115 protein-coding genes and 1 tRNA gene (1 of these 116 running past the window's edge) are annotated in these 115,343 nt (G+C 51.7%); 74 read left to right on the top strand and 42 right to left on the bottom strand.

The window, feature by feature from the left end; all coding sequences use genetic code 11:
• A protein-coding gene (locus ABJU74_RS04615) for a branched-chain amino acid aminotransferase (protein ID WP_348385104.1) crosses the window boundary here: on the bottom strand, positions 1-740 show its 5' portion. 358 nt of this gene lie to the left of the window's left edge; 740 of the gene's 1,098 nt are visible here — the first part of the coding sequence; its start codon is at positions 738-740; its stop codon lies beyond the left edge, outside the window.
• Between the two features lie 91 nt (positions 741-831).
• Between ABJU74_RS04615 and ABJU74_RS04610 the strand changes: the two genes are divergently transcribed.
• Positions 832-1,344 carry a MarR family transcriptional regulator gene (locus ABJU74_RS04610; protein ID WP_348385103.1) on the top strand — a complete coding sequence of 171 codons (513 nt, stop codon included), beginning with the start codon at positions 832-834 and terminating at the stop codon, positions 1,342-1,344.
• A 3-nt stretch (positions 1,345-1,347) separates the two neighbouring features.
• Here the strand turns inward: ABJU74_RS04610 and ABJU74_RS04605 are convergent, their stop codons facing one another.
• From ABJU74_RS04605 to ABJU74_RS04590, 4 genes are all read right to left on the bottom strand, one after another.
• Positions 1,348-2,172, bottom strand: coding sequence for a pyrroline-5-carboxylate reductase (locus ABJU74_RS04605; protein WP_348385101.1), 825 nt, complete (start codon positions 2,170-2,172; stop codon positions 1,348-1,350).
• 46 nt (positions 2,173-2,218) lie between these two features.
• Positions 2,219-2,725 carry a YbjN domain-containing protein gene (locus ABJU74_RS04600; protein ID WP_348385100.1) on the bottom strand — a complete coding sequence of 169 codons (507 nt, stop codon included), beginning with the start codon at positions 2,723-2,725 and terminating at the stop codon, positions 2,219-2,221.
• Between the two features lie 177 nt (positions 2,726-2,902).
• On the bottom strand, positions 2,903-3,253 hold the full coding sequence (locus ABJU74_RS04595) for an accessory factor UbiK family protein (RefSeq protein WP_348385099.1): 351 nt from the start codon (positions 3,251-3,253) through the stop codon (positions 2,903-2,905).
• A gap of 43 nt (positions 3,254-3,296) precedes the next feature.
• Positions 3,297-3,845: a TspO/MBR family protein gene (locus ABJU74_RS04590; RefSeq protein ID WP_348385098.1), complete on the bottom strand. Its 549-nt coding sequence runs from the start codon at positions 3,843-3,845 to the stop codon at positions 3,297-3,299.
• A gap of 295 nt (positions 3,846-4,140) precedes the next feature.
• On the opposite strand from ABJU74_RS04590, the gene ABJU74_RS04585 reads away from it, so the two are divergent.
• Complete coding sequence (locus ABJU74_RS04585) at positions 4,141-5,970, top strand: ABC transporter transmembrane domain-containing protein (RefSeq protein ID WP_348385096.1); 1,830 nt, start codon at positions 4,141-4,143, stop codon at positions 5,968-5,970.
• A 327-nt stretch (positions 5,971-6,297) separates the two neighbouring features.
• Here the strand turns inward: ABJU74_RS04585 and ABJU74_RS04580 are convergent, their stop codons facing one another.
• The 4 genes from ABJU74_RS04580 to ABJU74_RS04565 form a co-directional block, all read right to left on the bottom strand.
• Entirely contained in the window at positions 6,298-6,750 is a 453-nt protein-coding gene (locus tag ABJU74_RS04580; RefSeq protein ID WP_348385095.1) for a biopolymer transporter ExbD, read from the bottom strand.
• 42 nt (positions 6,751-6,792) lie between these two features.
• Positions 6,793-7,314, bottom strand: coding sequence for a biopolymer transporter ExbD (locus tag ABJU74_RS04575; protein WP_348385093.1), 522 nt, complete (start codon positions 7,312-7,314; stop codon positions 6,793-6,795).
• 126 nt (positions 7,315-7,440) lie between these two features.
• Positions 7,441-8,211, bottom strand: coding sequence for a MotA/TolQ/ExbB proton channel family protein (locus ABJU74_RS04570; RefSeq protein WP_348385092.1), 771 nt, complete (start codon positions 8,209-8,211; stop codon positions 7,441-7,443).
• Positions 8,212-8,290: 79 nt separating this feature from the next.
• Positions 8,291-8,959: an energy transducer TonB gene (locus ABJU74_RS04565; protein WP_348385090.1), complete on the bottom strand. Its 669-nt coding sequence runs from the start codon at positions 8,957-8,959 to the stop codon at positions 8,291-8,293.
• 264 nt (positions 8,960-9,223) lie between these two features.
• Between ABJU74_RS04565 and ABJU74_RS04560 the strand changes: the two genes are divergently transcribed.
• Positions 9,224-10,075 (top strand): hypothetical protein, encoded by an 852-nt coding sequence (locus ABJU74_RS04560; protein WP_348385089.1) that lies wholly within the window; start codon positions 9,224-9,226, stop codon positions 10,073-10,075.
• 180 nt (positions 10,076-10,255) lie between these two features.
• Positions 10,256-11,554, top strand: a complete 1,299-nt coding sequence (locus ABJU74_RS04555; RefSeq protein ID WP_348385088.1) for a homoserine dehydrogenase — start codon at positions 10,256-10,258, stop codon at positions 11,552-11,554.
• A 21-nt stretch (positions 11,555-11,575) separates the two neighbouring features.
• Here ABJU74_RS04555 and ABJU74_RS04550 read toward each other — a convergent pair whose 3' ends face one another.
• Entirely contained in the window at positions 11,576-12,064 is a 489-nt protein-coding gene (locus ABJU74_RS04550; RefSeq protein WP_348385086.1) for a hypothetical protein, read from the bottom strand.
• A gap of 57 nt (positions 12,065-12,121) precedes the next feature.
• Here ABJU74_RS04550 and glpX point away from each other — a divergent pair, with 57 nt between their 5' ends.
• From glpX to ABJU74_RS04535, 3 genes are read left to right on the top strand one after another with little or no spacing between them, the layout of a single operon-like run.
• A complete protein-coding gene (gene glpX / locus ABJU74_RS04545; RefSeq protein ID WP_348385084.1) occupies positions 12,122-13,093 on the top strand; it encodes a class II fructose-bisphosphatase in 972 nt (323 codons plus the stop codon).
• Between the two features lie 3 nt (positions 13,094-13,096).
• Positions 13,097-14,341, top strand: coding sequence for an alpha/beta hydrolase (locus tag ABJU74_RS04540; protein WP_348385083.1), 1,245 nt, complete (start codon positions 13,097-13,099; stop codon positions 14,339-14,341).
• A complete protein-coding gene (locus ABJU74_RS04535; protein WP_348385082.1) occupies positions 14,341-14,940 on the top strand; it encodes a uracil-DNA glycosylase family protein in 600 nt (199 codons plus the stop codon). Before ABJU74_RS04540 ends, ABJU74_RS04535 begins: the two co-directional genes overlap by 1 nt.
• On the opposite strand, the gene ABJU74_RS04530 is transcribed toward ABJU74_RS04535, so the two are convergent.
• A complete protein-coding gene (locus tag ABJU74_RS04530; protein WP_348385080.1) occupies positions 14,924-15,415 on the bottom strand; it encodes an NAD(P)H-dependent oxidoreductase in 492 nt (163 codons plus the stop codon). The two genes, ABJU74_RS04535 and ABJU74_RS04530, sit on opposite strands and share 17 nt — an antisense overlap.
• A gap of 65 nt (positions 15,416-15,480) precedes the next feature.
• On the opposite strand from ABJU74_RS04530, the gene recJ reads away from it, so the two are divergent.
• Positions 15,481-17,247, top strand: a complete 1,767-nt coding sequence (recJ, locus tag ABJU74_RS04525; protein WP_348385079.1) for a single-stranded-DNA-specific exonuclease RecJ — start codon at positions 15,481-15,483, stop codon at positions 17,245-17,247.
• Positions 17,248-17,380: 133 nt separating this feature from the next.
• Positions 17,381-17,455 (top strand) — tRNA-Glu (locus ABJU74_RS04520).
• An 84-nt stretch (positions 17,456-17,539) separates the two neighbouring features.
• Here the strand turns inward: ABJU74_RS04520 and ABJU74_RS04515 are convergent.
• Both ABJU74_RS04515 and ABJU74_RS04510 read right to left on the bottom strand, forming a co-directional pair.
• Positions 17,540-18,469: an acyl-CoA thioesterase II gene (locus ABJU74_RS04515; RefSeq protein ID WP_348385078.1), complete on the bottom strand. Its 930-nt coding sequence runs from the start codon at positions 18,467-18,469 to the stop codon at positions 17,540-17,542.
• Positions 18,466-19,134 carry a helix-turn-helix domain-containing protein gene (locus ABJU74_RS04510; RefSeq protein WP_348385077.1) on the bottom strand — a complete coding sequence of 223 codons (669 nt, stop codon included), beginning with the start codon at positions 19,132-19,134 and terminating at the stop codon, positions 18,466-18,468. Before ABJU74_RS04510 ends, ABJU74_RS04515 begins: the two co-directional genes overlap by 4 nt.
• A 43-nt stretch (positions 19,135-19,177) precedes the next feature.
• Between ABJU74_RS04510 and ABJU74_RS04505 the strand changes: the two genes are divergently transcribed.
• The 7 genes from ABJU74_RS04505 to ABJU74_RS04475 all read left to right on the top strand — a co-directional run bounded on the left by ABJU74_RS04505 (position 19,178) and on the right by ABJU74_RS04475 (position 26,154).
• Positions 19,178-20,230 (top strand): phosphotransferase family protein, encoded by a 1,053-nt coding sequence (locus ABJU74_RS04505; protein WP_348385076.1) that lies wholly within the window; start codon positions 19,178-19,180, stop codon positions 20,228-20,230.
• A gap of 11 nt (positions 20,231-20,241) precedes the next feature.
• A complete protein-coding gene (locus tag ABJU74_RS04500) occupies positions 20,242-20,979 on the top strand; it encodes an SDR family oxidoreductase (protein WP_348385155.1) in 738 nt (245 codons plus the stop codon).
• Positions 20,980-21,008: 29 nt separating this feature from the next.
• The gene (locus tag ABJU74_RS04495) at positions 21,009-22,256 is read left to right on the top strand and encodes an acyl-CoA dehydrogenase family protein (RefSeq protein WP_348385074.1); all 1,248 of its coding nucleotides are present in this window, start codon (positions 21,009-21,011) and stop codon (positions 22,254-22,256) included.
• A 40-nt stretch (positions 22,257-22,296) separates the two neighbouring features.
• A complete protein-coding gene (locus ABJU74_RS04490; RefSeq protein ID WP_348385072.1) occupies positions 22,297-22,488 on the top strand; it encodes a hypothetical protein in 192 nt (63 codons plus the stop codon).
• Between the two features lie 79 nt (positions 22,489-22,567).
• Positions 22,568-24,352 (top strand): VWA domain-containing protein, encoded by a 1,785-nt coding sequence (locus ABJU74_RS04485; RefSeq protein ID WP_348385071.1) that lies wholly within the window; start codon positions 22,568-22,570, stop codon positions 24,350-24,352.
• A 207-nt stretch (positions 24,353-24,559) separates the two neighbouring features.
• Positions 24,560-25,339, top strand: a complete 780-nt coding sequence (locus tag ABJU74_RS04480) for an OmpA family protein (protein WP_348385070.1) — start codon at positions 24,560-24,562, stop codon at positions 25,337-25,339.
• Between the two features lie 188 nt (positions 25,340-25,527).
• Positions 25,528-26,154 carry a hypothetical protein gene (locus ABJU74_RS04475; protein WP_348385068.1) on the top strand — a complete coding sequence of 209 codons (627 nt, stop codon included), beginning with the start codon at positions 25,528-25,530 and terminating at the stop codon, positions 26,152-26,154.
• A gap of 41 nt (positions 26,155-26,195) precedes the next feature.
• Here ABJU74_RS04475 and ABJU74_RS04470 read toward each other — a convergent pair whose 3' ends face one another.
• Positions 26,196-27,503 carry a hemolysin family protein gene (locus tag ABJU74_RS04470; RefSeq protein ID WP_348385067.1) on the bottom strand — a complete coding sequence of 436 codons (1,308 nt, stop codon included), beginning with the start codon at positions 27,501-27,503 and terminating at the stop codon, positions 26,196-26,198.
• A 181-nt stretch (positions 27,504-27,684) separates the two neighbouring features.
• On the opposite strand from ABJU74_RS04470, the gene ABJU74_RS04465 reads away from it, so the two are divergent.
• Both ABJU74_RS04465 and ABJU74_RS04460 read left to right on the top strand, forming a co-directional pair.
• Positions 27,685-28,356: an OmpA family protein gene (locus tag ABJU74_RS04465; protein ID WP_348385066.1), complete on the top strand. Its 672-nt coding sequence runs from the start codon at positions 27,685-27,687 to the stop codon at positions 28,354-28,356.
• An 88-nt stretch (positions 28,357-28,444) separates the two neighbouring features.
• Complete coding sequence (locus tag ABJU74_RS04460; RefSeq protein ID WP_348385065.1) at positions 28,445-29,212, top strand: SDR family NAD(P)-dependent oxidoreductase; 768 nt, start codon at positions 28,445-28,447, stop codon at positions 29,210-29,212.
• Between the two features lie 2 nt (positions 29,213-29,214).
• Here ABJU74_RS04460 and ABJU74_RS04455 read toward each other — a convergent pair whose 3' ends face one another.
• Positions 29,215-30,447, bottom strand: a complete 1,233-nt coding sequence (locus ABJU74_RS04455) for an FAD-dependent oxidoreductase (protein ID WP_348385063.1) — start codon at positions 30,445-30,447, stop codon at positions 29,215-29,217.
• A gap of 198 nt (positions 30,448-30,645) precedes the next feature.
• Between ABJU74_RS04455 and ABJU74_RS04450 the strand changes: the two genes are divergently transcribed.
• From ABJU74_RS04450 to ABJU74_RS04430, 5 genes are all read left to right on the top strand, one after another.
• Entirely contained in the window at positions 30,646-32,949 is a 2,304-nt protein-coding gene (locus ABJU74_RS04450) for a DNA translocase FtsK 4TM domain-containing protein (protein WP_348385062.1), read from the top strand.
• 73 nt (positions 32,950-33,022) lie between these two features.
• Complete coding sequence (locus ABJU74_RS04445) at positions 33,023-33,652, top strand: outer membrane lipoprotein carrier protein LolA (protein WP_348385061.1); 630 nt, start codon at positions 33,023-33,025, stop codon at positions 33,650-33,652.
• Between the two features lie 299 nt (positions 33,653-33,951).
• Positions 33,952-34,746: an exodeoxyribonuclease III gene (xth, locus tag ABJU74_RS04440; RefSeq protein WP_348385059.1), complete on the top strand. Its 795-nt coding sequence runs from the start codon at positions 33,952-33,954 to the stop codon at positions 34,744-34,746.
• The gene (gene ribA / locus ABJU74_RS04435) at positions 34,747-35,823 is read left to right on the top strand and encodes a GTP cyclohydrolase II (RefSeq protein WP_348385058.1); all 1,077 of its coding nucleotides are present in this window, start codon (positions 34,747-34,749) and stop codon (positions 35,821-35,823) included.
• Positions 35,820-36,326, top strand: a complete 507-nt coding sequence (locus ABJU74_RS04430; RefSeq protein ID WP_348385057.1) for a L,D-transpeptidase family protein — start codon at positions 35,820-35,822, stop codon at positions 36,324-36,326. The genes ribA and ABJU74_RS04430 overlap by 4 nt, the downstream gene beginning before the upstream one ends.
• A 97-nt stretch (positions 36,327-36,423) precedes the next feature.
• On the opposite strand, the gene ssb is transcribed toward ABJU74_RS04430, so the two are convergent.
• Positions 36,424-36,954 (bottom strand): single-stranded DNA-binding protein, encoded by a 531-nt coding sequence (gene ssb / locus ABJU74_RS04425; protein WP_348385055.1) that lies wholly within the window; start codon positions 36,952-36,954, stop codon positions 36,424-36,426.
• A 230-nt stretch (positions 36,955-37,184) separates the two neighbouring features.
• Positions 37,185-37,862 (bottom strand): COQ9 family protein, encoded by a 678-nt coding sequence (locus ABJU74_RS04420; protein WP_348385053.1) that lies wholly within the window; start codon positions 37,860-37,862, stop codon positions 37,185-37,187.
• Between the two features lie 141 nt (positions 37,863-38,003).
• On the opposite strand from ABJU74_RS04420, the gene ABJU74_RS04415 reads away from it, so the two are divergent.
• A complete protein-coding gene (locus ABJU74_RS04415; protein ID WP_348385052.1) occupies positions 38,004-39,116 on the top strand; it encodes an alkene reductase in 1,113 nt (370 codons plus the stop codon).
• A 29-nt stretch (positions 39,117-39,145) separates the two neighbouring features.
• Here the strand turns inward: ABJU74_RS04415 and ABJU74_RS04410 are convergent, their stop codons facing one another.
• Entirely contained in the window at positions 39,146-39,601 is a 456-nt protein-coding gene (locus ABJU74_RS04410; protein ID WP_348385051.1) for a DUF1465 family protein, read from the bottom strand.
• Positions 39,602-39,760: 159 nt separating this feature from the next.
• Positions 39,761-39,958, bottom strand: a complete 198-nt coding sequence (locus ABJU74_RS04405) for a DUF465 domain-containing protein (protein WP_348385154.1) — start codon at positions 39,956-39,958, stop codon at positions 39,761-39,763.
• Positions 39,959-40,155: 197 nt separating this feature from the next.
• Between ABJU74_RS04405 and ABJU74_RS04400 the strand changes: the two genes are divergently transcribed.
• From ABJU74_RS04400 to ABJU74_RS04360, 9 genes are all read left to right on the top strand, one after another.
• Positions 40,156-40,314, top strand: a complete 159-nt coding sequence (locus ABJU74_RS04400) for a YdcH family protein (RefSeq protein ID WP_348385050.1) — start codon at positions 40,156-40,158, stop codon at positions 40,312-40,314.
• A 166-nt stretch (positions 40,315-40,480) separates the two neighbouring features.
• Positions 40,481-41,500 carry an NADP-dependent oxidoreductase gene (locus tag ABJU74_RS04395; protein ID WP_348385049.1) on the top strand — a complete coding sequence of 340 codons (1,020 nt, stop codon included), beginning with the start codon at positions 40,481-40,483 and terminating at the stop codon, positions 41,498-41,500.
• 100 nt (positions 41,501-41,600) lie between these two features.
• A complete protein-coding gene (ptsP, locus tag ABJU74_RS04390) occupies positions 41,601-43,883 on the top strand; it encodes a phosphoenolpyruvate--protein phosphotransferase (RefSeq protein WP_348385048.1) in 2,283 nt (760 codons plus the stop codon).
• A 167-nt stretch (positions 43,884-44,050) separates the two neighbouring features.
• Positions 44,051-44,923: a RodZ domain-containing protein gene (locus ABJU74_RS04385; protein WP_348385047.1), complete on the top strand. Its 873-nt coding sequence runs from the start codon at positions 44,051-44,053 to the stop codon at positions 44,921-44,923.
• A gap of 119 nt (positions 44,924-45,042) precedes the next feature.
• Complete coding sequence (locus tag ABJU74_RS04380; protein ID WP_348385046.1) at positions 45,043-45,927, top strand: hypothetical protein; 885 nt, start codon at positions 45,043-45,045, stop codon at positions 45,925-45,927.
• A gap of 25 nt (positions 45,928-45,952) precedes the next feature.
• Positions 45,953-46,900: a tRNA lysidine(34) synthetase TilS gene (gene tilS / locus ABJU74_RS04375; protein WP_348385045.1), complete on the top strand. Its 948-nt coding sequence runs from the start codon at positions 45,953-45,955 to the stop codon at positions 46,898-46,900.
• 158 nt (positions 46,901-47,058) lie between these two features.
• Positions 47,059-49,011: an ATP-dependent zinc metalloprotease FtsH gene (gene ftsH, locus ABJU74_RS04370; RefSeq protein ID WP_348385044.1), complete on the top strand. Its 1,953-nt coding sequence runs from the start codon at positions 47,059-47,061 to the stop codon at positions 49,009-49,011.
• Positions 49,012-49,094: 83 nt separating this feature from the next.
• A complete protein-coding gene (locus ABJU74_RS04365) occupies positions 49,095-49,466 on the top strand; it encodes a hypothetical protein (protein WP_348385042.1) in 372 nt (123 codons plus the stop codon).
• Positions 49,467-49,594: 128 nt separating this feature from the next.
• Complete coding sequence (locus tag ABJU74_RS04360) at positions 49,595-50,359, top strand: sterol desaturase family protein (RefSeq protein WP_348385041.1); 765 nt, start codon at positions 49,595-49,597, stop codon at positions 50,357-50,359.
• A gap of 70 nt (positions 50,360-50,429) precedes the next feature.
• Here the strand turns inward: ABJU74_RS04360 and rpoZ are convergent, their stop codons facing one another.
• Entirely contained in the window at positions 50,430-50,777 is a 348-nt protein-coding gene (gene rpoZ, locus ABJU74_RS04355; RefSeq protein WP_348385040.1) for a DNA-directed RNA polymerase subunit omega, read from the bottom strand.
• A gap of 144 nt (positions 50,778-50,921) precedes the next feature.
• Between rpoZ and ABJU74_RS04350 the strand changes: the two genes are divergently transcribed.
• Both ABJU74_RS04350 and bla read left to right on the top strand, forming a co-directional pair.
• Positions 50,922-52,139, top strand: a complete 1,218-nt coding sequence (locus ABJU74_RS04350) for a phosphatidylserine/phosphatidylglycerophosphate/cardiolipin synthase family protein (RefSeq protein WP_348385039.1) — start codon at positions 50,922-50,924, stop codon at positions 52,137-52,139.
• A gap of 154 nt (positions 52,140-52,293) precedes the next feature.
• A complete protein-coding gene (bla, locus tag ABJU74_RS04345) occupies positions 52,294-53,391 on the top strand; it encodes a class A beta-lactamase (protein ID WP_348385037.1) in 1,098 nt (365 codons plus the stop codon).
• Positions 53,392-53,395: 4 nt separating this feature from the next.
• On the opposite strand, the gene ABJU74_RS04340 is transcribed toward bla, so the two are convergent.
• Together ABJU74_RS04340 and ABJU74_RS04335 are read right to left on the bottom strand one after the other, a co-directional pair.
• A complete protein-coding gene (locus ABJU74_RS04340) occupies positions 53,396-53,587 on the bottom strand; it encodes a hypothetical protein (RefSeq protein ID WP_348385036.1) in 192 nt (63 codons plus the stop codon).
• A gap of 110 nt (positions 53,588-53,697) precedes the next feature.
• Entirely contained in the window at positions 53,698-54,102 is a 405-nt protein-coding gene (locus tag ABJU74_RS04335) for a hypothetical protein (protein WP_348385035.1), read from the bottom strand.
• Positions 54,103-54,334: 232 nt separating this feature from the next.
• Between ABJU74_RS04335 and ABJU74_RS04330 the strand changes: the two genes are divergently transcribed.
• The 4 genes from ABJU74_RS04330 to metH all read left to right on the top strand — a co-directional run bounded on the left by ABJU74_RS04330 (position 54,335) and on the right by metH (position 60,081).
• On the top strand, positions 54,335-55,360 hold the full coding sequence (locus tag ABJU74_RS04330) for a metalloregulator ArsR/SmtB family transcription factor (RefSeq protein ID WP_348385033.1): 1,026 nt from the start codon (positions 54,335-54,337) through the stop codon (positions 55,358-55,360).
• Positions 55,357-56,313: a methylenetetrahydrofolate reductase gene (gene metF / locus ABJU74_RS04325; protein ID WP_348385031.1), complete on the top strand. Its 957-nt coding sequence runs from the start codon at positions 55,357-55,359 to the stop codon at positions 56,311-56,313. Before ABJU74_RS04330 ends, metF begins: the two co-directional genes overlap by 4 nt.
• A complete protein-coding gene (locus ABJU74_RS04320) occupies positions 56,310-57,359 on the top strand; it encodes a homocysteine S-methyltransferase family protein (RefSeq protein WP_348385030.1) in 1,050 nt (349 codons plus the stop codon). Before metF ends, ABJU74_RS04320 begins: the two co-directional genes overlap by 4 nt.
• 91 nt (positions 57,360-57,450) lie before the next feature.
• Complete coding sequence (gene metH / locus ABJU74_RS04315) at positions 57,451-60,081, top strand: methionine synthase (RefSeq protein ID WP_348385029.1); 2,631 nt, start codon at positions 57,451-57,453, stop codon at positions 60,079-60,081.
• 47 nt (positions 60,082-60,128) lie between these two features.
• Here the strand turns inward: metH and ABJU74_RS04310 are convergent, their stop codons facing one another.
• Complete coding sequence (locus ABJU74_RS04310) at positions 60,129-60,764, bottom strand: PEPxxWA-CTERM sorting domain-containing protein (RefSeq protein ID WP_348385027.1); 636 nt, start codon at positions 60,762-60,764, stop codon at positions 60,129-60,131.
• A gap of 273 nt (positions 60,765-61,037) precedes the next feature.
• Here ABJU74_RS04310 and ABJU74_RS04305 point away from each other — a divergent pair, with 273 nt between their 5' ends.
• From ABJU74_RS04305 to ABJU74_RS04295, 3 genes are all read left to right on the top strand, one after another.
• Positions 61,038-61,982: a right-handed parallel beta-helix repeat-containing protein gene (locus tag ABJU74_RS04305; protein ID WP_348385026.1), complete on the top strand. Its 945-nt coding sequence runs from the start codon at positions 61,038-61,040 to the stop codon at positions 61,980-61,982.
• A 279-nt stretch (positions 61,983-62,261) separates the two neighbouring features.
• Positions 62,262-64,388: a protein-disulfide reductase DsbD domain-containing protein gene (locus ABJU74_RS04300; RefSeq protein WP_348385025.1), complete on the top strand. Its 2,127-nt coding sequence runs from the start codon at positions 62,262-62,264 to the stop codon at positions 64,386-64,388.
• A gap of 39 nt (positions 64,389-64,427) precedes the next feature.
• Positions 64,428-65,045, top strand: coding sequence for a redoxin domain-containing protein (locus ABJU74_RS04295; RefSeq protein WP_348385024.1), 618 nt, complete (start codon positions 64,428-64,430; stop codon positions 65,043-65,045).
• Between the two features lie 252 nt (positions 65,046-65,297).
• Here the strand turns inward: ABJU74_RS04295 and ABJU74_RS04290 are convergent, their stop codons facing one another.
• The 3 genes from ABJU74_RS04290 to uvrB form a co-directional block, all read right to left on the bottom strand.
• On the bottom strand, positions 65,298-65,690 hold the full coding sequence (locus ABJU74_RS04290) for a hypothetical protein (RefSeq protein WP_348385023.1): 393 nt from the start codon (positions 65,688-65,690) through the stop codon (positions 65,298-65,300).
• Between the two features lie 323 nt (positions 65,691-66,013).
• On the bottom strand, positions 66,014-66,814 hold the full coding sequence (locus ABJU74_RS04285; protein ID WP_348385022.1) for a methyltransferase: 801 nt from the start codon (positions 66,812-66,814) through the stop codon (positions 66,014-66,016).
• 122 nt (positions 66,815-66,936) lie between these two features.
• Positions 66,937-69,114 carry an excinuclease ABC subunit UvrB gene (uvrB, locus tag ABJU74_RS04280; protein WP_348385021.1) on the bottom strand — a complete coding sequence of 726 codons (2,178 nt, stop codon included), beginning with the start codon at positions 69,112-69,114 and terminating at the stop codon, positions 66,937-66,939.
• Between the two features lie 140 nt (positions 69,115-69,254).
• Here uvrB and ABJU74_RS04275 point away from each other — a divergent pair, with 140 nt between their 5' ends.
• The 15 genes from ABJU74_RS04275 to pal all read left to right on the top strand — a co-directional run bounded on the left by ABJU74_RS04275 (position 69,255) and on the right by pal (position 79,696).
• Positions 69,255-69,821 (top strand): DUF3617 family protein, encoded by a 567-nt coding sequence (locus ABJU74_RS04275; RefSeq protein ID WP_348385019.1) that lies wholly within the window; start codon positions 69,255-69,257, stop codon positions 69,819-69,821.
• 110 nt (positions 69,822-69,931) lie between these two features.
• Positions 69,932-70,468, top strand: a complete 537-nt coding sequence (locus ABJU74_RS04270; RefSeq protein ID WP_348385018.1) for a DUF3617 domain-containing protein — start codon at positions 69,932-69,934, stop codon at positions 70,466-70,468.
• 127 nt (positions 70,469-70,595) lie between these two features.
• The gene (locus ABJU74_RS04265) at positions 70,596-71,660 is read left to right on the top strand and encodes a serine hydrolase (RefSeq protein ID WP_348385016.1); all 1,065 of its coding nucleotides are present in this window, start codon (positions 70,596-70,598) and stop codon (positions 71,658-71,660) included.
• 61 nt (positions 71,661-71,721) lie between these two features.
• Positions 71,722-72,105, top strand: a complete 384-nt coding sequence (locus ABJU74_RS04260) for a VOC family protein (protein WP_348385015.1) — start codon at positions 71,722-71,724, stop codon at positions 72,103-72,105.
• A gap of 4 nt (positions 72,106-72,109) precedes the next feature.
• Positions 72,110-72,499, top strand: a complete 390-nt coding sequence (locus ABJU74_RS04255) for a VOC family protein (protein WP_348385014.1) — start codon at positions 72,110-72,112, stop codon at positions 72,497-72,499.
• A 38-nt stretch (positions 72,500-72,537) separates the two neighbouring features.
• Complete coding sequence (locus ABJU74_RS04250) at positions 72,538-73,884, top strand: amidohydrolase (protein WP_348385013.1); 1,347 nt, start codon at positions 72,538-72,540, stop codon at positions 73,882-73,884.
• Between the two features lie 5 nt (positions 73,885-73,889).
• Positions 73,890-74,237, top strand: a complete 348-nt coding sequence (locus tag ABJU74_RS04245) for a TraR/DksA C4-type zinc finger protein (RefSeq protein ID WP_348385012.1) — start codon at positions 73,890-73,892, stop codon at positions 74,235-74,237.
• 120 nt (positions 74,238-74,357) lie between these two features.
• Positions 74,358-74,696: a helix-turn-helix transcriptional regulator gene (locus tag ABJU74_RS04240; RefSeq protein WP_348385011.1), complete on the top strand. Its 339-nt coding sequence runs from the start codon at positions 74,358-74,360 to the stop codon at positions 74,694-74,696.
• Positions 74,689-75,204, top strand: a complete 516-nt coding sequence (locus tag ABJU74_RS04235; RefSeq protein ID WP_348385010.1) for an SRPBCC family protein — start codon at positions 74,689-74,691, stop codon at positions 75,202-75,204. Before ABJU74_RS04240 ends, ABJU74_RS04235 begins: the two co-directional genes overlap by 8 nt.
• Before the next feature lie 98 nt (positions 75,205-75,302).
• A complete protein-coding gene (locus ABJU74_RS04230; protein ID WP_348385009.1) occupies positions 75,303-75,767 on the top strand; it encodes a YbgC/FadM family acyl-CoA thioesterase in 465 nt (154 codons plus the stop codon).
• Positions 75,768-75,784: 17 nt separating this feature from the next.
• Positions 75,785-76,483, top strand: coding sequence for a protein TolQ (tolQ, locus tag ABJU74_RS04225; RefSeq protein WP_348385007.1), 699 nt, complete (start codon positions 75,785-75,787; stop codon positions 76,481-76,483).
• Between the two features lie 9 nt (positions 76,484-76,492).
• On the top strand, positions 76,493-76,927 hold the full coding sequence (tolR, locus tag ABJU74_RS04220) for a protein TolR (protein ID WP_348385153.1): 435 nt from the start codon (positions 76,493-76,495) through the stop codon (positions 76,925-76,927).
• Positions 76,928-76,948: 21 nt separating this feature from the next.
• Positions 76,949-77,749 carry a cell envelope biogenesis protein TolA gene (locus tag ABJU74_RS04215; RefSeq protein WP_348385006.1) on the top strand — a complete coding sequence of 267 codons (801 nt, stop codon included), beginning with the start codon at positions 76,949-76,951 and terminating at the stop codon, positions 77,747-77,749.
• A 15-nt stretch (positions 77,750-77,764) separates the two neighbouring features.
• A complete protein-coding gene (tolB, locus tag ABJU74_RS04210) occupies positions 77,765-79,105 on the top strand; it encodes a Tol-Pal system beta propeller repeat protein TolB (protein WP_348385152.1) in 1,341 nt (446 codons plus the stop codon).
• An 81-nt stretch (positions 79,106-79,186) separates the two neighbouring features.
• Positions 79,187-79,696 carry a peptidoglycan-associated lipoprotein Pal gene (gene pal, locus ABJU74_RS04205; protein WP_348385004.1) on the top strand — a complete coding sequence of 170 codons (510 nt, stop codon included), beginning with the start codon at positions 79,187-79,189 and terminating at the stop codon, positions 79,694-79,696.
• A 73-nt stretch (positions 79,697-79,769) separates the two neighbouring features.
• On the opposite strand, the gene ABJU74_RS04200 is transcribed toward pal, so the two are convergent.
• From ABJU74_RS04200 to ABJU74_RS04190, 3 genes are all read right to left on the bottom strand, one after another.
• Entirely contained in the window at positions 79,770-80,066 is a 297-nt protein-coding gene (locus ABJU74_RS04200; protein ID WP_348385003.1) for a hypothetical protein, read from the bottom strand.
• Between the two features lie 37 nt (positions 80,067-80,103).
• A complete protein-coding gene (locus ABJU74_RS04195; RefSeq protein ID WP_348385002.1) occupies positions 80,104-83,022 on the bottom strand; it encodes a pitrilysin family protein in 2,919 nt (972 codons plus the stop codon).
• Positions 83,023-83,153: 131 nt separating this feature from the next.
• Positions 83,154-83,780 carry a methyltransferase domain-containing protein gene (locus tag ABJU74_RS04190; RefSeq protein ID WP_348385000.1) on the bottom strand — a complete coding sequence of 209 codons (627 nt, stop codon included), beginning with the start codon at positions 83,778-83,780 and terminating at the stop codon, positions 83,154-83,156.
• A gap of 103 nt (positions 83,781-83,883) precedes the next feature.
• On the opposite strand from ABJU74_RS04190, the gene ABJU74_RS04185 reads away from it, so the two are divergent.
• Positions 83,884-84,231 (top strand): antibiotic biosynthesis monooxygenase, encoded by a 348-nt coding sequence (locus ABJU74_RS04185; protein WP_348384999.1) that lies wholly within the window; start codon positions 83,884-83,886, stop codon positions 84,229-84,231.
• 7 nt (positions 84,232-84,238) lie between these two features.
• Positions 84,239-85,603, top strand: a complete 1,365-nt coding sequence (locus tag ABJU74_RS04180; RefSeq protein ID WP_348384997.1) for an MFS transporter — start codon at positions 84,239-84,241, stop codon at positions 85,601-85,603.
• A 43-nt stretch (positions 85,604-85,646) separates the two neighbouring features.
• Here the strand turns inward: ABJU74_RS04180 and ABJU74_RS04175 are convergent, their stop codons facing one another.
• Entirely contained in the window at positions 85,647-87,983 is a 2,337-nt protein-coding gene (locus ABJU74_RS04175; RefSeq protein WP_348384996.1) for a CDC48 family AAA ATPase, read from the bottom strand.
• Between the two features lie 353 nt (positions 87,984-88,336).
• Between ABJU74_RS04175 and ABJU74_RS04170 the strand changes: the two genes are divergently transcribed.
• On the top strand, positions 88,337-89,215 hold the full coding sequence (locus ABJU74_RS04170) for a LysR substrate-binding domain-containing protein (protein WP_348384995.1): 879 nt from the start codon (positions 88,337-88,339) through the stop codon (positions 89,213-89,215).
• Between the two features lie 176 nt (positions 89,216-89,391).
• Entirely contained in the window at positions 89,392-89,646 is a 255-nt protein-coding gene (locus tag ABJU74_RS04165) for a hypothetical protein (protein ID WP_348384994.1), read from the top strand.
• An 85-nt stretch (positions 89,647-89,731) separates the two neighbouring features.
• Here the strand turns inward: ABJU74_RS04165 and ABJU74_RS04160 are convergent, their stop codons facing one another.
• Positions 89,732-91,126, bottom strand: coding sequence for a Mur ligase family protein (locus ABJU74_RS04160; RefSeq protein WP_348384992.1), 1,395 nt, complete (start codon positions 91,124-91,126; stop codon positions 89,732-89,734).
• A 74-nt stretch (positions 91,127-91,200) separates the two neighbouring features.
• On the opposite strand from ABJU74_RS04160, the gene ABJU74_RS04155 reads away from it, so the two are divergent.
• A complete protein-coding gene (locus ABJU74_RS04155) occupies positions 91,201-92,034 on the top strand; it encodes an LD-carboxypeptidase (protein ID WP_348384991.1) in 834 nt (277 codons plus the stop codon).
• 13 nt (positions 92,035-92,047) lie between these two features.
• Here ABJU74_RS04155 and ABJU74_RS04150 read toward each other — a convergent pair whose 3' ends face one another.
• The 4 genes from ABJU74_RS04150 to ABJU74_RS04135 are packed head-to-tail and all read right to left on the bottom strand — an operon-like array spanning position 92,048 to position 94,419.
• The gene (locus ABJU74_RS04150; protein WP_348384990.1) at positions 92,048-92,611 is read right to left on the bottom strand and encodes a carboxymuconolactone decarboxylase family protein; all 564 of its coding nucleotides are present in this window, start codon (positions 92,609-92,611) and stop codon (positions 92,048-92,050) included.
• Positions 92,611-93,507, bottom strand: coding sequence for a glutathione-dependent disulfide-bond oxidoreductase (yghU, locus tag ABJU74_RS04145; RefSeq protein WP_348384989.1), 897 nt, complete (start codon positions 93,505-93,507; stop codon positions 92,611-92,613). The genes ABJU74_RS04150 and yghU overlap by 1 nt, the downstream gene beginning before the upstream one ends.
• 21 nt (positions 93,508-93,528) lie before the next feature.
• A complete protein-coding gene (locus ABJU74_RS04140; RefSeq protein WP_348384988.1) occupies positions 93,529-93,960 on the bottom strand; it encodes a hypothetical protein in 432 nt (143 codons plus the stop codon).
• 9 nt (positions 93,961-93,969) lie between these two features.
• On the bottom strand, positions 93,970-94,419 hold the full coding sequence (locus ABJU74_RS04135) for a peptidylprolyl isomerase (protein WP_348384986.1): 450 nt from the start codon (positions 94,417-94,419) through the stop codon (positions 93,970-93,972).
• A gap of 180 nt (positions 94,420-94,599) precedes the next feature.
• On the opposite strand from ABJU74_RS04135, the gene mgtE reads away from it, so the two are divergent.
• A complete protein-coding gene (gene mgtE, locus ABJU74_RS04130) occupies positions 94,600-96,009 on the top strand; it encodes a magnesium transporter (protein ID WP_348384985.1) in 1,410 nt (469 codons plus the stop codon).
• Between the two features lie 10 nt (positions 96,010-96,019).
• Positions 96,020-96,547, top strand: coding sequence for a GNAT family N-acetyltransferase (locus ABJU74_RS04125; protein ID WP_348384983.1), 528 nt, complete (start codon positions 96,020-96,022; stop codon positions 96,545-96,547).
• Between the two features lie 36 nt (positions 96,548-96,583).
• On the opposite strand, the gene ABJU74_RS04120 is transcribed toward ABJU74_RS04125, so the two are convergent.
• The gene (locus ABJU74_RS04120) at positions 96,584-97,021 is read right to left on the bottom strand and encodes a hypothetical protein (protein WP_348384982.1); all 438 of its coding nucleotides are present in this window, start codon (positions 97,019-97,021) and stop codon (positions 96,584-96,586) included.
• Positions 97,022-97,184: 163 nt separating this feature from the next.
• On the opposite strand from ABJU74_RS04120, the gene ABJU74_RS04115 reads away from it, so the two are divergent.
• Positions 97,185-97,586 carry a DUF1489 domain-containing protein gene (locus ABJU74_RS04115; RefSeq protein ID WP_348384981.1) on the top strand — a complete coding sequence of 134 codons (402 nt, stop codon included), beginning with the start codon at positions 97,185-97,187 and terminating at the stop codon, positions 97,584-97,586.
• A 286-nt stretch (positions 97,587-97,872) separates the two neighbouring features.
• Positions 97,873-99,984: a hypothetical protein gene (locus tag ABJU74_RS04110; protein WP_348384980.1), complete on the top strand. Its 2,112-nt coding sequence runs from the start codon at positions 97,873-97,875 to the stop codon at positions 99,982-99,984.
• A gap of 60 nt (positions 99,985-100,044) precedes the next feature.
• Here ABJU74_RS04110 and ABJU74_RS04105 read toward each other — a convergent pair whose 3' ends face one another.
• Positions 100,045-100,593, bottom strand: a complete 549-nt coding sequence (locus ABJU74_RS04105) for a Crp/Fnr family transcriptional regulator (RefSeq protein WP_348385151.1) — start codon at positions 100,591-100,593, stop codon at positions 100,045-100,047.
• Between the two features lie 93 nt (positions 100,594-100,686).
• Here ABJU74_RS04105 and ABJU74_RS04100 point away from each other — a divergent pair, with 93 nt between their 5' ends.
• Together ABJU74_RS04100 and ABJU74_RS04095 are read left to right on the top strand one after the other, a co-directional pair.
• Positions 100,687-101,418 carry an SDR family NAD(P)-dependent oxidoreductase gene (locus ABJU74_RS04100; RefSeq protein WP_348384978.1) on the top strand — a complete coding sequence of 244 codons (732 nt, stop codon included), beginning with the start codon at positions 100,687-100,689 and terminating at the stop codon, positions 101,416-101,418.
• Positions 101,419-101,449: 31 nt separating this feature from the next.
• Positions 101,450-102,139 (top strand): VTT domain-containing protein, encoded by a 690-nt coding sequence (locus ABJU74_RS04095; RefSeq protein ID WP_348384977.1) that lies wholly within the window; start codon positions 101,450-101,452, stop codon positions 102,137-102,139.
• A gap of 27 nt (positions 102,140-102,166) precedes the next feature.
• On the opposite strand, the gene nudC is transcribed toward ABJU74_RS04095, so the two are convergent.
• The 3 genes from nudC to ABJU74_RS04080 all read right to left on the bottom strand — a co-directional run bounded on the left by nudC (position 102,167) and on the right by ABJU74_RS04080 (position 105,638).
• On the bottom strand, positions 102,167-103,093 hold the full coding sequence (gene nudC / locus ABJU74_RS04090) for an NAD(+) diphosphatase (protein ID WP_348384975.1): 927 nt from the start codon (positions 103,091-103,093) through the stop codon (positions 102,167-102,169).
• 81 nt (positions 103,094-103,174) lie between these two features.
• The gene (locus ABJU74_RS04085) at positions 103,175-104,527 is read right to left on the bottom strand and encodes a serine hydrolase domain-containing protein (protein WP_348384974.1); all 1,353 of its coding nucleotides are present in this window, start codon (positions 104,525-104,527) and stop codon (positions 103,175-103,177) included.
• Positions 104,514-105,638: an A/G-specific adenine glycosylase gene (locus ABJU74_RS04080; RefSeq protein ID WP_348384972.1), complete on the bottom strand. Its 1,125-nt coding sequence runs from the start codon at positions 105,636-105,638 to the stop codon at positions 104,514-104,516. Before ABJU74_RS04080 ends, ABJU74_RS04085 begins: the two co-directional genes overlap by 14 nt.
• A gap of 27 nt (positions 105,639-105,665) precedes the next feature.
• On the opposite strand from ABJU74_RS04080, the gene ABJU74_RS04075 reads away from it, so the two are divergent.
• The 4 genes from ABJU74_RS04075 (at position 105,666) to smc (ending at position 111,312) form a co-directional block, all read left to right on the top strand.
• Positions 105,666-106,337, top strand: coding sequence for a DUF721 domain-containing protein (locus ABJU74_RS04075; RefSeq protein WP_348384970.1), 672 nt, complete (start codon positions 105,666-105,668; stop codon positions 106,335-106,337).
• Entirely contained in the window at positions 106,334-107,029 is a 696-nt protein-coding gene (locus tag ABJU74_RS04070) for a thioredoxin domain-containing protein (RefSeq protein ID WP_348384969.1), read from the top strand. The genes ABJU74_RS04075 and ABJU74_RS04070 overlap by 4 nt, the downstream gene beginning before the upstream one ends.
• Positions 107,030-107,059: 30 nt before the next feature.
• The gene (locus tag ABJU74_RS04065; RefSeq protein ID WP_348384968.1) at positions 107,060-107,806 is read left to right on the top strand and encodes a thioredoxin domain-containing protein; all 747 of its coding nucleotides are present in this window, start codon (positions 107,060-107,062) and stop codon (positions 107,804-107,806) included.
• 68 nt (positions 107,807-107,874) lie between these two features.
• Positions 107,875-111,312, top strand: a complete 3,438-nt coding sequence (gene smc / locus ABJU74_RS04060; RefSeq protein WP_348384967.1) for a chromosome segregation protein SMC — start codon at positions 107,875-107,877, stop codon at positions 111,310-111,312.
• 39 nt (positions 111,313-111,351) lie between these two features.
• Here the strand turns inward: smc and ABJU74_RS04055 are convergent, their stop codons facing one another.
• Both ABJU74_RS04055 and ABJU74_RS04050 read right to left on the bottom strand, forming a co-directional pair.
• On the bottom strand, positions 111,352-113,001 hold the full coding sequence (locus tag ABJU74_RS04055) for an FAD-dependent oxidoreductase (protein WP_348384966.1): 1,650 nt from the start codon (positions 112,999-113,001) through the stop codon (positions 111,352-111,354).
• A 208-nt stretch (positions 113,002-113,209) separates the two neighbouring features.
• On the bottom strand, positions 113,210-113,821 hold the full coding sequence (locus ABJU74_RS04050) for a LysE family translocator (RefSeq protein ID WP_348384964.1): 612 nt from the start codon (positions 113,819-113,821) through the stop codon (positions 113,210-113,212).
• A gap of 81 nt (positions 113,822-113,902) precedes the next feature.
• Here ABJU74_RS04050 and ABJU74_RS04045 point away from each other — a divergent pair, with 81 nt between their 5' ends.
• Both ABJU74_RS04045 and ABJU74_RS04040 read left to right on the top strand, forming a co-directional pair.
• On the top strand, positions 113,903-114,400 hold the full coding sequence (locus tag ABJU74_RS04045) for an Lrp/AsnC family transcriptional regulator (protein WP_348384963.1): 498 nt from the start codon (positions 113,903-113,905) through the stop codon (positions 114,398-114,400).
• A gap of 68 nt (positions 114,401-114,468) precedes the next feature.
• A complete protein-coding gene (locus ABJU74_RS04040; RefSeq protein ID WP_348384961.1) occupies positions 114,469-115,155 on the top strand; it encodes a hypothetical protein in 687 nt (228 codons plus the stop codon).
• Positions 115,156-115,343 lie beyond the last annotated feature (188 nt).

The raw sequence follows: 115,343 nt of genomic DNA, 5'->3' as shown, positions 1-115,343 counted from the left end.
AACAAGTTCATGCCGCCCAATTCTTCAACCCAGCGTTGTTCTGCCGCATCGAGAAACACCACTTGATCGCAATCTTGCGCAATGGCTTCGGCCTGTGCCACCAAGCTAGCTGCATAGTTTCCACCGCATTTCGCAGCGCCTGTGCCGCCGGGAGCCGCTCGACTATAATCTTCCGATACCCAGATCGAAATCGCCGAAACCCCTTGTTTGAAATAGGCGCCTGCCGGTGAAGCAATGACCATATAGAGATATTCTTTGGCCGGCCGAACACCCAAAAATACTTCGCTGGCAAACATGAAGGGACGCAAATAAAGCGACCCACCTTCAGCAGACGGAAACCAGTCACGGTCAATATCAACCAGCGTTTCCACTGATTTCAGAAAAATATCTTCGGGTAGCTCGGGCATCGCCATTCGGCGAGCAGACGCTTGGAACCGGCGCGCATTTTCTTCGGGCCGGAACAAAGCCGTCGCGCCATCTGCCAGACGATAAGCTTTCATTCCTTCAAAAATCTCCTGCGCGTAGTGCAAAACACTCGACGCCGGATCCATGGCGATGGGAGCACGCGCTTCGACAGTGGCATTATGCCACCCCAAATCTTCGCGATATCTTATAACCGCCATATGGTCGGTAAACAGATTGCCAAATCCAGGATCATCTAACAATTTCATCCGGTCCGATGCAGGAACCGGATCCTGATTCCGTTGAACAATAATTTCGAGACTATCGTCTTGCGCCATATTTCGTCACTTTCATCGGACTGACGGGAGGATAAAAAGCTTAACCAGATTGTCTTGCAATCACCTAAACAGCATGTCAAGATACGTCAACATGGCTGACATATCTCGCCCTTCCGCTTCCCCAGGAGCTTCTCCGCTTTTTCTCCGCGAAGACGAGATTCGGCGCGGCGTGGAATTGCTCTATTTTGGCTATACCCGGCTCACCAATGCGATAGATCAAGTGCTCGCCAAGCAAGGCCTGGGCCGAGCCCATCACCGCGCGCTCTATTTTATCGCCCGACAACCCGACTTGACGGTGGGAGAATTGCTGCGTTTGTTGGCCATCACGAAACAATCTCTTGGCCGTGTGCTCAAGGAATTGCATGATCGCGATCTCGTCTTGACCAAAACCGGCCCCTTGGACCGTCGACAGAAATTGCTGCGTCTAACCGACAAAGGCGCCGCGCTAGAAGCGGATCTCTTCGCTCAATTGAGAGAACGGCTATCGGCCGCTTATGTCACGGCAGGTCAGGAATCTGTGACCGGCTTTTGGCATGTATTGGAAGGTCTGGTGCCTGAACATGATCGCCAAATGGTTTTTGATCTGAGGAAAGATCAAAGCTGAGCATCAAGGCGCGGATGCTGTCTTGGCTTCTTCTGCCATTTCCCGATTGCGTTCCATCGCAGCCCGCAAAACATCTTGAAGCAATCGATTCACCCGATCATCGGCATCCAGCACATCAAGGCCTTTACGAGTGACCCCATTGGGGCTTGCCACTTGATTTGCCAAGGCGCCCGGATCGACATCTGAAATCGCTGCCAAGGTGGCGGCACCGTCGACCATGGTGAGCGCCAACCGCGCGGCCTGCTCTTGATCCATACCCAATTGATTGGCCGAAACCGCCAGCGCATCAATGAAGCGGAATAAAAAAGCGGGTCCCGATCCCGACAAAGCGGTGGCAATGTGCATCAGATCTTCGTTCGCCAACCATTCCGGCGGTCCCAAGGGGGCGAACAGTTCATTCATCTGATCTTTCACTGCTGCTTCTCCAGACTCGCTAATCAGCAGCATCGGTGATTTTGCCACCGTCACCGCCATATTTGGCATGAGCCGGATAATTTCTCCCGCTTGCGGAAAGGCTTGCCGCAACATGTCAATTTCAGTACCTGCCAGGATTGATACAATTTGACTGTCGGCCGCTATGCGAGGCGCCAATTGCTCGGCAACGATATCGAGTTGATAGGGCTTCATCGCCAGAATGACCAGATCGGGAGGAGGGCTGTCGGGATAATCGGAGCGCGATTGCAAGCCGCCGGGTAATGCAGACGCACTCGGTTTGATTACAGTGACTTTTGTAAGATCCAGCCCTTTGTCGATCCATGCCTGCAATATAGCACCGCCCATATTGCCGCAGCCGATAAACCAAATGCTGCCATAGCTTTGTCCGATCATGCTTTTTCCTTCCCGGTTAAGCGCTCCCGCCAGCCCCGATATGCGTTCAGGCTTCGCCCTGCGTATCGATCATCGCATGCTCAATGGCATCTTTCGGGCTCTTGTCGCTCCACAATATAAACTGAAATACCGGGTAAAAACGTTCCCACTCGTCAATCGCCATATCCACAATGGCTTGCGCTTGATCAAGCCCGAGCAAACCGCTGCCGCCCAGCATGATTGCGTGACGGAATAACAAAATATTATCACTCGACCAAAAGTCAAAATGGCCCAGCCAAAGCTGCTCGTTAATCAGGCCCAGTGTTTCATAAATGGCGATTCTTTTGTCATCTGGAACGCGCAATTCGGGCAGCAATAATAGTTGCAAGACATGGTCTTCATTCCGCCAGATGGCCCGCAATTGGTAGCTGGTCCAATTGCCCTTAATCTCGACCGAGATTTCCTCTTCGCTGACATGATGCACTGACCAGCCGCGCGCTTCAAAAAAGGCGACCAGCATATCAACGGGTGGCGCCTCTTCTTGATCGAGCTCTGACCAAATATCGTCAAGCATTACGGTTCCACATCATTGCGTTCTTGCCCCTGCACTATTTGCCTTAGTGGCCCAGCCCATCATGCAGGGCAAGCAAGGGAGAAGCCTTGACCGATATTGTTTGTGGGCAGACTGTGGATAATCAGCCGAGATATTCCGAGCGACAATCGCTAGTGAAACAGTCGTTCCTATCCGTGACTAACCGTCAGATTTGGGCGGCGTAGCTTTCTTCGCGGCTGGCTTACGCGCCGCGGGCTTGCGTGTCGCAGGCTTTCTAGCCGCGGTTTTACGCGCTGCTGGTTTGGTTGCTGCGGACTTCTCCAGAATATCAAGGCGCTTTTTGAGCGCATCTGCCTCTGCGCGGGCATTGGAGGCCATTTCCTTGACCGCTTCAAACTCTTCACGTGATACAAAGTCCATACCGCCAAACCATTCTTTGGCCCGTTCACGCGCACCGGCTTCGGCTTCCCTTCCAACGCCGGCTACAGTTCCTGCGAGCCCGTTCAATACTTTGGAAAGGTCATCGAAAAATCTGTTCTGGCTTTGCATTTTGAAATACTCCTTAAGGGGACGGTTTCGGGATATAGAGGGTTTAAATTTGGGTACTCGCTGCGGGTACGACAAGGGTTTCTGCATTGGGGTTAAGATCGACAATCTGCTTGTTCAAAATCGCGGCGAAGCACAGCCATGCCAAATAAGGCACCATCATCCAGGCGGCCGCCTTTCGAATCCGCCCGAACACCAATGTGGTCAAAAATGCTGTACCAAATATCGTAATCAACAACCAGAAGGCAGCGGTAATTTGGTGCATGCCGAAAAATAGCGGAGACCAAAAAAGATTGAGCGCGAATTGTACCAAGAATAGGATGATCGCCAGACCGCGAAGCGGCGCACCGCGGGCATGCAAAATCATCGAGAAGGCAATGCCCATCATAATATATAAAATGGTCCAAGCGACCCCAAACATCCATCCTGGCGGCTGTGCATCCGGTTTGGTCAGCGCCTGAAACCAGCGGTTTTCTTCGCCAGAACCTGCTACTTGTCCCGACAAAAAGCCCAATAAAACAATTAAGGGCACAACGAACAAAGCCCAGCGCAAAAGCGACATCCGCAATTGGCCTTTGGATGCTATCTGGTTCACGGTTGCATTCCTTTACCCCACAGGCTCTTCCTTGCTTGCACAAGTCAGAGCGAATCATCAGCGGAAGTCCGCTATATCTGTAGGTTTATTAGGCAATATTGCACAGCTTTGCCAGCATGTTGGGTCGAGCAGAATTTCTTGCCTGATTTGCTGTGTTTCGCACGCTCAACGCTTGGCATCGCGCAAATAAACCCTATCTTATATAAAACCGGTCTGATCACAGAATATTTTTCTGCGGACATGCGACCGGCAACAGGATTGTGGCTCATAGATCGGGCTGCTAGGGGCTTTGGGTATGAGTGATACGACAAATGACAATGCTCCTGTTGCCGAGCCGTCAGAGCCTGAAAAACCATCTGCTAAGAAAATTGGCAATCTCCGCATGGTCTGGGAACGCGCCATTTGTTACCCCAAGCAAATTTTATTTGCGGCGATCGCCTTGTTCGTTGCGGCTATGGCAACATTGGCTATTCCCTGGGGATTTAAATCGATCGTTGATGACGGTTTTGCAGCAGGCGGTAACGACATAGCGCCGTATTTTCACACGCTTTTGGTGATTGTTGGCATATTATCAGTCGCCACAGCTTTTCGATTCTATTTTGTCAGTTGGCTGGGAGAGCGGGTTGTTGCCGATATCCGGCTCGCCGTACAGCGCAATTTGTTGCGGCTCGCCCCAGCCTTTTTTGAAGAAAACCGCCCGTCCGAAATTGCCTCACGTATGACTTCGGACACCGCGATAATCGAGCAAGTGGTTGGCACTACCGTGTCGGTTGCTTTGCGCAATATCATAATCGGCGTTGGCGGCATTATTTATTTGTTCACATTGGCGCCCAAATTGACCGCTGGGCTGCTCTTAGGCATTCCCATCGTTATCTTGCCAATCGTCTTTATCGGACGAAAATTGAGCAATGTCTCGCGTTTTAGTCAGGACCGGGTTGCGGATGTAGGCGCGATGGTTTCCGAGACTTTGGGCGCAATGAAAATTGTCCAAGCCTTTGGTCAAGAAAACCGAGAGCATGACCGCTTTGGCGGCGCTGTTCAAACCACCTTTGATACGGCGAAAAGACGCATCCGGCTGCGCGCCGCGCTGACTGCCGTTATTATTGCCTTGGTCTTTACCGGCATCACCTTGCTCATGTGGCGCGGTGCCCTGGGCGTTGCGGATGGCACGATCACGGAAGGGACCATCGCGGCCTTTGTATTGACCGGTGGATTGGTTGCAGGATCGTTCGGAGCCTTAACCGAAGTTTATGGCGACCTATTGCGCGCTGGCGGCGCCGCCGGGCGTCTCGCCGAATTGCTTTCAGAAAAACCGGGCATCGCCGCGCCGGAGTCACCCATTGCCTTACCGGAACCGCCACGCGGTCAGATTTCGTTCGACAATGTGACCTTTGCTTATCCCACACGGCTTGAAACGGAAGCCCTAAAGAATTTTTCACTGAAGGTGACTCCCGGCGAAACGGTTGCAGTTGTTGGACCTTCTGGTGCAGGAAAATCCACATTATTTCAGCTCGCTCAACGCTTTTATGATCCCCAAGGCGGCAGCGTGCGCATAGACGGCGTCGCCCTGCCCTCTGCCGATCCTGCAGATATTCGGCAACGAATGGCTCTGGTTCCACAGGATACAGTATTATTTGCAGCATCGGCTCGCGACAATTTGAGATACGGTAAATGGGACGCCACGGATGAAGAAATCTGGGAGGCTGCACGGGCTGCCAATGCCGAAAAATTCCTCCTGGAACTGCCCGATGGCCTCGACAGTTTCATGGGTGAAGCGGGTACCCGCTTGTCCGGCGGACAGCGGCAACGGGTGGCCATAGCGCGCGCCTTGTTGCGTGAAACGCCAATATTATTGCTCGACGAAGCCACATCAGCCTTGGATGCAGAAAGCGAAAAATTGGTTCAGGATGCACTGGATCGGCTGATGCAAAACCGGACAACAATTGTAATCGCGCACCGCCTCGCCACAATTCGGTCCGCGGATCGCATCATTGTGATGGATGACGGCGAAATTGTAGAACAAGGTGATCATAACAGCTTGATTGCGCAAAATGGTCTTTATGCCAAACTGGCAGAATTGCAGTTTAATGGCGGCGAACAATCCAAAACTGCTTTCGCGCTTTAGCCAATATCTTACCGCTCTGCCATCGCTAGAAAGCCTGTTAAACAATCCCGCCTGCTACATATTGGGGGCAGAGATAGGCCTGGTTATCAGGCCTGGTGGGGTTCAACGGGCCAAAAGGCAGCCGATGGTTCGAAAATTATCGCAGATCTATGTTTTGGGGGGCGATGGACAGCGAATAGCCTTAGGACTAACCCGCTCATTTTATGGCGCCTTGCATCCCCCAAAAAGTCGCATGCGATCCGGCTGCGCCTTTATCGTTCGGACAGACGCAGGCAAAAAAAAGGGCGATGGATTGCACCACCGCCCTTTTCGATAAAGATAGCAAGATTAATTGGGCAAGCGAGCTGCTTTGCCAAAACTGCTATATTGTTCGTTACCAACAAATCCAAATTTGCTGACACCACTATCCTTGATTTCTGCAAGAACCCGATCGACCGTCAAATAGGCGCTGACGGCATCTGGTTGAAATTGCAACTCAGGTTCCGGAACCATTGACTTTGTCTGGGCCAAGTAGGTTTTGACCTGGTTCAGTGAAACCGGTGTATCATTCCACAAAATCTGGTTTGTAGCTGTGATACCAAGACGGTTTTTAATGGGGTCAATCTCTGGTGGTGGAGGTGGATTTGGATCATCAACAGGTAGGTCCAATTTCACCGCGTGGGTCTGTACCGGGATCGTGATGATGAACATGATGAGGAGAACGAGCAAGACGTCGATCAACGGCGTCGTGTTCATTTCCATCATCGGCTTACCATCATCCTTGCCGCCGCTCATTGCCATTAGTGGGTCTCCTTAATACTCTAAACTTGATGCCTGATCAGGCTATTCAATTGCAACCGGTGTTGACAGAAATCCAACCTTGGCAAAACCAGCGCGCTGCATGGCATAAATCGCGCCACCAATGCACCGATATGGCGTGTTAATATCACCGCGGATATGCACTTCAGGCATATCTTCCGGCGTCATATTTTCTACGCCACCAAAGGATTCAATCTGAACTTCCAATTGCGTAACCGCTCTTTGCACTAACTCCGAGGAGTCAATCGGCGTGGTATTCCAGTAGATCCGGCAATTGCCCCCTGGATTAGCGCCAGAAAATTCCGGGTCTCCAGGGTCGCGTCCTGCTGAATCTGTCGTCGTCACAGCAAGCAAAACATTTTCCGGTTTCGTGGTCGTTACTTCAAACGGTAGAACCGGCAGTTCCAGCTCCACTGTCTGGATAACCACTGGGACCGCGATCAAGAAAATGATCAGCAAAACCAGCATGACATCCACCAGCGGGGTCGTGTTAATGTCCGATAGTGGAGTTTCTTCTCCGCTGTCGCCCCCAACATTCATCGCCATAAGATTCTATCCTCTCAAAAAATTACTCTATCGAATTTGCTGGATCAGCCAGCAAGTTCGAAAATGAGGGGTAGCTCAGCCATTTACAGGACGGTCGACGCCCCAAGAAATGGCTGAGCTAACGCCTTATTTCTTCGCAGCTGGCTTCGCTGCAGCAGCCGTTGCTGGTTTCGCAGGTGCGCCACCTTTTGCAGCCGATGGTTTAACAGCGCCATCAGATGAAATGTAACCCAGAACATCATTTGCAAAGTCGCTCAGATCTTCTGCGATACGCTTGTTACGACCTTGCAGCCAGTTATAAGCAAGAACGGCAGGAACAGCCACACCAAGACCAAGTGCGGTCATGATAAGCGCTTCACCAACTGGGCCAGCAACAGCATCAATAGATGCTTGACCAGCAATACCGATTTTGATCAGCGCGCGGTAAATACCAATAACCGTACCGAACAATCCGATAAACGGAGAGGTCGCACCAACCGTTGCCAACCAAGGCAGGCCAGTTGCCAATTTAGAGTTAATCAATCCTTGCGAACGATCCAAAGATCCGTGCAACCAATCATGCGCTTCCACAGGGTCGGTCAAACGGGCGTGATCTTCTTCAGCTTTGATGCCATCATCAACAATCTGACGATAAGCACTATTTTTATCGAGCTTCGCAGCACCTTCTTTCAAGCTATTGGCTTTCCAGAAAGAAGCGCGGGCAGCTTGGCCTTGTTTCATCACTTTATTCTGCTCAAACAATTTTGAGAACAGGATGTAGAAAGAAGACACAGACATGATAGCCAGCATGGCGAGAGTGAACCAAGCGATGACACCACCCTGCTCCATAGCTTCCATGAAACCAAACTGATTTTTTGGCGCCGTTGCTCCAGCAGCCGCTAAAATTTCAATAAACATTATATATTCCCCTCAAGGATGGATTAGACATTAAACTTTTGCAGCGAAACGACCGGAATGCCGCTCCGCTGCGATGATATTATTTTGGTATCTGCCAACGCACTCGGCTGGCCCAAGTACCCGTCATTTTATTGCCTGCGGAATCCAACGCCGGACGGAAGCGCCCACGCCGTTTGATATTCTTACAGGTTGCAGCGTCAAGATCGCTGTGGCCACTCGAACTGGTGATTTGACAGCTCGCTACACGGCCATTCGCGCCCACAGTAACCCTGAATCCGGTTGTGCCTTCGCGTTCCTCACGCAGTGCGCGTGACGGATAATCGTTGGCATTCGCCCAGTTTCCTGGATTTCCACGTGGCTCCGGATTTGCGCGCTGCGGTGGCGGCGGCGGTGGAGGTGGTGGAGGTGGTGGAGGCGCAGCGACCACGGGTGGTGGTGGCGGCGGAGCCGTTTGCTGCTGCGAAATAACCGGCCGCGGCGCAGCAGGTGGCTGCACGATGGGCGGTGGTGTCACGACTGGCGGCGGTTCAATAGGCTGATCCGGCGGCGGTGGTGGCGGCTCTTCAATTTCTTCGGGCGGTTCTTCTTCTTGGATATCGATCATATCGAGCTCTGAGGCCACTTTCTTGACGGCACTATAGGCCAGTCCGGTCACCAGAGCATATCCAAACAGCGCGTGAATCAGCACGACAAGCACAATAGATACAAGCTTGCTCGAACTCATTTGTTGTGGGTCAGCATAAGCCATTCAGAAACGTAACTCCTTTTTCTTCCCTCAGGAATCGAAACCTCGTTAAAGGTTTGTGTTGAGAACTGTTGGAAAGTTAACCACAGCGATCCCTTGATTCCCCATGACAGCTTTTCGTTGGGATGAAAGCCGTCTTAAAAATGTTTTAACGTGGTAGATGGATGCAGGCAATCGCTTTGTTAGTTCAGCATTGATTAAGCTGCAAAAAACTCAGAATGAGACTATTGAACAGACCCTTTCGAGGCGGGAATTAACGGGAAAATCATGCAGAAATTGACACTTATAATCATCGCTATTTTGTGGGCGTTAACAGCGGATTTTACAGCTTTTTCTCAGAGAAATGCCCCAGTAGATCCACTGCAATATGCCGATCTGGCTGACCTCAGTGACGGTGCACCAATTATTGCTCATATTACGGTTAAAGAAGCGATCAAAGTCGATCCTGAACGGGCTCCAAATGCTCCTCCGGGAACCCAAAGATACTATATTGTGGCTACGACCAATGCATTGATTCGCGGTCAAGGTGGGTTACCGGAAACGATTCGCTATATAATCGACTTGCCGCTCAATGAACGCGGACGCGCGCCCAAGATAAAGAAGAAACCGTTTATCATCTTTGCCCGCAATCTTTTGGCCCGGGACGGCAATATTCAATTGGCCGCTCCGGATGCCCAAATTTCCTGGACCCCCGCGCGCGATCAAAGGGTGCGCCGTCTGGTCAGAGAAATTGTCGCACGCGACGCGCCGCCCGCCATCGCGCGGATTGGCAGCGCTTTTCATGTTCCTGGCACCATTATCGGCGAAGGCGAAACGCAGTTATTTTTGGAGACAGATACAAGCGCTCCGGTGTCCATCACAATTTTGAGCCGCGAAAATCAGAAAAAAATATGGGCGGTATCGCTGAGTGAAATCGTCGATGAAGCCGCGCGAGCCCCGGTTCGCAATAGCTTATTATGGTATCGCCTCGCCTGCTTTTTACCGCAAACCTTGCCCGAACAATCACTCACTGGCGATTCGGCGGCTAATGCCAATCAAGCGCGGCGCGATTATGATCTGGTGATTCGGGATTTGGGCAATTGCCCGCGTTCTCGGCCCGCTGCCTATCGCCCCAAATAAACCTATAAAACAGTCCCATAATAGCGCCGCTATCAGTGAATTAAGAGCGCCTCTTTTGGCGACCCCGTCAATTTTCCACGCCCATGACACATACCCACTGGCAAATTGAAACAGCGGCGCTATTAAACGGGATCTCTTAAACGATCACCAGGCGCATTGCCTGTATTCAAGGTTTCCATCATGACACAACCCCTTCGCATTGCTCTGGCCGGCCTCGGAACTGTTGGATCGGGAGTGATTCGCCTCCTCAATGAGAATGGCGCGATGATTGCGCAGCGTGCCGGCCGACCAATTTCGGTTGTCGCGGTTTCCGCCCGCAATCGCAATGCAGACCGCGGCGTTGATATCAGCCCCTATAAATGGGTCGATAATATGGCCGATTTTGGTGCGGATTCAGAAGTCGATTGCGTCGTTGAATTGATTGGCGGCGCCGACGGTCCAGCGTTGGATCTGGCGCGCAACAGCTTGCAGCATCGCAAATCCGTCGTGACAGCGAATAAGGCTATGATTGCGCATCACGGCATGGAGCTCGCCAAGATTGCAGAAAATGAGAATGTAGCGCTAAAATATGAAGCGGCTGTCGCAGGCGGCATTCCGGTGATCAAAGGATTACGGGACGGCGCTTCGGCCAATCGCGTGGAACGCGTCTATGGCATCTTAAATGGAACCTGCAATTATATTCTGGCAACCATGGAAAAACATGGCAGCGCCTTTGATGCGGTTTTAAAAGATGCCCAAGATCTTGGCTATGCAGAAGCGGATCCTAGCTTTGATATTGATGGTGTTGATGCGGCCCATAAATTAGCGATTCTGGCCGCCCTTTCTTTTGGAACGGCAGTCGATTTCGGCAATGTCGAGATTGCCGGCATCCGGCACGTATTGGCCGCTGATATCAGCCAAGCCAAAGCGCTGGGTTATCGGATCCGTTTGCTGGGCATGGCCCGCATTGATGGGGACCGGCTATTCCAACGGGTTAATCCGTATTTGGTGCCGGAATCCCACCCGCTTGCCCATATCGAAGGATCCACAAATGCTGTCGTCGCGGAAGGAAATTTTTCCGGCCGCCTGATGTTCCAAGGTGCGGGCGCTGGTGATGGCCCAACCGCTTCTGCTGTCGTCGCCGATCTCATCGATATCGCGCGCGGTGATTGCGGTACTGTTTTTGCCGTGCCCGCTGATCAAATGGAGAAAAGCGAATGTGCTGAAAGCGGCAACCGCACTGGTAAAAGCTATATTCGTTTCATTGTCGCAGACAAACCCGGTGTGCTCGCCGAAATTACCGCAGCCATGCGCGATGCCAATGTTTCAATTGAGAGTCTCATCCAAACTGAAAAAACCGATGAAGGATTGGTGCTAATATCAATGGTCACGCATCAGAGCCGGGAAAGAGATGTTGTTCAAAGTCTAGAGAAACTGTCGGGATCGAGCAGTTTGCAGGCCGAACCAATGGTCATGCATCTGCTGAGCGACGAAGACTGAAATCCCAAAAACAATCGGTTTTCAGTCCGCTTCAATCGGGCGGACTTGCGCCTGCTTGACATAATCCTCGTCAGGCACGGTCGGTTCAATGACTCGCCATAGCTTACCGGCTGGCCCCCCAACGCCGCCGCCGGTACCGCCGAAGGAAATCGTGACCAGCGGCAAACCTTTGAAGCATTTGCGCTCGCTTGAATCGACATAACATCGCCCGGTATTGATATAGTCTGCATTCGCAGTCGGCAACGGCTCTCGCACTCTCTCGCCTCTGTCCAAAAGTTCGGGAAAGGGCAAACGATGTTGCCGATTGGCGTCAAAGGCTGCGCAAACGACAATTTCATCCGGACGGGAGTTTTTGAGACAACCATCGGCATCAACTGCCACCAGTCGTTTTGCATTTTCCAGCAATTTCTCTGTCCGATCTTCGGTTTCATTTTGTGCCTGCGCCATTTCACCAGTCAAGCTTGACACCACGAACAGGGAGAAGATTACAAGCCTTCTCGACATTGTCATATCGCTCCCCTATCGAGAGTTCAGAAATTACCCCTTCAAGAAGGACTAAACGTTCATATGCCCAAATCAAGTGATATTCTGGAACGCATCCTGGTATTGGAAATGGTCCGTGTAACCGAAGCTGCAGCGGTATCGGCTGCAAAGCTTATCGGGCGCGGGGATGAAAAGGCAGCAGATGCCGCGGCGGTGGAAGCCATGCGCACAGCCTTAAACAATCTCGACATTTGCGGGACGGTCGTCATCGGTGAAGGCGAACGAGACGAAGCCCCGATGCTCTTTATTGGTGAAAAAGTTGGCCATGGCTGTGCCGGCGAGTCACCGGAGATTGATATCGCTTTGGATCCGCTGGAAGGAACCACGATAACCGCCAAGGCAGGCCCCAATGCGCTTGCTGTCCTCGCAATCGCGGAAAAAGGCAATCTGCTGAATGCACCCGATGTCTACATGGACAAATTGGCCGTCGGACCAGGCTATTCAGAGAATATTATCGATCTCGACAAATCTGTCAGCGAAAATGTTGCGGCCGTAGCCAAAGAAAAAGGCGTCGATCCGGCGGAGATTATTGTTTGCGTTTTGGACCGCCCTCGGCATGAAAAAATTATTACGGAACTGCGCGATATCGGCTGCGGGATCATGCTCATCCCCGATGGCGATGTCGCCGGCGTCATTGCCACGACCGATGAAGAAACTACGGTCGATATGTATATGGGTAGCGGCGGTGCACCTGAAGGTGTGCTAGCGGCAGCGGCGCTGCGCTGTGTCGGCGGTCAGTTTAAAGGGCGGCTAACCTTCCGCAACGAAGACGAACGCAATCGTGCGCATAAATGGGGCATTGAAGATCTCGACAAAATCTATGACCTGAAAGAATTGGCCAAAGGCGATGTGATTTTTGCCGCTACAGGTGTCACCGATGGATCTTTGCTCGAAGGTGTCAAAAAACTTCGCAGCGGCATTATGACGACAGAAAGCGTTGTGATGCGGGCTTCGTCCGGCACCGTGCGCTGGGTTAAAAGCGAGCACCGCGCTTAGCCTATGACCGCGGGCGAGCTGATAGAAAAAGCAGATCGGTTCAAACCGTTTATCGTCGGCTTATTCTTACTCGCAACGGCCTGTATTTCACCGGTCGATTACGGGCCTATTCGCCACGCCGACTATATAGCCAATGACCGCTGCGATCCTTCTGCAGAAAATCCGCTAAATGCGGACACATCCGTGTCGCAGAAGCCTTTTTTTGTGGTCACCAGTAGGCTGCCCGACTGCCGCACGGAAGTCATAAAGTTGCTCAACCATCGCGGCGATAAATTGCGCTTCGGCCGATTTGGCGCGCCGCAAGACAATCGCAATGCCAAAGGAAAAAGGGATGGCCGCACCATCCCCTTTTCCTTGTCCAATGAGAGCCAATGGTGGAGCCATTTGTCGAAGACAATGGGCAACCGGGATGGCCGGGTGCTGCTCTATGTGCATGGCTATCGCGAAACCTTTTTCACCAGTTCTCGCGACAGTGCCCAAATCGCGCGGCTTACAGAATTTACCGGACCAGTCATTCAATATAGCTGGCCATCCCAAGGACAGTTGCTGAAATATGCGGTGGATGAAACCAACATGTATTGGGATGAGCGCAATTTCCGTAAATTTCTGACCAAATTGGCGCAGCAATCATGGACCAAAGAAATTATTTTGGTATCCCATTCGCTCGGCGCTCGCCTGATATTACCCGCCGTGGAATTTGTTGATCGTAACAGTTCCAACGCCGATTCGAGCAATATTTCGAACATAATCTTAGCCTCCCCTGATGTTGATCGGCAAGATTTTGAGCGGGATATTGCCGAAGAAATACTCTCGGCAAGACGTGTGAATAATGATCGCAGAATCACTGTATATGCTTCGGCAAAAGACAGCGCCTTGTCCCTTTCAGACGATGTCCATGGCTATCCTCGGCTCGGTCATCCGCGCTGTTTTGATCCTTACAAAGCGGCTGATCTCAAAGCGAAAGGACTGCCCGAGCGTTGCTATGCGGCGAAATCGGAATATGATATTCCGCCCGAAAAAAGCGGTCTGACCATTGTCGACACAACGGCCGTCAGCAAAGGCCGGGTGGGCCATAGCGATTATTTGAAAAGCGCCGCCGCCTGTCAAGATTTCGCTGCGGTCGTCAACGGAATGCGCGGCGCCATAGACGGCCGCAAACCGACCCACCTATCTTATGTTTTCACTTTAGCGCCAGCCGATAATGATGAAGTCGATCATTTGACGATGTGCCAGCGTGATCGCGGCTGATGCCTGCCAATTCTCGCAAGCTGCAAAGTCTGCTCAGTGATATTCGAGCGTGTAAGATTTGCGAAAACTTACCGCTTGGCCCGCAACCGCTTTTGCAAGCCGGTTCTTCGTCGAAAATTTTGATTGCTGGACAGGCTCCGGGCAGCAAGACTCATATTAAAGGGCGCCCTTTTGATGATCTGAGCGGGCGACGTTTGCGCTCTTGGCTCGGTGTAACAGAAGAGCAGTTTTACGACCCTACGCTTTTCGCAATTGTCCCGATGGGCTTTTGCTTTCCTGGAACCGGCAAGGGCGGTGATTTACCGCCACGTCCAGAATGCGCCAATCAATGGCGTAATCGCTTGCTAGACGAGGTCGAAAATATCGAATTGACTTTGATCCTCGGTCAATATGCACTGGATTGGCATCTGGGTGCGCGCAAATCGAAAACGCTGACAAAAACAGTGGAACGGTGGCAGGAATTTTGGCCCCTTGCTCTGCCTTTGCCGCATCCCAGTCCGCGCAATATTCGCTGGTTCAAAGCCAATCCCTGGTTTGAAGACGAGGTGATCCCCCAATTGCAAGATCGGGTTGCATCGCTGATTAAAAAACACCCATAGACAATCCGGCGGCCATGGTCGCGCCAACCTCTGCGCAACGCGCGATATCGGTTTGACCGATCGTTTTGGGTGCTAGAATGGCTTCAAGTGTTTGCGCATGAGTGCAAATGATCGGAGTATCCATAATTTTTTTCAATCGCCATCCCGTTGCGATCCGCTCCACTTGTTTGCGGGCATTGTCGCCATCTGATCCGGCACATATCATCGCCGCATAAGCGCGGCCTTCAAGCGCGCCAAGAACCGGATAATAGCAACGGTCGAAAAAGCTCTTCATTTCCCCAGCAATGGCCGCCAGATTTTCTGGCGTGGCAAAAATAAAACCATCCGCATTGCGCATATCATCAGGCTGGCAATCTGGCGCCTGCAAGCAGCGGGTTTCGACCTTCTCTTCTTCTCGAGCAGCAGCCAACGCCGCATCGACCATTTGCTGCGTCGCACCCGTCGTGCTGTGATATATGATGAGCAAGCGTTTCATAAATCCTGTCGTAACAGGCATCAAAGCAATTGTCAGCGGATCATGGTTCGCGCATAGCAGTCTTCATGAATACCGTCCTCAATGTCACTCAATCGCTTTCCGGTCAGTCTTGGCAATGGCGCAGCACCAGTGCCGATGCCCGCGATCCCAGCTTTCAACCCGATGACTTGGTTACTCAGCTGTTGTTGGCGCGCGGTGCCACACGAGAAACATTGGATATTAACAAGGAACCGACCATTCGCGGTTTCATGCCTGATCCTTCGGTTTTCCAGGATATGGACAAGGCGGCTGAGCGTTTGGCACAAGCTGTGATTGCCGGCGATAAAGTGACGATATTCGGAGATTATGACGTCGATGGCGCTACCAGTGCAGCCCTACTAATCCGTTTACTTCGCGATCTTGGTCTGGAAGCCGGCTATTATATTCCTGACCGGTTGATGGAAGGCTATGGGCCGTCGGGCGAAGCCTTGGTTAAACTCGGGCAACAAGGATCTGATCTTGTCGTCACCGTCGATTGCGGCGCCATGGCATTTGATGCGCTGGATATGGCTAATCAAGCGGGCGTGGAAGTCATTGTCGTGGATCATCATAAATGTGCCGCGGAGCTCCCCAAGGCCAGCGCCTTGGTCAACCCGAACCGGCTCGATGAAAGCAATGCGGGCGCCGAACATGGTCATTTGGCTGCTGTCGGCATGGCCTTTTTATTGGGAGCCGCTTTGGTGCGCAACCTGCGCGAGAAGGGATTTTTCCAAAACCGCACCGAACCCAAATTATTGGAACTGCTGGACATTGTAGCCCTCGGCACGGTCGCCGATGTTGCGCAATTACGTGGTCTGAATCGGGCCTTTGTTGCCCAGGGTTTGAAAATATTGGCTGGCCGGAAAAATATTGGGCTGGCAGCCCTGATCGACGCCAGCCGATTGAAACGGGCCCCGATTTGCTCTGATCTTGGATTTGCATTGGGCCCACGCATTAATGCAGGCGGACGCGTCGGGAAATCGGATTTGGGGGTGCGCTTGCTGACAACCGAAGATCCCGAAGAAGCCCAGCAAATTTCTGCAGAACTGGATCGCTTCAATCAAGAACGCCGAGCGATTGAAGCGCATGTTTTGGAGCAGGCTGAAGAGATGTGCGCATCGCAGGAAAATCAAGCTGTCGCGATATTGTCAGCGCAGGGTTGGCATCCCGGTGTTATCGGTATTGTCGCCGGCCGCATTAAGGAAAAGCTGGGACGGCCGGCCATTATCATCGCCGAAGATGAAGACGGTGTCGGCAAAGGGTCGGGCCGCTCTATTTCCGGCGTTGACTTGGGGGCAGCGATTATTGCGGCCAAAGAAGCAGGATTGCTGATCGCGGGCGGCGGTCATGCCATGGCCGCGGGCATTACCATTCAAGCCTCCAAAATACCTGCATTGGCCGAGTTTCTAAACGAATGGCTCGCCGCGACGGTCACTAAGGCACAAGCTGGCAAAGCGTTGCTGCTGGACGCGGTGCTGTCGCCAAAAGGGGTGAACCCGCATTTTGTAGAGGCTATTGATGGAGCAGGCCCCTATGGCATGGGCTGGCCCGCGCCGCGCATTGCCGCTGGTCCGGTACGCATTATAAAATGCGATATTGTCGGCAAGGATCATGTTCGCATGATTGTCGCTGGAGACGATGGCGGTTCGATAAAAACCATCGCCTTTCGCGCTGCGGAGACCGATTTAGGCCAAGCCTTGCTCAGCGCTCCCAAGAATCGGAAATTATGGATAGCGGGCCGAGCCAAGATAGATGATTGGGGCAGCCGCCCGGCCGCCGAGATTCACGTGGAGGATGCAGCCTGGGCGGATTAATCGGCGACGATTCCAAGCTTGTAAAAAATTTGCCCGCTTCTCATCTGAATCCGCCAATAAAGGGTTGACCAACGCACCGGATATCCCTAATCGCCCAATTCTGCTGATCAGAGATGCTTTTGCGCATCACGATGGCCCCTTCGTCTAGCGGTTAGGACGCGGCCCTTTCACGGCTGAAACACGGGTTCGATTCCCGTAGGGGTCACCACGCTGTCTCTTGAAATTCAATGATTTTCTGGTCTCTTGCAGAGCCGTGTGTGAACGGCAGTCATCAAGCCGATTGTTATTTTTTCTAACTGATCCGCAGCATGCCTTCTTGCACTGCAGAGGCGATCAGCTTTCCGTCACTGGTGAAAAAACTTCCGCGATTATGTCCACGCCCACCGCCCGTCCAGTCGCTATCCATTATATAGCACACCCATTGATCAAGCCGAAAATGATCATGGAACCACATCGCATGATCCAGGCTGGTCGAGAATAAGCCCGGCGTGGTCCAGTTCAATCCATGCGGCAACATGGATGTCGACAACAGTCCCATATCGGATGCAAAGGCCAAAGTCGCGCGGTGAATAAGCGGGTCATCAGGAAGCGGCGCTATGGCTTTGAACCATTGATATTGACGTGTGGACTGCTCATCGCGCTGCGGCCGGGAATGACATATTTCAAACGGGCGCGGCATGGTCATCCGCTTGATCTTACCATCAGGAATCGAAGGATTGCGCGCAACATATTCGAGATACTTTTCGCCGCCCCGACAATCTTCGGGTGGCAAAACCTCAGGCATAGCGACTTGATGATGCAGACCTTCCAGAGGCTTTTGAAAAGATGCTGTGAGATTAAAAATGACTTTTCCATCCTGCCGCACGACGACGCGGCGGTTGGATATGGTTCTTCCGTCAAAATCACGATGCACCTTGAAATGCAGGTCTTTCGGTTCACTACCTGCGCGGAGAAAATAGCTGTGAAGCGAATGTATATGCTTCACATCCTCTACAGTAAGGTTCGCGGCAATCATCGCTTGCGCAATCACTTGGCCGCCAAATATCCGTTCTCGGACCGTTGTTTTCCGGGCGGGGAAGATAAACTCGTCTTCACCGCCAGTTGCGGATAAGTTGAAAGTGGCGAGCAAATCGGAGATCAATTTTTTTGGCGGCACGGAAGTCCGGTTAGCGATGGCCTCAGCCAACCGTCGTTCGATATCCTGTGCACTTAACTTGTTCATTTTTCGACCGGCATTTCGAGCATATGGACCATTGTGAATCCGAAATGTTTAAGGATGGAAGAATCCTTCCAGGTGGGATGATTGCGCGAGACATTTTCAAGCCGCGTTTCCCGCGCCGTGAGAATGCCGCTGAGATATTCTTCCATAAAGATAAATCGCTGGTTCTGCTTCGCTCGACTCATTTTGGGCATAAGCTGGCGCAATTGCTCGAGACAGCGCTGATAGCCGGAATTCCAGCGGCCTTCGAGCGCATCAACAAATAGTTCCCGTTGCGACATGGTGAGCATTCTCAAAAACCGATTAAAACTGTCCGTTTCTCCCGGTGCGGCGAGGTTGATCGACGGATAAAGGAGAATATCCACAATCTGGGCTATGTTGTCTGGACCGCCATTGGCCTCCAGCGCATCGAGTTCGGCATTGCGGCGATCATCAATGATTTTTGCGCCATCAACAACCAGTTCGCGGATCAATCCTTCCTTCGAGCCAAAGTGATAACCGACCGCAGCAGGATTTTTCTGTCCCGCGGCCTTGGCAATATCGCGAACTGTAACCCCATCGATTCCACTGCGCGCGAAGAGACGCTGGGCCTCCCTTTTTAGTCGCGCCACCGAGGGGCTATCGGCTTTTGAGATTAGTCGTTCCATCACCAGCAATATAGGCAGCAAATATTATGCTTGCAATAATTCATTTGATTAATACAATTGAATTATGCCGAATCAAGAAACTGCAGAAAATAACGCCCCGGTCGATCTTGAGGCATTGCGCAGCTGGATGGACGACCAAGGACTGGAATTCGGTCCGTTGGGCAATGTTGAACTGCTCGCCGGTGGCACGCAGAATATACTATTGCGTTTCACACGCGGTGGGCGTGACTTTGTTCTGCGTAGGCCTCCTGAGCATTTACGCAAGAACAGTAACAAAACAATGCAACGCGAAGCGCGTGTCCTTGAAGCAATATCGGGCACTAATGTTCCGCATCCCGGTTTTATCGCTGGCTGTGATGACGACGGCATATTGGGCGCATGCTTTTATTTGATGGAACCCATTGAAGGATTTAATCCGAGCAATGGTTTGCCTGATTTTCATGCCAGTGATCCCGCCATTCGTCGCCGCATGGGGTTTTCCTATATTGAAGGGATCGCGGCATTGGGCGCGCTAGATTATCAGAAAGTGGGTCTTGAAGGCTTTGGTAAGCCCGATGGGTTTTTACAACGTCAGCCATCACGCTGGATGAGTCAGCTAGAAGGCTATGCAGCCGTTGATAGCTGGACGGGTTTCAATGAACTTCCTGATGTGAAACGGATTGTGGATTGGCTCGAACGACATATGCCGGATGATTTTAGTCCCGGCATCATGCATGGCGATTGTCACATGTCCAATACCATGTTCCACAAGGACAGCGCCGAACTTGCGGCTCTTGTTGACTGGGAATTGGCAACGATCGGTGATCCGTTGATCGATCTAGGATGGGTGATCGCAACCTGGCCCGATAAGGATCAACAAACAGTATTTGTCATCCAGCCCTGGGAAGGATTTCCAACACTGGATGAGTTGATTGCCCATTATGGCGAACGCTCGTCGCGCAATATGGATACGATTGCTTGGTATGGTGTTCTTGGGTGTTTCAAGCTTGGGGCGATATTGGAAGGCACCCACGCGCGTGCCAGTGCGGGCAAAGCGCCCAAGGAAACCGGCGATTTCCTGCACGCGATGACCATCGCTTTGTTTAAACAAGCACATCGGCTCGTCGCCGAAAATTAGGAAAAGGCAATATTATGAGTGATCTGGACTTTACGGGTAAAAATGTTCTTGTCGTTGGCGGATCGAGTGGGATCGGCAATGGTATTGCGCATGGTTTTCGTCAGCGCGGTGCAGAAGTGCATATTTGGGGCACGCGCCCTACGGCAGAAGATTATAGCGGCATTGCCGGGTCTGATCTTGATGGTCTGCATTATGCTCAGGTCAATGTTGCCGATTATGATGAACTTACCGCCTATAAGTCTCCGTTTGATAGTCTGGACGTGCTTGTCCAGTCGCAGGGCTTTGTTCGCTACAAACAGGCTGAATATGCAAAGCCAGGCTGGGATGATGTAATGGATATCAACATCAATTCGGTGATGCATACAGCCACAAAATTCAAGCCAATGCTGAGCGACAGCAAAGGTTCGATCATCATCGTCAGTTCGGTTTCAGGGTTTCAGGCAAATATTGGAAACCCAGCTTATGCCGCATCCAAAGCCGGTGCTGTGAGTTTAACCAAAACACTTGCACAATCTTGGGCGCGAGACGGCATTCGGGTCAATGGCCTCGCGCCGGGACTGGTTCCGACCAAACTGACCGCTGTAACTACCGAAAATGAGGAGCGCAGCAAGGCGACGCTGAGAGCCATTCCCGTCCGCCGCTACGGATCGCCAGAAGATATGGCCGGCGTGGCCATGTTCCTGGCTTCCCCCCTAGCGGCCTATGTTCAAGGCCACACGATCATAGCCGACGGCGGCCTTACGCTCTGAGCAAAGCTCAAATTTTCAGGAGATAATTCATGAACTTCGAATATAGCAAAAAAGCACAGACTCTGATTGAAAAGCTGCAAGCCTTTCTGGATGCTTATATCATTCCCAATAACGACGAAGCCCATGAATGGCATCATAACCCCGACAATTTGTGGAAGCCTTGGCCCGGTTTGGAAGACCTCAAGACAAACGCGAAAAACGCAGGATTGTGGAACCTTTTCCTTCCCGAAGAATATGGCAAATATAGTCCTGGTCTGACCAATTTGGAATATGCTCCGCTTGCCGAAATGATGGGCCGCATGGGGTGGTCATCAGAGGTGTTCAATTGCTCCGCCCCTGATACCGGCAATATGGAAGTGCTCGCCAAATTTGGCACTGATGCGCAAAAAGATGAGTGGCTCAATCCGTTGCTCAATGGCGAAATCCGATCTGTCTATATGATGACTGAACCGGATCATGCCTGTTCAGATGCAACAAATGTGCAAACCGAAATCCGCAGCGATGGCGATGACTATGTCATCAACGGTAAGAAATGGTGGATCTCCGGCATAAAAGACCCGCGCGCCAAATTGCTACTGTTGATGGGCAAGACCAATCCTGACAATCCGCGCCATTCCCAGCAATCGACCGTAATCATTCCGCGTGATACACCCGGTGTGGAAGTTGTCCGCGCGCAGACAGTGTTTGGCGATGTCCATTCCCCAGGCGGACATTGCGAAGTCCATCTGAAAGATGTGCGCATTCCAAAATCCAATATTATCCTGGGCGAAGGGCGTGGGTTCGAGATTGCACAAGGGCGTCTTGGCCCCGGCCGGATTCATCATTGCATGCGCTCTATTGGTTCGGCTCAACTTGCACTCGAACTCATGTGCCAGCGGGTAACCGAACGCCAGACATTCGGCCGCATGCTGTCCGATCGTTCCAGCATTCGTATGGAGATTGCGCGCAGCTATTGCGATATTGAACAGGCGCGGTTGCTGACGCTGAAGGCCGCTGATGCGATGGATCGTGTAGGTGCGAAAGGTGCCAAGGATCTAATCGGCGCCATCAAGGTAGTCGCGCCGCAAATGGCGCAAACGGTCGCTGATCGCGCCATCCAGATTTTCGGCGGCATGGGTGTGAGCGATGACGTGCCGCTTGCTGGTATCATGGCGACCCAGCGCTTCATTCGCATAGCCGATGGACCCGACGAAGTGCATGCGTCCCAACTCGGCAAGTTCAAAATCGGTCAATATGCCCGTCCAGGAGCGGGATGGAATGCTGCGCCGAATAGCTGAAAATAGCTTAATCAAAAGAAACACCCTGTTTTAGCATGTCATGGATCTGTCAGACAGTACAGAAGCCTATCGATTGTTCGATGCGCGCGATGACGATGTCGTAAAAATCATGATGAACTTGGGCCAATCAAGCGCCGCTTGCATGAGGGATGGACTTGCAAAACTCATTATCCCCTCCCCCTTGAATTCAAGCTTTACCCCCAATTTTTTGACGCTTTTGGAACATGAATGAAGCACTATATCATATGTTCATAATCCAGTCAGCTTATGTAAGCCACCTTCTGTCTCGGAGCAATGGATGGGAGAATAACATGCGGTCGGTTTCTGGATTCTCGAAAATTTTGAGCGGTATCGCCGCTATTGGATTGATCGGCACACCCATATCCACGCCTTTAGACGCCCAAACCCGACAAGGAAAACGGCCTGATCTCGTTCGGCATCCACCCTCACATCCGGTCAATTGCAGCCTGTTTGAATATCGCGACCGAACAATCGGTAAAACTGGTATTTTGCGGCAACGGGCGGGAGGTCCTGCGGCCTCAATTGTGCCACCACCGCCCCCTCCCGTGGCGCGACCTGCGACCAATGCAATCGGCGCATCACTAGCACCAAAAAGACAATCGTCAGTCCGTCCCCGTCCGGGTCCTCGGCCTTACCCCTACCCCTATCCTTATCCCTATCCCCGACCACCGCAATCTGAAGACCGCGAACAATATGCGGGAGAAGAGGTGGCCAACATTAAGCGCGTCGCCGATGAACCTGTCTCGACCTTTGCTGTGGATGTGGATACTGGCAGCTATTCCAATGTGCGTCGGTTTTTGAACGATGGGAAAATGCCGCCGGAAGCCGCCGTGCGCACTGAAGAGCTGATAAATTATTTTCGTTATGATTATCCCGCACCGTCCAGTCGATCCGTCCCATTCAGCCTGACCACAGATATGTCTGCGACGCCTTGGAACAAAGCCAGTCGGTTATTGCGGATTGGTTTAAGAGGTTATGACGCCGATACAAATTCGCGCCCCCGCGCCAATCTGGTCTTTCTTGTCGATGTTTCAGGATCGATGGGCAGCGCCAATAAACTGCCTCTGGTGAAATCCACATTGACTGCGCTCGCCAATGAACTGCGCGATGATGACCGGGTTTCGATTGTTGTCTATTCCGGTACGGTCGGATTGCTGCTAGCGCCGACATCCAACAAGACGCATATCAAAGAGGCGGTAAATTGCCTCTATGCAAGAGGTTCCACCGCAGGCGGAAACGCCTTGAAACTGGCTTATTCGACGGCCCGCAAGAATTTTCTAAAGGGCGGTATTAATCGGATCATCATGGCGACAGATGGCGACTTTAATGTCGGCACGTCCAATACCGATCAGCTGAAGAAAATTGTTGCGAAAGAACGCGAATCCGGCGTAAATTTAACAATGCTGGGCTATGGTACCGGTAATATCCGGGACGAGCTGATGGAAGGAATAGCCAATGTTGGCAACGGCAATTATGCGTATATCGACAGCGCCATGGAAGCCCAAAAAGTACTCGGCGACGAGCTCAACTCAACATTGTTCACCATCGCCAAAGATGTCAAAATTCAGATTGAATTTAACCCCACTCACGTCAAAGAATATCGCCTGATTGGCTATGAAAACCGGTTATTGGCGGAAGAGGATTTTGACAATGACAAGATTGACGCCGGCGATATTGGTGCCGGACACCAAGTGACTGCTTTATATGAAATCATGCCTGCACAATCGCGCGGCTGGCTCGCCGAGCGTCGTTATCCTGCCAATCGCACAACCGTGAACACAAGCAGATTTGAAGGGGAATTAGCGCACATTAAATTGCGGTTCAAATTGCCCAATGGCGATAAATCCCGCCTTATCCAGCACCAAATTTCAGCGCAGGGCCTGGTCGATGCAAAAGACCCAACTGGCGATATGGCCTTCGCGATTGCCGTTGCTGCATTTGGGCAAAAATTGCGGGGGGACAAATATCTTGGAGAATTTGATTTCACTAGAATTCAAAAATTATCTGGCAATGGCGGAAATTTTTGGCGCCAAGAATTCCGCAAATTGAATGATTTGGCGCAAAATCAGAGTTAAATTTGATTCGCTATAAAGAGCAGAATTCACGCCCGGTGTGACTTCTGTTAACCATCTTTGCTAAGCAAGTGTCTCATATGGGGACAAAATCAGACCGGCTCATCGGATAATTGGTCCTTATCGGACATTGCTAAACTGGACTTGGCCCCAATTATCCTCCATTTTAGAGGATCAAAAAGACAGTAAAATGTAGCAAGGGGTTCCGCAATGGAAGTTGGGGGTAAGATACTAACAGGTGCAGTCGCCACAGCGCTTTTGGCGCTGGTTGGACATTATGTGACGGGCGATAACTATATCTCTGGATTGGAAAAAACCGTGCAAACCGAAATGCAGGCACAGGGTTTTGATGATGTCACAGTCTCGCTTTCCCGAGACCCATTGTCGCGCAAAGCGATCTTGGATGGTGATGTTGCAGACGATGTCAAACAAAAGGCACTAAATGCTGCTGCCGGTATTTCCGGTCTGTCAGGCGCTGCCTGGGCTGGCAGCGATTTGGTGCCACAAGCCAGCAACAGCGACGGAGAAAGTGGCGACAATGCTGGTCAGAACGGCTTGGATTCCGAGACACAAGCGGCTGTCGCCAAATGTCAGGGCGGCGTTGACAAAGCGATTGAAGGCAAAAAATTGAGCTTCCGGTCAGGAAGCGCCTATATATCGCCCGCCTCGAATAAAATTTTGGACGAAGTGGCAGCTGCCTTGAAACCATGTTCCGGTCTCGCCGTTGCCGTGGGCGGACATACGGATGATAATGGCAATGCCCAAGTCAACAAAATCCTATCGCAAGAGCGGGCCGATCGCGTCCGCGCCGGGCTTGTCGAGCGCGGTCTGAGTGAAAATTTGGTTTCCGCAACCGGCTTCGGCGCGGAACAACCTTTGTCCGCTGCCGATGGGCCAGATGCAGACGCTCAAAACCGGCGGATTGAATTTAAAGTACAAGCCGCAAATGAAACAAAACAAAATGATGCGAATTCGCAACAGGGGGAATGAACCATGCCGCTATTAGTCGAAAATCTGTTGCTCCTGCTTGTGACATTTGCAATTGGCGTCGGAATTGGCTGGCTCTTCTGGGGTCGTGATCGCGACGAAGTATAATTGTAATTCCAAATGGACAGGCGGATCGAGCAATTAAGCTTCGCAACTGTCCATTCTTAATTTGAATATAGGGGTTTGATAAAATGATATCGCTGATTTCAGCAAATTGGCTGCTCTTTTTGATCGCATTACTCATTGGTGTAGCCACCGCTTTCTGGGCATGGGCTATGTCAGGACGCGAAGGCGAAGAAGAATATTTTGACGCGGATGATGGTTTGCTGGAAAAAGCGGGTGATGCGGTGCCGCCTGTCACAGAACCCGTGGCACCAGCACCGGCGCCTGCTCCAGTGGCAAAACCGACACCAGCGCCTAAACCCGCCGCTCCGGTTGCGACCGCTACTGCGGCAGCCACAGCAGCTACGGCAACGGCGAAACCCGCTGCTGCGCCGCGTCCCCGCAAACGGCCGGTTGTCGAAGATAAACCGGCGCCGCCACCACCGGGCAAACCGAAAATTGCGCCCGCTCAAGGGGATCCTGATAATTTGCGACTGATCAAAGGTGTCGGGCCCAAGCTCAACAGCTTGCTCAACAATCTGGGTGTCACCCGTTTTGATCAAATAGCAGAATGGAAAGAAGCCGAGATTGAAGAAGTCGATCAATATCTAGAAAGCTTCAGCGGCCGTATTACCCGTGATTCCTGGATTGATCAGGCCAAATATCTTGCGAAAGATGATATCGCAGGGTTTGAAAAAAAATATGGTAAGCTTTGATAACCAATATTGTCAGTAACATCGGCAATGTTTATCAGCGGCTATAGCGGCTCTGATTGGGCGGCTTTGACAATCAATTTATCAATTTTCCGGCCGTCCATATCCATGATTTCGAATATCCAGTTCTGATCCTCGAAACTTTCCCCCTCTTCGGGCAAATGCCGCAATAGGTTTAGGGCATGGCCTGCCACCGTCGCATAGTCCCGATCATCCGGTAATTTCATACCAAGTCGGTCTGCTAACGCATCCATTGACATAGCGCCGGAAACCAAAAAACTGCCATCGGCCCGCTCTATCAAACTGCGTTGGGTTTTCTCATCCTGATCTGAAACGAACTCGCCGGCAATGGAACTCAACAGATCATTGGGTGTAACCACCCCTTCAAAATGTCCATATTCATCATGGACCAAAACCATCGGGACTTCCGCTTCTCGTAAGATATCGAGCGCATCCAGCGCATCCAGCTGGTCCGGGACTTTTTCCAAAGGTCGGATCAATTCATGCAAATCCAAAGGCTTACCGCTAAACTGAACAGCGGCGATATCGCGCGCTTGCACGACACCTTTTATTTCATCGACGGAACCCTCAGCCACCGGCAAGCGGCTATGCGGAGAACTAATCAACATCGCGTGAATTTCTTCTGTCGTGGCATTAATGTCCAACCAGTCCACTTCCGTCCGCGGGGTCATAACTTCGCGAATCGGTCGATCGGCCATCCGAACAACGCCTGCAATAACCGCACGCTCATGCTCTTCTATCACGCCCGACCGCGTGGCCTCGGCAAATACCATTTGCAATTCTTCCGCAGTGACATGGTTTTTTTGATCGCGCTTCAATCCGAGCATCCGGAAAATCAAAGCGCTGGTCCCATCCAACAGCCATACTAAAGGTGCCGCGATCCGCGCTAATAAGTCCATCGGGGGAGCCATGATGACCGCAATTTTTTCGGCTGAACGCAAAGCAAATTGTTTCGGCACCAGCTCTCCGATAACCAATGATGCGAAAGTTGTGAGGCCGATAACAAGCGCAAAACCGACGCTAACCGACAATTCCTCTGACATACCGAATACTTGCAATCGTTCGGCCACCGGACCACCAAGACTGGCACCAGAAAAAGCACCAGCAATAATTCCGATAAGGGTAATACCAATTTGCACTGTGGAAAGAAATTTCCCCGGATCACCGGCAAGCCGCAAGGCAATGCGCGCCCCGCGACTTCCTTGATCAGCAGCTGAATGCAGATAGGCCTTGCGCGCAGAGACAATCGCTAGCTCTGACATAGCGAACAGGCCATTAATTAGCACCAGCACCACGATGATTGCGACGTCAAACCAAGGAAAAGCTGTCATATTATCCAATAGAAAGGAATAAGCTGGAAAGAATCCCTATAGTCATATGTTTTACAAAATATCAAATTTCTCGTCAGTTACGGTTCATAATTTGCTGCTTATCTTGCACGCATTAACCATGATTATCGGATCGAAACGAGATGCGATATATTCATGAACAGTCACTATGAGGGATCAAAACATGCGTACCAAGACTTTAACTGCAGCAATTTGCATAAGCGCCTTAGCCGTGACGAGCGGTTGTACAACCAATCCGGAAACCGGAAACCGCGTGGTTTCCAAGGCCGCAATTGGCGGCATTGGCGGCGCTCTGGGCGGATATCTATTGGGTGATATTATCGGTGGCCGCAATGATCGGACCGAAAAGATTATCGGCGCTGGCCTCGGCGGTTTAGCAGGCGCCGGTGTGGGCTACTACATGGATGAGCAGGAAAAGAAACTGCGCCAACAGACCGCCGGTAGCGGTATTGATGTCACCCGTGATGGCGACAATCTGATTTTAAACATGCCTTCCAATGTCACTTTTCCAGTGAATAGCGCAGCCATTCAACCAGAATTTCAACAAACTCTGAGCGAAGTTGCCAATACATTGTCGCAATATGAGAAAAGTTATATTGATATTTATGGTCATACCGACAGCACGGGAACAGACCAATATAATCAATCTCTATCCGAACGCCGCGCATCTTCTGTTGCCAATTATCTGAGCAATAGCGGTGTGCAACAAGCGCGTGTCGAAACGCGCGGTTTTGGTGAAAGTCAGCCTATTGCGAGCAATAGCACCGAAGAAGGACGAGCCGCCAATCGCCGGGTGGAATTGAAAATCGTTCCTATACGTCAGCAAGATCTATAAAACTGAGTAGCATATAGTCACTATTGGCTTGCTATCTTCGTCTAGATTCGGGCATCCCTATCTTCAAATAAGATAAGGATGCCCGCATATGACCAAACCCAATTTTTCCATCGACCTGACCGGTAAGACCGCCATCGTTACCGGTGCGTCATCCGGCTTTGGTCATCGGTTCGCTCAAGTGCTCGCGGCTTGTGGAGCTAAAGTCGCCTGTACCGCGCGGCGCCGCGAAAAACTCGACACTTTGGTGAGTGCCATCACTGCCGATGGCGGCCAAGCGCAAGCATTTGATCTGGATGTCCGCGATGCCGATCAACTCAAAGCCATTGTACCAACTGTTGCAGACGCCCTGGGTCAACCGGATATATTGGTCAACAATGCCGGAATTCCCGATGCGCAACGCGCGATCAACATGTCATCTGAATTTATCGACAATATGCTTGATACAAATTTGCGCAGCGCTTACATCCTATCCAATGAAGTCGCGCGTCCGTTGATCGAGACCAAAAAACCCGGTCGTATTGTCAATATCGCTTCGACATTGGCTTATCATTATGATGGCAATGGTGCCGCGCTTTATTCAACTACCAAAGCTGGGCTAGCGCGCATGACGGAGGCGCTGGCAGTGGAATGGTCCCGCTTTTTCATCAATGTCAATGCGATTGCACCGGGCGCTTTTTCAACCGAAATGATGGATGGCATGGTCGCACGGATGGGCGATATTTCGCAGCATTTCCCGCGCAAACGCATGTGCACCACCGATCAGATGGACAGCACTTTACTCTATTTGGTATCACCGGCATCCGAAGCCGTTACCGGGACGATTATCAAAGTCGATGACGGCCAAGGCCCACGATAGGCTTAGATTAAATCACCCATTAACAGCTTTGGCAATTCCCCGCTTTCTCCTCGGGCTTCTGTCATGATTTGCTCTTTAAGCGGCGGGATACGTTGCACAAGACCAATACCAAAGCGGCGGATTGCTGAAGATGTATCCCCCGGCAGTCCAAATAGCCGTGTTAAAATATCGGTCGCTGCGGCCATCATGAGATTGTCCAGTCCGCGCCAACGGTCATAGCGCGCCAAAATTTGTGTGTCGCCCAGATCCAGACCCGTGCGCGCTCCTTCGACCACGGATTCAGTCAAGGCGGCGACATCGCGCAGGCCCAGGTTCAATCCTTGACCGGCAATCGGATGAATGCCGTGACCAGCATCGCCAACCAAGGCCAGGCGCTGCGCTTTCAAACTGGCGCTGTGATGATAGCCAAGCGGATATGTTATCGCTTCTGATTGCAGCTGCATCTCCCCCAGAAACCCGCCCGTTTTCTTCATCAGTTCTGCTTGTAACGCCCGTTTGTTGAGCTTGGCGATTGCGGGGCCATCTTTACGCGCAACCGTCCACACAATAGCGGATCGATGCCGCCCGCGGGCGTCATCGCGCATCGGCAAAATGGCAAAAGGACCCGATGCATAGAATATCTCATATGCGGTATTTTGATGAGACTGCTCATGTGTCACGGTGCAGTTTATAGCGCTGTGATCATATTGCCATTGCGCCATTGTGAACCCGGCGCTGTCCCGCACCGCACTGCCCCGCCCATCAGCAGCGACCAATAGAGGCGCAGTGATGGCAGCGCCGCTCTGTAAACTGACGGCTACTTCATGATCGCCGCGATCAATATTCGTCACCTGTGCCGGCATGTGCAGCGCAATGGAAGGATCAGATTTTACCCGTTCGAGCAAAGCATTTCGCAAAATGCGATTCTCGATCATCACGCCCAGTTGGCCGTCCGCTTCATCAGGAGTGAAGTCAAGTGTACCCGGTTTCAGGCCATCATTAATCACTATTTTATCAATAGCGCAGCAATCAGGCTTCAATTTTTCTGATAATCCAAGGGCCGTCAGCATATTCCAGCTCGCGCTGTTAATCGATGACACGCGGCTATCGCTGCTCCCCTTACCAGCTTCATCAGGATCGGCGCGATCGATAATGGCGACCGACAAGCCATGAGCTGCGAGCGACAAGGCTTGGCTCAATCCAATCAGACCTGCGCCCAAAATGATTAAATCACTTTCATTTCTGCCATCCGTCATGAGCGCGCCTTTGGTTTCAAGATTTTACTGTTGCCAAGATAGGGCTCGGATGACCGAAAAGAAAGCCTGTTCCGCCGTTGGCCGGTCAACAAACTTTTCTGCAAAACTTGACGCGGAGTCACCGATTCGCGCAAAGGAGAATAAGACGATGTGGGTATGGACCGTGGCATGGCTGCTACTGGTTCCTAGGAGTAGACTATGGCGGGAAAAGCGAAAGAAGCCAATTGGCGTGAAGTGATGCGGCTCAGCTTGCTGAGAAGCGGCGCACTTATCGGTGCGATCGCTTTGGCCATATTGACCCTTTTCCTGTTGCTGGCCTTGTGGAGCTATTCACCCAGCGACCCGTCTTTGAACACCGCCGCGGGCAGCGTAGAACATAATTGGATGGGAGTTGCTGGTTCTTATAGCGCCGATCTGTTGCTGTCTTTGTTGGGCATGCCAGTGATCATATTACTCCCGTTACTGTTGGTTTTTGCTAATCGCTTGTGGCGGGACATTCCCCAGACCGATTGGAAAAAACAGCTGATATGGTGCCTGTTGGCCGCCTTTCTCATTGGCACCGGCCTTTCATTATGGTTTCACGATAGCCAGGCCGATTTGCCCTCCGGTTGGGGCGGTTTGGCCGGCCTGGTTACGGCAAAAACCATTAGCGCTGGGCTCAATGCAATTTCTGAAAGTTGGAGCGGGCTGGCGTCAGGGCTTTTAACCGCCATGACCATCACCGGCGGCCTGGTACTCGGCTATTTTAGTTTGCGCTTGGACAAACCGCTATTTTCCCTTCCACAACTCAAATTGCCCCGGTTGCGATCCAAAGAAGACGATAGCGGCCTGGTCATCGAACCGGAAAGCGCAGCGCCGACTAAAGCCAAAAAGGCGCCGATACCCCGTAAGGAAGTCAAGCCCGACAATCGGCCACCGCCAGAAATTAGTGATCGCGCTTTGCCGCCCAAAAAAGCGAGTCTTTCGAGCGGCAAACAGGGGGATTTTTTCGGCCCTTATTCCCTGCCTTCAATTGACTTGCTGACACCGCGTCCCGAAGAAGCCAATAATGTGATCGACAAGGCCGGACTGGAGCGCAATGCTCGGTTGCTGGAATCGGTTTTGGATGATTTTCACGTCAAAGGCACGATCAATGCCGTGAGACCCGGCCCGGTGGTCACCATGTATGAACTGGAACCCGCTCCTGGAATTAAAGCCAGCCGGGTTATTCAACTGGCCGAAGATATTGCGCGAAACATGTCAGCGCTGTCGGCGCGCGTTGCCGCAATCCCTGGAAGGACTGTTATGGGCATAGAATTGCCCAATGCGCAGCGGGAATCCGTGGTGCTTCATGAAATGATTGGCAGCGATAGCTTTCAAGATCAAACGGGCCAATTGCCGATAATATTGGGTAAGAATATTTCCGGAGATCCGGTAATTGCTGATCTGGCACCAATGCCTCACTTGCTGATTGCCGGTACCACCGGATCCGGTAAATCCGTGGGCCTCAACTGTATGATCGTCTCACTACTATACCGGCTGACGCCCGATCAATGTAAGATGATCATGATTGATCCTAAGATGCTGGAACTCAGCACCTATGATGATATTCCGCATCTTTTGTCGCCGGTTGTGACCGAGCCGACCAAAGCGGTCCGCGCGCTGAAATGGGCAGTGGAGCAGATGGAGGAACGCTATCGCATGATGTCGTCTATCTCGGTTCGCAACCTTGCCAATTATAATGAGAAAGTTAAAAGCGCCAAAGCAAAGGGCGAACCGCTCGGGCGGAAAGTGCAAACGGGATATGATCCCGAAACATCCCGACCCATTTATGAAGAAGAACAGCTCGACTATGAAGTCTTGCCGCAAATTGTAATTATCGTCGACGAGTTGGCTGATTTGATGATGACCGCCGGCAAGGAAGTCGAATTTTTAATCCAAAGACTGGCCCAAAAAGCCCGTGCCGCTGGCATCCACCTGATCATGGCGACACAGCGCCCATCGGTGGATGTTATTACCGGTGTGATCAAAGCGAACCTGCCGACAAGAATCAGTTTCCATGTTACCTCCAAAATCGATTCTCGCACCATATTGGGCGAACAAGGTGCCGAACAATTGCTTGGAAAAGGCGATATGCTTTATATGCCCGGAGGCAAACAACTGACCCGGGTTCATGGGCCTTTCGTTTCCGATGACGAAGTCAGATTAATTGCCGATCATTGGCGCGCACAAGGTTCACCAGAATATATTCAAGCGGTGACCGAGGAACCGGAAGATGGCAGCTATGCTCTTGACGGTGCAGATCTTTCCGACAGCAAAGAAGATCGCCAATATGCCCAGGCCTGTCAGATTATCTTTGAAAGCCAGAAAGTTTCGACCAGCTGGCTGCAGCGGCAAATGAGAATTGGCTATAATACCGCCGCGCGGATCATCGACCGCATGGAAGAAGATCAATTTATCAGTCCGCCCAATCATATTGGTCGCCGTGAAGTATTGCGCGATCAAAATGGCGAAGTGATCTGATCTATCGATCAATTCAGGTGATGTTCAATCGTCTTCACTTATATATCGGGAAGTTTTTTCAGGAGTTTTCAATATGTTGAGATATGGTCTCGCCCTTATCGCATCACCTTTGCTTCTCACCGCAACTGTGCCTGCAACCGCACAACAAAGCCCGGCTGATGATATTGGGGCTATTTCGGCCCACTTGCGTGCAATGACGACAATGACGGCCAATTTTACGCAAACTGACCGCAGCGGCCAATTATTGCCGGGCAAGCTGACGTTAAAGCAACCCGGTCGCATTCGTTTTCAATATGGTAAAGAAGCCAATTTGCTAATTGTTGGCGATGGTAAAGCACTGACTTTAATCGATTATGATGTGAATCAAGTGCAACGCTGGCCGATCAAAAACAGCCCGTTGGGCGCCTTATTAAATCCCGAACGGGATCTGTCCAAATATGGCAAAATCATCCCGACTCGCAATCCACGTGTTTTAAGCATCGAAGTCCGGGATCCAAAACGCCCAGAATATGGTGTAATTACAATGGTTTTCACCAAAATAGCTGGCGCGCCAGCCGGATTGCGTTTGGACGGATGGGTCTCGCTCGATTCGAAGAATAATCGCACCTCAATCCGGCTCACCAACCAGAAATTCGGTGTGCCGGTGGCCAATGGTGCGTTTAAATGGACGGATCCCAGACGAAAAAGACGCGGCAGGCGATGAATGGAGGCGCGCCTTCGACCAGCGGAAGCGCCGACCGCTTTTGTTCATCTAAGCGACAGAAACACAATTCTATAACGGAAACAGGATGAGATGAAGCGATCAGGTTTTCCCCCTGTTACCTGATTATACAAACTTCTGACCATTCTATGCGTGACGAACGCGAGTTAGCCCTCACCTCCTAAATGCCCCCGGAGGTGAGGGTTTTTCGCTTCTAAACTATCTAAAAATATATGATTTTCTATGGCTTTTTTTGGCCTTTTGACTTGGGTTTCCCAAATATCATGGCTAGGAGTTGAGCCATGAGTGATACCCTGAAAGTCGTGAGCTGGAATATCAACAGCGTCCGAGCCCGCATTGAAATCGTCGAACGTTTCTTAAGAGAAGAAGCACCGGATGTCTTGTGCCTGCAAGAAACAAAGGTTCGAGACGATCAGTTTCCTGAAGGTATATTTCGTCAGCTTGGCTATAACCACTTGGTCTTGAACGGACAGCCCATGCATCACGGGGTTGCTATGATCAGCCGTGTTCCTCTTCACAAGGAAGAACGGTATGACTGGCAGGCCAATGGCGAAGCCCGCCATGTCGGTGCGCGATTGGAAAATGGTGTCCGGATCGAGAATGTTTATATTCCGGCTGGAGGCGAAATTCCGGATCGCGATGAAAATCCGAAATTTGGGCAAAAGCTCGATTTCTATCAGCGGATGACCGATTGGTCAGCAACATTGGACACACCAACTATCTTGCTTGGAGATTTTAATGTTGCTCCGCTTGAAGCCGATGTTTGGAGCCACAAACAACTCATCAATGTCGTGAGCCATACGCAAATAGAAATTGATATCATGGCCAAGCTTCAGGCGGCTCATAATTGGGTGGATATCGGCCGTCAGTTCATACCTGATCCCGAGCGGCTTTACACCTGGTGGAGTTATCGTGCACGCGATTGGCGCGCCTCAGATAAGGGGCGCCGGCTTGACCATGTCTGGGTGAGTCCGGAACTCGCGAAAAAAGCCACCAGTCATCTGGTACATGAAGATGCTCGGGGGTGGACCAAACCTTCCGATCATGCCCCGTTGATCACGGAATTTACATTTTGAATGCTTACGCCTGTCGCCTCTGAAAGCCAAAGCGCTCGCCGCGCCGCAAGAGCAATAGATGCGCTGAGACGTGGATGGTCGATCGGTGTGGAAGGCAATGAAGGAACGTTGAATATTGTTCCGGTAGAAACCACCAATCTCGATCAGCATCTGTCATCGCAGTCGGCAATTACATTGCTCATTTCATCGAGCCGCGCCGATACCCTCAAATTGATGAACCAGCGCGCAGCAGGTGATCCTACCCTGCCCGTTCAAATCCGTCTTGAAGGCCCGATGACGAGCGCAGAAATCATTGCGATTGCCGATCCGGTGCTCGACATGCGATATCCAATGAAGGGGCCTTTTCAAAGCGAACCGCTTGACCATCCAGAAGCCGCAAAAACAGCTATGGAATTAGCCCGGCAAGGAGGATTGCTTCCCGCTTTCCTGGTCATCGATAAACCCGCGGAAGATGTGCTGCACGTGGACGATGGCAAAGCCTATGCTGACTCCACCGCATTGGTCATCAGCGCCCATGCAAAATTGCCGGTCGCAGCCAATGCAAAAGCCCATATCTATGGTTTTCGCAGCGATGCTGATTCCACGGATCATATCGCGCTTGTCGTCGGTGAACGCGATCAATCAACCCCGATTGTTCGCTTGCACAGTGAATGTTTGACCGGCGATGTGCTGGGCAGTTTGAAATGCGATTGCGGTCCGCAATTGCACGCGGCATTGGATCAAATGAGCGGCGCCAATTGGGGAATATTACTCTATTTGCGCCAGGAAGGCCGAGGCATTGGCTTGATCAACAAGCTGCGGGCTTATGCGTTGCAAGATCAGGGCTTTGATACGGTAGATGCCAATGAACGCCTTGGCTTTGCTATTGATGCCCGTGATTTTTCAATCGCCGCGCGCATGTTGGAATTGCTCAACGTTCCGACAATCAAACTATTGACCAACAATCCTGAAAAAGTCGACGGGCTTGCGGCCTGCAATATCAATGTGGAAGAGCGCCTTCCCGTTCAAATCGTGGCCAATCCGTATAATGAATTTTATCTCGATACCAAGCGGGATCGGACCGGGCACAAGCTTTGAGCCTGATAACAGTCGACACAAAAACCCGTCATCTTCATTTTAGAGATCAATCGATCCGCTGCGCCATGGGGAGATCCGGGGCCTGTTCTGCGGAACAAAAAACCGAAGGGGATGGATTTACACCGCGCGGACTGTGGACACTCCGAACGATTTTATATCATCGCGACCGGGTCGTTCAGCGTCCGCACACAAAGCTGCCCTGGCGCTGGATCAATGCCCAAGACGGTTGGTCGGATACGCCGCGAGATCCATGCTATAATCGTCCCGTTCGCTTGCCGCACAAATTTGGGGCAGAATCCCTAAATCGCGATGACCCGCTTTACGATATTATCATCATCCTTGGTCACAATGACGAGCCGGTAATCCCTGGAAAAGGCAGCGCCATTTTCTTCCATATCTGGAATGAAGCGCGGCCTACTGAAGGCTGTATCGCAATCGACCGGCCGGCCATGGAAGGGTTAATCCCCCGACTTGATCGAGGCGTTAAAATGCACGTGATCTAGCCGACAGATCGGCGCGTTTCACGCGACCAGTGCTCAGCTGGCCAATTCATTGGATTACGGGCAAATGGCAGTCACCGCGAAAGAAGACCAGCGTTGACTAAAACGGGACGTCGTCATCCAAGTCGCTGTCAAAAGCACCGCCGCCTTGGCTGCCGCCAGAAGATCCGCCGCCGGTATTGCCCCAACCATCATTAGAGCCGCCGCCCGATCCGCCGCCCGATCCGCCGCCGCTCCATCCATCATTGCCGCCGCCTTGGCCGCCCATACCGCCACCTTGGCGGGAATCGAGCATTTCTAGTTTGCCGTCAAAGCCTTGCAAGACAATCTCTGTCGAATAGCGATCATTGCCGGATTGATCTTGCCATTTGCGGGTTTGCAATTTGCCTTCGATATAGACCTTGCTGCCTTTGCGGAGATACTTTTCAGCGACACCTGCAAGCCCTTCGGAAAAAATGGCAACACTATGCCATTCGGTTTTTTCTTTCCGCTCTCCGGTGTTGCGATCTTTCCAGCTTTCCGAAGTTGCGATGCGCAAGTTGCACACTTTTCCGCCATTATTAAACGTCCGCACTTCTGGGTCGGCACCAAGATTTCCTACGATAATTACTTTGTTGATGCCGCCAGCCATTTATATTTCCCCTTGGAATTTTGTAATGTTTTTCGAGTCTCTGAAGGCTCTATAGACCGACCGCGACGGCTCTCCAATATGTAATCCCGGCCGATCGAGAAACCGGTTAAAAAAGGCTAACCGACAAGATCAGTGATCGAAGAATTAGTGCTGCGCCGCCAATCATCCACCCGCGTTGTGAGAAACAAATCCGGGCACAGAATTCTCAATTGCAACAAACGGAATATTGATCAGGCACCACGATAGCGCAGGCGTCCGATAAACCGCGCCATGCTGAAACGATCTCCCTTGGGGCGTGTGATTTTGGCTTTGACCTTTTCAAACTGCATGACATTCTCGATTCTGCGATCAAGAAAGGCCTTGGTTTGCGCATAGCCATCGCTGTCATCATCGAGAAACACACTGATTGTGCTTCCATAAACGGCCGACAATAAGGTCCGCTTGGTGTAGTGATTATAGTCGGTTGCCGTATCGCCCGCTCGTCGCCACATTTTATCTGCCGCCCGCCAACCCAGTTTGGCAGCCAATGGAATATTGGGCGGCATCGCCAGTATCGCAAGCGCCCGCCGCAGCCCTTCGCGATCCGCTTCGAGAATTTCGAGGCGCGCAACAACCAGCGCGGTAATCCGCTCGCGAATTTTCATCTTTGCGAGCTGATCATCGGAATAGGTCTCCGCCATTTTGCCATCAATCGAATCAAACCAGGCATCGATCATATCCACCGGACCGGCATTAAACGCCAGTCCGGCTATTTCCGGATCAATATTGGCTTGCTCGGCTGCCGCGAAAACCGCTTGCTCGTTCCAACCATCAAAAGCCGCCTGAGATGCCAGTTGCGGTGCAAGATAAGCACGCACTTCGTCAAGCGTCGGGTCTTCTCTTAAGGGCCCAGATGGTTTTGCTGGCATAATATACGATCCTTGCACATCGAGCGGTCAATAATATCGATATAGGCTGAAAGAAAAGATTTTCAAACCATTGCATTGCAATGATAGGCGAGCCTGACTAGCTATTCATCAAGCAGTTAAACAACGCGAAAGAGCATTTATATGAGCACATTATTTGATCCTATTACTTTGGGCGCAATAGCCGCACCGAACCGGATGCTTATGGCGCCGCTAACTCGGTGCCGGTCCACTATGGACCATGTGCCCACACCGCTCATGGGCGATTATTATGCGCAGCGCGCAGGCGCCGGACTGATCATCTCTGAAGCGACTGGCATTAGTCAGCAGGGTTTGGGGACACCCTTTGCTCCAGGCATTTGGAATGAAGAACAAACCGAAGCGTGGAAACCGATTGTTGAGCAAGTGCACGCCGCAGGCGGCCGTATTATTTGCCAGCTTTGGCATATGGGACGCATTGTTCATCCCGATTTTTTGGGCGGTGAAAAACCGGTTTCTTCTTCCGCAACTACTGCGCCGGGAAGCGTAAGAACCTATCAAGGCAAGCGCGACTATGTCGAAGCGCGGCCCCTGGAATTGGACGAAATTCCAAGCCTGTTGGATGATTATACCAATGCAGCGGAAAATGCCAAAAAAGCGGGATTTGATGGTGTGCAGCTGCACAGCGCCAATGGCTATTTAATCGATCAGTTCATTCGGTCTGGAACCAATTTCCGAACCGATGAATATGGCGGATCCATTGAAAACCGTATCCGGTTGCTCGGCGAAGTAACCCAGCGTCTGGTCGATGTTTGGGGCAGCGACCGGGTCTCGGTTCGCTTGTCGCCCAATGGCGATTCTCAAGGTGCGGATGATGCAACGCCAGTGGAAACATTCACCGCCGCAGCAAAAATATTGGACAGCATTGGCATTGCATTTTTGGAACTGCGCGAGCCGCCACCGCACGGCACATATGGCAATACCGACGTACCGCGGGTTAGCCCTGACATCCGACCGGTGTTTAGCAAACCGCTGGTTCTCAATAGCGATTATTTTTATGACAATGCCACCGAGGCCTTGGCACAAAATAATGCCGATGCGATCAGCTTTGGGCGTACGTTCATGACAAACCCGGATCTCCCGGAACGTTTTCGCACCGGCGCGGAGCTAAACCCAATTGACTTTACGCCCACTTGGTACAGCCAAGGACCGGAAGGTTACACGGATTATCCCACGCTTGATCAATTGGCGTTGGAGAAAGATCAAGCCAGCGGGTAAAGCGCTAGCCGGTTAGCAGAAACGAGACGCTAAAAAGAACTTTCGAGCCGCCGGAACATGAAATGGACCGGCGGTTCTTCTGTTTCTTGCAGTTCCATTCGGGCCGACAAACGCTGCAGGCGTTCAAATAGCTCTTCACTGGCGGTGATAATCTGACGCGCTTCTTCGGGGAAAAATTGCACCAGGGGGCCATCGCTGGCTGCCGCATAGCCCAGTTCTCGGCTGTGATTCCACGCTTCGCCCTCGGTAATTTCATCACTGTGGAGCGCGCGCTGGTTTAACAACCATGCAATGCAGTGCATCAGACGCGTGGTCACTTTAAGAGATTCGCATGAAAATCCTACCGACAATGAAGCATCACCCTCGGATTGTTCACTGAATCGACCCGACTCAAAATAGGAGCGCGCTTCATCCGCTAACACCATGGATTCGGTGTATAACGCATCCAGTAATTTGGGCGTCAATAATGCTTCAGTCTCTGCCATGAGCAATGTGTAGCAAATATTTCATGTGTAAGAACAGTTAAATTTTGCGCGCGCTAAGGTTAATGCGGTACATGTTTCAATGTGAAACGTCGCAGATCAAGGAGTTAACTGATGGACAAAATCAGTTAATGGTCTTGCCACCGGCGCATAGCGCCATTCTCAAGCAATAATATCCGGAATCAGTTGGTTTTCCAGCTGTATGATACGGTCGCGCAAATGCAATTTTCGTTTTTTGAGACGGGCCGCTCTGAGCTGATCATGCCCTCCAGCAGCAACGAGGGCCGCAATCGCTTCATCCATATCGCGATGTTCAATCTTCAACAGTTCGAGCCGCTGACGCAACTCTTGATCGGATATCGCCATATTGGATTCATTCGCCCCTTGCATGACTGCAACAAATTTGTAATCTTCACTTTATTCATGGTTCTTGTCGAAACCAAGACAATTATAACATGATGGCCAATGGCGACTTGAGCACAAGCGCCCGATTGAAACGAAAGGGACACCCGCAACCAGTTTCAAATCAGCAACTATATAATAATCAGGAGAATATTATGGATCAGAATCATCTGTCAGCCTTGCGCGGAAAACACGAAGCCCTCGATCGCCAGATCAATGAAGAAGAGGCCCGCCCGGTTCCAGATACGATTCGACTCCATCAGCTGAAAAAACAGAAGTTGCGGTTGAAAGATGAGTTGTTGACGGACGCTTAGCTGCCGCCTGCGCATTTAAACTCAAATTGAGACGATCAATAGCATCGCCCCTGACACCCGCAAATGGTTTAAATGACACCAACATATTCGACTAAATTATTCCAATCATTGACTTACCCTGCGGATTGCCCAAGGTTCGATGAAATTGAACTGAGAGGATAGTCTGATGACCACGAACCAGATTTGGTACCTGCGCAAACGCCCCGTCGGAAAAATAGCCGATGGCGATTTGGAACTTGTGACCGAAGAAATGGCCCCTTTGGGTCCGGACATGGTTCGGGTGCGGACAATTTACTTATCACTCGATCCCACCAACCGTATCTGGATGAGCGATATGGACGGTTATCTGCCGCCCGTACCAATTGATGATCCGATGCGCGGAGGTGGTATTGGCGTCGTAGAAGAAAGCAATTTTGACTCCGTGCCGGTAGGCAGCCTGATCAATACGGGCTTGTCTACTTGGGCCATGTATAATGATATTCCTGGCGGAATGGCCAATATCTTGCCTGCCATCCCCGGCGTTCCCCTCACCGCCTTTATGGGACCATTGGGTGCAACCGGGATGACCGCTTATTTTGGATTGATGGATATTGGCAAACCAAAGGAAGGCGATACGTTGGTCGTATCCGCTGCCGCTGGTGCAGTCGGATCAATGGTTGGTCAAATTGGCAAGATTCACGGATGCCATGTCGTCGGCATTGCGGGTTCTGATGACAAATGCCAATGGCTCACCGAAGAAGCCGGGTTCGACGCTGCGATAAATTACAAGACCGAAAATGTCGGCGATGCTCTGGACACCCACTGCCCCAATGGCATTGATATTAATTTTGAAAGCGTTGGCGGCGAAATCATGGGTGCGGTAATCGCGCGGCTCAACGACTTTTCGCGTATGCCCCTGTGCGGCTTGATTTCCACCTATAATGATACGGATGGATCCCCGGGACCCGCCAATTTTGCGAATTTTCTGATGCGCCGGACCACGCTGCGAGGCTTTATCATCCTCGATTATTTTGACCGCTTTCCAGAAGGTGCGCAAGCCATGGCAGGATGGTTGATGGAAGGAAAGATCAAGTTCGAAACCGATATTGTACAAGGTATTGAGAATGCTCCGGCATCCATTGATCGGTTGTTTACTGGTGCCAATTTAGGCAAACTGGCCGTTCAATTTGGTCCGGAACCGATCTAAGTCTCGAAAATTGTCATGACCGGCTATCATCAGGAAAGTTTCTGGTGACTGGCCTGTTTTGTTTATCGCGCCCGTGCATGGTTTCTGCTAGGCATGGACTATGGCCTCCAAAACTACGTCCAGTCCTGTAACCGCTCGCAATATTTTGACCGGACTCCGAGCGATCATGGCATCGCCGGGCAATGCACAAACCAAATTAAACCATGTGGTCGAAACTATTGCCGATGCAGTGAGCAGTGAAGTTTGCTCGGTATATTTGCGCCGGGAAGGCGTTTTGGAACTTTACGCAACTCATGGCCTCAACCAACAAGCCGTTCATGTTACCAAATTGGCTTTTGGAGAAGGGTTGACCGGCTATATTGCAAAAAACGTGGAAACACTGAACCTCGATGAAGCGGCAAGCCATCCAGATTTTCAATATCGTCCGGAAACCGGTGAGGAAAAGTTTCACAGCTTTGCCGGCGTTCCGATCATTCGCAACCAGCAATCAGTTGGCGTCTTATGCGCTCAACATATTGAACCGCGCAAATATTCCGAGGAAGAAATCGAGTCCTTTCAGACGGCGGCGATGGTCTTGTCAGAACTTATCGCCAATGCCGAATTGATCGATGAAGAATCTGTGGATGCACCGCAAGCCTATAATAACGGCGCGGATCGGTTAACCGGATTGCAATTGGTCAAAGGCAAAGCCAGCGGATTTGCGGTCTTCCATCAACCACGGGTTAAAATTGAACATACGGTTGCCGAAGATATTGAGGCAGAAAGACACCGGGTATATTCCGCCTTTGACAAAATGCGTGCTCAAATTGATCAAATGACCAATCAAGCAGAATTTGGCGTAGGCGGAGAGCATGAAGAAGTCCTCCAAACCTACAAAATGTTCGCCTATGATGAAGGTTGGAGCCGGCGGATCAATGAAGCCATTGATAGTGGCCTGACCGCAGAAGCTGCAATTGAACGGGTTCAGCAACATACCCGTATGCGCATGCGGCAGATTGACGATCCTTTGCTTGCGGAAAGAATGCATGACCTGGAAGACTTGGCCAATCGGTTGCTTCGCATTGTGTCCGGTCAAATGGGAACCGCTGCCACGATGGGGCTAAGGCAGGATACGATTTTGCTCGCCCGCAATCTGGGGCCGGCAGAGTTGCTTGAATATGATCGCCGCCGATTAAAAGGCGTAGTGCTCGAGGAGGGATCGCTGACCGCTCATGTCACGATCATCGCTCGGGCCATGGATATCCCGATCCTCGGTCAGGTTAAAAATATTCGTCAGATCGTCCGCGAAAATGATCATCTGCTATTAAACGTTGACGACAACGCCCTATTCGTCCGTCCAAGCAGCTCAATGGAAGACGCATTTGAAGCGCAAATAGAGCTGACACAGAAAAAACGAGCCGCCTATTCCGCGCTCACCAAAGAAGAACCGATCACCAAAGATGGCACACGGATTAAGCTAAACATCAACGCGGGCTTGCGTGACGACATGGCCATGTTAAATCTCACCGGTGCTGATGGAATCGGTTTGTTCCGCACAGAATTTCAATTTCTGGTAGCCGCAACTATGCCGGGCCGCGCAGGACAATTGCGCTTTTATCGTGATGTTTTGGATGCCGCCGGAGACAAGCCGGTAATTTTCCGTACGGTTGATATTGGTGGTGACAAACCCCTGCCTTATTTCCAGGCAAGTGAGGTCAAGGAAGAAAATCCCGCCATGGGTTGGCGCGCTTTGCGTATCGGACTGGAACGCGATGCGTTGATGAAGGTGCAAGCTCGCGCCTTGATCGAAGCGGCAGCGGGCCGCAAGCTCAACGTGATGTTTCCCATGATTGCGGAACCTTGGGAATTTGATCGGGCCAAAGCGGTGTTCGAAAAGCAACTCGATTTTCTTCGAACCCGCAAGAAGCAGCTGCCGCTTTCCATTCGTTATGGCGCGATGTTGGAAGTACCGGCCTTGGCCGAATGTCTCGATCAAATGGCGTCGCGGCTCGATTTTCTGTCGATCGGAACCAATGATCTTACGCAGTTTCTGTTTGCCGCTGATCGCAGCAACCCGAAGCTGGCGGAGCGCTTTGACTGGCTCAGCCCAGCGATATTACGCTTTTTAGGGCGCGTTTCCAATCAAGCCGACGCGCTCGGGATCGAACTTAGTGTATGCGGAGAAATGGGCGGACGCCCGCTGGAATCTCTAGCGCTTCTTGGACTGGGCATTAGAGGCTTGTCGATCACGCCGGCTTCTGTGGGCCCGATTAAGGCCATGATCCGGTCTCTTGATCTGAATGCCGCCAAAGAGCAGCTCACGGCCATGCTATCCGGCCCGCCATCTGATCCCCGAGCGGCTCTCACACAATGGGCAGTGGATCACGATGTTGACCTAGGCTGACCATCTTGGTGTAACATCTTGTATCAAGGGTTGCACCGGGGCTATGATTCGAAGAATAATGCAACAGCAGAAATATCAATAATCATTGACTTTTCATCAGTCTAATGGCTTTTCTATGCGATCTGTAAAATCGGGGTCGCACCGCGGACCGGCCAGAGGAGAGTAAAATGGCCGAAGAAAAGGACGCAGAAGAATCAGGCGAAGAAAATGCCGAACTCAGCTTGCACAGCGCGGGCGACTTGTTGCGCCAAGCCCGCGAGCAGAAAAACCTGAATATTGAAGATATTGCGAAGACAACTCGCATTCCCCAGCGCCATTTGGAATCGATCGAGTCCGGAGATTTTGCCGCCTTGCCTGGCCGCACCTACGCAATTGGATTTGCCAAATCCTACGCCCGGACAGTGGGACTGAGCGAAGTCACTATCGGCAGCCAGCTGCGCGAGGAAATGGATGACCGGGGTCACACGGCCTATGAACCCGAAACAAGCGGCTATTCGCCAGCCAACCCCAGCAATATTCCGCCGAAATATTTGGCTTTTACCGCCGCTGCTATCGCCGCAATCTTACTTGTCGGCTTTCTCGTTTGGCGGACGCTGTTTCTGGAACCAACTGATTTTGCAGCCGATGACTCAGAGAGCATTTTAGCCGAAACCGGAACCGGAGAAGAAACCAGCGAAGCCGGCGTAGAACCGGTCGGCCCAAGCCCGTCATCCACTGGCACGGTCATCTTGACTGCAACCGCAACGGTTTGGTTGAAAGTCTATGATCAAGAAGGCGAACGGTTATTTGAAAAAGAAATGGCAGCGGGGGAACAATATACCGTTCCCGCAGACGCGCAGGGTCCGCAGATTTTAACCGGCCGCCCTGATGCGCTGACCGTGACCATTGATGGTGCCGTAGTGGCTCCCTTGGGCACAGCAGATCGCACAATCAAAGATGTCGGCATTAGCGCTGCGGCCTTGCTCGCTCGGGCCGATCCCGGCGGATCTTCGACCGGGGCAGATGAATCACAAGATGCGGACGCTTCCAATAATCCGTAAAGATTGTGGTTCGCGCCAGCAGCTTATGATCCGTATCATTCGCTTTATCTCGTCCTAAATCTGTTTACTTTGCCACGGCATATATGGTTAACAAGACCAATGATATTTGGAGGCACGTTATGAAATCCATCCTGTTACCGGCTCTCGTCACTAGTTTGTCCGCGAGCTTGCTCTGTGCGGTTCCGGCTACGGCCCAAAACCGCAATGTTGACAAACGAGTGGAGCGACTGGAGCAAGAAATGCGCGCTGTCCAACGCAAGGTTTTCCCTGGTGGGTCTTCCAGATTTTTTGAACCAGATATTCGGCCCGACGCAGCGGCCCCAGCGACGACCTCGACCACGACATCGGCGGTCTCGGATTTGATTACCCGTGTCGATGCACTCGAACGCAGCTTGGCCAACTTAACCGGACAGGTGGAACAAAATGATTTCCGGATCAAACAGATTGAAGACAAAATGGCAGCGGCTACCACTACAGCGCCCGATCCATTGGCAGCGCCATCATCTGGTACCGCCGGCACTGAAACACTCACCGCCGAGACCAGCAGCACGGCCAGCGCTCCCGATCCGGAACGGGTCACCGGTGTCGCATCGATCATTATGCCTGAAACCGGTGATGACGGGGAAGATGCCTATATTTACGGATATCGTCTGTGGGCTGAAAAATATTATCCCGAAGCGCAAACCCAATTGAAAAAAGCAGCGGCGGATCACCCCGGGCATCGCCGTGCCAGCTTTGCCAAAAACCTGTTGGGACGAGCCTATCTGGATGACGGGAAACCGGCATTGGCGGCCATTGCCCTTTACGAAAACTATCAGGAATTGCCGCGCGGCGAGCGGGCCCCTGACAGCCTCTATTTCCTCAGCACAGCGCTGGTTCAGCTCAACAAGAAAACCGAGGCCTGCCAAACCTTATCGGAACTGGAAGACGTATATCCCAGCGTGGCAACCGGCCGGCTAAGCGCTCGGGTAGCGCGCGGCAAGGGTGCAGCAGATTGCAATTAATCACCAATAAAGACCATCACCAGCAATGAGTGACAGCGACCTTCTCGACCGTTTTCGGGAAACATTTTCTGTGTTGATTCCAAAATTTGAAAATAGCGATCAGCGACTGGGGCTTGCCGTATCCGGTGGCCCCGATAGCGTCGCATTGCTGCTCTTGGCACATCGCTGCTTTCCCGATCAAATTTCCGCCGCCAGCGTTGATCATGGCCTGCGCCCGGAAGCGCAAAACGAATGTGAATTTGTCGCTGCTTTGTGCCAAAAATATGGGATTGAACATGAAATCCTAAAGCCCACTACGCCCATTCGCGGCAGCATTCAGATGGAAGCCCGAAAGGCTCGCTATGCACTGCTTCACATGTGGATTGAACGACAAGAATTAAACTGGTTGGCCACAGCCCATCATGCTGATGATCAGCTGGAAACATTGATCATGCGGATATTGCGCGGAAGCGGAATCGATGGAATGTCAGCAATCCGTGCCCGGCGCGGCCAGATCGTCCGACCTTTGCTCCGTTTTACCAAAGCAGAATTACAAGAATTCGTTAAAAATCAAGATGTTATTGCGGTTGATGATCCATCTAATCAAGACAGAAGTTTTGATCGCGTGCGCGTGCGCGAAGCGCTGTCCAAATTGTCTGGCTTTGATGTCGCGCAAGCAAGCCAAAGTGCCGCAGCGCTCGATGATGCCCGTTTGGCTATATATTGGATGGTTGATGAACTGGCGGCTCTGCATATCCGGTCCAACGAGGACGGATCGACGCTCGACAAGCATGATTTTCCGCATGAAATTGTCCGGCGTTTGCTGCTGAAATGCCTCCATATGTGCGATCCATCACTGTCACCTCGGGGCAACCAGCTGGAAACGCTCATCGCCACGCTCCGCCGTGGTGAAACAGCAACAATCGGCAATATATTGTGCAGAGGCGGGTTAACCTGGCGGTTTTCACCTGCGCCAAAACGAAACAATAGGTAAATTTCTCAAGGTTTTGACCGTAAATTCCGATAGACGATCACAGTGATTGGTAAAAACATTTGCCGTCATATTGTTATCCCGCACAAAACCCCTATCTTTAAGGGATAGATTCGGGCCGAAATGTAAGCCCACGATACCAACACAGGACAAGAGTGACCATGAACGACGAACAGGATCCCAAGGACAATCCATGGATGAAAAGCATGCTCATCTGGGCAGGCGTGATCGTGGCTCTATTGTTGACCGTATCAATGTTCGGCGCTGGCGCTGGCAATGATGCTGGCGACGCCATTAGCTATTCGTCTTTCCGTGCCAAAGTTTCTGAAGGCAGTGTCGAGAAAGTTGCCATTGCACCCGATAAAATTACCGGACAGCTTACCAATGGCGACAATTTTACCACCACCCCGGTTGGCAATGATCCCAGCTTGGTCAAACTCCTCGACGAAAAAGGGGTTGAATATAGCGGTCAGGCCGAAGAAAGCCCGAGCATTTGGCAATATTTGCTGATCCAGTCTCTGCCATTCCTGTTGATTTTGGGTATCGCCTTCTTTGTTTTGCGGCAAATGCAAAAAGGCAGCGGCTCCGGCGCAATGGGCTTTGGCAAATCAAAAGCGAAAATGCTGACCGAGAAACAGGGCAAAGTGACCTTTGAAGATGTTGCCGGCATTGATGAAGCGCGCGAAGAATTGGAAGAAATTGTCGAGTTTTTGAAAAACCCCAGCCGCTTTTCCAAGCTGGGTGGACAAATTCCAAAAGGCGCCTTGCTGGTTGGCTCGCCCGGTACCGGTAAGACATTGCTTGCTCGTGCCATTGCTGGCGAAGCGGGTGTGCCGTTTTTCACCATTTCCGGTTCGGACTTTGTTGAAATGTTTGTCGGGGTCGGCGCCAGCCGGGTGCGTGACATGTTTGAACAAGCCAAGAAAAGCGCACCGTGCATTGTGTTTATCGATGAGATTGATGCCGTCGGTCGCCATCGCGGCGCCGGCTTAGGCAATGGCAATGATGAGCGCGAACAGACGCTGAACCAATTGCTCGTTGAAATGGACGGTTTTGAAGCCAATGAAGGAATCATTATCATCGCGGCCACCAACCGCCCGGATGTTCTTGATCCCGCATTGCTGCGTCCTGGTCGATTTGACCGGCAAGTTGTTGTCCCGCATCCTGATATTGAAGGGCGCGAGAAAATCCTAGAAGTACATATGAAAAAAGTGCCTTTGGCACCGGATGTGAACGCCCGTACAATTGCGCGGGGCACGCCTGGATTTTCGGGCGCCGATCTCGCCAATCTCGTTAATGAGGCCGCCTTAATGGCAGCGCGCCGCGGCAAGCGACTGGTCGCTATGGACGAGTTTGAAACGGCCAAAGACAAAGTCATGATGGGCACCGAACGCAAATCGATGGTTATGACCGAAGACGAAAAGAAAATGACCGCATATCACGAAGCGGGCCACGCCATTGTCGCCGTCCACGAACCGGCTTCCGATCCGATTCACAAAGCCACAATCATTCCGCGTGGCCGTGCCTTGGGTATGGTGATGCGCTTACCAGAACGCGACAGCTATAGTTATCACCGTGATAAAATGCATGCGAACATGGCTGTATCCATGGGCGGACGTGTCGCGGAAGAAATTATTTTCGGCTATGACAAAGTCTCATCAGGCGCCTCGGGTGATATTCAATATGCCACCAAATTGGCGCGCGATATGGTCACGCAATGGGGCATGTCCGATGAAATGGGGCCGTTGCAATATGAAGAAGAACAGGGCGAAACATTCCTTGGCTATTCCCAATCACAGCGCGCCCATATGTCCGATGAAACGGCTAAGAAAATCGACAGCGAAATTCGCGGCTTGGTCGATGCTGGCTATGAACGTGCGAAAGATTTGCTGACCACCCATGAAGATCAGTTGCACCTTTTGGCCAATGCTTTGTTGGAATATGAAACCCTGTCGGGCGATGAGATTGACTCGCTTGTTGAGGATGGAAAATTTGAACGCCCGGATGGTGATGTTGTCAAACCGTCAGCAACACCTACGGTCGGGACATCTATTCCCAAATCTGGCAAAAAACGGAAAGGCCCATTTGGCGATCCCAAACCGCAAGGGGCATAAGGGCTGTATTAGGGAGATAATTCACCTTTTATTCAGGCAATAGGTAACACAAGGCCTCCATCGAATTTGATGGAGGCCTTTTTATGTACCGCACTCTTTCCGCACTGACTTGCGCTGCGATTTTATCACTTCCCACGCCGGCCCTCGCAATGCCAGTATCCGAATTTCTCCCCAAGGCCGAAAAGCTCGTCAATTCAGGCATGGGCGCCATGTTTTCAAAACATCGCAAACCGGTAATGGCGGAAATGAAAAAAGTGACCAAAGGCTATCGCTCTGACATCGAAAAGGCACGGGCAGCGGGTCGGTCTCCATCGAGCTGCCCACCGCCAAAAGGCAAAGGCAATCTCAACGCAAAAGAATTTCTCGCTCATCTAAAATCCATCCCGACCGCGCAGCGGAATATGGAAGTCCAGTCGGCTTTTCATGGCTATATGAAGAAAAAATACCCATGCTGAGCGGGCCGATTGCGGTAATTGCGGTAGATGTTTATTCAATAATTTCATCGGCTTGGTCTTGCGCACCGCCCGCTTAACTGCGACAAAAGACTATGGTTGCATTTGAACAATATGAGGCATTGATCCGAATGAGCGTCTTTGCGGGGGTCTTCCTTGTCATGGCGATGATGGAAATAATAGTCCCCCGAAAACAGCGGGTTCAAACACGCAGCGGACGCTGGTTCACCAATATTTCCCTTGTGGTGATAAACACATTAGCCTTGCGTTTCGCTTTGCCGATTCTAGCGGTTGGCATGGCCGACTATGCCGCGACAAAAGGCTGGGGCTTGCTTGCTCTGATCGATCTTCCGTTTTGGTTGGAGGTTATTATTGCATTCTTGCTGCTCGATATGTTGATCTATCTGCAGCATGTGGCACTCCACAAAATTCCCGTATTTTGGCGCATGCACAAAGTGCATCATGCCGATCGCGATCTGGATGTCACAAGCGGCGCGCGATTTCATCCGTTTGAAGCCCTGTTATCCATGGCCTTTAAATTGCTATGCATTGCCGTCATCGGCCCCGCTGCTTTCGCGGTTTTCCTGTTTGAAGTGATACTCAACGCCGCGTCCATGTTTAACCATGCCAATGTGCATTTGCCCAAAGGGCTGGACCGAGGGTTGCGCTTGTTCATTGTCACACCGGATATGCACCGCGTTCACCATTCGATCATCGAACGGGAAACCAATAGCAATTACGGTTTTTTCCTGACAATTTGGGATCGCGTATTCCGCACCTATATTCCCCAACCTGAAAAGGGACATGACGGAATGACAATCGGGCTGAGCGAGCATCAGAGCGATCAACCGGCCAACCTCCTGTGGAGTTTGCTCCTCCCTTTTCGGCGGAATTAAACGGCCAAAAAAACGGGCGACTACTCTTTACAGAGCGCCGCCCGGTTTTACTCATGGAGAATTGGTGCGCTTAACGCCGTCCATATTCATTGGATACACCCGCACTGCGCGGCGGCGCCGCAGCCGTGAGGCGAAGCGCTTCAGCGGATTGGCTGATCGAACCAATTTCATCAGGCGTATCATCATCGTCAATTTGCACTTTCTGCAAGGATTGAACGAGACTTTCTTCCAGATCTTTAGGTTTGATCGTTTCGTCGGCAATTTCGCGCAAAGACACAACCGGATTTTTATCACGGTCCCGATCGATGGTCAGTTCGGCACCGCCAGAAATCTCACGGGCACGTTGCGCCGCAAACAAGACCAAATCGAACCGATTGGTTACTTTATCAACGCAATCTTCAACGGTAACGCGAGCCATAAGGCGCTCCTGATTCTCTAAAATTCATGAAAGAGCCTGTCATCTAAGGATGAGACGCGCTTTTGTCAACAAAATCGATGGTGCAATCGCCTGCACAAGCTTGGACAATTGTAGGATAAACCGGAATAAACTAAAGACGGGTTTATGGTTGCTTCTGCTTCTTCCTCCCCTCTTGGCAATGATAAATTTCAGGACCATCACATCTTTGAAATAGCCGGCAATCAATTGCAGTTAATCTGCAATCCCGCCCGCCGACTTGACGTTTTGTCGACGCTTATCGATCAGGCGAAATCCCGATTAAAGCTGTTCTACTATATGTTTGAAGGCGATGAGACGGGGAAATTCATTTTGAACAAACTGATCAATGCCTGTGAGCGCGGCGTTGATGTGGAGTTAATCGTGGACAGCTTTGGCTCCAACGATGCGCCCGATGGTTTTTTCGACCCTTTTGTCCGAGCAGGCGGTAGTTTTGCCATTTTCAGCCCGCGGTTCTCGACCAGTTATTTTGTCCGTAACCACCAAAAAATGCTGATCGCTGATGACAGAAAAGCGCTGATTGGCGGGTTCAATATAGCCAATCAATATTTTGATCAGCGCCCTGCCCAGCAACCGGAAGAGGATTTGGAAGCCAATTGGGAAGATCTCGGATTGGTCATTACCGGACCGCAGGCAGAGATTATTTCACGCTATTATGATCAGCTTTCCACATGGGTTCACAATCATAATGGAAATATCCGGCTGCTGCGCAAGATGATCCGCAACTGGGACCCGGGCTATGGGCCATTTCAATGGTTGCTGGGCGGCCCGAGCAATCGCTTAAGCCGGTGGGCGTGGACGATTAAGAAAGATCTCGAAACCGGCCATAGGCTCGACTTGGTTAGCGCCTATTTCTCTCCTGGACAGGGTTTGTTGCGCCGGATTGGACGGCTATCCAAATGGGGCGGGGGAAACCGGCTCATCTTACCCGGAAAAACAGACAATGCCGCCACGATTGGTGCCAGCCGCCTGCTTTATGGCTATCTCCTCAAACGCGATTCCCATATTTATGAATATCAGCCCAAAAGGCTGCATATGAAATTGGTCATTGTTGACAATGCGGTTTATATTGGGTCCGCTAATTTTGACTTGCGCAGCTTGTTCATCAATGTCGAGTTAATGTTGCGGATCGAAGACGCTGCTTTCGCTAAACATGCACGGCTGATGGTTGATGACATCAGCCATCAGTCGCGTCCCATTTCGGTCGAATTGCATAAAGAACGGCGAAGTTTTCTCAACCGGATAAGATGGTTTTTGTCCTATTTCATCGTCAACACCCTGGACTATACGGTCACGCGCCGCCTGAACTTTGGTGTAAAGAAGTAAACAATGCCATTGGTCGCACGTCCAGAATCGTTCACCGCAAACAATGGTTCCGCCTCTGTTCAGGGACAATCGCTTACGTAGAGAGATTATCTGCGGTGTGCGTAATCAATCTCCATTTGATCGGTGGCACCTGAAACAGGGAATGTTTAGTATTATGATGCGTTTTCATACATTCGTTGCAGTGTTTTTTGTGACATTCTTGACGGCCTGTGTTGCGCCTTCTGGGCCAAGGCCGGATCTGACAACACCGCGCGCAGAATCCCAGCCCCCACGATATAATCCGCCTCCCCCCGCACGCCCAAGCGCTGCGTCATCGCGAAATCGCCCGGACGCAGCCCTAGAACGCCAAATTGCTGACCTGTGGCGCACATTCCCCGGCAAAACCGGAATAGCGATTAAGAGTATCGACAAGGGATGGAGTATCGGCCACCGGGTCGATCAAAATTTCCCGCAGCAAAGCGTTTCAAAATTGTGGGTAGCAATGACTGTGCTCGACAAAGTTGATCAGGGCCGAATTTCTCTTTCCGATCCGATCCGCATTGGGCCGGATGATCTCACGTTATTTTATCAACCGATGGCCGCCGAAGTGAATCGAGAAGGCACTGTCATCAAAAGTGTCTACACGCTACTCGAGCGCGCTTTGGCTTATAGTGACAATACCGCAAATGATGCGCTGCTTCGGCATGCAGGCGGCCCTGATGCGGTCAATGACTTTATCCGGCGCAGCCAGCTGGGAAAAATCAAATTTGGTCCCGGTGAACGGCTTATGCAGAGCCAAATTGCTGGTCTGAAATGGAATCAGAGCCTCTCGCAGGGCCGTAAATTCTATACCGCCCGCGCCAATTTACCCATTGAACGCCGCCGTCAAGCCCTTGCCGACTATTTGGCCAACCCGATTGATGGAGCCAGCCCTGGAGCAATTGTGAATGCGCTCAGCAAAATGGCCAAAGGCGATCTTTTGTCATCCAATTCAACGCGGTTGCTCCAATCCATTCTCAAGCGAACGCGCAGTGGACCTAACCGATTGAAAGCCGGCGTCCCATCAAATTGGGAATTTTTGCATAAGACTGGAACGGGTCAAGTGCTGAGAGGCACATCGACCGGCTATAATGATGTGGGTATCATGACAGCGCCGGATGGCAGCCGCTATGCTGTAGCCGTTATGTTAGCTGATACCACGGCTCCCATTCCCAAACGCATGGAGATGATGCAAGCGGTGACGCGCGCGGTCGCCCGCTACCACAATAGATAAGCGCTTATGGCGTGTTGGGCGGAACCGGAGCCTGCTCATTGTCTGGCGGAATATTGCGCTCATCCAGCATTTCTGCCGCTTCATCAAGAGCTTGTGCTTCACCAACGGTAACGCCGCCGGGTCCCGGATCATTGGGTGCTGGTCCACAAGCCATCAAAAGCAGGATAATAGAAAACGGAAGACATCGTTTCAACATATGCAGATCTGCTCCTGTTTCGGCCGAGCATGAAAAGTTACACGCGATCGAAGATCAAATAAAAAAGGGCCACCCGTGGGGCAGCCCTTTTTCTAATCTATGGAAAAGACCTATTCAACTGCACGTTTTGCAGCGTCAGCACCTTTTTCTATAAGATCGTTAGCCGCGCCTTTAGCCGCGTCTTTTGCTTGATCAGCAACTGAACCGGCAGCGTCGCCAGCGGCGTCTGCAGCACCTTCAGCGGCATCGGCAGCTTCACCTGCAGCGTCGCTCATTGCGTCCGCAGCGCCTTCGACAGCTTCGCCTGCTTCATCTGTTGCTTCAGCAGCGGCTTCGCCCATAGCGTCAGCAGAACCTTCAGCAGCGTCCATAGCATCTTCTGCAGCTTCTTCAGCAGTTGCTTCTGAACCTTCTACAGCTTCTTCAGCACCGGCTTCTGCATCGTCAGCGGCACCGGAACATGCAGCCAGACCAAGCGCAGCAGCAAGCGCGATTGATGTTGTTACTTTTTTCATTGGGTAAACCCTTTACTTTTTCCTCATAAAAACCACGCGAACATCCGATTACTCCCTCGATCCACCCGCGCACTTTATCTTTACCGCTACAAAAAAAGGATGGCAACGAAGAACCTGCCGCACGGGGCCAGGATCATACTATATTTTGTAAAATCTCATGCAGAACAATAATCAAAGCTAGTGAATCTAATGGATTGACTACATATAAAGAATTCTTTATATGATTGACCCAATGAACCAGATCTTAGACATATTTAGAGCGCTTGCAGACCCGACGCGGATTCGAATCATGCTTTTGCTCTTGCAAATGGAGCTGGCTGTTGGCGAACTGGCGCAAATTTTAAATCAAAGCCAGCCAAGAATATCCCGCCATATCCGAATTTTGGACGAAGCCGGTTTGGCAGAACGCCGAAAAGAAGGAAGCTGGGTGTTCTTACGCCCCGGTCCAGCCCCGGAACTGGAATTGCTGCGCCGGCTTTTTCGATCTGAATCTGTCATATCATCCACGCAAGCCGATGCTGATCAAGCGCAATTGGCCTTGATACGCAAAGCACGGGCAGAAATGGCCGACCGATATTTTGAAGCCCATGCGCAAGAATGGGATGCGATAAGATCGCTGCATTTGCCGGAAGATGATGTCGAACAAGCGATGATTGCGCTGCTCAAAGATATTGATTTGGGACATATGCTGGATATCGGTACCGGGACTGGGCGTATGGTGGAAATTTTTGGGCCTCATTCCAGAAAAGTGACCGCATTGGACAAAAGCCCGGAAATGCTGAGACTAGCGCGGGCTAAACTTTTAGGAAATGAAACCGAAAAAACCCCGCAAGCGGAGCTGGCGCAAAAAACTGAGTTAAAGCTCGGTGATTTTAACAGCCTGCCTATCGCCGATACCGAAATGGATAGCGTCCTCTTGCATCAAGTACTGCACTATGCGCCGCATCCAGAAGCCGTGCTTGCGGAGGTCTCGCGAGTATTGCGCAGCGGCGGAACGGTGATGATCGCTGACTTCGCACCACATGATCATGAAGAATTGCGAACGACCCATGCGCATGCACGACTGGGCTTTTCTGATGAACGGATGAAAAGATGGTTTGCCGATGCGCAAATTGACATGGTGCAATGCCGCACGCTCGACGGCGGCCAGCTAACCGTGAAAATCTGGGTCGGCAGGAAATCCGAATTACCACAAATCCATCCCGGCAATACTGCGCCTTCCCCCGATAATCGATCGCACAAAAGAGTTTCACTATGACCGAACTGAACAGACCCTTAGGCTTAACGGAATTGGAAGAAGCGAAACGAGCGCTCGATGTCCCGCTATTTGCCGGATTAAGCGGTGATGCAGATGTATCCTTTGAATTTTTCCCACCCAAGTCGGAAAAAATGGAGAAAACATTGTGGGATAGCGTCGTCACGCTGGAGCCACTTAACCCGCGATTTGTTTCGGTTACTTATGGAGCAGGCGGTTCAACCCGCGAGCGGACCCATGCCACTGTGGCGCGCATTGCCAAAGAAACGCATATTCCGGCAGCGGCGCATTTGACATGCGTGGGAGCAAGCAAATCAGAAATTGCAGAAGTCGCCCAATCCTATTGGGAAGCGGGTGTCCGCCACATTGTTGCGCTGCGCGGTGATCCGCCAGCAGAAGGGCAAGCCTTTGAACCCCATCCGCAAGGATATAAAAGTGCAGCGGAATTGGTCAAAGGGTTGAAGGATATCGCGCCCTTCGAAATTTCCGTGGCCGCCTATCCCGAAACCCATCCCGAGGCCAATTGTCCGCAAAGCGATCTCGATAATCTCAAACGCAAGCTGGACGCCGGTGCCAGCCGTGCAATTTCACAGTTTTTCTTTTCTGCCGAAGCTTTTTTCCGATTCCGGGATGCCGCCACAGCGGCGGGTATTGATGCAGAATTGGTGCCAGGCATCTTGCCTGTATCCAATGTGGCCCAAACGCGGAAATTTGCGGGCATGTGCGGCGCTGAAATACCAGTGTGGATGAATGATCTGTTTGAAGGTCTGGATGACCATCCTTCTGCCCGCCAACTTATCGCCGCCACAGTGGCCGCAGAACTGTGCCGCAAATTATATGCTGGCGGTGTGCGCCAGTTTCATTTCTACACGCTCAATCGAGCCGAGCTCAGCTATGCCATTTGCCATTTACTCGGCAAACGTCCCTCCGGTTCCGCACAGGAGAAAGCGGCATGACAAGTCCCAGCGAACAACTCCGCGGTCTCGCTGCAGAACGCATTCTTGTTTTCGATGGCGGCTATGGCACGGCCATCCAAAATCATGGCTTAGGGGAGCGCGACTATCGCGGCACATTGGAACTGACTGACGATCAAAAAGGCAATAATGACCTGCTCAGCCTGACCAGGCCGGATATTATCGAAAGCATTCATACCGCTTATCTGGAAGCGGGCGCGGATATTGTTGAAACTAATACATTTAGTTCCACCGAGATTAGCCAAGCCGACTATGGCTGCGAGCATCTGGTCAAAGATATCAACATCAAATCTGCCGAAATCGCGCGGCGCGCTTGCGACAAGGCCGAGGCCAAAGATGGCAAAAAACGTTTTGTAGCTGGCTCGATTGGTCCAACCAATAAAACGCTGTCGCTGTCGCCGGACGTCAATGATCCCGGCTTTCGCGAGATTGATTTCGATTATCTGAAAGGCGTGTACCGCGAACAATGTGATGCCCTGATCGAAGGCGGTGTTGATTTTCTGTTGATCGAGACAATCTTCGATACACTCAACGCAAAATGCGCGGGCATGGCGGCCCAAGAAGCGGCCGATGCTTGTGATCGCGATGTGCCGCTGATGATTTCGATGACCCTCACAGACCTTTCAGGCCGCAATCTGTCCGGTCATACGGTCGAGGCTTTCTGGCACGCGGTGCGTCACCTGAAACCGATAACCATCGGTCTCAATTGCTCCTTTGGTGCTGATCAACTGCGGCCCCATCTCGCGATGCTGGCTAAAGAGGCCGATACTTTGATCATGGCCTATCCCAATGCCGGCCTGCCCAATGAGCTGGGCGAATATGATGAAACGCCGGATCAAACCGCGGCGCTGATTACCGAATGGTTGGATGACAGTCTGGTCAATATTGTCGGTGGATGCTGTGGTACGACGCCCGAGCATATCGCGGCCATTGCCGAAAAAGTGGCCAGCGCCAAACCTCGAATGGCTGCGAATCCGGCCGTGCAAACGCGCTTGTCTGGCTTGGAGCCATTCACCATGGCGGCGTGAACACCGATGGGCGAAACCCAACGCTCGCAGCTTAGCAGATGATTATCGTGAAACGCCCATCGACAGGGTCAGGGCTAACGGAATAACAAAAATGAACTCAATTTCCTCTTCCGCGCAATTCGTCAATATCGGCGAACGCACCAATGTTACCGGTTCTGCGCGGTTTAAAAAACTTATCCTCAACGATGACTATGAAGCCGCCGTGGAAGTCGCGCGGCAACAGGTTGAAAATGGCGCGCAGATTATCGATGTGAATATGGACGAAGGCCTGCTCGACGCCGAGCATGCGATGACGACCTTCCTCAAACTCATTGCCGCAGAACCGGATATTGCCCGCGTCCCCGTGATGATCGACAGCTCCAAATGGTCGGTCATCGAAGCGGGCCTCAAATGCGTGTCTGGCAAACCGATTGTCAATTCCATCTCGATGAAGGAAGGCGAAGCGGAATTTCTCGCTCATGCGCGCAAATGCATGGCTTATGGCGCCGCGATCGTGGTCATGGCATTTGACGAAACCGGGCAAGCAGACACCAAGCAGCGCAAGATTGAGATTTGTGAGCGAGCCTATAAATTGCTTACCGGAATCGGCTTTCCGCCTGAGGATATTATCTTCGATCCCAACGTTTTCGCGGTGGCCACCGGAATTGACGAACATCGCCGCTATGGACTGGATTTCATCGAAGCGGTGGCGGAAATCAAGGCCCGCTGTCCGCATGTGCATTTTTCGGGCGGCCTTTCCAACCTGTCCTTTAGCTTTCGCGGTAACGAACCGGTGCGCCGGGCCATGCACAGCGTCTTTCTCTATCATGCCATACCCGCCGGGCTGGACATGGCCATTGTCAACGCAGGTCAGTTGGATATTTACGATGATATCGACCCGATCCTGCGCGAACATTGTGAAGATGTAATTTTAGACCGCGAACCCAAAGATGGTGGGGATGCAACAGACCGATTAATCACCCTCGCCGAAATATTCCGAGGCACCGACAAAGCCGCTGAAAAAGCGGCTGCCGAATGGCGTGGCTATGATGTCGTCAAGCGATTGGAACACGCGCTGGTCAAAGGCATTGATGCCCATATAATTGAAGATACGGAAGAGATGCGGGTTTCGGTCAAAGATGCCGGTGGTCGGCCGATCGAGGTTATCGAAGGTCCATTAATGGACGGTATGAACGTGGTCGGCGACCTGTTCGGATCAGGCAAAATGTTTTTGCCGCAAGTCGTGAAATCCGCGCGGGTGATGAAAAAGGCCGTGGCCCATCTCTTCCCCTATATCGAAGAGGAAAAAGCAGAGGGCGCCAAGGGCAAAGGCAAAATCATCATGGCGACCGTCAAAGGCGATGTGCACGATATCGGCAAGAATATTGTCGGCGTCGTGCTACAATGTAATGGCTTTGAAGTGATCGACCTCGGCGTGATGGTGCCGTGGACCGATATATTGAAAGCGGCCAATGAAAATGATGCCGACATGATCGGATTATCCGGGCTGATCACGCCGTCACTCGACGAAATGGTTACCGTGTCCGAAGAAATGGAGCGCGCTAAAATGACCATGCCGCTGCTCATCGGCGGGGCAACAACATCCAAGACCCACACCGCTTTGCGGATCGAACCGGCTTATTCGGGGCCAACTGTCTATGTGCTCGACGCCAGCCGCGCCGTTGGTGTTGCATCACAACTGGTCAGCGACACACAGGCTGAAGGTTTTATCGCCAATACCCGCGAAGACTATGAACAAGTACGCATTGCGCGTGCGGGCAAAACCGCCAAAAAATTGGCTTCACTTGATGAAGCGCGGGCCAATAGTGCTGAAATTGACATGAATCAGAAAGCGCCGGCTCCGAAAAAACCGGGCCTTCATATCTATGAAGACTGGGATCTGGCGGAATTGCGTCCGTATATTGACTGGACTCCGTTTTTCCGGGCCTGGGAATTAGCCGGCACGTTTCCGGCAATTTTAACCGATGATATTGTCGGCGAAAGCGCCAGCGACTTGTATAAAGACGCTCAAGCCATGCTCGACAAAATCATCGCGGAAAAATGGCTCGTCGCAAAGGGCGTGGCCGGTTTATGGCGCGCGCGGCGAGATGGCGATGATATCATGGTCTCGCCCGACAATGAGGAAATAGCGCTGCCCATGCTGCGCCAGCAGGTGAGCAAAAGATCGGGCAAGTCCAACAATTGCCTTGCGGATTTTATCGACAATTCTGATGACTGGATGGGCGGCTTTGCGGTCACTGCTGGCCATGGCATTGACGAGCATATCGCCCGTTTTGAAGCCGATAAGGATGACTATAACAGCATCCTGATCAAGGCTCTGGCAGACCGGCTCGCCGAGGCATTTGCTGAACGCATGCACGAACATGTCAGAAAAGATCTATGGGGCTATGCCGAGGATGAAAATCTCGACAATAAGGCGCTGATTCAGGAACAATATCAAGGCATTCGGCCAGCGCCCGGCTATCCCGCCTGTCCGGATCATAGCCTCAAACCGATTTTATTCGATATGCTCAACGCTACCGAGCATACCGGCATCGAGCTCACCAGCAGCTTTGCGATGACACCCACTGCCGCTGTATCCGGATTTTACTTCGCCCACCCGCAAGCCGATTATTTTGGCGTCGCGCGTATTGGCGAGGACCAGGTCGAGGACTATGCCACTCGACGGGATATCTCGCTCGATCGGGCACGCCAATGGTTGCGACCCAATTTAAACGAATAAAGCCGGCCCCTTACGAGACCGGCTTTCATTCCAAACTTTAAAAGATATTAGGCGAAGCTGACGTTCGCATTGGCTTTGCGGCGACGACGCATGGCACCGCCCACCAGGCCAAATCCACCAATCATCATCGCCCAGCTTGCGGGTTCAGGAACCGATGGAGCAACCGTCAATACGCGTACAAAGTCGCCCGGAGATGAGGCTCGGAAGTCAATGTTGAGCCGGTTTCCAGCAATGTTAAACTGATCGTTATTTTCCAGCCCGCGTGAGCCGGGGTTAAGATAGTTTACATTGGCATTACCCAGCAACGCGTCGGTGGAATTGAGGATATTGCGACTATCCAAAACTTCCAGAATATCGCCATCAAAGTCGACAAAGCCAATGGCTCTGCGGCCCGGGCCGGGATCAAAAAATACATAGTGGCTGTTTACAACCGTACCAGCAGCCAAACTGCCCACCGCGGAAGTTAGCGTCACGCTTTGCTGCTCGTTAAAAGCGAAAAGATTATTGGATTGCTGGTTGTTATTGCCCACAGCAAATCCGGGAGCGGGATCCAATTCTTCAAAGACGCCGCCATTTGTGGCAGCAGAACCACCCGTCAGATCGCCAAATATAACTGCAGCATGAGCAGAGCCCGCTGAAATCAAGCTTCCGGCAGCAACTGCAGCCATCAGAAATTTACGCATAATGTCTTCCTTACTAGGTGAGCAAATTCTCACATTTTTTTATCTTTGTACGGCCTCACGTTACCGTTTGGTCGGACGGGTTGCCAGCTCTCTCCGGTCTAGTTGATAAATGTTTACACTTTCCCTGCATTGGTAACTTCGTCCCAAGGCCGCTGTTAACCTTTTAAAACAGGTTTGATTTCATTTGGGACAGGGCTTTGCAACATGTTGTGTCGGGGACATGAGCAACTTATGGCATAATCATCATATCCCCCACTTTTCAGGAGCTTTGCAGTGAAATTATCCGTCCCAACACTTGTTGCCACCCTATTGGCTGTTGCCAATAGCACTGCGACGATCGCACAAAGCAACGCCCCCTTTACCATTGCTGAAAATGGGCAAGGCTTTAACCGTCTTTCTGATGCCGTTGAAGCCATTGGCGCGCGTTCGGGCACGATTATCATCGCACCGGGGGCCTATGGCGATTGTGCCGTTCAGAAAGAAGGTCAGATCACCTATCGCGCCTCTATAGCGGGGCAAACCATATTGGATGGCGGGATTTGTGAAGGCAAAGCGGCGTTGGTGCTGCGCGGCCAGTCAGCGACAGTGGAAGGGATTATCTTTCAGAACCAGCGCGTGCCTGATGGCAATGGCGCCGGTATTCGTCTGGAGCGCGGCGATCTCACAATTTCCAACGCCTTGTTCCGCAATAGCGAGCAGGGATTGTTGACTGCGGATGATGCCAGCGGCAATATTGTCATTGACCGATCCACTTTCCAACGTTTGGGCCGGTGTGATCGCGGGCTATCGTGCGCCCACAGCATATATATTGGCGACTATGGCTCTTTGCGGGTGACCAACAGCCGCTTTGAAAAAGGCAGTGGTGGCCATTATGTCAAAAGCCGCGCGCCGCGGGTGACCGTGACCAACAGCAGCTTTGACGACACGCAAGGACGGACAACCAACTATATGATTGATTTGCCGGCCGGTGCGTCTGGCGTGATCAGCGGCAATGTTTTTGTCCAAGGCGAAAACAAAGAAAATTGGAGCGCCTTTATCGCGGTTGCAGCAGAAGGTAAGAAAAACAGTTCCGCTGGACTCAATATACATTCCAACAGCGCATCTCTGGCTAAAAATGTCCAACGCAATACCTGGTTTGTTGCGGATTGGAGTGGCGATCGGATGCGCATTGCCAATAATAGCCTGGGCCGCGGCCTAACCCGCTACGAAAAGCGGTAAAGCCTTGGGAGACCGTTTCCCAAAACAGATAAATCAGCAATTTGTGGTCGGGCTATGGCGCCGATTCATTTCCTGTGGTTTTGCCATCCGAAACCGGAGAAGCAGATCGCTAGCGAAATGGCCTGTGATCTGGCGCATGGGCAATATGAAAAAAAGCTATTAAAGCGGCCTGACTTGTAACATAATTAGGCGCAGACGCGAACAGTAACCAAGCTATAAGGCGCTCTGGCCTGAGCGCTATTTATCGCCTAACAGCGTCCAAATTTAATGGTGGGTTTTATGATATCTCCAATCGCATCGCGGACAATATGGAAGCATTTATATGCTATCCTGGCCGTGTTCGTACTGACCGTGCTCATTGCTCCTCTGTCGGCCACCGCGCAGGTTGATCTCAACCAACGCACACTTAATGTTCCTGCCACTTTGGTTGCGGAATCCCAACAGGTGCAGGCCGGGCAAAGCGTCACTTTGGCCTTTGTCATGACACCCAAACCCACCTGGCATGGCTATTGGGAAAATCCCGGAGATGCTGGAATCGGCATGAGCTTTGATTGGCAGTTACCAGACGGTGTAACAGCCGGAAAAGCCCAATATCCCGTGCCCGACCGATTGCTGATCTCCGGCATAATGAACTATATTTACAAAGGCGACTATGCCGTTCTTGTGAATCTGGTGGTATCTGAGACCGTAAAACCCGGCCCATTGACCATCGGCGTAAAATCAGAATGGCTCGCTTGCACCGATGAAATTTGTGTTCCGGAACAAGACGAACTGTCGATAAGTCTAGAGGTTGTCGGCAAGGATGCCGCGGTATCCCTCAACAATGCGTTTAACGGTTATCGCGAAGCCTTGCCTCGGCAATTGGGTAGCGCAGCAACATTCTCCGTTGTGGAGGATAAGTTTCGTCTGGCTATTCCTTTCCCCGCCTCGGTCGACGTCGATTCAGCTTATTTCTTTATCAAGGAAGACGGCATTATCGATTATGCCGCGCCGCAAAAGGTCAACCGGGATGGCGACCAATTGCTCATCGAAACAGCCGCGCGCGGTGATAGTCTCGACACGATTTCCGGCATTCTTAAAATTGGAGAGCAAAATGGCTTTTCCCTGAAGGCCGCGAGCGGCGCCGTCGAAATGTCCGGATCGCCCTTGGCCGGCCCGGGAGAGAGTGGAAATTTTATTGGTGGTGGTGACCAATCCACCGCCTCGCTGTTGTTTTTGGCCCTTGGCGGTGCGGTGATTGGCGGATTGCTACTCAACCTCATGCCCTGTGTCTTCCCGATTCTCAGCCTTAAAGCAATCAGTCTCGCCAAAGCCGGCGGCGATGAAAGCATCGTGCGCCGCGATGCTCTTGCCTATACCGCGGGCGTCGTTGCCGTCGCGACTGCTTTGGGCGCCATATTGCTCGCGTTACGGGCCAGCGGTACGGCTGTGGGATGGGCGTTTCAATTACAGGATCCGAAAATCATCTTCATTTTGCTCGCTCTGGTTACGGCCATCGGGTTTAATCTTGCTGGGCTTTTCGAATTGCCCAATGTGAATTTCGGGAGCAAGCTCGCTAGCAAAGATGGCGCGGCAGGATCATTCTGGACAGGCGCCTTGGCCGCCTTTGTTGCAACCCCCTGCACCGGTCCATTCATGGCCGCCGCTTTGGGCGCCACTATAATCTTGCCGCCAATTGCCGCACTGATCATTTTTGCGGGGCTCGGCGTCGGTCTAGCACTGCCTTTCCTGCTCATTGCTTATGTGCCAGCCATTCGTAATCGCTTGCCCAAGCCCGGTGCGTGGCTGGACAGTTTTCGTAAAGCCATGGCGATTCCGATGTTTCTCACCGCAATCGGACTGATCTGGTTGCTGGGCCGGCAAATTGGCGAAGATGGACTGGCCCTTTCCCTCATCATGCTATTGGTGGTTGCGTTAATCTTATGGTGGTTTGGCGGCGGCCAGACAAAAGGCATTGGGCGCGGCGCAATTTCGAGCGCAGCCCTGGTTGCCAGTCTGGCGGGCGGAATATGGCTGCTGCCGAGCGAAGAGGTGATGCAAAGCCAACGGTCGGCAACGGCGTCTACCGCAACCTTGCCAAGCGAACCGTTTAGCGAAACCAGACTGTCCGAATTGCGGGCCACCGAACAGCCGGTATTCGCTTATTTTACGGCGGATTGGTGTATCACCTGCAAGGCCAACGAAGCCGCAGCGGTCCAGCGCCAGGAAACCGCCGATGCCTTTGCCGATGCCAATGTTGCTGTTCTTATGGGCGACTGGACCAGGCCCGATCCGGCGATCAGTAAGTTTCTTGAAAAACATGGTCGTGCCGGCGTTCCGCTTTATCTTTATTATGCACCAGGCAAAGAACCGGTTATATTGCCCCAGATATTAACTGTGGGCACATTGACCGATCTGGTAACATAATGACATTTTCATCCCCAGTGAAAGGAACAAGGAATCGCTATGTTTTATAAATCCACTCTGTCCGCTTTGGCGACAATAGTCCTGATCAGCAGCGCAACACCGCTGGCGGCCGCCCAGAAAACCGGTGCGATAGCCCAGGATTTCAAACTGACGGACATTTATGGAAAAACCGTACAACTTTCCAGCTTTCGCGGCAAAACGGTGGTCATGGAATGGCATAATCCGGGATGTCCGTTTGTGGTCAAACATTATGACAGCGGCAATATGCAAAAAACACAGATCGCTGCGCGCAAACAAGGTGTGGTTTGGCTGACGATCAACAGCGGGGCGCCAGGAAAGCAAGGCTATATGAAAGGCCCGGCCGCTCAGAAACTGGTCAAACAACAGCGTTTAAATGCCGATCATTATTTGCTCGATGTCAAAGGTGTTGTTGGTAAGGCCTATGCCGCAAAGACCACGCCGCATATGTATATCATCGATGCAACGGGGAAATTGGTATATCAAGGCGGTATCGACAGTAAGCCTACGGCCAATCCTGCAGATATAAAATCCGCGCGCAATCATGTAACCGCTGCATTGAACGAGCTGAAAGCCGGCAAGACAATAAGCGTGGCGCAATCCCGACCATATGGATGCTCGGTAAAATATGCCGGATAAGCTTTGGGCTTGCAAAAATGGGAAAAGTAGAGCCGTCGCGCGATACACTACTAGCGCGCCAGCCCTACTCCCAAAAGTCCGGCGGCTTACAACCCCCTGAAAGCCCCCGCATAACGGTTAGCCGGACTTAAACGAAACTCGTCATCATCTTATTCTTGATCAAAGGATCGGGAGACAGACTTAGTACACAACACAAATCTGTCCCCCGCCTTTGTTCCGACGGCAAGCGACCCTGAGCCGCCGCCGGCCAAACTAGTGGCCTGTCAGGTTGAACTTTTTGGTCGCGTTCGCCCCAATAAGTTCAATGCCCTTTTTACCCGACAGGCCAGAAAGCGGCATTGATTTCTCATAACGGTCGGTCCCGCCGGATCTGGTCCTATCCACCGTACCATCATGGTCATTTGCCGCGCGCGCTTCCCACGCCAATTCAATCTGTTGATAGTCAGGCTGGAAATCGCCCACTACCGGTAAAAACTTTATATGCGCCCCGGGCTGCGGCATTGGTCCTGAAACAATCAGGTATAGCCCCTGCCCCAAGGTTGGGCCCGCCCGCAATTCGGCAGAATCAAAATCGGCTGCATTCACGCGACCGGATTTACCGGACGCAGCCATAATGCCGGCTTTCATTTGTTCATCATTGTTCACAACAAGCTCCATGAGAACCTCTCTGTCCAAAACCGAGATGCTGACCGTGGCTTATATGACGCCAGAGGTTGTCCTGTTCGTGTCAGCTCGTACTACGCAACTTATGTAGAACTCTTTAGCCGAACCGGGCCTGAACTGTCTTGTAAACTATTGTAACGATTCGTAACGCATTGAAATTATATTACAATTTTGTGTAATCTTTTCGGCAAATTTGCGCTCGGTCGACAGAAAAATGCTGCACTGCACAAAAATCACCTGCGAATCGATTCGCGCTGGCTGGTTTTTTAACTAATCCACTACTGACTTAACGCCTGTTGCGGAGTTTAGGTGGGTTTGCGGAATTTCATCACAAAACGATTGGTTTTTCCGCGCACCGATGAATCGAAAACATTTTTCTCAAGATCATCATTGGGATTGGCAAACATGTTGCTTTGAGTTTCGAGGATAAAACCCGCTTTTTCAAAATCGGCCTGGGTTGTTGCTGGCGCAATGCGATGCGTTTTTTCGACGATGGCACGAGTATCGCCCTGATTGCCCACATGATCGATGACCGCGACAATCCCGCCGGGCTTCATGCTGTTGTAAAGCTTGCTGAGAAAAACCGCTGGATCCATGCGCGCCATTTTGAACTGTTCGCTTTCCCAATACAGATCATGGAAAATCAAATGCATCATGGCAAAATCAAAGCGATTGGCTTGCGGTTCAAAATCAGCCAATTGTGATGGCACCATGGTCACGCCCATCTGCCGTGTGGCGATACCAGACCATTTAGCTTTAGCCGCATCGCTGGACACAAATTGCGGCGGATTCACCGCCACAACCGATCCGGCAGTTCCCACTGCGGCGCCCATTATTTCGCTATAATATCCGCCACCAGCAAAAATATCGAGTGCGGCATCCCCGCGTTGCAATCCCATAAAGGCCAAGATTTCAGCAGGCTTTCGGCTCTCATCCAATTTAATATCTGCTTCGGTCCGCCCCGTGGCTGCAACAGCAGCAGCATAATCGGGTACGCTTTTTTCGTTCACCTGCGATGAAACCGACGCTGTACCCGCCTCGTCATAAGAACAGCCGCTTAAGGCCAATACCACGGTTACCGATGTTGTTAGAAACAGCGCGCGCATGAAAAATCTCCTCTGATAATGGAAGAAGCATGCGCCCCGTTTCGGCCGCGTTCAAGGTGCGCCCATGTCGTTAGTCTATGGAGAATGACCGTTGGTCGAGAATAATCCGCTATTCGGGGCGCCTAAAATTTCCTCTGAGTGCGGCCAAAGCCCATTTTGCGCGTGCCCGGTTTGCCTTCAGTCGCGCGTCCCTTGGGTGCGGCCACTTGCAAATCCGCCGGAACACCCAATTCATCTGCTTCCAATTTGCGGATCTCATCTCGCAACCGTCCCGCCTCTTCAAATTCTAGATCAGCAGCGGCATCGCGCATGCGTTTTTCCAAACTTTCAATATGGCTCCGCAAATTGTGACCCACCAGATGTTCTGTGTCATCGTCAATTGGGACGGTCACCTGGTCCTTGCTGGCGACATGGGCAACAATATCGCCGATATTCTTCTTGATCGTGACCGGTGTAATCCCGTTGGCCTTGTTATAGGCTTCTTGCTTCTCGCGGCGCCGCCCGGTTTCATTCAGCGCCCGTTCCATCGACCCGGTAACACGGTCCGCATATAAAATGACCCGTCCATCGACGTTGCGCGCTGCTCGACCAATGGTTTGAATAAGCGATGTTTCAGACCGCAAAAACCCTTCTTTGTCGGCATCCAATATCGCCACGAGGCCGCATTCCGGAATATCCAAACCTTCGCGCAACAGGTTAATCCCGACCAACACATCATATACGCCTAGTCGCAAATCACGGATCAATTCGATCCGTTCCAATGTCTCGACATCACTATGCATATAGCGGACTTTCAATCCCGCTTCGTGCATGAACTCGGTCAAGTCTTCAGCCATGCGTTTGGTTAAAGTGGTCACCAAGGTCCGATAGCCTTGTTGCGCCACTTTCTTGCATTCATTGATCAGGTCATCCACTTGATCTTCGACCGGTTTTATCTCTACCGGCGGATCGATCAATCCTGTCGGACGGATCACCTGTTCGGCAAACACACCGCTGGTTTGTTCCATCTCCCATTTGCCCGGCGTCGCCGATACGCTGACCGTTTGTGGTCGCATCGCATCCCACTCATTGAAACGCAGTGGCCGATTGTCGATACAGCTCGGCAAGCGAAAACCATATTCGGCGAGCGTGATTTTCCGCCGATGATCGCCTTTTGACATGGCCCCAATTTGCGGCACAGTTTGATGGCTTTCATCGACAAATAAGAGCGCGTTGTCAGGCAGATATTCAAACAGGGTTGGCGGTGGTTCGCCCGGTAGTCGACCGGTGAGAAAACGAGAATAATTTTCAATACCGGCGCAGCTGCCAGTTGCAGCGATCATTTCCAGATCGAAATTTGTGCGCTGTTCGAGCCGCTGATGCTCGAGCAATTTTCCTTCGGCTTCGAGCTCTTTCAACCGCACGCCCAGTTCCAATTTTATCGCCTCCATGGCTTGCTTCATGGTCGGGCCCGGCGTGACATAGTGCGAATTGGCAAAAATACGGATTTGCTTGAGGCTAGCGCCTTTTTTCCCGGTCAGGGGATCAAACTCTACAATCTCTTCAATCTCATCGCCAAAGAAGGAAATGCGCCACGCCATATCTTCATAGTGCGACGGGAAAATTTCCAGATTATCACCTCGGACCCGAAAATTTCCGCGCGCAAAGGCCTGATCATTGCGCTTATATTGCAAGGACACCAATTTGCGGATGATATCGCGTTGATCCACCGCTTGTTCTTTTTTCAGATCAAAGATCATTGCCGAATAGGTTTCCACCGAACCGATACCGTACAGGCATGAAACCGACGCAACGATAATGACATCATCCCGTTCGAGCAGAGACCGGGTCGCGCTATGGCGCATCCGGTCAATGGCTTCATTCACCGAACTTTCTTTTTCAATATAAGTGTCCGATCGCGCGACATAGGCTTCCGGTTGATAATAATCATAATAGCTGACGAAATATTCGACCGCATTATCGGGGAAGAAAGACTTAAACTCGCCATATAGCTGCGCCGCCAAGATTTTATTTGGTGCCAAGATCAAAGCCGGGCGCTGAGTCTGCTCGATGATTTTGGCCATGGTAAAGGTTTTGCCCGAACCGGTTACCCCCAGCAAAACTTGATCGAGATCATCATCGCGCACGCCTTCCACCAATTCCGCGATGGCAGTGGGTTGATCGCCCGAAGGTTCAAAATCACTGACCAGTTCAAAGGCTTTGCCGCCTTCCAGCTTGTCTGGCCGCACCGGTTTGTGCGGTACAAAATTTTCATCGGTCTGCGGTTCCGCTAAACCTTCTCTGATAACCAGTTTTGCCATAGCGCCAATATGGGGAAAGCAGCCGATAAAGTCATCCCCCGATTACCGTCCGGCGCGGCGACCGGCACGAACGCTTTGCCAATGGCGCCAATACTGTTATCGACACAGGTTAACAGAGAAAAATTTGCGGGAGAATCTAAATGCTCAGCCGACTCTATATGACTTTGGCACCTTTGCTGCTCGTGGCCGGCTGTTCATCAGGCGATGACGCGGAAAAAGCGGGAAATGGTGCGGATGACAGCGCGACAACAGAGGGAGCAAGCTTCCCTGAAATCACGCCCGGCCAATGGACCATGACCATTGAAATTCTCGATTCCAAACTGGAAGGAACATTGCCTGGCATGCCACCCAATATGGCGGAAGGCTTCGCAGCGATGAAGGGCCGCAAGGACACCACAGAACGGTGCCTGACACCAGAAATTGCAAAAGATTTCAGCGCTCTGGTCAATCCGAACGCCGACAGCGGACAATGCGCCCTCGATGAAATGGACAAGAATGGCGACAAGGTGAATATCTCCATGACCTGCCAGAAAACTGTCGTCGAAGGCGGTCCGATGGGGACCGAAAAACGGACCACTATCGGGGAAGTGACTGCGGATAAAGTCGATATTGTCAACAATTCGACCTTAGAGGTGAAGGGGCTCAAGATGATATCGTCCATGCGGATGAGCGGATCACGCCTAGGCGACTGTGTAGCGGAAGAATAGATTTTGGAGGAAAATTTGCGGGGGCAAGGGTGATCAATAGATGATTTACAAGTCTGAGCAATCAATCTAAATTCGACAGCGATCAATTAATCAAAGAGGGAAAAGATTAAGTGAGAAAAATTATATTAACAAGTGCGGCCATTGCGCTGTTAGCCGGCTGTTCCAGCAATGGTGCAGATGCGGATGGCGATGGCGAAATCACCGCAGATGAAGTAGCGAAAGAAATGAATGAAGTCGCACTGGAGCCCGGCGAATGGGAAAATACAGTGGAGATTGTCGATGTTAAAATTGAAGGCTTGCCCGAAGGCGCGCCCGCCAATTTCACCGACCAAATGAAAACAACCACTGTGACCAAGACTTGCATCACGGAAGAGCAAGCCAAAAATCCTGGTGCCGAATTTTTTGCCGCACAAGAACAGACGGATTGCAAAGTCACCAAATTCGACATGAGCGGCGGCGCGATTGACTCCAAAATGTCCTGCTCAAATGTCGGTGCGCCCGGCGAAATGAACATGGCGATGAATGGCCAATATGGTCCGAGTAGCTATGAAATGACCATGACCATGGACGGCGGCGCCGGTGGCATGAAAATGAATATCACCGCCAAAAATAACGGCAAGCGAATTGGCGAATGCCCCGCAGGCTAAGCGCGTGATTTTCAATATTCCACAAAACGGAGCAAGGGCTTGGCGCTTTTGCTTCGTTTTTTTTGCTCAGTTGATTCTGTATGCCCCCTCGCTAAGCGCCCAGAACACTGCGCCTCCTGCAGCCATATTGCTCGCATTCGACACAGAAAAAACCGCAACTATTTCCATTCAGGGCTTATCTAATCGCACCACCGGCCGCGCGCTGATGCCCGATGACCCGGTGCGGATCGCGTCCATATCGAAATTTTTCGTCGGACTTGCAGTCATGCGTCTGGTTGATCGCAACCAGCTGCAGCTCGATCAGGACGTCTCAGCCTATCTCGGTTGGACCTTGCGCCATCCCGATTACCCGGACAATCCCATAACCTTACGCTTATTATTATCTCATCAATCCGGATTGCGGGACGGGATAAATTATGCCCTGCCCATGGATAGCGTGCTTGAAAGCGCGCTTCAGGATCCCGCCGCTTGGGATCAAAACCATCCACCCGGCGGCTATTTTGCTTATGCCAATCTTAATTTTCCGGTAATCGCTGCGATTATGGAAGCGGTTACGGGCACGCGCTTTGACCAGATCATGCAAGCCGAAATATTTACGCCATTACAATTGGATGCCTGTTTCAACTGGACCTTGTGCAGCGATCCAAAAATTACTGCGGCCGTCACCCTTTACCGAGCCAATGGCGAAGTCGCCCGCGATGATTTACGCGGCGTGAGAGAGCCCTGCCCTTTAGTCCCCGCGCAAGATGGCAGCTGCGACATAAATCGCTATCAACTAGGGAAAACCGGATCGATATTCAGCCCGCAAGGGGGGCTGCGTATCTCCGCGCGCGACCTTTCCAGAACCGGTCAAATTTTGCTCAAAAATGATGGGAAATTTCTCAGCAAAGCCGCCCTGGCAACTATGACGCGGCCGGCCTGGCAATATGATGGCACCAATGGTGATAGCGAGAAGGGCTATTTCTGCGCATATGGCCTCGCCGTTCATATTCTCGCGATTCCGGGCCGGCCGGCGGCCTGCCGCGATGATCCGTTTGGCGATAACCAAACGCGCTTTGGCCATAGCGGCGAAGCCTATGCACTCAAGTCCGGCTTTTGGATCAACCCCCAAAGCCGACGGGGCACTGTCTTTTATCGCACCGCGGTTCCAGAAAATGACCTCTTGGGTCATTGCATCTATTTTTGTGAGTGATAGGTTTCACTCCGAAACCGAATCAATTGCAGCGCAACCCCAATTATCAGGAGAGAAACACATGATCGCTTACACCATGCTGGGAACCAATGACAAAGACAAAGCCGTCGCATTTTATGATGCGCTATTTGAAGGCACGGACATTAAAAAATTGTTCCAAACCCCTTTGGGAGGTCAATTTTATGGCAAGAAGCCCGGTCAACCGATGATCTGCATCACTAGCCCTTATGATGGCCAAGAGGCGTGTTTCGGTAATGGCACGATGGTCGCCCTCTCTTTTGACGATACTGATCAGATTGACGCTCTGCACGCCAAAGCGTTGGCTTTGGGCGCAGCCGATGAAGGCGCACCAGGGTGGCGCGCGCCGGATGTTTTTTATGGCGCCTATTTCCGCGATATGGATGGCAATAAATTATGTGTCTGCAAAATGAATATGGGAGGATAAAGCAATGATTGGCTATGCAACATTAGGAACAAATAATGTCGAAAAAGCGCGGGAATATTATGATGCGCTGCTCGGCGAAATCGGAGCCAAACGGCTGATGCAACTCGAAGAAGGCGGCTTCACGCTTTACGGCGTGGACATGGAAGCTCCATCTTTAGCCATTACCCAGCCGTATAATGGCGAGGCTGCGGTGCCCGGCAATGGCAATATGATTGCTTTCACCATGGACGAGCGGGCGCAAGTCGACAGCTTTTATGAAAAAGCCATGGCTTTGGGCAGCAGCGATGAAGGCGCCCCGGGACTACGCGGCGATGATGGACCACAAGCCTTTTATGCCGCCTATTTCCGCGATCCAGAGGGCAATAAATTATGCGCTTTTCGATTTGGAGCTTGATCGCTTCCCTGGCATAAAGTGAAAACAAGGAGAAAATCGTGAAACAATATCTATGGGCTTTGGCCGCAAGCGGTGCGTTGGTTGCAATTCAACCCCTATCTGCTCAATCTCAGTCGGCTGCTAGTCTCAGCGAAATTATCGCGGCAGATTATGATCAAAAGCTCGAAGCCTTGTTTATCGATTTTCATCGCAACCCGGAACTGTCTTACAAGGAAGTACGCACCGCCAAGATCATCGCCAATGAATGGCGCGCGGTCGGCTGGGATGTGACCGAAAATATAGGCGGGACCGGTGTTGTCGCCGTAATGAAAAATGGGGCTGGTCCGACGCTAATGTTGCGGGCTGACATGGATGGGTTGCCCCTGGTCGAAGACAGCGGACTGGACTATAAATCAACAGTGACACAAGTCAGCATTGATGGCGAGGAAAAGCCCGTTATGCATGCATGTGGCCATGATGTGCACATTACATCGCTGATCGGAACCGCAAGGCGACTGTCCGCGATGAAAGACCGGTGGAGCGGAACCATCGTTTTGGTCGCGCAGCCTGCTGAAGAACGCATCGGCGGCGCTAAAATGATGATGGACGACGGTTTATACACGCGGTTTCCAAAACCGGATTTTGCGATGGCCTTTCACGTTTCCGCCGATACTCCTACAGGAAAGCTCGCGCTGAATGAGGGCATTAGCTATTCCTCCGTTGATACTGTGGATATCATTGTTCACGGTGTTGGCGCCCATGGCGCTTCTCCCCATCGCGGGAAAGACCCTATTGTGATGGGGGCTCAAATTATCATGGGCCTGCAAACAATTGTCAGCCGCGAAATTGCTCCGCTCAAACCGGCGGTAATAACCGTTGGTTCTTTTCACAGCGGATTCAAACATAATATTATTTCCGATCGCGCGGTGATGCAATTGACGGTGCGATCCGATGACGATGAAACCCGCCAAAAACTCTTGTCCGGCATTAAGCGAATATCAGCTAATGTTGGCAGAATGAATGATCTGCCCGAAGATAAGCTTCCGGAGGTCAAAATTTCCCATGAAGCCACACCAGCGGTCTATAATGACTCCGCGCTGACCCAACGGATACAAAAGCTGTTTTCCGATCGATTTGGCGCGGATGTGTTCGACAATAAACCCCGCCAAGGCATGGGCGGAGAAGATTTTGCCTATTTTGTTGCACCCAATACTGACGTGCCTGGTGTCTATTTCAACGTCGGCGGTACACCGCAAGCGGATTTCGATGCCGAAGAAGCTGGGGGACGCCCTGTTCCGTCGCATCATTCCCCTTTCTTTAAAGTGGCTCCGCGAGAATCCGTGACCTTGGGTACCGAAGCCATGACCGCGGCGGCGCTCGATCTTTTGGCACCGAAAACTCCATAAATGTCATGACCGATGAGCTGTCCAAGACCGAGATTGCAGCGCTAAAAAAATTGCTTACCGATCGTCAGGCAGAATTGAAAAAACTTGATGACGAAGCAATAGAATGGCGCAGCACGGTGGAACTGGATCAACAAAGTGTCGGCCGCTTGTCCCGCATGGATGCGATGCAGCAACAAGAAATGGCGCAAGCCGAAGGGCGGAGGCGTGTCCTTGATCGCACCCGTATCGCAGCGGCGCTCGGGCGGATAGCGCAAGAGGAATATGGCTGGTGTGCGGAATGTGGGGAACCCATTGCCTATCGCCGGCTTGAAATAGATCCTGCAGCATCGCTCTGCATTCAATGCGCGCACTAGACACCGCTGCCATGTCATTGCCCACCAGATAAAGCTTGGTGAATCCAATTATCTTGCCCCAATCATCTGTTCAACAGGATTGACTCTTGACATGCAACCTAATGGTTGCATAATAGGAATATGACCGATGTGTTCCAAGCTCTGGCCGATCCAACCCGGCGACAATTGCTCGACCAACTTTTTGCCAATAACGGACAGAGCTTGACCGAGCTTTGCCAACAGTCAGCAATATCGCGCCAAGCCGTTGCCAAACATTTGGTGGTTTTGGAAAAAGCCAATTTGGTGTCGATATATTGGCAGGGCCGCAACAAACTGCATTATCTTAATCCGGTACCGCTAGCGGATATTGTCCAGCGCTGGGTCGGTAAGTTCGAAGATGCGCGCCTGGCCGCGCTGACCTCATTTAAAGATCAAATAGAATTGGACGCCAAGCCCAAACAGGAGAAAAAACGTGCCTGACCCCTCAGAAACGCCAAGCGGCAGTGCCGCTGTAGCAACACGATCATCAACCGGCAAACCAAGCGCGCCGGATTTTGTCTACACGATTTATATCACTGCAACGCCGGAACAAGTTTGGACAGGCCTCATAGATCGGGACATGACCAAAGCCTATTGGGGCCATTATAATGTTTCTGATTGGACTGTTGGTTCACGATGGGATCATATCCGTAGTGATGACAGCGGAAAGATTGATACACGCGGACAGATTATCGAAATGGACCCACCGCACAAAATGGTCTGGAGTTGGGCGCTGGATGCCGAAGCGGATGAGCCCGCCAAACTATCCCGCGTGACCTTTGATCTCGTGGCCTTGGGCCCGGATACCAAATTGACCATCACTCATAGCGAATTGGAACCGGGTTCAGATATGGATATCAGTGTCCGCGAAGGATGGCCGGCTGTTCTCAGCAACCTCAAGAGTCTACTGGAAGCCGGGAAAACTCTATCCGATGACCAATGGCCGTGAATGGGCGCTCTAACCGTCAAATAGACTCAAATTTACGCTGAACGGATCGTTTCTTGCTTTCCCTTTGAATTCAAAACACTAATATCCCGCCAATGGATGTGAGCCGGTCAGTCCCAACCGATATTACCCCGCATGAAGGGATGTTTCGCGATCGCCTCCATTATTTTGCTTGCCGTGTCTATTATGAAGACACAGATTTTTCCGGAATTGTCTACCACGCCAATTATTTAAAGTTTTTTGAACGGGCTCGGTCGGACATGCTGGATCAATTGGGGATGGACCAACGCGCCGCCTTTGAAGCCAATGAAGGGGCTTATGCGGTTGTCGATATGCATATCAAATATATTGCACCGGCGAAATTTCAGGATGATTTGCTGGTCATTACCTTTGCCACAAAATTACGCAGAGCGAGCGTCGAGTTGACACAGTTGATCATGCGCGGTGATGAAAAAATAGCGTCAGCCACCGTTCAGGCAGCGTTCCTTACGCCCGCCGGGCGACCGCGAAGACAGCCCGAAGCATGGACGGACGCATTTGCCGCTGTCATCATGGACGACGGATAAAAATAAAGGATATTTCTTTGTTAGACAGCCTTTCCTTACAAGCCGTTTCAGGTGAGTTTTCTCCATTTGCTCTCTTTTTGGAGGCGGATATCATCGTCAAAGCCGTGATGATCGGCTTGCTCCTGGCCAGCATATGGACCTGGATGATCATTGTTAGCTTTGCGATGAAAATTGGGCGGATAGCGAAAAAATCCGAAAAATTTGAACAAAGCTTCTCCAAAGCCGACAATGTTGACAAATTTTATGATAACCATGGCAAATCGGGCTTGCCGATGGCCAAAGTCTTATCAGCAGGCATGCGCGAATGGCGGCGATCAACTGCCCGTGGTCCGATTGACCGCGACGGCACAAGGCAGCGTCTGGCAACCGCTATGAATGCAACCATCGCCCATGAAATTGACAAATTGGCGGATCGCTTGAATTTCCTTGCCACCGTCGGCAGCGTTGCCCCCTTTGTGGGTCTATTTGGCACCGTATGGGGCATTATGCGCAGCTTTTCTGCCATAGCGGCTGAACAGAATAGTTCGCTTGCGGTCGTTGCACCGGGTATTGCAGAAGCCTTGTTCGCCACGGCAATCGGGCTTTTTGCCGCTATCCCAGCCGTGATTGCCTATAACCGTTTCTCGCACCGGCTCAACAAATTGGAGTCGCGCATGGGACGCTTTGCCGATGGCTTTCATGCGACATTGAGCCGCGAGCTGGAATTGGGAGACTAAGCCGTGGCGATGAACCTTGGCCCAGGCAATGGTCGCCGCAGTCGCGGACGGGCCCCCATGTCCGAAATCAATGTCACGCCCTTTGTTGATGTCATGCTTGTTTTGTTGATTATCTTCATGATTACGGCACCCTTACTGGTGACGGGCATACCGGTTGATCTCCCGGAAAGCCGGGCTAATGCGCTGGATCAAGAACAAGAACCGGTTCAGATATCGGTAGATCAACAAGGCCGCATCTATCTTGATGATCAAGAGATGAGTCGCAACGATCTATCTGCCCGGTTAAATGCTATAGCCGCGCAGCAATCGCCTGAAAATCCACGGCAAATCATGCTGAGAGGTGATAAGAGTCTCGATTATGGTCTGATTATGGGCGTTATGGGTGAATTAAACCGCGCCGGTCTCAACCGAGTGTCCTTAGTCACAACAGGTTCATCTGAGTGAAATTAGAAATTATAGGCTGTTATGGAAAGAGCTGAAAAAATTGGCTTAGGCGTCGCGGCGGGCGGACATATTGTTCTGTTCGGTGTGCTATCGCTGAGTCTGCTCTCTCAGCCTGATGAAGCCTATAAGGCCAAGCCGATTGAAGTCATGATCGCTGATGACGTCGGCTTGGAAAGCGCTGCGCCCAATCCCGCCTTGGCCCCGCCAGCTACCAGCGTGGCCCCGGAATTGGGAGATCCCGATCCCGCCGAACTCAGCGATCCCGAACCATTGGAACTCACCAAGGCGCCGGAAGTAACACCGACGCCACCGCGACAAAAACCCGCAGCCCAACCCAAAGCGCAGACCCCGCCAAAAGCCAAACCAAAACCCAAGGCCAAGCCGAAGCCAAAACCCAAGCCAAAGCCAAAAGGGTCGCGCTTGGGTAAAGATTTTCTGAAAGGCGTAACCGATCAATCATCGGTCAGCCGCAATCAGAATATTGCGGCGTCCAAAGCATCGCCCCAAGCGGTCGCTGCTCTCCAAAATGAAGTGACACGCCAACTCAAACCCCATTGGCAGCGCTTAGCGCCCACCGGTGCGGATGCGGAATTATTGCGGACAAAATTGCGTTTCAATCTCGATCGAAACGGCGCATTGGTCGGGGCTCCAACCATATTGGGAACCACGGGTCGCACCGCCAGCAACGCCCCCCAACTCAGCTTGCACGCAGAACGTGCCGTTGCGGCCGTCCGCCGTGCGGCACCATTTCGGCTTCCCGAAAAATTCTACAATGAGTGGAAACAAATTACCTATGATTTTGATAAAAGACTGTCCCGCTAAGGAGAGGGAAACATGATGATTTTCAGCTTGTTCAAAGACCGCACCCTTTCCGCCGTTGCCGGGACTATTGCGCTATTCTTCAGCACGCCGGCCGCCGCTCAACTGACCGGTTCGGTGACCGCAGAAGGCGATAATCAACTGGTGATTGCCGTTCCCGGATTGCCCACCCCCCAAAGCACGAACACTGCCGCTGGATCGACGGCCGAACTGGGCAATAAGATTAGCGATGTGATTGTCAGCGACCTGCGCTCCAGCGGATTGTTTCAACCCGTTGGCCGCAGCCAAGTGCGGACGATCAGCTTCAATGAAGTCACTGCACCGCAATTTCCCTATTGGACGACCACCAATGCATCGGCGTTGATCCAAGGGTTTGTTCGCTCCAATAATGACGGCAAATTGACCGTCGGCTGTTATCTTTACGATGTCGCGTTGGAAAGCGAATTGACTCGGCAAGGCTTTGTTGTCAATCCGCGCGATTGGCGCCGCGCTGCTCATAAATGCGCGGACAGCATCTATTCTCGTTTGACGGGTGAATCGCCGTTTTTCGACAGCCGCATTGCCTATATTGCAGAAACCGGTCCAAAAGATAATCGCCGTAAAAGACTAGCGATTATGGACAGCGACGGAGCCAATCACCGCTTTATCACCAACGGCCAGGCTACGGCGCTGACCCCGCGCTTTTCCCCCGATTATAAGCAGATTGTCTATTTGAGTTTTCTCGACGGTAATCCGCGCATCTATGTCTATGAAATTGGCACCGGGCGACAGAGGCTGATTACCCAAAGCACCAATCCAACCTTTGCGCCGCGTTGGTCTCCGGATGGCAAAACCATACTCTATTCCATGGCCATTGCCGGCAATACCGACATTTACAAAGTATCTGCACAAGGCGGTGAACCCACCCGCCTGACCTTTTCGCCGGGCATTGATATTGGTGGTAGCTTTTCACCCGACGGCAGTCGGATTGTGTTTGAAAGTGATCGATCGGGCAGCCAGCAACTTTATGTGATGAGCGCCAACGGCGGTAACGAACGGCGGATCAGCTTTGGCGGCGGCCGCTTTGCAACGCCGGAATGGAGTCCGCGTGGAGATTTAATTGCCTTTACCAAAATTGCCGGTAATTTCCGTGTCGGAGTGATGACACCTAGCGGCAGCGGACAGCGGCTGTTGACCAATAGCTGGCAGGATGAAGCACCGACCTGGGCACCCAATGGCCGGATCATCCAATTTTTCCGCACCACACGCGGCAGCGGCAAAACCGGAATCTGGCAAGTCGATCTCACGGGGAAGAATGAGCGGCAATTGCCCACTCCGGTCAATGGTTCAGATCCCGCATGGGGACCCTTGCTTCCGTAACAAGACCTTCCAACAAATTTGAGACAAGCCACTGAAAAAAAGCTATAACTACCCCAAGGGCAATAGACTAGGAGCAGACATATGAGAAAATATACGACCCCCCTGCTGATCACCACCAGCCTCGTTTTGGCCGGTTGTGCGAAAAAAGCACCCGATGAACTGCCGCCGCCGCCTGCGGGCACTGCGCAACCGACGGCCCCTGTCGCGCCATCTGGCCCTGGCTATGCACCAGGATCCCAAGGCGACTTTCTAGCCAACACCATGTCTGATCGAATTTTATTCGATACCGATCGCTATAATGTTGATTCTCAAGATCAAGTGGTCTTGCAAAGTCAGGCCCAATGGTTGGCTCAGCACCCCAATGCGCGCATTACTATTGAAGGCCATGCCGATGAGCGGGGAACCCGGGACTATAATCTGGCCTTGGGCGAACGCCGCGCCAATGCCGCTAAAAACTATCTAGCATCCTTGGGCGTAAGTCCGAACCGGATGACGACGGTTAGCTTCGGTAAGGAACGGCCCGAAGCGCTCGGCTCAAACGAATCAGCTTGGGCACAAAATCGCCGTGCGGTGAGCATCGTCGTTCAATAATCTAATATCCCAGTCAAAGAAAAGGCCGCTAACCCGATTAGGCAGCGGCCTTTTTCCTATCTGATTTAAAAGCTTATTTCCGGGTACCGGTCATAGCCATTTCACCAAAAGCACCCGCGTTGACAGAACCTGTCAATGTGTCGCCTTCAATGGTTGCTGTGCCTTCCAACTTCATCGGCATTGGCACGGTCATATTCATGACCCATGTTAGAGTGTTGCCATCAATCTTGCCATCTTCCAATTCCATGGAACCCATAGCGCCTTCGTTTTTACCGGTAAAAGTGTCGCCATCGGTGACAATGGTAACAACAGAGGCTTGGTCGCCCATGGGGGATTTGGTTACGCAATCATAAGAACCATCAATAGACATATCATTCTCCTTTTAATTCAGAACCTTGATCCAACGATCAATCTTGACCAACCGCCGAATCATTAGCACTGGTTGCCTTACTAACATCAGTGTCACCAGCTTCATAGCCGCGATATTCAATCGGCATATTCAGCGCTTCCAGTTGCGATTTAATTTTGTCGGCATCGCCAACAATGACCCAAGTGAATTTATCGGGGTCGATTGCGCCGGCCATTGCTGTGTTGAGATCATCAGCCGTCAGCTTCTTGTAGCGATCGGCGACGGTTTCGGCATAGTTAGACGGACGCTTGAACATGACGTCGCCTTGCATTTGTCCCAGCACGCGGCGAGATTGTTCAAACTGACCGGGAAGCTGGCGGACATTGCCGTTCACTGTGCGCTCCAGTTCCGCTTGAGTCACGCCATTATCACCAAGAAAATCCTTTACCTGACTCATGATTGCAGCGACCGCTGGACCAGTTTGATTGGTTTGCACCGGAGCCCGCATAATATAGGGAACATCGTGTTCGCCGCGCAAAATCGAATTGCGCGTACCGTAACTCCACCCCTTGGTCTCGCGCAAATCCATGTTGATCCGGGACAGGAAATTTCCGCCCAATATTTCATTGGCGGCATTGAGGGTAAGCAGATCGTCGGTCCCTTTTACCGGCAAGACCTGCCCCGCCAAAATCAACGATTGCGGGGAATTGGCGCGGTGAATAACCACAATTTTGCCTTCGGCTTCTGGAATAGCCGCATCGAAATTTTTCGCTGGCGCCATCGGACCGGTCCCGGACCACTGGCCAAAGCGCATCTCCAATTTCTCGATCAACGCCTGGCGATCAATCTTGCCCACCGCAAAGATGGTGGCATTTTCTGGGCGCATCCAGCTTTGATGGAAGGTCACTAAATCGTCTCGGGTGAGCGCTGATACCGATGTCTTTGTCCCATTGCCGGAAAGCCCCCGTCCATAAGGATGAGCCGTGCCGAATATGAGTGGTGGCAGCGCATTGGTTGCCACGCTGCGCGGATTGCTCTCTTCCCGGTCAATCGCTGTCAATTGCTGCACCCGGATACGTTCAATATCTTCGGCATTGAAAGCAGGATTTTTAACAATATCCGCCATCAGGTCGAGCGCGGCATCAAGATTGGGGTTGACCGCGCTGAGATTGACACTGGTCCGATCCCGTCCACCGCCGACGCTCACATTCGCGCCCAAGCGCTCCTGTTCTTCGGCAATGGCAACCGAAGTCAAGCTGGTTGTGCCCTCCTCCATCATCGCGGTGGTGAAATTGTGCAATCCAATTTTATGAGCGGGGTCTGCGGTCGCGCCGGCATTGAAGGACAAGCTTATCCGCGTCATCGGAACCGCATCACGGGCCGCAAAATAGACTTTTATTCCGTTGGACAAAGTCGCAGTTTCCACGTCCGGAAAATCGACATTGGGCACTTCACCAACCGGAGGCAGTGAAGACCGATCAACCACAACATTGGAGGACTGCGCATTGCCATCTTGGGTGTAAAATGCGGGTGCCGTCAAAACGCCAGTGCGTGATCCCTGCCCAGATTGCACTTCTTGATAGGCCTCGCGTTCACCAGGTACCACGCGCAGTCCAACGACAGGACGCGTCAGCCATTTTTTCATCGCTGCGGTGACCGAAGCTGGCGTTGCGGAAGCCAATCGCACCAATTCCTTTTTATAATATTCTGGGTCGTTCGAATATAATTCACCTTGCGCCAAAGCCGTGGCCTTGCCGTTAAAACCGCCCACTTGTTCGAGGCCGGAAATCCGCGCGGCAGCATCGCGGGTCGCGACCCGCTGCACTTCATCTTCTGTCGGACCATTTTCGATGAAATCCGCGACAATCTCATCCAGTCTTTTAGCAACCACATCCGCGTCTTCACCCGGTTTTACATCCGCTTGAATGTTGACCAGGCTGCCATGGACAAAGGGTATGATAAAGGCGGAAACAGCAACCGCATTTTTCTCTTCGCGGACCATGATATTGTCGAGCCGCGAACTGGCCAGTCCGCCCAAAACGGTCAGCCCAACATCCAGCGGCGTGTAATCCGGATCATTAAGCCCCGGTACCACCCAATTGCGATAGATACGTGTGGTGGCGACCTTGTCTTGCATCACATCGTAAACCGGCTTGTCCAAGGTCGGCAATGCCGGATTGAGTTGAGGGATCGGCTTGCCTTTGGCAATCGCCCCGAACCATTTTTCCACCAATGGTTTTGCCGAAGCGGCATCAATATCACCGGCCAAAACCAAAATGGCATTATTGGGGCCATAATGATCTGTGAACCATTGTTTCATATCATCCAGCGACGCGGCCTCTAGGTCTTCCAGCGAACCAATAGTGCTATGACCATAAGGATGGCTATCATCGGGAAATAATAGCTCGGTCTGACGATAGCTGACCAACCCGTACGGCCGATTATCACCCTGCCGTTTTTCGTTGGAAACCACGCCTATCTGATTATCGAGTTTTTCTTGGGTGACCGCGCCCAGCAAATGGCCCATGCGATCGCTTTCAAGAAACAGCGCCACCTCAAGAGCAGATTTCGGAACGGTCTGAAAATAATTTGTGCGGTCAAGCCAGGTGGTGCCGTTGAGATCGGTTGCGCCGATCTGCCGTAGCGGTTCAAAATAATCTCCTGGTGCATTTTCCGAGCCGTTGAACATGATATGCTCGAACAAATGCGCATAGCCGGTCTTGCCTTTGGGTTCATGGGCAGAGCCAACACCATACCAAATGGAGACGGCCACAATCGGCGCCTTGCGGTCCGTATGGACCAGAACTTTCAAGCCATTATCAAGCGTGAACCGCTCATAAGGAATATCAACAGCATCAACCAGTGCACTGACAGGCGCTGGTTTCGCGCTTTTGTGATCATCGGCATAAACAGGGGCCGCAAAGCTCAAGGCGGTTGAAGTGAGCGCGATAGCAATCGTGCGGGTAAAGCGTGACATCCGGATATCCTCTTCAAAATTTGGTATAGTTCGCAACTACTATGAACGTTCGGACTTGTCGCGCAAGTCCTGTTTGATCTTCGACGAACAACATATCCATGTCGACCAACGACACAGACGAACAGGAATGTCTATTCCTTCTTCCAGCCCCAGAATAAATGGCAGGGCAAGATGTTCCAAAGCGAATAGCCTTTGTCGATCTGATCGAAATGTGGCGCCATAAAATCCCGCGCGCGCTTGACAAATTGATAGACAAGAAACGCGCCGCCTGGCCGCAATGCTGCATAAGTTTCTTCAGCGATTTTCGGCCCCAGTTGATTGGGCAAAGTAGAAAATGGCAAGCCGGACAAAATATAATCCGCTTTTTCATGCCCGAGATCCCGCAGAATATTTTGAACATCAGCAGCTGACCCGTGAATGGGATAAAAACGACTGTCGCCAATTGTCTTGCTGAGATAGCCAATAAAATCGGGGTTAAGATCTATCACGATCAAAGTTGCATCTGGCTTCAAACGCTCCAGCACCGGCCGACAAAATGTCCCTACGCCCGGACCATATTCGACAAAAACGTCGCATTCGGCCCAATTGACCGGCTCCAGCATTTTTTTCACGGTTGTGGCAGAGGATGGAATAATCGACCCGACCATAACCGGATGTTTGACAAAGCCTTTAAAAAAAACTCCCCAGGCCCCAAATGTGCGCGCTGCGCGCAGTTTGATTCGGTCCCAAACTGGGGCTTTTGCTATGCTATTGGTCAACCAAAATCTCCCGCCATCCTATCACTGTCCTATTAAACCAGAACAGTCAGCGTATCAAACATCTTCGCGCTTGTCCGGGGCACAAAGAAGGCTAAAAGGAACAATGGAATTATATCCCCCCGGTTCGATCGCAGTAATATTTTGTGCTCAACGGACAAAGGTTGATGACGAAGCCTATGCCGCAGCGGCCGGAGTCATGAGCGATTTAGCCGCTCAACAAAGCGGGTATCTCGGACAGGACAGCACCCGATCGGCTGATGGTCTTGGCATCACGGTCAGCTATTGGGAAAATGATGCCGCTGCGCAAGCCTGGCGCGATCACCCTGTGCACAGTGCGATCAGAGATCAAGGCCGCGGCAAATGGTATGAAAGCTATACCCTACATGTCGCCCGCATTGAACGCAGCTATGACTGGAATAAATCTGGGATTGAAAAAAATAGCGTGCCATAGAGCGCTGATGGCCGATTCTTCCTCCCACATATCTGCTGAAAAAAAGCATAAGACAATCGACAATACACGGATGACGGTGCTTTTTGCGGTGATGCTGGTAACGGCATCGGGCAATACGGCCATGCAATCAATCTTGCCGACCATCGGGACACAGCTAAATATTCCCGATTTCTGGGTCAGCGCCGCGTTTAGCTGGTCGGCATTATTGTGGGTCTACACAGCCCCAAAATGGGCCCGGCTTTCCGACCATCGCGGGCGCAAAGCGTTGATGCGATTGGGCATGATCGGATTTACCGCTTCCATGGCGTTGGCAGGCCTAGCACTCTTCCTTGGCCTTCTGGGCTGGTATAGCGCGCTGTGGACCTTCATATTATTTGCGATATTCCGCAGTCTCTATGGCGGGCTTGGATCCGCAGCACCGCCGGCGGTTCAGGCATATGTCGCCGCCCGAACGCCGCGCGCCGATCGCACCAAAGCGCTCTCGCTCATTTCTTCCTCTTTTGGCCTCGGCACCATTGTTGGGCCTGCAATTGCCCCCTTGTTAATCCTGCCTGTCCTCGGTCTCTCCAGCCCGATGCTTGCTTTTGCCCTTATCGGCATTGCGGTGATGATCGCCCTAGCGCTCAAACTACCCAATGATGATCCCGGCTTTGAAGCCCGCGGTGTGGTTACCTCAGAACCCTATAGCTCGGCCCCTTCATCCGGCAGTTTGAAAGATGATGGTGAAGAGGATCAACCGATTGGCAAGCCTTCGCAAAGCGCAATACCTCCGCGATTGCGTTGGGGCGATAATCGGATCAAGCCCTGGTTGATAACCGGTATCATGGGCGGCAATGCTCATGCCGTTGTTTTGGGAGTGATCGGGTTTCTGATTCTCGACCGTTTGGGCCTGAGAGAAGATCCCAAAACGGCAATTGAAATGACCGGCATTGTTCTCATGTCCGGAGCTGCAGCAACCTTGCTGGCCCAATGGGGGCTTATTCCGCTATTGCAAATGGGACCGCGCTCTTCGGTTTTGTGGGGTATGCTGTTGGCAGGCTTGGGTTGCTTTGCCATTGCCTTGTCCAGCGGCCTGTTCGGAATCATAATAGGCTTTGCTGTCAGCTCACTGGGATTTGGTCTGTTCCGCCCAGGCTTTACCGCAGGCGCATCGCTTGCGGTGAACCGTTCCGAACAAAATGGTGTGGCCGGCATTGTTGCATCGGTCAACGGCATGGCCTTTATTGCTTCACCCGCTCTGGGCGTGCTCATCTACACCTATAATAGCGCCTTGCCCTTCTGGATCGCTGTGACCATGTGCCTGTTCATATTCGGCTGGGGCCTCAAGAGCTTGCAACTGGATGATGATCAAGCGATCGACGCCAAACCCTGATCCGGCCAATATCTAGCCTCTAACCCAGGCTATGCGGACCGGGTCAGATGTCATGTTTGCTATCTTTGACCGGCGTCAACATGCCGGGTGACACAAAGCCAATCGGTTCGGCGCGCATCGCATTTTGCTTCAATTCCGCCTCCATCTTGGAATATTCCTCTTCCATTTCCGGCGTTACCGACGCGCGACTATCCTGCAAAGCGCGTTCAAAATGTTTCATCGACACGGTTTCGACCAATCCGCCATGTTCGCGCAAGGCATAGAGGCCCGCTCGTCGGACCAAATCTTCTAGGTCCGCTCCTGAATAGCGCTCAGCGCGTTCAGCAATCTCATCGAGATCGACATCTTTACCAATGGGCATTTTGGCCGTGTGAATAGCCAATATCCGGCGGCGCCCATCTTTTTCCGGGACAGGGACATATACCAGTTCGTCAAACCGGCCGGGACGGAGCAAGGCCGGATCAACAAGACCGGGCCGGTTGGTTGCTCCGATGAGGATGACCGATTGCATTTCTTCGAGCCCATCCATTTCGGCCAGAATCGTATTGACCACACGTTCGGTCACTTGCGGTTCACCCATGCCGCGTCCCCGCGCAGGAACGAGACTATCAATCTCATCGATAAACAAGACCGTCGGTGCCACTTGGCGCGCCCGGGCAAAAAGCCGCGCAATTTGTTGCTCGCTTTCACCATACCATTTGGACAAGAGATCGCTCGACTTGGTCGCGATAAAATTGGCTTCTGCTTCGCGCGCGACGGCTTTAGCCAATAACGTCTTTCCGGTCCCCGGAGGCCCATAGAGCAAAAATCCCTTGGCTGGCCGGATGCCCAATCTGGTGAAGGCTTCGGGATTTTTCATCGGCAATTCAATGCCTTCTTTCAACCGCATTTGCGCATCATCCAGACCACCAATATCTTCCCAACGGACATCGGGGGCTTGGACCATGACTTCCCGCATAGCCGATGGTTGAACCCGCTTCAGCGCCTCGACAAAATCATCGCGGCGGACGACCAATTCTTCTAGCACATCCGCAGGAACCGCTTCGGCTTCCAAGTCCAGTTTCGGCATGATCCGGCGAACCGCTTCAATCGCGGCCTCGCGCGTCAGAGCAGCAAGATCCGCGCCGACAAATCCATAAGTCGTTTTCGCCAAAGCGGTCAAATCAACTGCCGGCTCCAGCGGCATGCCGCGCGTATGGATTCCCAAAATTTCTTTGCGTCCGCGGACATCCGGAACACCGACCACAATTTCCCGGTCAAAACGGCCGGGGCGGCGCAAAGCTTCATCAATCGCTTCGGGACGATTGGTTGCCGCGATGACCACGAGGTTTAGCCGGGATTCCAACCCATCCATTAAGGTTAGCAATTGAGCAACAAGACGCTTTTCGGTCTCGCCCTGCACTTCTCCGCGCTTCGGTGCGATAGAATCAATTTCATCAATGAACAATATGGACGGGGCCGCCTTGGTTGCCGCCTCAAAAATTTCCCGCAATTTCTTTTCGGATTCGCCATAAGCGGAACCCATGATTTCAGGCCCGTTGATCAGGAAAAATTCAGCATCACTTTCATTCGCCACCGCACGCGCTAGGCGGGTTTTGCCGGTGCCTGGAGGGCCATGGAGCAAGACACCGCGTGGTGGATCGACTCCGAGACGGGTAAAGAGCTGCGGATAGCGCAGCGGCAACTCGACCATTTCACGCAACTGATCAATCGTCTGATGCAGTCCGCCAATATCATCATAGGTTACATCGGCCCGGCGATGCTCGGTTGATTCTTCATATTCCGGACGCAGTTCCACTTCCGTATTTTCGTCAATATGGACAAAGCCCTTGGGTACAGTAGACACCACCATCAGGCGTATTTGCGTCAGCGAAAAGGCAGGAGCCGCGAGCATTTGCTGCAATTGCGGTGGCATGTCGCTGCGATCGACTTGCTGCTGTCCGTGAGTAGCCACAAAATCACCAGCGTTTAGCGGCCGGCCCATGAAACTGCGCTTCAGTCCCGCGCCACTGCCATGCAAACGCAGGTCCTTTTGCGCCGGAGCAAAGACAACCTTCTTGGCTGGCTTGGAATCCACTTTGCGAATTTCGACAAAGTCACCCGATCCCACTCCCGCATTTGCGCGCTGGAGACCGTCAAGGCGGACAAAATCCAGACCTTCATCTTCAGGATAGGGCAAGACCGCCCGCGCAGGAGTCGCTTGCTTGCCGCCAATTTCGACGACATCGCCTTCCATCAAACCCAATTTGCTTAAATTGTCGCGAGACAAACGGGCAAGCCCGCGACCGCTATCTTCCGGCCGCGCATTGGCCACTTGCAATTTTAAAATTTGAGAATCCGCTTTCTGCTCGGAATCGGAATCGGATTTTGGATCAGACATTAGGGGAAATACTCCTGCCGTTCTTATTGTTTCCAATAAGATAAGGATAGAGTCACAAAATGCGACCCCGAATCTGAATGAACCTTGACCAAGGCCAGCAGGAATGGAGGATTTCAGGCAAAAAAAAGGCCAATCCCGAAGGACTGGCCTATAAAAGTTTTTAGGAGAGGATGCCTGAAAGGCCTGTTCTAAATGGCGGATAAGGGCTTATGTTGCAAGTGCGAAAAGAACATCGCCAGTTGCGTTCTATGCAACTCCAAAAACACACTTGTGACGGAAATTAGCCAATTATTGTAAAATAAGTGTAATTTTGCGTTGCACAATTCACAATTCCGTTGGATATTGCGCGCGCAATGCGACGTTTACCTCCCCTACGCGCCTTGGAAGCCTTTATTCGTGTAGCACGACTCGGCTCATCAAAGGCAGCAGCAGCCGAATTGGCGCTATCCGCACCGGCCTTGAGTCGGCGAATCAAATCTCTTGAAGATCATATCGGTAAGCCATTGTTCGAACGCCGCAATCAATCCATGCTGCTCAATGACGATGGCGAGCTGCTGCTGCAAGCCGTGGCGCCGGCGATAGAAACCATTGGTGAAGCTGTGGATCAAATGACCGTCAGCGGCGGCGATCTGCGGCTTCGGCTAGGCGTCCTGCCTCTTTTTGGCGCGACGCGACTGGTTCCGCGCTTACCGGAACTCAGAAAATTATATCCCAAGCTCCATATTGATGTCGACACATCCACCCATGCCGAGAATATGCTGGGTGATGTTATTGATGCCGCAATTATCATCGCCGATCATGTCGATCCCAATCTTTATGCCGTGAAATTGGATAGCAACAAAGTCTTTGCAATTGCCTCGACCGATTTAATCAGTGGCCCCAATGCCATTGAAGAGCCGCAAGATTTAAAACACCACAATGTGTTGATTCATAGCGATATGGCCAAAGCTTTTGATCAATGGAAAAAAGCGGTTGGCTTGCCCGATTTGGAGCCCGCAAGTGTCGACCAGATGAACAGCGGACCGTTGATGCTCGAAGCGGCGGCTCAAGGATTGGGCGTGGCTATCATGCATGGCGGCCATTTTTCAGATGCCAATGATCCAAGACTCGCTCGGCTTTTCGACTATGATATTGATAGCCCCTATTCTTATTGGTTTGTTTGTCGCAAACGCGACAAGAAAAACCGAGCTGTTCGAATTTTCCATGACTGGGTTGTAAAAGCGGGACTTTAAGCGACCAACCGTGCTGATTTGACCGCTGGCCGTCGATGACTTTCGCATCAATATGTGGTAAATACAAAAAATCGTCACGCATTTACGGCAATAAACGCCGTTAAACCAAATAATTAGCCTTTAATCTGTATTTTATTACAGATTAATACTGATTATTAAATAGTTGGAGATAATAAATGCGTTTCAATACTTTAGCTGTTTTAGCAGCTTTTTCCCTCTCTACTGCGCCGGTTCTGGCCCAGTCACAATCGCTCGCTCCGGCGTCCAGCGCAAAAGTTGAGCGCGTCTCTGCCACGCAAAACCAAGAGAATAATCTTGGTGGCGGGACCGATACAATATTGGCCGTGCTGGCAGGAGCCATTGCGATCGCGTTTATTACCCTGACCATCGTCAACAGCGACGATGATGATGATGCACCGGTCAGTCCCTGATTGCGGCGATTAGCCTCAATATCCATCCGATAGTTCACGCATGATCAGGCCTCGATTTCGAGGCCTGATTTGGTTGCACTGATTTTTAACTGTGCAGTTGCGCTAATATATCCTCCGCAAAAAGACTAAGCGTATCGTCCCTTGCACCCATGATGACGATCCGATCGCCCGGCTCTGCAATATCCACGATATGCGCACCACATTCGGCTCGATCCGCAATATGGAGGGCTAAACCCCCAGCCGCATTTACCGCATCGGTGATGAAAGCACTGCCGATGGACCGATCAACAGTACCGCCAAAATAAACCGGATCACATAATATAACCCGGTCATCCTTTTCCAATATTTCAACAAAAGTTTCAGCAAGCTCTGCTCCCATTTTATGAATAGGACCAAAGCCATGCGGCTGGAAAAACGCAATTACGCGTCCAGGAAAGGCTTTCATCGTCTTTAACGTCGCGGCAATTTTATCGGGATTATGCCCAAAATCATCGATCACACTGATAGTATTGGCGGTCCCCACAATATCGAAGCGACGCGCGAGCCCAGTAAATTTGGCCATGGCAGCGACACTCTCGGCGACCGCAATTCCCGCCGCCGATGCGGCGGCTATGGCCGCCAGCGCATTGGCAATATTGTGCATCCCGGGAACTTGAAGACTGACCGCATAATCTTTGTCGTCCACGGTTAATGTGAAGCGGCTACTTATGGGAGCTTCGACTATGTGGGATGCCCGGAAATCGGCATCTGGTGAAAAGCCGAAGCTTATTCCCGTTTCCATTGCCATTCCGGCGATCAAAGCCGCTGTTTCTGCGTCATCCTTATTCCAGACACATTGTTCAGCACCGCCAGCGAAATCACCAAAAAGCTGGCGCAGTTCCTCCAAACTTTTGTGATCAAGGCTGATATTGTTCAGCACCGCTATCTCCGGTTCAAAAAGCGCGATGGATCCGTCGCTTTCATCCACTTCGCTAACCATGAACTTACCGTCACCAACTCGAGAACTGGCAAAAGGGGCATCGTCGGCAACAAAATTTTTCATGACTGCGCCGTTCATGATGGTCGGGTCTGATCCGGCTTCGGTTAAAATCCAACCGATCATTCCGGTTACCGTAGATTTTCCGCTTGTCCCGCCAATCGCGATGCTGCGTGCCGTCGCGTTAAATTGCTCAGCCAGCAATTCGGCCCGAGTCATACGCGAACAGCCGAGACTATTGGCTTGAGCCACATCCGGAACGGTATCCTCAATAGCTGCCGAAGCGATCAAAATTTGGTCAGCTGAATGCAATCCACTGCCATCTTGGGGAAATAAGCCGATGCCTTTGGCTTGCAGCCATTCAAATTTGGCGGCCAGTCGCCCTTGATCCAGAGCGCGGTCTGATCCGGACACTTGCGCTCCATTTTCTCGTACGATCATCGCCAGAGGCAGCATGCCTGATCCGCCAATGCCGCAAAAATAATAGGATTTGTCTTTGGTCATATTCCCCCGCTATGGCCTTGGCAGCTTTTTGGCAATTATATTGGCGTAAAAATCCGGTAGGGGGATCAAATTTTATGGAAAAGATCAGAATTGGAATCTGCGCGCCCTCCACGCCCCTCTATCCCGAAGAAGCAGAACAGCTGATCGTATCGACCCGAAAAAGTCACCCCGCAGCCGAGTTAATTTTTCACGACCAATGCTTTGCCATTGAAGGCCATTTTGCTGGCTCTGATCAATTGCGCTCCGATGCTTTTGTCGCGCTGGCCAATGACCGTCATATTGATGCCCTTTGGTTTGCGCGGGGAGGCTACGGGGCCGCCCGCATTGCCGACGCGATTTTGTCGCGATTACAACCGGCCGCGCACGACAAACAATATATGGGCTATAGCGATGGCGGGAATTTATTAGGAGCGCTGTACAAAGCAGATATTGGCAGACAGGCGCACGGACCAATGCCGGTGGATATGAGACGCGAAAACGGTATGGCAGCGGTCGAGCGCGGATTAAATTGGTTGGTCCACCAAGATGAATCGAGCCTTGAAGCGCATGTCCAATCCGATCAGAAATATGCGGCCTTTAACTTAATGACTCTTGCCATGATGGTGGGGACACCGCTTTTGCCCGATTTGGATGGCCATATTTTGATGATCGAGGAAATTGCCGAATATCTTTATGCATTTGACCGCGCGCTGTTTAACGTCACTAGCCATTTGGCTGGCAAGGGCTTGGCTGGTCTGCGTCTCGGCCGGGTTAGTGAAGTACCGGAAAATAATCGTCCCTTTGGCGAGGAGGCCGAAGATATTGTCCAACGGCTGTGCGCGCGTTTTGATATTCCGTTTCTTGGCACGGCTGATATCGGTCATGACGTCGATAATAAAATTGTTCCGTTCGGCGCGTTGACCACCTAGTCCTGAAACTTGCTTATCCCCGCAAATCCGGGTCGAGTTTCAAGCCATCGTCCAATTGCACGCCAAAGCTGTTCAACATCATCGATACCTGCGTATATTGCCCCACGGTCATCACTAGATCCATGCGCTGCTTTTCAGTCAATTCTGCCAAGTCAGTCCATGTCGCATCGGAGATAAAGCTGTCATTTGTCAGCTCATCCGTCGCCCGCAACATGGCGGCTTCCAACGCTGTCCAGCCTGGAGCCTCCGGCCCGGCTTTGATCCGCTCAATTTCAGCGTCGCTTATCCCGCAATCTTTCCCAATACGAACATGCTGCGCCCATTCATAACCGGATTTCCAGTTAAATCCGGTGCGCAAAATGATCATCTCCCGTTCGCGTTCAGGCAGACTATTGTGGCGCGATAACATATAGCCGCCCCACCACATAAAGGCTTTGAATGCTCTTGGTGCCTTGGCCAATGTTCGGAAAATATTGAGCACGGGACCCTGTTGGAACCGTTCACCCAACATCGCCCGTTGCTCATCATTCATCTCTGCATCATCGAGCGGTCCTATGCGCGGTTGATTTAACCGCATTATTCCGGAGCAGCGACTTCACCGCGCGCGATCCGCTTGTCTAGCGTATTGGTTTCAAAATCGCTGGCATCATGGCGTTCATGCAATTGGGTTTCCGGCTCACCATAGGGCCGGTTGACCATCATACCGCGTTTTACGGCTGGACGTTCGCCCAGCTGCGCGGTCCAACGCTGAACATTTTTATAGTCTTGCACAGACAAAAATTCACCCGCTTCATAAAGAACGCCGCGCGCCAATCCGCCATACCATGGGAAAATTGCCATATCGGCAATGCTATATTCGTCCCCGGCGAAATATTCGTTATCAGCCAAATGCCGATCAAGAACATCCATCTGCCGCTTTACTTCCATTGCATAGCGGTTGATCGGATATTCGAATTTTTCCGGCGCATAAGCATAGAAATGCCCGAACCCGCCACCCAGAAATGGTGCGCTGCCCATTTGCCAAAATAGCCAATTCATTGCTTCGGTCCGCTTTGCCGGATCGGCTGGCAAGAATTTTTCAAATTTCTCGGCTAGATAAACCAGCATCGAACCGGATTCAAAAAGCCGTGTCGGCGGGGTGGTGCTATGGTCCATCAACGCCGGGATTTTACTATTGGGATTAATATCGACAAAGCCGCTGCTGAATTGCGAACCTTCACCAATATTGACCAACCACGCATCATATTCGGCGGCATCAAGACCGGCTTCCAGCAGTTCTTCGAACATGATCGTCACTTTCACACCATTGGGTGTGCCTAGCGAGTAGAGTTGAAACGGATGTTTGCCGACCGGTAATTCTTTATCATGGGTGGGGCCCGCTATTGGCCGGTTGATATTGGCGAAACGCCCGCCACTTTCACTGTCCCAGGTCCAAACTTTAGGAGGGGTATATTCAGTTGTGTTCTCGGTCATGGGCATATCTCCAAATCTAGTTCAGTTTTTGCGGAGGAAACGTGATGTTCTCCCGCGCAAGCCATCAATGTAGCTCAGCTTTTCTTCTGACACCGAAGACATCAGATAGCAGGTTTGTTTTTCTTTGCCGTGCAAAACGAATGCTTTGCCTTCCAGATCCGGCTTTTGCGTTTTGCAGCTGTCCACAAATATGATCGGCACGTCATATTGCGGATCGCCATCATAGGTATTTTGAAACCGACTACCATCGATCATGATGGTGTTTTTGGGGTCTTCGGTGGACGCCCAGCTGCCCTGCATTTCAGCAAGAAAACCTGTGTCCGCCGCCGCCGGGTCGATTACCACCGCAGATTTGGATTGATTGCTATTATCTTCTTCTCCAGCCGCGCAAGAGACCAGCGCCATGCTGCTCATAACGAGGCCGGAGAAAAATATCGCTTTCACGGTTTTCAAATCTACCGCTTAGCCGAGGGTGATGTTCTTAATCGAGCCAGGCTCAGCCGGTGGCTCGCCTTTTGGCAGCGCATCAACCGCATCCATCCCGCTGGTTACTTCGCCCCAGACGGTATATTGGCCATCGAGAAATCCAGCATCATCGAGACAGATGAAAAACTGGCTATTGGCACTGTTGGGGTCCATGGTCCGCGCCATCGAACATACGCCGCGACTATGCGGTGCATCACTAAATTCCGCAGGGATATCAGGCTTGTCTGAACCAGACATGCCCGTACCGGTTGGATCGCCGCCTTGCGCCATAAAGCCGTCAATCACGCGATGAAAAACGACGCCATCATAAAAGCCTTCCGAAGCGAGTTCGGTGATCCGCTCGACATGACCGGGCGCCAGATCAGGACGCAATTTAATTTCGACATCGCCAGTGTCGAGATGAAGGGTCATTTTTTCGTGCGCCATAGGCAATTCCTTTTCAAAGATGTTCAGTTCATAACTTGTCTGCGTCGCATATAGGCGGGCCGTTCAAAAAAATCACCCGCTGCTTTCGATAAATGTCACAAAAGATTGCAATTATGTCTGCACAGCTACTACAAACCTGACCAACAGTCCGTCCGAAATCCAAAAGAAGGGAGCCTCAATATGACAGAGATGACTGACGCTCCCGTTTCCGAAGATATCGCGCTCGCACGGCTTGATGATGACAATCGCCTAACCGATGCATTTGTCCAATCGGTTTCCGAAGCGGTTAAGGATGGCGATAGCAACCTCGCGCAGCAATTGGTCAATCCGTTGCACAATGCCGATATTGCCGACTTGTTCGAACTGGTCGATGAAGATGAACGGGCGCCGCTCGCTGGAGCATTGGGCGATTTGGTCAGCGCCGACGTTCTCGCGGAGATGAACGAACATGTTCGCGAAGATCTTATTGAAATTCTCGAACCGGGCCAAATTGCTGATCTGACAGAACAGCTTGAAACCGACGATGCCGTTGCGATTATCGAGGATCTCAAGGAAGGCGAACAACAGGCTGTCCTCGCCGAACTGGAGCCCGAAGACCGCGCCGCGATCGAAAGCGCGCTGACATATCCTGAAGAATCTGCTGGACGGATCATGCAACGGGATCTGGTGGCTGTTCCGGAACATATGAATGTCGGCCAGTTAATAGATTATCTGCGCGAACATGGCGATCTCACCACGGAATTTTGGGAAGTCTATGTTGTAGACCCTTCGCATAAACCAGTGGGAACATGCCAGCTAAGCTGGATCCTGCGGGTTCCGCGCGACATCGCAGTCGCCGATATCATGAAGCGCGAACAAACCTTGATACCCGTAGATATGGATCAGGAAGAAGTCGCGCTGCGCTTTCAAAAATATAATCTCATCTCAGCCGCCGTTGTTAACGAAGACGGCCGGCTAACCGGTATGATCACCGTGGATGATATTCTGCATATTGTGGAAGACGAAGCCAGCGAAGATGTTTTGCTGCTCTCCGGTGCCGGCGAAGGTGATATTAACGAGCCGATTCGCGACAGTTACAAAGCGCGCGTTCGGTGGTTGATAGCCAATCTTGCCACCGCGATGGTTGCCAGCTTTGTCATTTCGATATTCGGTGCCGCGATTGAACAAATGGTTGCCCTGGCGATATTAATGCCGATTGTAGCTTCTATCGGCGGCAATGCTGGTACGCAGACCATGGCGGTTTCAGTCCGCGCGCTGGCGATGAATGAACTGACCCGCTCCAATACCCGCAGAATCATTGTCCGAGAGTTTCGGATTGCCATTCTCAATGGCGGAACTCTGGCGATATTAATAGGGTTGGGAACAGCATTGGCTTTCTCCAATCCCATGCTCGGCGGCGTCATCGCGGCGGCCATGTTGATCAATATCGTCGTCGCGGGCTTTGCCGGGATATTTGTTCCGGTCATGCTGGAACGGATGAAACAGGATCCGGCGCTGGCGTCGTCCGTGTTCGTCACAATGATTACCGATACAATGGGTTTTCTCGCATTTCTGGGTTTGGCCGTAGCGAGCGGTCTGGTTGGTTTTTAGACGCACGGTAATGATAGAAACAGAGCGTCTTTTGCTGCGTCCGCATATTGCCAGTGATTTTTCAGGCTATAAAGCCATGTCTCAAGATCCCCAGGTCATGCAATTTATCGGACGCAAACCGTCAACCGATGACGAAGCGTGGTTGCGGTTTCTCGCCAATTTCGGCCGCTGGGATTTGCTCGGTTATGGCTTGTTTGCAATTATTGAAAAAGAAACCAACCAATATATTGGAGATGCAGGCTTTAGTGATTTTCGCCGCGGCCTTGGTCCGAGCTTTGATCCCTATCATGAAGCGGCATGGATTCTGGCAACCGCTGGTCAGCACAAAGGCTATGCCTTGGAGGCAATGACCGCCGCTCATCACTGGATTGAAGCAGAATTTGGGCCTGAGAAAACAGTCTGTATCATCAGCCCTGAAAACAAGCCTTCTTTACGCCTAGCCAGCAAATTGTGCTATGTGGAAACCGGAATGGACCACTATAAGGACGGCGAGGTGATCAAGTTTGAGCGCGCCGCTCAAAAGCCTTCACCGCTCTGAAAAACCAAGAGACATCCGATATTCTGCCTTTTGATATCAAACCTCCTTCGATAGGGTTGAGGCTTTATATGCCAAAGAAAAGCTGATCATATCAGCATAGATTCGGTCGCGGCCGCACGGTCCGATCATTTCACAAATTAAGGCATCAAATCCCGGGCGATGATCATTTTTAGCACAGCGCAGTAAACTCAATATCAGAATTTCATCTGGCATGGTGTGCGGACAGCAGGCTCGGCCTATCATCACCGCTTCAGGCCAAACACCACCAATGGCCTCCACCAACAAGAGAAACCGATTCACGGCACGCTCATTGCCCAATCGATCCAGCAAATAAGGCCGAGCATCGCGATAAGATTTCTGGCTCATCACGGCAACCCGCAATGCGATCACAAAGCGTGCCTCTGCGCTCGGCAATGACATTATGTCGGGCAATGGCGTAACCAATTTCGCAAGATTACCTGACCATATACCCATTTTGCATTCTCCTTTTCTGGACTTGAAAAAGCGATAATATGATATTGATAATCAATTGCAACTGGAAATATGAAAAAACAAGTCAAACATAGTTTCGTTGTTCATCTGGCGCGGATGAAGCACACCGCTTGACTAATACGGCCGCTCCCCACAGATAGTCTGCATGCCGTTGAATATGACAAAAATCGCTTATCGAAGCGAGAGCCCTGCCAGCTTACGCGCTTGGCTGGAATCGCACAAAGATCAAGGCGAAGCGCGGTTGACCACACGCTATTTACCCAAGCGACACAAAGAAATGGAAGGCGGATCGCTTTTCTGGATTCACCAAAAGAAAATCGTCGGACGCAGTCCACTTTTGGGTTTCATGGAAAATGGAGAAGGACGTCAATGGATTCGGCTCGCGCCCAAGTTAATTGCGGTTCAGACCGTACCCCGGCGCGCGCATCAGGGTTGGCGCTATTTGGAAGAAAAAGATGCGCCGGTTGATCTGGGTGACGGCGCGGAAGGCGCAGATGAAATGCCTGCTGAAATGCTCGGGGAATTGTCTAAGCTCGGATTGGTATAATCGACCGGGACTCTTTCCCGCCTTTTAGACCATTTTAATTTGCTTTATTATCAAGTGATTAGCGATTTTCTCGCAGCGATCACCGTCGCCTATTATTTACAATATTCTCATTCACTTAGCTGTAAAATAGGATAAAAACGCCTATTTTGCAAAGGCTTGCATGTCGATTTTTTCCAATTGGCAATAAAGACTAAGCTGTATTCCTGTCTGCAGAAGCCGTGATCCGCCCCCCAGAATTCGGACATAGCTTCAGGTCGCATTTTCTTATTTTCAAGGAGATGTAAAAATGAAACTACCTCATAATGTTCCCTGTCCCAACGGCACTGAAAGAGCGCACAAAGCGAAAGCTTTGCGGTCACTGGCCGCGGAAATTTCACGCACGCGTCCCCACGCAGCTTCGCGGAATAACAGCGAAGAGCTTGACTATGCTGGCGCCAAATTCCCGACCAATTTCACCAAAGGCCTGCATCATGATGAATTTGGCATATTATCTTATGGTGATGATTATCGAACTTTTGTCGAAGCAATAAATAGTGACGACACCAATTTGTTTGAAAATCACGTTCTGGATGCAACTGACCGCGGCGGCGCGGCAACCTATGAATGCACCATCAATAGCGCAATCCCCAAATGGCGGGGATGGGAAAGCCCGCGCGCAGGACATGTTTATGAATTGCAAGGACCAGATGCGGACAGTGTCGGCATGTCGCCCGCGCCGCGAGTCAGCTCCTCAGAAAAAGCCGCCGAAATGGCTGAAGTTTACGGCTTAGCGATTCTGCGGGATGTGCCTTTCACCAGCATCTGTGCTGGAGACAGTGCCGAGCAGCTCTGTGGTACTGGCAACGTCAGTGAAGCCCAACTCGATTCTACACAAGTGGTTGATGCGCTGAATACAATGCCTTTTTTTAATGGCTCGGGAATCACATCCTCCACACCTGCTTTTGTCGATGCAAGCGGACTCAACAAATTTGAACGCAATCGGCGTTTCGCGCGGACGCAAGATGATAATGATGCATTTGCAGCCCCGCTAACCACGCAAACTATCTTCCGCGGGTCAACGCCTGGCGCGCTTGCGGGTCCTTATATTTCTCAGTTCATGCTGATTGGAAATACCGGTCTGGCTGGCCCAGGCGGCGGCGCAGCTAGTTTTCCTGGCAAAGATGCCGGCTATGATTTGCAGGATGGATTTATTCGCTATGGCAGCTTGTCAATTGATCAGCGCACAACCGTCCACAAAAATTGCCTCGATCATATGACGGATTGGCCAAGTTGGCGTGATGTTCAAAATGGAGCCGATTTCCGCGGCGCAGATCTGTTCGAAGACAAACGCCGGTTCATTACAACTCCGCGTGATTTAGCCACTTATGTGCATTTTGATGCCCTTTACGAAGCCTATCTCAATGCAGTGCTGATCATCGGTGCAATGGGCGTTCCGGCCTCCAAAGGCTTTCCTGAACCAGGATTTCGAGACAGCGAAACGGCCTCAGCCCGCCGCACCGCTTTTGCAACTTTCGGCGGCCCACATATCCTGTCGCTAGTAACCGAAGTTGCAACCCGGTGTCTCAAAGCGGTCAGGCGCGAAAAATTCAACTATCATCGCCGAGCACGTCCGGAATTAATGGGCGGCCGCTTGACACTGATAGAATGCGGACAAGCGGAGAAATTGGGCGCTGCTCAGGCTGCATTTGAAAATATGCACGAAGAATTGCCCGACGCTTTAAAGGCCGCATTGATTGCGCATAATGAGGCACAAAATGACAGCGCGATGAACTTGATGCGCCTCACCGATTGCGCTGGTGGCTCCACCCCGTTTAGCAATTTTGACGACTGCAACCTGTTGCTGCCAATGGCCTTTCCTGAAGGATCGCCCATGCATCCGGCTTATGGTGCAGGGCACGCAACAGTGGCGGGAGGCTGCGTCACGATGGTCAAAGCCTTTTTTGAAATGTTCCAAGACAATGATAGCGGCATTGAGAGACCATTGGTGGAACCCGACGGAACGCCCATTGCTTATGTTCCCAATGCCAATGGCAATCGGTTGGTAGCGGACAGCAACTTCCCAACTGGTGGTCTGACCATCCAGGGAGAATTGGACAAGCTCGCGGCCAATATTTCCATTGGTCGGAACATGGCTGGCGTCCATTATTATTCCGACTATTATGATAGTATGCGCATGGGTGAACGCGTGGCTGTCGGGATTTTATTGGAACAAGCCCCAACTTATGGCGATCCGATTGAAACCACTTTTACCAGTTTTGACGGTGATTTTATTTCAATCAGCGGTCAAGCGGATGCTGCTCCGCAATTGACGGTAATTGATCGCAATGGCCAACAAATTTCCAATCAGGATTGGTGGCTTCGCCATGTTGCCGGGGAACAAATGATCCTAGATAAGTGACTATAAGTTCGAGTTAACAGGGGAACAGGCCGGAGCGATCCGGCCTGTTTTCATTATGGCCTATCCAACAATTGACTTTGGCTCAGCTTGTATGCGCTTCTTGATGCGGCTCAGTCCCACGGGCGTAATGCCGAGATAAAGAGCGATTTCATTCTGGGTTACCCGTTCCGCAATATCCGGCATATTTTTCAATAATAGCCGATAGCGATCTTCAGCAGACAAGCAGAGCAGTTCAAACTCCCGCCGTTCTTTTTTCATCGCGAAAGCCAACAGAAAATCAACCACGGTTGACGCGATTTCCAGATTGTCACGACCGGCGTCATAAACTGCTTGAAAATCGACTTTGATCAATTGGGTATCCTGCAGACAAACCAAGCTGAAGCTGCATTGCTGTTTTGCGTAAGCCGCGACCAAACTGCCAATATTATCACCCGCCACAATGAAAGATTTGATATTTTCTTTCCCATCGCTCGACAGATAATAGGCTTTCAGCAAGCCGCTCTGCACAATATAAAGAGATTGGTCGCTATCGCCTTGGTTGAACACGTGGTCACCGGCCGCTTTGCGCATTGGTACGCCATGCGCTGAGATAAATTCAGAAAATTTCATCACGTTTTAACCCAGGTTAATTTCAGACGGCTGTTTCGGCCTTATCAAGGCGGACAATAAAGCAAAGTTCAAGTCAAGATAAGGAATGAATATATGAGCATCGCAGGCAAACATATTGTGATCACGGGCGGTGCCTCAGGCCTTGGTCTGGAATTGGTCCATCAATTGCAAAACAACAATAAGATCAGCGTGATCGCACGGCCTTCTGCCGGCCTCGACCAATTGCGTACAACCTATTCAGACATCCACGTCTATGAAGCAGAATTGCATGATTTGGGCCAAGTGGAAGCGGCAGCCGATCAAATTGTCAAAGACCATCAAGCGATTGATATTCTGATCAACAATGCAGCGGTGCAATATACGCCAAAATTTCTCGACGATGATTTTTGCTACCGGCATATCAAGCGCGAAATAGACGTAAATTTCACATCCATTTGTGCCCTCACCTACCTAATGCTTCCCGCCCTGTTGAACAGCAAATCAGCGACAATTTTGAACGTAAATTCTGGTCTCGGATTGGTCCCCAAAAAAAGCTCAGCCATATATTGTGCCACCAAGGGCGCGCTCAATATTTTCTCACAATCGCTCCGCCACCAGTTTCAGGATACGAACATTACCGTGAAGCAGGCATTTTTGCCGCTGGTCGATACAGCTATGACCCGAGGGCGCGGGACGGGGAAACTCCCCGCCGATCACGTGGCGGCAACCATCATTGCCGGACTGACTCAGAAACAAGCCGATATTGATATTGGCAAGGTTAAATTATTGCGTCCCATGGCGCGATTTTTCCCCGCTCTCGCCCGTCAGATCATGAAGGTCAATTGAGCGCTCCATTATCTTTCTTCAGGAATTTGTCATGAAACCTTTGCTTAAAGTCATGCTCATATTGGGCCTCATATTCGCCTCCACTTTCATTCTTGGCCGCATATTCGGGCTGTTGACCATCGAGAATGTCCGCTTTTGGTTGACGGAAGCGCAGACGATCAACCCGCTATGGGTGCTGGCTATCGTCATATCCCTATTGTTTTCCGACTTATTTGTCGCCGTCCCGACCTTAACAATCACCATTCTGGCTGGCTTCTTCCTCGGCTTCCCGCTGGGTGCAGCAGCGGCATTTGCGGGCATGAGCATGGCAGCATTATGCGGCTATGCGCTCAGTCGAAAATGGGGCGACAAGGGCGTCAAATTTCTGGTCAAAGATGCTCCAGCGCGCGATGAAATGATTGCGGCTTTCCAGCAAAGCGGACCAGCGATGATCATGTTATCGCGCGCGGCGCCCATTGTTCCTGAAGTCACCGCCTGCATGGCTGGCGTCACCAAAATGCCTATTGGCCGCTATCTGCTCTTCTTCTCGCTTAGCACTTTGCCATATGTTGCCGTTGCCGCCTATGCCGGTTCGATAAGCTCGATTGAGAGTCCGCAGCCCGCGATTTACGCAGCCCTGTTTCTCTATGCGGTGCTTTGGGTCGGTTGGTATTTGTTCCAGCGCGCCCGGAAAAAAGCAATATCAGCGGGTGATTATGGGGCCAGTCGGACATGCTGTTAATAGCGAAACCGCACAGCAATGCGCCGTTTAGCTCGCTTGTTCGTCCAGCCAATTTTTCAGGAGATTATAGGCAATGGCAAAAGGCGGCGGCGCAATGAACGGGGCATCGGGATCACCATTCATCGCCGCTTGGACGTCTCCCAGAGAAAACCAGGCCGCTTCTTCGATTTCTTCTTCGTCCAACGTCAAACTCGGATCATCTGTTTCACTGGTGCAAGCCATCATCAAAGAAGAGGGAAAAGGCCAAGGCTGGCTCGCAATATATCGAACATTGCGAACCTTGATTCCCGCTTCTTCCCAAAGCTCACGGGCAACGCCGCCTTCGATACTTTCTCCCGGCTCAATAAAACCAGCCAAAGCAGAAAAGCGTTTGGGCGGGAAGCGCGGTTGCCGCCCGAGTAATATTTTCCCCTGACATTCGGCAAGCATGATGGCGACAGGGTCTGTTCGCGGAAAATGTTCGGCCCCGCAACCCGATGCGGCTTTGTCGCATTGGCGGGCCCAACCCCCTTTGCGGGATTCTGTGGGTTGGCCACAATTGGCACAAAATCTGTGCCGGGCATGCCAATCTACCAGACTGCGCGCAGTGGCATAGATGGCCGCTTGCTCGGGTGGTAACATGCCCAAAGCCTGCCATAACCTCGGATCGGCGGTTGGCATGGCGCTGCCGGCCCCGTTTAATTCAGCAAAACATGGCGTCTCACCATCAATGCCAAGCAGCAGCAAATCATTGTCCGGGGAAGCTTCATAAAGCGGCCCCCAAGCCAGATCACCCCGATCATCAAAAACCGGATTGAGCCCGTCGAGCTTAAGCAACCGCGCATTGGGGCGCATCATGGTTTCTTTCAGTCGTTCCGGATTCACCCTTATCTGATCAGCCCGATCAATTGTTCCGCCAGCAAAAGTTGGGACAATAGCGCTCAAATCGCTCGTCATAATCGGGCTCGTGGTCATATTCTTCTCCCGTGTTTCCCTTTGGCAAATGCCGCCGCAGAACAGTCCATTAAATGCTCAGCATAGACTAGCTGATGATTTTCAAGGGCTTGTTTTTCCACCACCAGTCGCTGCCTGATTCAACAGGTCCGCATAGACATATTTCGGGAAATTCGACTGGAACGGATAAGAATTGGACGGAATATATTGCGTGTAACCACCAGCGCGGAATCCGTTTCCAGTATCAACAAAGCCCGAAGTGCCCGCTGCGCCGCCCCAACCGAAGGTTCCAGCTGGACTTTCAGTTGTCCCCAAGCCCGAGCGACCACCCGCTCCAAAGCCATGATTGGCCACCCAAGTTCCGCTCATGTCGGTGCCTTTGGGCAACAGATTAGACATACCGAGCTTGGCGGTTTCAGATTGCATAATCGCCGTGCCCTTATAAGTGCCAAATCCCAATAGCATCGCTAGAAACTTGTCATAATCGCCGCCAGATCCAACCAAACCAGCACCGCCAAAAGCAAAAGCCGGTTCATCGAGATAAATGCTTGTTTCTGCCGGATCAATTGGAATGAGCGAGCCACCAAAGGGGGAATAATTATCGGTAAAATCTTTAACCCGATCGGCGGGAACGCGGAAAAATGTATCCTTCATACCGAGCGGATCAAACATGCGTTTTTGCAAGAAATCTTCCAGCGGCATGCCTGACACGACTTCAACGACATAACCTAGCAAATCAATACTGACCGAATAGCTCCACTTGCTGCCTGGCTCATAAACCAGCGGCAAAGAAGCAAGATTCTTCGAAAATGTCGCTGCATCCGGCGTCGGTGGCCCGGGCTGTGTCCCTGGCAGTGGCATCCGGCTCACAACTCCGGGCGTAATCCCTTTGGCGTAATAAGCCGTAAGTATAGGCCCTTTGCTGACAATGGAATAACCCAGGCCTGCTGTATGGGTAAGCAAATGGCGAATAGTAATCTGGGTTCGAGCGGGAACCGTTTCATCCATTGATCCTTCTGGATCCTGCAAAACCCGCATGTTCGCAAATTCTGGAAGGACATCTGCAACCGGCTGGTCGAGTTTCAGTAAACCATCTTCGATCAACATCATGATCGCCATCCCGGTCACCGGCTTGGTCTGTGAATAGAGACGCCAAAGCGTGTTAATATCAACCGCTTTGTCGCCGCCCAATTTGTGTGTGCCTGCGGAAATAACCAAGGGATCCTCTTGCCCCATGCCGATGGCCGCCAACATGCCGGCAACTTTTTTCTCGGCGACATAGTCATTGATGATTTTGGTCAATCCGGGAAACGGAGAAGCCGGGCTGGCTATGGATTTGGCAAAAGCTACTGAAGAATTACCCGCCAGAAAAGCGCTTGCGCCAATGGCACCAAGAACGGAGCGTCGGCTAAATCCGGTGGGCTCCAACATATGTGCCAATTTATCTTCTCTCATGGTCATTCCTTCCCTTTGTTCGCATTGCCCAACCCACCGCTTTCGCAAATAGGGTTGGCAAGCCAGCATCTTCAATTTCATCCAATGGCCACCAGATCATGGCACCATTGTCGAACGAACTATTGTCATTCTTGTCAATAACGATTTTATCGCTTTGATAAACCGCCAAATCAACTTCAAGCGAAAAATGGGTGAAGCTGTGCTGAACAATATTTTCGTGAACCAGCCAATCTCCCGCAACTGGAGGAACCTTGTCTCCATCCTTGCGGGCGGCCCAATTGTCATCTGGCAAGGCTCGCATTGCACCGAGCATTCCTTTTGGCGGGCGCGTGACAAGAAGAAGTTTTTGATCGCGTTCCAACCAAAAAAAACGCCCCTTGCGCACAGGTTTGATTTTTTTGGGCGGTTTGACCGGATAGCGATCGGGGGTTCGGTTTTCCCAAGCAGCGCAATTATTTTGGACGGGACAAATTTCGCATTTGGGTAGTTTTGCGGAACAGATGGTGGCGCCAATATCCATGCAGGCTTGCGCAAAATCACCCGCGCCTTGATCCGGGGTTAGGCTGTGCATTTTATCGCGAATTTCACCTTTTCCCTGGGGCAAAGGCGTATCGATGGCAAACAACCGAGCCACCAGACGTTCAATATTGGCATCGACCACAACCGCTCGATTTCCGAAGGCGATCGCAGCAATTGCCGCCGCGGTATAGGCGCCGATACCGGGCAATTTCAGCAGTTCAGCTTCTTGTGATGGAAATTGACCCTTGCAATGGCTCACCACATGGCGGGCGCATTTGTGCAAATTACGCGCGCGTGCATAATAGCCAAGCCCCGCCCAGGCGGCCAATATATCAGCCTCTGGCGCCGCGGCCAAATCTGCAACAGTCGGCCAGTTTTGAACAAATTTGCTAAAATAGGTGATCACCGCCGAGACGGTTGTCTGCTGTAGCATCACTTCAGACAACCATACATGATAGGGGTTAGGCAACTGTCCCGCCGCCGATCGCTGTGGAGGCATGCGCCAGGGCAATATACGCGCGTTATCCACATAATGTGCACTGATTTTGGCGGTTATATTTGCTGCTTTACCGGATATTATGTCGACGCCCATAGGTCGCCTATGCCATGATGCACGGCTATGGCGAAGGAAAATAGTCCAGACAGCAAAAAGCCATCCGGCAAAGCGACCGGTCGCCCCTCTGCGACAAAAAAGCTAAACAAATACCAACGGCCGCGTGGCGGAGATGCCCGAAGCATTTCCGACCTGATGCCAGAAATCGGCCGAGCCGCCTTCCGGCGCTATGGTTTTATTCAAAGTTCAGTCGTCAGCCGATGGCCAGAAATTGTGGGCGAGAAATATGCCAGCGTCTCGTTACCCGAATCAATCCGCTTCCCCCGGGGAGAGAAAGAGGATGGAACACTCCATTTGCTGGTTTCAGGCGCCCATTCGACCCTGATGCAACATATTACACCGGAGATAATTGAACGCGTAAACCGCTTCTTCGGCTATAGCGCCATCAGTCAGGTTCGATTCAGGCAAGGAGCTGTAAATCCCCCTAAAGATACTGAAAAACCTAAGAAAAAACCGACACCACTGCCCCACACACTCAAGCCGGCACCGATAGAATTGGGTGACAGTTTGCGTGATATAGGTGACCCGGAATTGAACAGGGTGCTGGAATCATTGGCAACAGCTATTGCCAAGTGGGAAGGCGCTCCGCAAATAGAGGAACCGAAACCCATAGCAATCATGGGGAAAATTGGCGGCGGCGCAAAACGGCGAAACGGACAGGAAAAGGACAAGGAATGAAACTAGCAGGCGTGTATCTTGCTTTAGGAACGATCGGAACGGCGTTAACCTGTACCGCCCCTTCTTGGGCGCAGAGTTCAGATTGGGCACAACGCGTAACTATGTCCTCCCAAGGCGGCCATATTGTCGGCAATCCGTTAGCGAAATATCGATTGACGGAATATATGAGCTACACTTGCAATCATTGCGCAAATTTCGAAGCCGAATCCCATGATTCTCTGAAAACAGATTTCGTGCAAAAAGGTCATATCAGCTTTGAAATTCGAAATTTGGTCCTCAATCCTATCGACCTCACGGCAGCCATGTTAGCGCGCTGCGGTGGGCGCACGAAATTTTTTGGAAATCACCGAGCCATTCTGGCGTCTCAAACCGATTGGATGCAAACCTTCCAATCCTCATCACCAGAAGTCATGCAATCGCTCAATAAAGGCTCTATTGCGGAACGGATGAAAAAAATTGCCGGCGCCGCGGGCTTTTATGGCCTGATGCAAAAGCGCGGCTTTGCTAATGACCAGGTCGATGCGTGTCTCTCCGATACATCCACACAAGAAACAATTTTGGCGATGACCAATTATGCGGCCGGAACATTGAAGCTATCTGGCACACCAAGTTTTACCGTCAATGACAAGCCGATCGACAAGGTCCATAATTGGGCACGTCTGCGGCCTCAGCTACTCGCTTTACCCGAATAAAATATTCCAATGAACAGCAGGAAAATATCTATGTCTAAATCACTCTATCTTGCGCCGATCGCTCTGGCACTTGCGTTGTCCGGCTGCGGCGGAGCAGCTGACACCGAGAGCGGTGTGACTTCTGGAGATGCGCTCGAAACTGTGGCGGCGCCGGACGGACAGCAATGGTCCCAGACGGTCAGCATTACCGAAGCCGGAGGTTATGTGATGGGCAATCCAGATGCCCCTATTAAACTGGTTGAATATATGTCTCTGACTTGCGGTGCTTGCGCCCAATTTGGTGATCAGGCGTTCGATTCTATTCGCGAAGATTATGTCAATAGCGGCAGAGTGAGCTTCGAAATTCGTAACTTCGTTCGCGATCCTGCCGACCTGACGGCAGCCTTGCTCACGCGGTGCAGTACCGAGCAGGCCTATTTCCCGTTGGCCAAAAGCACTCTCTCAATTTTCGCTGAATTTTTCCAAAAATTCATTGATCTCAACAATTCTGGCGAAGTCCAAAAATATTACGAACTTCCCGAAAATGAGCGCTTTGTTAAAATCGGAGAAGAAATAGGCCTTATTTCAGCCTTCACGTCTCAAGGCATTTCCGAAGATCAAGCCAAAGCTTGTCTGGCCGATACGGACAAGCTGAAGCAGCTTACGGAATGGACAAATAGTTATGCCAATGAAGACAATGTTCAAGGGACACCGACTTTCTTAATCAACGGGCAGCAAGTGGAAGGTACGGGCTGGAATTTGATTGAAACCAAATTGAAAGAAGCGGGTGCGCGGTAAGCCCGTTTGATCGCTTGGGGGAAGCGAACCATGCAACTTATATTTAGCAACCAAGCGGACATATCCGCGTGCAGATAAAAAAGCTCAAACTTTCGGGCTTTAAAAGCTTTGTCGATCCGACCGAGCTACGGGTTGAAAAAGGACTGACCGGCGTGGTTGGCCCCAACGGTTGTGGAAAATCCAATTTGCTCGAAGCCATCCGCTGGGTAATGGGTGAAAGCTCCCCCAAATCGATGCGCGGCGGCGGCATGGAAGATGTTATTTTTGCCGGCACCCAAGATCGCCCGGAACGCCAATTTGCTGAAGTGGCCTTGCATGCAGAACGCGATGCTCATGATGTTTCTTCGCTGCATGTCGGTGACAATGACAGTGAATTGGAGATTGTCCGCCGGATCGAACGTGGAGCCGGATCAGCTTATCGCGCCAATGGTGTCGATGTGCGCGCCAAAGATGTTGCGCTGATCTTTGCAGACGCCGCCACCGGCGCCCACAGCCCGGCACTGGTGAGCCAAGGCAAGATTAGCAATGTCATCTCGTCCAAACCGACTGATCGCCGCGAAATGCTGGAAGAAGCGGCTGGTATTTCGGGTCTTCACGTTCGCCGCAAAGATGCAGAACAGAAATTGCGCGCCGCAGAAAAAAATCTCGCGCGTCTCGATGATATATTGGGAGATATGGAGCAGCGCGCCGCTGCCTTGCGCCGCCAAGCCAAACAGGCCGAACGCTACAAGAAGCTAAGCGGACAAATAACCACCGTTGAGGCACGCTTGATCTTCGCGCGCTGGAAAGAAGCCGCAGCGGCAGCGGATGCGGCAAAAACCGAAGCTGAAGCGGCCGAAGCCAAGGTCAACTCCGCACAAAATGATCAGCAATCAGCGGTTAAGGCGCAAAATGAAAGCGCCAAGACGCTAGGTCTGCTCCGGGCGGCCCTTACCAGAGCGCGTGAAGAAGCCAGTGAATCCAGTCATCAACTGCTGTCTTTGACCAATGAACGAGACAATCTCAAGTCACGGCTTTTGGACTTGCAAGCCCAGGCCCAGCGGATAACCGACGATAATGCCCGCGAGGATCAATTGACCCGCGATGCCATGGAAGCCCTTTCCCGCCTCGAGCAGGATGATGAACGGCTATCGAACGAGCTTACCTCATTGAATGCCGAACGGCCCGAACTTGAAAAAATGGCGGAGAAAGCCGAGCGCGCGGCCAGCGATAGCGAAGTGGAGCTGGCCAAAGCGGTCGCGGAGGAAGCCCGCATTCAAGCCGAAATCAAGGTTGCCGATGCCGCTTTGGGCGCCGCACAGACACGCTTTGATCGATTGGCGGTCGAACTGGAACGTTTGAACCAGGAACGGGCTGAAATGGGCGATGAAACGGCCTTGAAAGCAGCGCTTGCCGACGCGATTGCCGATCGCGAAACAGCTCAAAAACGAGCGGATAATAGCGGTGTTGAAATTACCAAGCTAGAAGCCGCGCGTTTGGCGGCCAGCGAGGACCGCGACACAGCCGAATCCGCCTTGGCAAGTCTTAACGCCCAATTGGCCGGCCTAAATTCCGAACATGATGCCCTTGAGCGCGAACTTTCCAGAGAAGAAAGTGACCATAAAGCCATAGACCAAGTGCAAGCCGCACCGGGCTATGAACGTGCCTTGGCCGCAGCATTGGGTGATGATCTTCTCGCCGCAATTGGTGAAGATGGTGATCGCTATTGGGGCGGCAGCAACCCGTCCGCATCCGGCAAAATGCCTGCCGGCGTCGAAATATTGCTCGACCATGTCGAAGCGCCGCAGCAGCTGCATAGCCGATTGTCTCAAATTTTCGTGGTTCAGGATGACGAAGGTCAAGAATTGGCGGTTGGGCAGCGGCTGGTGACCCGATCCGGTGCGTTGCGCCGCTGGGATGGTTTTGTGGCCCGCGATGATGGAAATGCTAGCGCAGAACGTCTGGTCCGTGCCAATCGCCTTGCCGAACTCACCACTTTGCTCGAACCTGCGCAAACCAAAGTTAAGGCGGCAGAAACCGAACTGTTAAGCCGGCAAGGTGCGATTGCATCCGCCGAGCAACAATTGGCTGCAGCACGCAGCGCGCGGCGCGAAGCAGAAGATTTGCTGCGCCAGGCCCTGCGCGAGGCGGACCAAGCAGAAGAAACATTGCATTGGCTCCAAAAGCGCACGGCCAGCTTGTCCGAACGCGAAGCGGCGCTGAAAGAAGAAGCCACCACCGCGCAGACGGAGTTGGCCACGGCGCAAAAAGAACGAACCAATCAACCCGATGGTGCGGCGCAAGAAAAAGCTCGTGCGGCGCTCCAGGAGCAACGCGATAGCGCAAGACAACAGGTCATGTCTTCACAAGCTGCCCTGTCCGGCCTCGACCAGAAATTGGCACAGGTCAAAGAACAGAAAGCGGTGGCGGCAGCGCAAGTAAAATCCTGGCAAGATCGGTCCAGTGAAGCCGCCACGCGAATGTCAGAAATGGCCAAGCGCGGCGCTGCCATCGAGGCTGAAGTTGAAAAACTTGCCGACCGGCCCCGGGTTATAGAAGTGGAGGTCGGCAAGCTCCAAGATCAACATGACGCCCTTAATGCGGTTGTTGCTGAAAAGAGCAACACGCAGCAAGCCGCGGAATTGGCACAGCGTGACCATGAAGATCGCCTCAATGCGACTAGCGAAGCGTTGAGTCAGGCCCGCGAAGAACGAGCCGGCGCAAAAGCGCGCGCCGAAAACCAAGATTTACGTCGAGTAGAGATGGGCCGGATATCAGGAGAGAAATTTGAATGTCCGCCGCAGTTATTGTCTGAAAAATGCGGTTTTGCAGAAGAGACGGTCGGAGATGCCGCTCTGGAATCGGCCGAATTGGAACGGCTTACGCTAAGCCGGGAACGGATTGGACCGGTCAACCTCGTGGCCGCTGATGAATTGCAAGAATTGGAAACAGAATGGGAAAAATCCACTCAGGAAAGCAATGAGCTCAACGAAGCGATTAATCAGCTACGCGGATCCATTGGCAGCCTCAATCGAGAAGGACGACAGAGATTAGTCGCTGCCTTTGAAGAAGTGGATCAACATTTCCAACGCCTGTTCACCACCCTGTTCGACGGCGGTAAGGCCCATCTTGAGTTGGTCGATAGCGACGATCCGTTGGAAGCTGGTCTTGAGATTATGGCGCAACCACCAGGCAAAAAGCTGACATCGCTCACCTTGCTGTCCGGCGGTGAACAAGCGCTCACCGCAGTGGCACTAATCTTTGGTCTGTTCCTTACAAATCCAGCTCCAATCTGCGTTCTCGACGAAGTCGATGCGCCGTTGGATGACGCCAATATTGAACGGTTTTGCGATTTGCTCGATAAAATGGTCGCCGAAACCAACACCCGCTATCTCATCGTGACCCATAATGCTGTGACCATGAGCCGGATGCATCGGCTATTCGGCGTCACAATGATCGAACGCGGGATTTCCCAACTGGTCTCGGTAGATCTCGACGCCGCCGAGGAATTGCTCGCCGCGGAATAGCGGTCATAGGGCGCGCCGCTGGATCTTTCAGTAACGCTGCTAGCTTGCTTCCATCTCCGACAAAGCGGCATGGATGTCGCTTACCACGACCGAACCTTCGCCCACCGCTGACGCCACCCGTTTGACTGAACCGACCCGCGCATCACCAACGGCATAGATACGCGGCCAAGATGTTTCGAACCTTGTCGGCATACGCTCCAATGGCCAACCAGCCTTGACCAAATCGAGATTGGCCAAATCCCCACCAGTTTTCACAAAGCCGGTTTCGCTGCAACTCATGTCTTTGGGCAACCATTCCGTGAACGGCGCGGCACCTAAGAACAGAAAAACAAAAGGCGTCTCGAGCAGCACGGGTTCGCCGCGTGTTTCAAGATCGATAGCCTCCAGTCTTTCCTCGCCATGTAATTTTGCAATCTGGCTGGCAGGGTGCAGATGGATATTTGGCGTCTCTTCCAGCCGGCGCACCAAATATTCCGACATGGTTTCGCGAATATCTTCCCGGCGGTACACGAGATGGACGGCCTTGGCCGTTTTGGCGAGAAAGACAGCGCCTTGTCCAGCGCTATTGCCCGCCCCGACCATCGCCACTTCTGAAGCTCTGCAAAGCTGGGCCTCCATGGCGGTTGCGCCATAATAAATCCCGCGCCCTTCAAATTGCGCGAGCTTGTCGAGCGGCAATTTGCGATATTGTGCACCGGTCGCGATGACCACTGCTTTGCTGTTGAGCTTGCGTCCATCTTCCAAACTAAGACAATAATCATCGCCATTATGGTCCAGCGAACAGACTTTCACTGGAGCGGCGATACGGGCTCCAAATTTTTGCGCCTGTATGGAAGCGCGGTCAGCCAGCTCCTGACCCGAAATGCCCATCGGAAAACCGAGATAATTTTCAATTTTGGACGAAGTACCCGCTTGCCCGCCTGGACCGCGGATATCCAGCGTCAACACCGACAGTCCTTCGGATGCGGCATAGACGGACGAAGCCAGGCCGCCAGGTCCGGCGCCCACAACGATAACATCTGCGCAGGCACCATCGGGCAACAGATCCAGTCCGAAGGCTTCTGACAAGTCGGCAAGCGTCGGCTGTTTCATCACCAATGAGGCGCCGCGCAAAACCACGGGCAAATCGTCAGCGACAATTCCGCGTGCGCGCATCACCTGGTCCGCCAATTCGTCAGACTTCGGGTCGAGCCAGACATGGGGGACACCATGCACGGCGAGCAGATTTCGGGATACAAAAGTCTCCCGGTCATAGCTTTCGCCGATCACAACAACGGTGCTCATTCCGGATTCGTGACCAAATTGGCGGCGCGCAGTAAAGGTGCGCACGAAAACATCCGACAGTCCGGAATTTTCGACCAGTACGCGTTTGAATTTGTCATGCGGAATGTGGAGCACGTCACCGGCCTGCCCCATTTCCACACGGACAAGCGATGCCTGTCCGGTGAGGACGGTAATGTCGCCAGCAAATTGACCGGCCTCCATCCATCCCAATCTGCGCGCGCCTTCGGACGTTTCAGCGATAATGTCGGTATGGCCTGAAAGCGTAACCAGACAGTCTAAATTGCGGGCGCCTTCCTGCGTTAATATATCTCCGGTTTCGTGATGGATGATTTCGCCATAGGGTTTGAGCTGATCGAGCTCGGTGGCGGACAAAGTATAATTTACATCTGGGGGAGGGACGGCCATGAGTATATTTCCTGCTGGCGGGATAGCCGTCAACATTTGCTATAATTTGCGCCAAATAATCAAGCAGTGTTTTCCCGCTTCTCGTCCCGAACAAGGCGCGCTCAGCTCTTCTTTTTCTAACAATCTTTGTGCTTTAACCAATGCATCCAGCAGGTTGTATAATGTGCAAATGATTCAGCGCCCAGCCATCAATCGCCTCTTGGCTGGCCTAGACACTCGCCATTCGGGCGCCGGCCAGTAAAAGAGCGCCGCCAGCAACCCGGTTGACGAGCCGCACAATCCACTCTTTGACATTGCCACTGGTCAACCGATCGCCGGCGTATGCATAGATGCTATAAGAGATTAGATCCAGAACCACGGTCGTTCCGCCCATGATGAGAATTTGCGGTAATATTGGTTTTGAGACATCAAGAAACTGCGGAAGAATGGCTGCAAAATATAGCAAGGCTTTTGGGTTGGCAAACTCGACCAGAAAGCCTTTACCGAATAATGAAAAAGCAGATTGCAACTTGCCAGTCGGAAATTGAAGGCCGCCGGTTTTGCTAAAAATAGCCGATAGTCCGAGATAAACCAGATACGCGACCCCCACCCATTTTATCACTCCAAAGACAAAGGCAGAGGCGATTAAAAGCGATGCGATACCAGTTGCCGACAATATGAAATAAACGGCATTGGCAGCAGCCACACCAAACACCCCAAAAGTTGCTCGCCGATGTCCATTGCCTGCGCCCTGGGCCGCAATAGCTATGGCCGCAGGGCCAGGCGTCAAGATCACGACCGCCGTGGTGAACATAAAGACCAGATAGATGCCGAGTTCCATAATAATTTCCTATTGCTGAATATTGTATGGTAATATAAAGAATATGACTAACAATATTTAGTCGCAAGGAATTTTCATCTTATGGATAAAGATACGAATAGCATTCAGCAAAAACGGCCATCAGAGCCGTCGATCGACGACACTGACCGAAAATTATTAACCGCACTGACGGAAGATTCCTCGCAATCCTATTCCGAACTTGGCGCAATAGTCTATTTGTCGGCACCGGCAGTCCACGAACGCGTCAAGAAAATGAAGGCCGCCGGCATTATCGCGAAAAACACAATTCGCTTGGATGGGCCAAAAATTGGACGTCCGTTTCTTGCCTTCATTCATGTGAATTATACAGGTGCAGATGCCAGGGAAAAATTTGCCGGGCTGCATAAAGATGCCGATGTTGAGGAAATTCACAGCGTGGCGGGCGACTCCTGCCTTTTGATCAAGGCCCGATGCAAAGACGCAAATGGACTGGATGAACTTTTGATCCGAATGCGAGGATTTGGTGAAGTCACCAACACCAGAAGCCATATTGTTTTGACAACCTTGTTAGAACGAGGACCGCAACCCGTATTGGATTGAGTCCGTTTTGAGCGCAAAAGCGGACATTCCATTTTGAATTGAATCCGTTTCGATCTAAGCTACTTTATATGCAGAACCGTTTCACCAAACACCTATGGCAATTTGCACGCGGGGACTGGCAGCGTAAGGGTTTCGAAGATTGGCTCTATAGCCAAGACGGACTTGAGGGGTTTTTGGGAGAAGAACTATACCTCGAACTTGTCTCTTGCGATTTTTCGAACAGCGAGGAAGTTTGGAAGCTAAGGCAATCAGTAGCCGAAGCGATCGATAAATATCGACAATGTGAGTGCCCGAAAATCCGAGACTTAGATTTCATTCCCATGGGCTTTGATGGGGATGATGAGAGGTTTTTTGCTAACCTCACGGAGATACTAAACTACGGCGAGAAAAAGTGGTGGTTGTACATCTCAAAATGCGGTCGATGCGAAACGCTCTGGATGGTAGGTCAAGATGACCGCCATTATGATGATTATTTTTTGAACCGAATTTCAAATCATCAACTCGACAATGCTCAGAAGGGTGATTGGCCTGAGCTGTTCTTCACATATGAAAGGATGCTTGCCTTAGGGAGGGATTTGAGCACGGCACCAATATACTGTGATCCAGCTTCACCGGGCCTCAAATGGACAGTCGAAGATTTGTTGAAGGAACGCCCAGCGATAACCCAAGACGAAATCTCTGATGTACTCGGGATTTCCGTCGAACACGCCTCATGGCTAATGAAAGAAACCAAGAGCTCTGTCAAAAGCGGATAGACGCATGGCTTCCTAATGTCCGCTTTCGGGATAAAGCAGTCATGTCGGCTTTGGGCGCAAAAGCGGACGTTGCGATAATATGAAGCAGACTTTCCGCTAACGACCGAGTTTCGGACAACTGCTATCCGAAGGTTGGGCCGACATAGTCCACTCGTCCAGAGGCCGGTGCGAACCGCATAATCTCGGCC

Source organism: Parasphingorhabdus sp., from assembly GCF_039982415.1.
In the GTDB taxonomy this organism is placed as follows: domain Bacteria; phylum Pseudomonadota; class Alphaproteobacteria; order Sphingomonadales; family Sphingomonadaceae; genus Parasphingorhabdus.
This window is presented reverse-complemented; position numbering and strand designations above follow the sequence as displayed.

Bases quoted from the DNA above. Each gene is read 5' to 3' on its own strand.
- ABJU74_RS04610 (WP_348385103.1), top strand. From the start codon at position 832: ATGGCTGACATATCTCGCCCTTCCGCTTCCCCAGGAGCTTCTCCGCTT.
- ABJU74_RS04605 (WP_348385101.1), bottom strand. From the start codon at position 2,172: ATGATCGGACAAAGCTATGGCAGCATTTGGTTTATCGGCTGCGGCAAT.
- ABJU74_RS04600 (WP_348385100.1), bottom strand. From the start codon at position 2,725: ATGCTTGACGATATTTGGTCAGAGCTCGATCAAGAAGAGGCGCCACCC.
- ABJU74_RS04595 (WP_348385099.1), bottom strand. From the start codon at position 3,253: ATGCAAAGCCAGAACAGATTTTTCGATGACCTTTCCAAAGTATTGAAC.
- ABJU74_RS04585 (WP_348385096.1), top strand. From the start codon at position 4,141: ATGAGTGATACGACAAATGACAATGCTCCTGTTGCCGAGCCGTCAGAG.
- ABJU74_RS04580 (WP_348385095.1), bottom strand. From the start codon at position 6,750: ATGGCAATGAGCGGCGGCAAGGATGATGGTAAGCCGATGATGGAAATG.
- ABJU74_RS04575 (WP_348385093.1), bottom strand. From the start codon at position 7,314: ATGGCGATGAATGTTGGGGGCGACAGCGGAGAAGAAACTCCACTATCG.
- ABJU74_RS04570 (WP_348385092.1), bottom strand. From the start codon at position 8,211: ATGTTTATTGAAATTTTAGCGGCTGCTGGAGCAACGGCGCCAAAAAAT.
- ABJU74_RS04565 (WP_348385090.1), bottom strand. From the start codon at position 8,959: ATGGCTTATGCTGACCCACAACAAATGAGTTCGAGCAAGCTTGTATCT.
- ABJU74_RS04560 (WP_348385089.1), top strand. From the start codon at position 9,224: ATGCAGAAATTGACACTTATAATCATCGCTATTTTGTGGGCGTTAACA.
- ABJU74_RS04555 (WP_348385088.1), top strand. From the start codon at position 10,256: ATGACACAACCCCTTCGCATTGCTCTGGCCGGCCTCGGAACTGTTGGA.
- ABJU74_RS04550 (WP_348385086.1), bottom strand. From the start codon at position 12,064: ATGACAATGTCGAGAAGGCTTGTAATCTTCTCCCTGTTCGTGGTGTCA.
- glpX (WP_348385084.1), top strand. From the start codon at position 12,122: ATGCCCAAATCAAGTGATATTCTGGAACGCATCCTGGTATTGGAAATG.
- ABJU74_RS04540 (WP_348385083.1), top strand. From the start codon at position 13,097: ATGACCGCGGGCGAGCTGATAGAAAAAGCAGATCGGTTCAAACCGTTT.
- ABJU74_RS04535 (WP_348385082.1), top strand. From the start codon at position 14,341: ATGCCTGCCAATTCTCGCAAGCTGCAAAGTCTGCTCAGTGATATTCGA.
- ABJU74_RS04530 (WP_348385080.1), bottom strand. From the start codon at position 15,415: ATGAAACGCTTGCTCATCATATATCACAGCACGACGGGTGCGACGCAG.
- recJ (WP_348385079.1), top strand. From the start codon at position 15,481: ATGAATACCGTCCTCAATGTCACTCAATCGCTTTCCGGTCAGTCTTGG.
- ABJU74_RS04515 (WP_348385078.1), bottom strand. From the start codon at position 18,469: ATGAACAAGTTAAGTGCACAGGATATCGAACGACGGTTGGCTGAGGCC.
- ABJU74_RS04505 (WP_348385076.1), top strand. From the start codon at position 19,178: ATGCCGAATCAAGAAACTGCAGAAAATAACGCCCCGGTCGATCTTGAG.
- ABJU74_RS04495 (WP_348385074.1), top strand. From the start codon at position 21,009: ATGAACTTCGAATATAGCAAAAAAGCACAGACTCTGATTGAAAAGCTG.
- ABJU74_RS04490 (WP_348385072.1), top strand. From the start codon at position 22,297: ATGGATCTGTCAGACAGTACAGAAGCCTATCGATTGTTCGATGCGCGC.
- ABJU74_RS04485 (WP_348385071.1), top strand. From the start codon at position 22,568: ATGCGGTCGGTTTCTGGATTCTCGAAAATTTTGAGCGGTATCGCCGCT.
- ABJU74_RS04480 (WP_348385070.1), top strand. From the start codon at position 24,560: ATGGAAGTTGGGGGTAAGATACTAACAGGTGCAGTCGCCACAGCGCTT.
- ABJU74_RS04475 (WP_348385068.1), top strand. From the start codon at position 25,528: ATGATATCGCTGATTTCAGCAAATTGGCTGCTCTTTTTGATCGCATTA.
- ABJU74_RS04470 (WP_348385067.1), bottom strand. From the start codon at position 27,503: ATGACAGCTTTTCCTTGGTTTGACGTCGCAATCATCGTGGTGCTGGTG.
- ABJU74_RS04465 (WP_348385066.1), top strand. From the start codon at position 27,685: ATGCGTACCAAGACTTTAACTGCAGCAATTTGCATAAGCGCCTTAGCC.
- ABJU74_RS04460 (WP_348385065.1), top strand. From the start codon at position 28,445: ATGACCAAACCCAATTTTTCCATCGACCTGACCGGTAAGACCGCCATC.
- ABJU74_RS04455 (WP_348385063.1), bottom strand. From the start codon at position 30,447: ATGACGGATGGCAGAAATGAAAGTGATTTAATCATTTTGGGCGCAGGT.
- ABJU74_RS04450 (WP_348385062.1), top strand. From the start codon at position 30,646: ATGGCGGGAAAAGCGAAAGAAGCCAATTGGCGTGAAGTGATGCGGCTC.
- ABJU74_RS04445 (WP_348385061.1), top strand. From the start codon at position 33,023: ATGTTGAGATATGGTCTCGCCCTTATCGCATCACCTTTGCTTCTCACC.
- xth (WP_348385059.1), top strand. From the start codon at position 33,952: ATGAGTGATACCCTGAAAGTCGTGAGCTGGAATATCAACAGCGTCCGA.
- ribA (WP_348385058.1), top strand. From the start codon at position 34,747: ATGCTTACGCCTGTCGCCTCTGAAAGCCAAAGCGCTCGCCGCGCCGCA.
- ssb (WP_348385055.1), bottom strand. From the start codon at position 36,954: ATGGCTGGCGGCATCAACAAAGTAATTATCGTAGGAAATCTTGGTGCC.
- ABJU74_RS04420 (WP_348385053.1), bottom strand. From the start codon at position 37,862: ATGCCAGCAAAACCATCTGGGCCCTTAAGAGAAGACCCGACGCTTGAC.
- ABJU74_RS04415 (WP_348385052.1), top strand. From the start codon at position 38,004: ATGAGCACATTATTTGATCCTATTACTTTGGGCGCAATAGCCGCACCG.
- ABJU74_RS04410 (WP_348385051.1), bottom strand. From the start codon at position 39,601: ATGGCAGAGACTGAAGCATTATTGACGCCCAAATTACTGGATGCGTTA.
- ABJU74_RS04400 (WP_348385050.1), top strand. From the start codon at position 40,156: ATGGATCAGAATCATCTGTCAGCCTTGCGCGGAAAACACGAAGCCCTC.
- ABJU74_RS04395 (WP_348385049.1), top strand. From the start codon at position 40,481: ATGACCACGAACCAGATTTGGTACCTGCGCAAACGCCCCGTCGGAAAA.
- ptsP (WP_348385048.1), top strand. From the start codon at position 41,601: ATGGCCTCCAAAACTACGTCCAGTCCTGTAACCGCTCGCAATATTTTG.
- ABJU74_RS04385 (WP_348385047.1), top strand. From the start codon at position 44,051: ATGGCCGAAGAAAAGGACGCAGAAGAATCAGGCGAAGAAAATGCCGAA.
- ABJU74_RS04380 (WP_348385046.1), top strand. From the start codon at position 45,043: ATGAAATCCATCCTGTTACCGGCTCTCGTCACTAGTTTGTCCGCGAGC.
- tilS (WP_348385045.1), top strand. From the start codon at position 45,953: ATGAGTGACAGCGACCTTCTCGACCGTTTTCGGGAAACATTTTCTGTG.
- ftsH (WP_348385044.1), top strand. From the start codon at position 47,059: ATGAACGACGAACAGGATCCCAAGGACAATCCATGGATGAAAAGCATG.
- ABJU74_RS04365 (WP_348385042.1), top strand. From the start codon at position 49,095: ATGTACCGCACTCTTTCCGCACTGACTTGCGCTGCGATTTTATCACTT.
- ABJU74_RS04360 (WP_348385041.1), top strand. From the start codon at position 49,595: ATGAGCGTCTTTGCGGGGGTCTTCCTTGTCATGGCGATGATGGAAATA.
- rpoZ (WP_348385040.1), bottom strand. From the start codon at position 50,777: ATGGCTCGCGTTACCGTTGAAGATTGCGTTGATAAAGTAACCAATCGG.
- ABJU74_RS04350 (WP_348385039.1), top strand. From the start codon at position 50,922: ATGGTTGCTTCTGCTTCTTCCTCCCCTCTTGGCAATGATAAATTTCAG.
- bla (WP_348385037.1), top strand. From the start codon at position 52,294: ATGATGCGTTTTCATACATTCGTTGCAGTGTTTTTTGTGACATTCTTG.
- ABJU74_RS04340 (WP_348385036.1), bottom strand. From the start codon at position 53,587: ATGTTGAAACGATGTCTTCCGTTTTCTATTATCCTGCTTTTGATGGCT.
- ABJU74_RS04335 (WP_348385035.1), bottom strand. From the start codon at position 54,102: ATGAAAAAAGTAACAACATCAATCGCGCTTGCTGCTGCGCTTGGTCTG.
- ABJU74_RS04330 (WP_348385033.1), top strand. From the start codon at position 54,335: ATGAACCAGATCTTAGACATATTTAGAGCGCTTGCAGACCCGACGCGG.
- metF (WP_348385031.1), top strand. From the start codon at position 55,357: ATGACCGAACTGAACAGACCCTTAGGCTTAACGGAATTGGAAGAAGCG.
- ABJU74_RS04320 (WP_348385030.1), top strand. From the start codon at position 56,310: ATGACAAGTCCCAGCGAACAACTCCGCGGTCTCGCTGCAGAACGCATT.
- metH (WP_348385029.1), top strand. From the start codon at position 57,451: ATGAACTCAATTTCCTCTTCCGCGCAATTCGTCAATATCGGCGAACGC.
- ABJU74_RS04310 (WP_348385027.1), bottom strand. From the start codon at position 60,764: ATGCGTAAATTTCTGATGGCTGCAGTTGCTGCCGGAAGCTTGATTTCA.
- ABJU74_RS04300 (WP_348385025.1), top strand. From the start codon at position 62,262: ATGATATCTCCAATCGCATCGCGGACAATATGGAAGCATTTATATGCT.
- ABJU74_RS04295 (WP_348385024.1), top strand. From the start codon at position 64,428: ATGTTTTATAAATCCACTCTGTCCGCTTTGGCGACAATAGTCCTGATC.
- ABJU74_RS04285 (WP_348385022.1), bottom strand. From the start codon at position 66,814: ATGCGCGCGCTGTTTCTAACAACATCGGTAACCGTGGTATTGGCCTTA.
- uvrB (WP_348385021.1), bottom strand. From the start codon at position 69,114: ATGGCAAAACTGGTTATCAGAGAAGGTTTAGCGGAACCGCAGACCGAT.
- ABJU74_RS04275 (WP_348385019.1), top strand. From the start codon at position 69,255: ATGCTCAGCCGACTCTATATGACTTTGGCACCTTTGCTGCTCGTGGCC.
- ABJU74_RS04260 (WP_348385015.1), top strand. From the start codon at position 71,722: ATGATCGCTTACACCATGCTGGGAACCAATGACAAAGACAAAGCCGTC.
- ABJU74_RS04255 (WP_348385014.1), top strand. From the start codon at position 72,110: ATGATTGGCTATGCAACATTAGGAACAAATAATGTCGAAAAAGCGCGG.
- ABJU74_RS04245 (WP_348385012.1), top strand. From the start codon at position 73,890: ATGACCGATGAGCTGTCCAAGACCGAGATTGCAGCGCTAAAAAAATTG.
- ABJU74_RS04240 (WP_348385011.1), top strand. From the start codon at position 74,358: ATGACCGATGTGTTCCAAGCTCTGGCCGATCCAACCCGGCGACAATTG.
- tolR (WP_348385153.1), top strand. From the start codon at position 76,493: ATGAACCTTGGCCCAGGCAATGGTCGCCGCAGTCGCGGACGGGCCCCC.
- ABJU74_RS04215 (WP_348385006.1), top strand. From the start codon at position 76,949: ATGGAAAGAGCTGAAAAAATTGGCTTAGGCGTCGCGGCGGGCGGACAT.
- tolB (WP_348385152.1), top strand. From the start codon at position 77,765: ATGATTTTCAGCTTGTTCAAAGACCGCACCCTTTCCGCCGTTGCCGGG.
- pal (WP_348385004.1), top strand. From the start codon at position 79,187: ATGAGAAAATATACGACCCCCCTGCTGATCACCACCAGCCTCGTTTTG.
- ABJU74_RS04200 (WP_348385003.1), bottom strand. From the start codon at position 80,066: ATGTCTATTGATGGTTCTTATGATTGCGTAACCAAATCCCCCATGGGC.
- ABJU74_RS04195 (WP_348385002.1), bottom strand. From the start codon at position 83,022: ATGTCACGCTTTACCCGCACGATTGCTATCGCGCTCACTTCAACCGCC.
- ABJU74_RS04185 (WP_348384999.1), top strand. From the start codon at position 83,884: ATGGAATTATATCCCCCCGGTTCGATCGCAGTAATATTTTGTGCTCAA.
- ABJU74_RS04180 (WP_348384997.1), top strand. From the start codon at position 84,239: ATGGCCGATTCTTCCTCCCACATATCTGCTGAAAAAAAGCATAAGACA.
- ABJU74_RS04175 (WP_348384996.1), bottom strand. From the start codon at position 87,983: ATGTCTGATCCAAAATCCGATTCCGATTCCGAGCAGAAAGCGGATTCT.
- ABJU74_RS04170 (WP_348384995.1), top strand. From the start codon at position 88,337: ATGCGACGTTTACCTCCCCTACGCGCCTTGGAAGCCTTTATTCGTGTA.
- ABJU74_RS04165 (WP_348384994.1), top strand. From the start codon at position 89,392: ATGCGTTTCAATACTTTAGCTGTTTTAGCAGCTTTTTCCCTCTCTACT.
- ABJU74_RS04160 (WP_348384992.1), bottom strand. From the start codon at position 91,126: ATGACCAAAGACAAATCCTATTATTTTTGCGGCATTGGCGGATCAGGC.
- ABJU74_RS04155 (WP_348384991.1), top strand. From the start codon at position 91,201: ATGGAAAAGATCAGAATTGGAATCTGCGCGCCCTCCACGCCCCTCTAT.
- ABJU74_RS04150 (WP_348384990.1), bottom strand. From the start codon at position 92,611: ATGCGGTTAAATCAACCGCGCATAGGACCGCTCGATGATGCAGAGATG.
- yghU (WP_348384989.1), bottom strand. From the start codon at position 93,507: ATGACCGAGAACACAACTGAATATACCCCTCCTAAAGTTTGGACCTGG.
- ABJU74_RS04135 (WP_348384986.1), bottom strand. From the start codon at position 94,419: ATGGCGCACGAAAAAATGACCCTTCATCTCGACACTGGCGATGTCGAA.
- mgtE (WP_348384985.1), top strand. From the start codon at position 94,600: ATGACAGAGATGACTGACGCTCCCGTTTCCGAAGATATCGCGCTCGCA.
- ABJU74_RS04125 (WP_348384983.1), top strand. From the start codon at position 96,020: ATGATAGAAACAGAGCGTCTTTTGCTGCGTCCGCATATTGCCAGTGAT.
- ABJU74_RS04120 (WP_348384982.1), bottom strand. From the start codon at position 97,021: ATGGGTATATGGTCAGGTAATCTTGCGAAATTGGTTACGCCATTGCCC.
- ABJU74_RS04115 (WP_348384981.1), top strand. From the start codon at position 97,185: ATGCCGTTGAATATGACAAAAATCGCTTATCGAAGCGAGAGCCCTGCC.
- ABJU74_RS04110 (WP_348384980.1), top strand. From the start codon at position 97,873: ATGAAACTACCTCATAATGTTCCCTGTCCCAACGGCACTGAAAGAGCG.
- ABJU74_RS04105 (WP_348385151.1), bottom strand. From the start codon at position 100,593: ATGAAATTTTCTGAATTTATCTCAGCGCATGGCGTACCAATGCGCAAA.
- ABJU74_RS04100 (WP_348384978.1), top strand. From the start codon at position 100,687: ATGAGCATCGCAGGCAAACATATTGTGATCACGGGCGGTGCCTCAGGC.
- ABJU74_RS04095 (WP_348384977.1), top strand. From the start codon at position 101,450: ATGAAACCTTTGCTTAAAGTCATGCTCATATTGGGCCTCATATTCGCC.
- nudC (WP_348384975.1), bottom strand. From the start codon at position 103,093: ATGACCACGAGCCCGATTATGACGAGCGATTTGAGCGCTATTGTCCCA.
- ABJU74_RS04085 (WP_348384974.1), bottom strand. From the start codon at position 104,527: ATGAGAGAAGATAAATTGGCACATATGTTGGAGCCCACCGGATTTAGC.
- ABJU74_RS04080 (WP_348384972.1), bottom strand. From the start codon at position 105,638: ATGGGCGTCGACATAATATCCGGTAAAGCAGCAAATATAACCGCCAAA.
- ABJU74_RS04075 (WP_348384970.1), top strand. From the start codon at position 105,666: ATGGCGAAGGAAAATAGTCCAGACAGCAAAAAGCCATCCGGCAAAGCG.
- ABJU74_RS04070 (WP_348384969.1), top strand. From the start codon at position 106,334: ATGAAACTAGCAGGCGTGTATCTTGCTTTAGGAACGATCGGAACGGCG.
- ABJU74_RS04065 (WP_348384968.1), top strand. From the start codon at position 107,060: ATGTCTAAATCACTCTATCTTGCGCCGATCGCTCTGGCACTTGCGTTG.
- ABJU74_RS04055 (WP_348384966.1), bottom strand. From the start codon at position 113,001: ATGGCCGTCCCTCCCCCAGATGTAAATTATACTTTGTCCGCCACCGAG.
- ABJU74_RS04050 (WP_348384964.1), bottom strand. From the start codon at position 113,821: ATGGAACTCGGCATCTATCTGGTCTTTATGTTCACCACGGCGGTCGTG.
- ABJU74_RS04045 (WP_348384963.1), top strand. From the start codon at position 113,903: ATGGATAAAGATACGAATAGCATTCAGCAAAAACGGCCATCAGAGCCG.
- ABJU74_RS04040 (WP_348384961.1), top strand. From the start codon at position 114,469: ATGCAGAACCGTTTCACCAAACACCTATGGCAATTTGCACGCGGGGAC.